This is a genomic window from Mucilaginibacter boryungensis (genome assembly GCF_015221995.1).
GTDB classification, from domain to species: domain Bacteria; phylum Bacteroidota; class Bacteroidia; order Sphingobacteriales; family Sphingobacteriaceae; genus Mucilaginibacter; species Mucilaginibacter boryungensis.
The window spans coordinates 575,494-690,836 of record NZ_JADFFM010000002.1 but is presented as its reverse complement, the minus strand read 5'-3'; the positions used below and the strand labels follow the sequence as shown (position 1 = coordinate 690,836).

General features: G+C 43.4%; 101 protein-coding genes and 2 tRNA genes (2 of these 103 only partly in view). 45 read left to right on the top strand and 58 right to left on the bottom strand.

The features are described from left to right. On the top strand, positions 1-32 hold the end of the coding sequence (locus tag IRJ18_RS15950; RefSeq protein ID WP_194107305.1) for an AAA family ATPase. Its footprint begins 727 nt before the window's first position; 32 of the gene's 759 nt are visible here — the last part of the coding sequence; the start codon falls outside the window, past its left edge; its stop codon occupies positions 30-32. Positions 33-56: 24 nt separating this feature from the next. Here IRJ18_RS15950 and IRJ18_RS15945 read toward each other — a convergent pair whose 3' ends face one another. The 3 genes from IRJ18_RS15945 to IRJ18_RS15935 all read right to left on the bottom strand — a co-directional run bounded on the left by IRJ18_RS15945 (position 57) and on the right by IRJ18_RS15935 (position 2,657). Then, positions 57-1,190 (bottom strand): DUF1972 domain-containing protein, encoded by a 1,134-nt coding sequence (locus tag IRJ18_RS15945; protein WP_194107304.1) that lies wholly within the window; start codon positions 1,188-1,190, stop codon positions 57-59. Between the two features lie 187 nt (positions 1,191-1,377). Beyond that, positions 1,378-1,851: a nucleoside deaminase gene (locus tag IRJ18_RS15940; protein ID WP_194107303.1), complete on the bottom strand. Its 474-nt coding sequence runs from the start codon at positions 1,849-1,851 to the stop codon at positions 1,378-1,380. A 218-nt stretch (positions 1,852-2,069) separates the two neighbouring features. Beyond that, positions 2,070-2,657, bottom strand: coding sequence for an OmpH family outer membrane protein (locus IRJ18_RS15935; protein WP_194107302.1), 588 nt, complete (start codon positions 2,655-2,657; stop codon positions 2,070-2,072). 152 nt (positions 2,658-2,809) lie between these two features. Here IRJ18_RS15935 and gyrB point away from each other — a divergent pair, with 152 nt between their 5' ends. From gyrB to IRJ18_RS15920, 3 genes are all read left to right on the top strand, one after another. Continuing rightward, positions 2,810-4,768, top strand: a complete 1,959-nt coding sequence (gene gyrB, locus IRJ18_RS15930; protein ID WP_194107301.1) for a DNA topoisomerase (ATP-hydrolyzing) subunit B — start codon at positions 2,810-2,812, stop codon at positions 4,766-4,768. Between the two features lie 73 nt (positions 4,769-4,841). Continuing rightward, positions 4,842-5,048, top strand: a complete 207-nt coding sequence (locus tag IRJ18_RS15925; protein WP_194107300.1) for a helix-hairpin-helix domain-containing protein — start codon at positions 4,842-4,844, stop codon at positions 5,046-5,048. A gap of 124 nt (positions 5,049-5,172) precedes the next feature. Then, positions 5,173-6,249 carry a glutaminyl-peptide cyclotransferase gene (locus IRJ18_RS15920; protein ID WP_194107299.1) on the top strand — a complete coding sequence of 359 codons (1,077 nt, stop codon included), beginning with the start codon at positions 5,173-5,175 and terminating at the stop codon, positions 6,247-6,249. A 45-nt stretch (positions 6,250-6,294) separates the two neighbouring features. Here IRJ18_RS15920 and IRJ18_RS15915 read toward each other — a convergent pair whose 3' ends face one another. After that, complete coding sequence (locus IRJ18_RS15915) at positions 6,295-6,936, bottom strand: DUF47 domain-containing protein (protein ID WP_194107298.1); 642 nt, start codon at positions 6,934-6,936, stop codon at positions 6,295-6,297. A gap of 151 nt (positions 6,937-7,087) precedes the next feature. On the opposite strand from IRJ18_RS15915, the gene IRJ18_RS15910 reads away from it, so the two are divergent. Continuing rightward, entirely contained in the window at positions 7,088-7,975 is an 888-nt protein-coding gene (locus IRJ18_RS15910) for a flavin reductase family protein (protein ID WP_194107297.1), read from the top strand. An 18-nt stretch (positions 7,976-7,993) separates the two neighbouring features. Here IRJ18_RS15910 and dnaE read toward each other — a convergent pair whose 3' ends face one another. After that, positions 7,994-11,581: a DNA polymerase III subunit alpha gene (gene dnaE, locus IRJ18_RS15905; protein ID WP_194107296.1), complete on the bottom strand. Its 3,588-nt coding sequence runs from the start codon at positions 11,579-11,581 to the stop codon at positions 7,994-7,996. A gap of 255 nt (positions 11,582-11,836) precedes the next feature. On the opposite strand from dnaE, the gene IRJ18_RS15900 reads away from it, so the two are divergent. The 3 genes from IRJ18_RS15900 (at position 11,837) to IRJ18_RS15890 (ending at position 19,926) form a co-directional block, all read left to right on the top strand. Further along, entirely contained in the window at positions 11,837-17,146 is a 5,310-nt protein-coding gene (locus IRJ18_RS15900; protein WP_194107295.1) for a translocation/assembly module TamB domain-containing protein, read from the top strand. Position 17,147: 1 nt separating this feature from the next. Then, a complete protein-coding gene (gene tamL / locus IRJ18_RS15895) occupies positions 17,148-19,409 on the top strand; it encodes a translocation and assembly module lipoprotein TamL (RefSeq protein ID WP_194107294.1) in 2,262 nt (753 codons plus the stop codon). An 88-nt stretch (positions 19,410-19,497) separates the two neighbouring features. After that, on the top strand, positions 19,498-19,926 hold the full coding sequence (locus IRJ18_RS15890) for a retropepsin-like aspartic protease (protein ID WP_228072896.1): 429 nt from the start codon (positions 19,498-19,500) through the stop codon (positions 19,924-19,926). Positions 19,927-19,945: 19 nt separating this feature from the next. Here IRJ18_RS15890 and IRJ18_RS15885 read toward each other — a convergent pair whose 3' ends face one another. Together IRJ18_RS15885 and dnaG are read right to left on the bottom strand one after the other, a co-directional pair. Next, positions 19,946-20,314, bottom strand: coding sequence for a YraN family protein (locus IRJ18_RS15885; RefSeq protein ID WP_194107293.1), 369 nt, complete (start codon positions 20,312-20,314; stop codon positions 19,946-19,948). Then, positions 20,314-22,236 carry a DNA primase gene (gene dnaG, locus IRJ18_RS15880; RefSeq protein WP_194107292.1) on the bottom strand — a complete coding sequence of 641 codons (1,923 nt, stop codon included), beginning with the start codon at positions 22,234-22,236 and terminating at the stop codon, positions 20,314-20,316. Before dnaG ends, IRJ18_RS15885 begins: the two co-directional genes overlap by 1 nt. A 152-nt stretch (positions 22,237-22,388) precedes the next feature. On the opposite strand from dnaG, the gene IRJ18_RS15875 reads away from it, so the two are divergent. After that, the gene (locus tag IRJ18_RS15875; protein ID WP_194107291.1) at positions 22,389-22,886 is read left to right on the top strand and encodes a hypothetical protein; all 498 of its coding nucleotides are present in this window, start codon (positions 22,389-22,391) and stop codon (positions 22,884-22,886) included. A gap of 15 nt (positions 22,887-22,901) precedes the next feature. On the opposite strand, the gene IRJ18_RS15870 is transcribed toward IRJ18_RS15875, so the two are convergent. The 3 genes from IRJ18_RS15870 to leuS all read right to left on the bottom strand — a co-directional run bounded on the left by IRJ18_RS15870 (position 22,902) and on the right by leuS (position 30,109). Next, complete coding sequence (locus IRJ18_RS15870) at positions 22,902-24,278, bottom strand: M20/M25/M40 family metallo-hydrolase (protein ID WP_194107290.1); 1,377 nt, start codon at positions 24,276-24,278, stop codon at positions 22,902-22,904. Positions 24,279-24,549: 271 nt separating this feature from the next. After that, positions 24,550-27,018, bottom strand: a complete 2,469-nt coding sequence (locus IRJ18_RS15865) for a TonB-dependent receptor domain-containing protein (protein WP_194107289.1) — start codon at positions 27,016-27,018, stop codon at positions 24,550-24,552. 310 nt (positions 27,019-27,328) lie between these two features. Next, on the bottom strand, positions 27,329-30,109 hold the full coding sequence (gene leuS, locus IRJ18_RS15860) for a leucine--tRNA ligase (RefSeq protein ID WP_194107288.1): 2,781 nt from the start codon (positions 30,107-30,109) through the stop codon (positions 27,329-27,331). A gap of 312 nt (positions 30,110-30,421) precedes the next feature. Here leuS and IRJ18_RS15855 point away from each other — a divergent pair, with 312 nt between their 5' ends. Together IRJ18_RS15855 and IRJ18_RS15850 are read left to right on the top strand one after the other, a co-directional pair. After that, complete coding sequence (locus IRJ18_RS15855) at positions 30,422-30,790, top strand: response regulator (RefSeq protein ID WP_194107287.1); 369 nt, start codon at positions 30,422-30,424, stop codon at positions 30,788-30,790. Positions 30,791-30,895: 105 nt separating this feature from the next. Beyond that, positions 30,896-31,765, top strand: a complete 870-nt coding sequence (locus IRJ18_RS15850) for an AraC family transcriptional regulator (protein WP_194107286.1) — start codon at positions 30,896-30,898, stop codon at positions 31,763-31,765. Between the two features lie 10 nt (positions 31,766-31,775). Here IRJ18_RS15850 and IRJ18_RS15845 read toward each other — a convergent pair whose 3' ends face one another. Beyond that, positions 31,776-32,351, bottom strand: a complete 576-nt coding sequence (locus IRJ18_RS15845; RefSeq protein WP_194107285.1) for a thymidine kinase — start codon at positions 32,349-32,351, stop codon at positions 31,776-31,778. A 73-nt stretch (positions 32,352-32,424) separates the two neighbouring features. Between IRJ18_RS15845 and IRJ18_RS15840 the strand changes: the two genes are divergently transcribed. Continuing rightward, positions 32,425-33,402: a hypothetical protein gene (locus IRJ18_RS15840; protein ID WP_194107284.1), complete on the top strand. Its 978-nt coding sequence runs from the start codon at positions 32,425-32,427 to the stop codon at positions 33,400-33,402. Between the two features lie 58 nt (positions 33,403-33,460). On the opposite strand, the gene rodA is transcribed toward IRJ18_RS15840, so the two are convergent. The 8 genes from rodA to IRJ18_RS15800 all read right to left on the bottom strand — a co-directional run bounded on the left by rodA (position 33,461) and on the right by IRJ18_RS15800 (position 42,247). Next, on the bottom strand, positions 33,461-34,726 hold the full coding sequence (gene rodA / locus IRJ18_RS15835) for a rod shape-determining protein RodA (RefSeq protein ID WP_194107283.1): 1,266 nt from the start codon (positions 34,724-34,726) through the stop codon (positions 33,461-33,463). After that, positions 34,719-36,722, bottom strand: a complete 2,004-nt coding sequence (gene mrdA / locus IRJ18_RS15830) for a penicillin-binding protein 2 (RefSeq protein ID WP_194107282.1) — start codon at positions 36,720-36,722, stop codon at positions 34,719-34,721. Before mrdA ends, rodA begins: the two co-directional genes overlap by 8 nt. Further along, on the bottom strand, positions 36,719-37,237 hold the full coding sequence (locus tag IRJ18_RS15825) for a rod shape-determining protein MreD (RefSeq protein ID WP_194107281.1): 519 nt from the start codon (positions 37,235-37,237) through the stop codon (positions 36,719-36,721). The genes mrdA and IRJ18_RS15825 overlap by 4 nt, the downstream gene beginning before the upstream one ends. After that, complete coding sequence (gene mreC / locus IRJ18_RS15820) at positions 37,230-38,063, bottom strand: rod shape-determining protein MreC (RefSeq protein ID WP_194107280.1); 834 nt, start codon at positions 38,061-38,063, stop codon at positions 37,230-37,232. The genes IRJ18_RS15825 and mreC overlap by 8 nt, the downstream gene beginning before the upstream one ends. Positions 38,064-38,160: 97 nt before the next feature. Next, complete coding sequence (locus IRJ18_RS15815; protein ID WP_194107279.1) at positions 38,161-39,183, bottom strand: rod shape-determining protein; 1,023 nt, start codon at positions 39,181-39,183, stop codon at positions 38,161-38,163. A gap of 162 nt (positions 39,184-39,345) precedes the next feature. Further along, positions 39,346-40,878, bottom strand: coding sequence for a bifunctional phosphoribosylaminoimidazolecarboxamide formyltransferase/IMP cyclohydrolase (purH, locus tag IRJ18_RS15810; protein ID WP_194107278.1), 1,533 nt, complete (start codon positions 40,876-40,878; stop codon positions 39,346-39,348). Positions 40,879-41,010: 132 nt separating this feature from the next. Then, positions 41,011-41,589 carry a phosphoribosylglycinamide formyltransferase gene (gene purN / locus IRJ18_RS15805; RefSeq protein ID WP_194107277.1) on the bottom strand — a complete coding sequence of 193 codons (579 nt, stop codon included), beginning with the start codon at positions 41,587-41,589 and terminating at the stop codon, positions 41,011-41,013. A gap of 163 nt (positions 41,590-41,752) precedes the next feature. Continuing rightward, a complete protein-coding gene (locus tag IRJ18_RS15800; protein ID WP_194107276.1) occupies positions 41,753-42,247 on the bottom strand; it encodes a DUF5004 domain-containing protein in 495 nt (164 codons plus the stop codon). A 142-nt stretch (positions 42,248-42,389) separates the two neighbouring features. On the opposite strand from IRJ18_RS15800, the gene yiaK reads away from it, so the two are divergent. The 4 genes from yiaK to asnS all read left to right on the top strand — a co-directional run bounded on the left by yiaK (position 42,390) and on the right by asnS (position 45,913). Further along, positions 42,390-43,376 carry a 3-dehydro-L-gulonate 2-dehydrogenase gene (gene yiaK / locus IRJ18_RS15795; RefSeq protein ID WP_194107275.1) on the top strand — a complete coding sequence of 329 codons (987 nt, stop codon included), beginning with the start codon at positions 42,390-42,392 and terminating at the stop codon, positions 43,374-43,376. Between the two features lie 141 nt (positions 43,377-43,517). Next, positions 43,518-43,883, top strand: coding sequence for a methionine-R-sulfoxide reductase (locus IRJ18_RS15790; RefSeq protein ID WP_194107274.1), 366 nt, complete (start codon positions 43,518-43,520; stop codon positions 43,881-43,883). Between the two features lie 50 nt (positions 43,884-43,933). Then, positions 43,934-44,404, top strand: coding sequence for a hypothetical protein (locus IRJ18_RS15785; protein WP_194107273.1), 471 nt, complete (start codon positions 43,934-43,936; stop codon positions 44,402-44,404). A gap of 72 nt (positions 44,405-44,476) precedes the next feature. Further along, entirely contained in the window at positions 44,477-45,913 is a 1,437-nt protein-coding gene (gene asnS / locus IRJ18_RS15780; protein WP_194107272.1) for an asparagine--tRNA ligase, read from the top strand. A 143-nt stretch (positions 45,914-46,056) separates the two neighbouring features. Here the strand turns inward: asnS and IRJ18_RS15775 are convergent, their stop codons facing one another. From IRJ18_RS15775 to IRJ18_RS15755, 5 genes are all read right to left on the bottom strand, one after another. Then, complete coding sequence (locus tag IRJ18_RS15775) at positions 46,057-46,386, bottom strand: hypothetical protein (protein WP_194107271.1); 330 nt, start codon at positions 46,384-46,386, stop codon at positions 46,057-46,059. Between the two features lie 305 nt (positions 46,387-46,691). Beyond that, entirely contained in the window at positions 46,692-47,882 is a 1,191-nt protein-coding gene (locus IRJ18_RS15770; protein ID WP_194107270.1) for a M20 metallopeptidase family protein, read from the bottom strand. Beyond that, a complete protein-coding gene (locus IRJ18_RS15765) occupies positions 47,879-48,325 on the bottom strand; it encodes an SPOR domain-containing protein (RefSeq protein WP_194107269.1) in 447 nt (148 codons plus the stop codon). Before IRJ18_RS15765 ends, IRJ18_RS15770 begins: the two co-directional genes overlap by 4 nt. 168 nt (positions 48,326-48,493) lie before the next feature. Further along, positions 48,494-51,799: a preprotein translocase subunit SecA gene (gene secA, locus IRJ18_RS15760; protein ID WP_194107268.1), complete on the bottom strand. Its 3,306-nt coding sequence runs from the start codon at positions 51,797-51,799 to the stop codon at positions 48,494-48,496. Between the two features lie 519 nt (positions 51,800-52,318). Next, positions 52,319-52,849 carry a hypothetical protein gene (locus tag IRJ18_RS15755; protein ID WP_194107267.1) on the bottom strand — a complete coding sequence of 177 codons (531 nt, stop codon included), beginning with the start codon at positions 52,847-52,849 and terminating at the stop codon, positions 52,319-52,321. A gap of 325 nt (positions 52,850-53,174) precedes the next feature. Here IRJ18_RS15755 and purD point away from each other — a divergent pair, with 325 nt between their 5' ends. Then, positions 53,175-54,449 (top strand): phosphoribosylamine--glycine ligase, encoded by a 1,275-nt coding sequence (gene purD, locus IRJ18_RS15750; RefSeq protein ID WP_194107266.1) that lies wholly within the window; start codon positions 53,175-53,177, stop codon positions 54,447-54,449. Between the two features lie 149 nt (positions 54,450-54,598). Next, positions 54,599-54,871 carry a UBP-type zinc finger domain-containing protein gene (locus IRJ18_RS15745; protein WP_194107265.1) on the top strand — a complete coding sequence of 91 codons (273 nt, stop codon included), beginning with the start codon at positions 54,599-54,601 and terminating at the stop codon, positions 54,869-54,871. 317 nt (positions 54,872-55,188) lie between these two features. On the opposite strand, the gene IRJ18_RS15740 is transcribed toward IRJ18_RS15745, so the two are convergent. The 5 genes from IRJ18_RS15740 to IRJ18_RS15720 form a co-directional block, all read right to left on the bottom strand. Continuing rightward, on the bottom strand, positions 55,189-55,641 hold the full coding sequence (locus IRJ18_RS15740; RefSeq protein ID WP_194107264.1) for a hypothetical protein: 453 nt from the start codon (positions 55,639-55,641) through the stop codon (positions 55,189-55,191). A gap of 244 nt (positions 55,642-55,885) precedes the next feature. Beyond that, entirely contained in the window at positions 55,886-56,287 is a 402-nt protein-coding gene (locus tag IRJ18_RS15735; protein ID WP_194107263.1) for a hypothetical protein, read from the bottom strand. A gap of 6 nt (positions 56,288-56,293) precedes the next feature. Continuing rightward, the gene (locus IRJ18_RS15730; protein ID WP_194107262.1) at positions 56,294-56,500 is read right to left on the bottom strand and encodes a cysteine-rich CWC family protein; all 207 of its coding nucleotides are present in this window, start codon (positions 56,498-56,500) and stop codon (positions 56,294-56,296) included. 253 nt (positions 56,501-56,753) lie between these two features. Then, positions 56,754-59,129 (bottom strand): ribonucleoside-diphosphate reductase subunit alpha, encoded by a 2,376-nt coding sequence (locus IRJ18_RS15725; protein ID WP_194107261.1) that lies wholly within the window; start codon positions 59,127-59,129, stop codon positions 56,754-56,756. Positions 59,130-59,280: 151 nt separating this feature from the next. Continuing rightward, a complete protein-coding gene (locus IRJ18_RS15720; protein ID WP_194107260.1) occupies positions 59,281-60,261 on the bottom strand; it encodes a ribonucleoside-diphosphate reductase small subunit in 981 nt (326 codons plus the stop codon). A 442-nt stretch (positions 60,262-60,703) separates the two neighbouring features. Here IRJ18_RS15720 and IRJ18_RS15715 point away from each other — a divergent pair, with 442 nt between their 5' ends. Then, positions 60,704-61,558, top strand: a complete 855-nt coding sequence (locus IRJ18_RS15715) for a DMT family transporter (protein WP_194107259.1) — start codon at positions 60,704-60,706, stop codon at positions 61,556-61,558. Positions 61,559-61,683: 125 nt separating this feature from the next. Next, a complete protein-coding gene (locus tag IRJ18_RS15710) occupies positions 61,684-63,012 on the top strand; it encodes an MFS transporter (protein WP_317174094.1) in 1,329 nt (442 codons plus the stop codon). A 77-nt stretch (positions 63,013-63,089) separates the two neighbouring features. Here the strand turns inward: IRJ18_RS15710 and IRJ18_RS15705 are convergent, their stop codons facing one another. Both IRJ18_RS15705 and frr read right to left on the bottom strand, forming a co-directional pair. Next, positions 63,090-64,859 (bottom strand): ABC transporter ATP-binding protein, encoded by a 1,770-nt coding sequence (locus IRJ18_RS15705; RefSeq protein ID WP_194107258.1) that lies wholly within the window; start codon positions 64,857-64,859, stop codon positions 63,090-63,092. Positions 64,860-65,003: 144 nt separating this feature from the next. After that, positions 65,004-65,567 carry a ribosome recycling factor gene (gene frr, locus IRJ18_RS15700; protein ID WP_194107257.1) on the bottom strand — a complete coding sequence of 188 codons (564 nt, stop codon included), beginning with the start codon at positions 65,565-65,567 and terminating at the stop codon, positions 65,004-65,006. Between the two features lie 248 nt (positions 65,568-65,815). On the opposite strand from frr, the gene trxA reads away from it, so the two are divergent. From trxA to IRJ18_RS15685, 3 genes are all read left to right on the top strand, one after another. Then, entirely contained in the window at positions 65,816-66,133 is a 318-nt protein-coding gene (gene trxA, locus IRJ18_RS15695) for a thioredoxin (RefSeq protein ID WP_173413254.1), read from the top strand. 287 nt (positions 66,134-66,420) lie between these two features. Then, positions 66,421-69,732, top strand: coding sequence for a TonB-dependent receptor (locus tag IRJ18_RS15690; protein WP_194107256.1), 3,312 nt, complete (start codon positions 66,421-66,423; stop codon positions 69,730-69,732). Positions 69,733-69,963: 231 nt separating this feature from the next. Further along, entirely contained in the window at positions 69,964-70,647 is a 684-nt protein-coding gene (locus IRJ18_RS15685; protein WP_194107255.1) for a hypothetical protein, read from the top strand. Positions 70,648-70,709: 62 nt separating this feature from the next. Here the strand turns inward: IRJ18_RS15685 and IRJ18_RS15680 are convergent, their stop codons facing one another. Then, on the bottom strand, positions 70,710-72,467 hold the full coding sequence (locus IRJ18_RS15680; RefSeq protein WP_194107254.1) for a lysophospholipid acyltransferase family protein: 1,758 nt from the start codon (positions 72,465-72,467) through the stop codon (positions 70,710-70,712). A 106-nt stretch (positions 72,468-72,573) separates the two neighbouring features. Here IRJ18_RS15680 and IRJ18_RS15675 point away from each other — a divergent pair, with 106 nt between their 5' ends. From IRJ18_RS15675 to lpxB, 4 genes are read left to right on the top strand one after another with little or no spacing between them, the layout of a single operon-like run. Further along, positions 72,574-73,383: a helix-hairpin-helix domain-containing protein gene (locus IRJ18_RS15675; RefSeq protein WP_194107253.1), complete on the top strand. Its 810-nt coding sequence runs from the start codon at positions 72,574-72,576 to the stop codon at positions 73,381-73,383. Continuing rightward, positions 73,380-73,907 (top strand): adenine phosphoribosyltransferase, encoded by a 528-nt coding sequence (locus tag IRJ18_RS15670; protein ID WP_194107252.1) that lies wholly within the window; start codon positions 73,380-73,382, stop codon positions 73,905-73,907. Before IRJ18_RS15675 ends, IRJ18_RS15670 begins: the two co-directional genes overlap by 4 nt. An 18-nt stretch (positions 73,908-73,925) precedes the next feature. Continuing rightward, entirely contained in the window at positions 73,926-74,246 is a 321-nt protein-coding gene (locus tag IRJ18_RS15665; RefSeq protein ID WP_194107251.1) for a hypothetical protein, read from the top strand. Next, the gene (lpxB, locus tag IRJ18_RS15660; protein WP_194107250.1) at positions 74,247-75,356 is read left to right on the top strand and encodes a lipid-A-disaccharide synthase; all 1,110 of its coding nucleotides are present in this window, start codon (positions 74,247-74,249) and stop codon (positions 75,354-75,356) included. A 114-nt stretch (positions 75,357-75,470) separates the two neighbouring features. Here the strand turns inward: lpxB and IRJ18_RS15655 are convergent, their stop codons facing one another. The 4 genes from IRJ18_RS15655 to IRJ18_RS15640 all read right to left on the bottom strand — a co-directional run bounded on the left by IRJ18_RS15655 (position 75,471) and on the right by IRJ18_RS15640 (position 77,420). Further along, positions 75,471-75,623 carry a hypothetical protein gene (locus IRJ18_RS15655; RefSeq protein ID WP_194107249.1) on the bottom strand — a complete coding sequence of 51 codons (153 nt, stop codon included), beginning with the start codon at positions 75,621-75,623 and terminating at the stop codon, positions 75,471-75,473. Between the two features lie 30 nt (positions 75,624-75,653). Further along, complete coding sequence (locus IRJ18_RS15650; RefSeq protein ID WP_194107248.1) at positions 75,654-75,815, bottom strand: hypothetical protein; 162 nt, start codon at positions 75,813-75,815, stop codon at positions 75,654-75,656. 32 nt (positions 75,816-75,847) lie between these two features. After that, a complete protein-coding gene (locus IRJ18_RS15645) occupies positions 75,848-76,033 on the bottom strand; it encodes a hypothetical protein (protein ID WP_194107247.1) in 186 nt (61 codons plus the stop codon). A 181-nt stretch (positions 76,034-76,214) separates the two neighbouring features. Continuing rightward, the gene (locus IRJ18_RS15640) at positions 76,215-77,420 is read right to left on the bottom strand and encodes an MFS transporter (RefSeq protein ID WP_228072894.1); all 1,206 of its coding nucleotides are present in this window, start codon (positions 77,418-77,420) and stop codon (positions 76,215-76,217) included. Between the two features lie 597 nt (positions 77,421-78,017). Here IRJ18_RS15640 and IRJ18_RS15635 point away from each other — a divergent pair. Then, positions 78,018-78,091 (top strand) — tRNA-Ala (locus tag IRJ18_RS15635). Positions 78,092-78,194: 103 nt separating this feature from the next. On the opposite strand, the gene IRJ18_RS15630 is transcribed toward IRJ18_RS15635, so the two are convergent. Further along, on the bottom strand, positions 78,195-78,515 hold the full coding sequence (locus IRJ18_RS15630; protein ID WP_194107246.1) for a putative quinol monooxygenase: 321 nt from the start codon (positions 78,513-78,515) through the stop codon (positions 78,195-78,197). Between the two features lie 12 nt (positions 78,516-78,527). Continuing rightward, complete coding sequence (locus tag IRJ18_RS15625; RefSeq protein WP_194107245.1) at positions 78,528-79,046, bottom strand: dihydrofolate reductase family protein; 519 nt, start codon at positions 79,044-79,046, stop codon at positions 78,528-78,530. 147 nt (positions 79,047-79,193) lie between these two features. Between IRJ18_RS15625 and IRJ18_RS15620 the strand changes: the two genes are divergently transcribed. Continuing rightward, the gene (locus tag IRJ18_RS15620; protein ID WP_194107244.1) at positions 79,194-79,616 is read left to right on the top strand and encodes a winged helix-turn-helix transcriptional regulator; all 423 of its coding nucleotides are present in this window, start codon (positions 79,194-79,196) and stop codon (positions 79,614-79,616) included. A 194-nt stretch (positions 79,617-79,810) separates the two neighbouring features. Continuing rightward, positions 79,811-80,533, top strand: coding sequence for a DoxX family protein (locus tag IRJ18_RS15615; protein ID WP_194107243.1), 723 nt, complete (start codon positions 79,811-79,813; stop codon positions 80,531-80,533). 12 nt (positions 80,534-80,545) lie between these two features. Here IRJ18_RS15615 and IRJ18_RS15610 read toward each other — a convergent pair whose 3' ends face one another. Beyond that, complete coding sequence (locus IRJ18_RS15610) at positions 80,546-83,470, bottom strand: glycoside hydrolase family 2 TIM barrel-domain containing protein (RefSeq protein WP_194107242.1); 2,925 nt, start codon at positions 83,468-83,470, stop codon at positions 80,546-80,548. 350 nt (positions 83,471-83,820) lie between these two features. Here IRJ18_RS15610 and IRJ18_RS15605 point away from each other — a divergent pair. The 4 genes from IRJ18_RS15605 to IRJ18_RS15590 all read left to right on the top strand — a co-directional run bounded on the left by IRJ18_RS15605 (position 83,821) and on the right by IRJ18_RS15590 (position 89,030). Beyond that, positions 83,821-83,893: transfer RNA gene (locus IRJ18_RS15605), tRNA-Lys, on the top strand. A 177-nt stretch (positions 83,894-84,070) separates the two neighbouring features. Continuing rightward, the gene (locus IRJ18_RS15600; protein WP_194107241.1) at positions 84,071-85,387 is read left to right on the top strand and encodes a glycoside hydrolase family 2 TIM barrel-domain containing protein; all 1,317 of its coding nucleotides are present in this window, start codon (positions 84,071-84,073) and stop codon (positions 85,385-85,387) included. A 53-nt stretch (positions 85,388-85,440) separates the two neighbouring features. Then, on the top strand, positions 85,441-88,362 hold the full coding sequence (locus IRJ18_RS15595; RefSeq protein WP_228072892.1) for a glycosyltransferase family 2 protein: 2,922 nt from the start codon (positions 85,441-85,443) through the stop codon (positions 88,360-88,362). A 323-nt stretch (positions 88,363-88,685) separates the two neighbouring features. Then, positions 88,686-89,030: a hypothetical protein gene (locus IRJ18_RS15590; RefSeq protein ID WP_194107239.1), complete on the top strand. Its 345-nt coding sequence runs from the start codon at positions 88,686-88,688 to the stop codon at positions 89,028-89,030. Here IRJ18_RS15590 and IRJ18_RS15585 read toward each other — a convergent pair. The 13 genes from IRJ18_RS15585 to IRJ18_RS15525 all read right to left on the bottom strand — a co-directional run bounded on the left by IRJ18_RS15585 (position 89,027) and on the right by IRJ18_RS15525 (position 98,758). After that, the gene (locus tag IRJ18_RS15585; RefSeq protein WP_194107238.1) at positions 89,027-89,479 is read right to left on the bottom strand and encodes a hypothetical protein; all 453 of its coding nucleotides are present in this window, start codon (positions 89,477-89,479) and stop codon (positions 89,027-89,029) included. The two genes, IRJ18_RS15590 and IRJ18_RS15585, sit on opposite strands and share 4 nt — an antisense overlap. Before the next feature lies 1 nt (position 89,480). Continuing rightward, complete coding sequence (locus tag IRJ18_RS15580) at positions 89,481-89,726, bottom strand: hypothetical protein (RefSeq protein ID WP_194107237.1); 246 nt, start codon at positions 89,724-89,726, stop codon at positions 89,481-89,483. After that, positions 89,723-90,184, bottom strand: a complete 462-nt coding sequence (locus IRJ18_RS15575; RefSeq protein ID WP_228072890.1) for a lysozyme — start codon at positions 90,182-90,184, stop codon at positions 89,723-89,725. The genes IRJ18_RS15580 and IRJ18_RS15575 overlap by 4 nt, the downstream gene beginning before the upstream one ends. Then, a complete protein-coding gene (locus IRJ18_RS15570; RefSeq protein WP_194107236.1) occupies positions 90,168-90,395 on the bottom strand; it encodes a hypothetical protein in 228 nt (75 codons plus the stop codon). The genes IRJ18_RS15575 and IRJ18_RS15570 overlap by 17 nt, the downstream gene beginning before the upstream one ends. A 237-nt stretch (positions 90,396-90,632) precedes the next feature. Next, positions 90,633-90,983 (bottom strand): hypothetical protein, encoded by a 351-nt coding sequence (locus IRJ18_RS15565; RefSeq protein WP_194107235.1) that lies wholly within the window; start codon positions 90,981-90,983, stop codon positions 90,633-90,635. Further along, complete coding sequence (locus tag IRJ18_RS15560) at positions 90,983-93,607, bottom strand: SGNH/GDSL hydrolase family protein (protein WP_194107234.1); 2,625 nt, start codon at positions 93,605-93,607, stop codon at positions 90,983-90,985. Before IRJ18_RS15560 ends, IRJ18_RS15565 begins: the two co-directional genes overlap by 1 nt. 21 nt (positions 93,608-93,628) lie before the next feature. Continuing rightward, on the bottom strand, positions 93,629-94,228 hold the full coding sequence (locus IRJ18_RS15555; RefSeq protein WP_194107233.1) for a DUF6712 family protein: 600 nt from the start codon (positions 94,226-94,228) through the stop codon (positions 93,629-93,631). Positions 94,229-94,318: 90 nt separating this feature from the next. Next, the gene (locus IRJ18_RS15550; protein ID WP_194107232.1) at positions 94,319-95,602 is read right to left on the bottom strand and encodes a hypothetical protein; all 1,284 of its coding nucleotides are present in this window, start codon (positions 95,600-95,602) and stop codon (positions 94,319-94,321) included. After that, positions 95,577-95,831, bottom strand: a complete 255-nt coding sequence (locus IRJ18_RS15545) for a hypothetical protein (RefSeq protein ID WP_194107231.1) — start codon at positions 95,829-95,831, stop codon at positions 95,577-95,579. The genes IRJ18_RS15550 and IRJ18_RS15545 overlap by 26 nt, the downstream gene beginning before the upstream one ends. A gap of 89 nt (positions 95,832-95,920) precedes the next feature. Continuing rightward, positions 95,921-96,505: a hypothetical protein gene (locus tag IRJ18_RS15540; RefSeq protein ID WP_194107230.1), complete on the bottom strand. Its 585-nt coding sequence runs from the start codon at positions 96,503-96,505 to the stop codon at positions 95,921-95,923. Positions 96,506-96,632: 127 nt separating this feature from the next. Next, positions 96,633-97,583, bottom strand: a complete 951-nt coding sequence (locus IRJ18_RS15535) for a hypothetical protein (RefSeq protein WP_194107229.1) — start codon at positions 97,581-97,583, stop codon at positions 96,633-96,635. Then, a complete protein-coding gene (locus tag IRJ18_RS15530) occupies positions 97,567-97,869 on the bottom strand; it encodes a hypothetical protein (RefSeq protein ID WP_194107228.1) in 303 nt (100 codons plus the stop codon). The genes IRJ18_RS15535 and IRJ18_RS15530 overlap by 17 nt, the downstream gene beginning before the upstream one ends. Positions 97,870-98,308: 439 nt before the next feature. Then, on the bottom strand, positions 98,309-98,758 hold the full coding sequence (locus tag IRJ18_RS15525; RefSeq protein ID WP_194107227.1) for a terminase small subunit: 450 nt from the start codon (positions 98,756-98,758) through the stop codon (positions 98,309-98,311). Positions 98,759-98,969: 211 nt separating this feature from the next. On the opposite strand from IRJ18_RS15525, the gene IRJ18_RS15520 reads away from it, so the two are divergent. Further along, positions 98,970-99,284 carry a ferritin family protein gene (locus IRJ18_RS15520; RefSeq protein WP_194107226.1) on the top strand — a complete coding sequence of 105 codons (315 nt, stop codon included), beginning with the start codon at positions 98,970-98,972 and terminating at the stop codon, positions 99,282-99,284. A 34-nt stretch (positions 99,285-99,318) separates the two neighbouring features. On the opposite strand, the gene IRJ18_RS15515 is transcribed toward IRJ18_RS15520, so the two are convergent. Genes IRJ18_RS15515 through IRJ18_RS15505 form a run of 3 tightly spaced genes read right to left on the bottom strand, consistent with a single transcriptional unit; the run spans position 99,319 to position 100,413 of the window. Then, positions 99,319-99,699 (bottom strand): helix-turn-helix domain-containing protein, encoded by a 381-nt coding sequence (locus tag IRJ18_RS15515; RefSeq protein WP_194107225.1) that lies wholly within the window; start codon positions 99,697-99,699, stop codon positions 99,319-99,321. A 57-nt stretch (positions 99,700-99,756) separates the two neighbouring features. After that, positions 99,757-100,056, bottom strand: coding sequence for a hypothetical protein (locus IRJ18_RS15510; protein WP_194107224.1), 300 nt, complete (start codon positions 100,054-100,056; stop codon positions 99,757-99,759). Positions 100,057-100,107: 51 nt separating this feature from the next. Next, complete coding sequence (locus IRJ18_RS15505) at positions 100,108-100,413, bottom strand: hypothetical protein (protein ID WP_194107223.1); 306 nt, start codon at positions 100,411-100,413, stop codon at positions 100,108-100,110. Positions 100,414-100,575: 162 nt separating this feature from the next. On the opposite strand from IRJ18_RS15505, the gene IRJ18_RS15500 reads away from it, so the two are divergent. Both IRJ18_RS15500 and IRJ18_RS15495 read left to right on the top strand, forming a co-directional pair. After that, positions 100,576-101,853 carry a flavin monoamine oxidase family protein gene (locus IRJ18_RS15500; RefSeq protein ID WP_194107222.1) on the top strand — a complete coding sequence of 426 codons (1,278 nt, stop codon included), beginning with the start codon at positions 100,576-100,578 and terminating at the stop codon, positions 101,851-101,853. A 166-nt stretch (positions 101,854-102,019) separates the two neighbouring features. After that, positions 102,020-104,269: a polysaccharide lyase family protein gene (locus IRJ18_RS15495; RefSeq protein WP_194107221.1), complete on the top strand. Its 2,250-nt coding sequence runs from the start codon at positions 102,020-102,022 to the stop codon at positions 104,267-104,269. Positions 104,270-104,640: 371 nt separating this feature from the next. Here the strand turns inward: IRJ18_RS15495 and IRJ18_RS15490 are convergent, their stop codons facing one another. Continuing rightward, the gene (locus IRJ18_RS15490) at positions 104,641-105,051 is read right to left on the bottom strand and encodes an energy transducer TonB (RefSeq protein WP_194107220.1); all 411 of its coding nucleotides are present in this window, start codon (positions 105,049-105,051) and stop codon (positions 104,641-104,643) included. Between the two features lie 371 nt (positions 105,052-105,422). On the opposite strand from IRJ18_RS15490, the gene IRJ18_RS15485 reads away from it, so the two are divergent. The 4 genes from IRJ18_RS15485 (at position 105,423) to IRJ18_RS15470 (ending at position 109,202) form a co-directional block, all read left to right on the top strand. Beyond that, positions 105,423-107,381: an AAA family ATPase gene (locus tag IRJ18_RS15485; protein WP_194107219.1), complete on the top strand. Its 1,959-nt coding sequence runs from the start codon at positions 105,423-105,425 to the stop codon at positions 107,379-107,381. Positions 107,382-107,421: 40 nt separating this feature from the next. Then, positions 107,422-107,682: a hypothetical protein gene (locus IRJ18_RS15480; protein ID WP_194107218.1), complete on the top strand. Its 261-nt coding sequence runs from the start codon at positions 107,422-107,424 to the stop codon at positions 107,680-107,682. Between the two features lie 489 nt (positions 107,683-108,171). Further along, a complete protein-coding gene (locus IRJ18_RS15475) occupies positions 108,172-108,444 on the top strand; it encodes a hypothetical protein (protein ID WP_194107217.1) in 273 nt (90 codons plus the stop codon). Continuing rightward, positions 108,441-109,202, top strand: coding sequence for an MBL fold metallo-hydrolase (locus IRJ18_RS15470; RefSeq protein WP_194107216.1), 762 nt, complete (start codon positions 108,441-108,443; stop codon positions 109,200-109,202). The genes IRJ18_RS15475 and IRJ18_RS15470 overlap by 4 nt, the downstream gene beginning before the upstream one ends. Positions 109,203-109,214: 12 nt before the next feature. Here IRJ18_RS15470 and IRJ18_RS15465 read toward each other — a convergent pair whose 3' ends face one another. Then, positions 109,215-109,628, bottom strand: coding sequence for a hypothetical protein (locus IRJ18_RS15465; RefSeq protein WP_194107215.1), 414 nt, complete (start codon positions 109,626-109,628; stop codon positions 109,215-109,217). A 492-nt stretch (positions 109,629-110,120) separates the two neighbouring features. On the opposite strand from IRJ18_RS15465, the gene IRJ18_RS15460 reads away from it, so the two are divergent. Together IRJ18_RS15460 and IRJ18_RS15455 are read left to right on the top strand one after the other, a co-directional pair. Next, a complete protein-coding gene (locus IRJ18_RS15460; RefSeq protein ID WP_194107214.1) occupies positions 110,121-110,822 on the top strand; it encodes a S24 family peptidase in 702 nt (233 codons plus the stop codon). Between the two features lie 185 nt (positions 110,823-111,007). Continuing rightward, positions 111,008-113,446, top strand: coding sequence for a glycoside hydrolase family 3 N-terminal domain-containing protein (locus IRJ18_RS15455; protein WP_194107213.1), 2,439 nt, complete (start codon positions 111,008-111,010; stop codon positions 113,444-113,446). 73 nt (positions 113,447-113,519) lie between these two features. On the opposite strand, the gene IRJ18_RS15450 is transcribed toward IRJ18_RS15455, so the two are convergent. Then, complete coding sequence (locus IRJ18_RS15450) at positions 113,520-114,197, bottom strand: class I SAM-dependent methyltransferase (RefSeq protein ID WP_194107212.1); 678 nt, start codon at positions 114,195-114,197, stop codon at positions 113,520-113,522. A 76-nt stretch (positions 114,198-114,273) separates the two neighbouring features. Between IRJ18_RS15450 and IRJ18_RS15445 the strand changes: the two genes are divergently transcribed. Both IRJ18_RS15445 and fabG read left to right on the top strand, forming a co-directional pair. Next, positions 114,274-114,924 carry an SH3 domain-containing protein gene (locus IRJ18_RS15445; protein WP_194107211.1) on the top strand — a complete coding sequence of 217 codons (651 nt, stop codon included), beginning with the start codon at positions 114,274-114,276 and terminating at the stop codon, positions 114,922-114,924. Positions 114,925-115,029: 105 nt separating this feature from the next. Then, a protein-coding gene (fabG, locus tag IRJ18_RS15440) for a 3-oxoacyl-[acyl-carrier-protein] reductase (RefSeq protein WP_194107210.1) crosses the window boundary here: on the top strand, positions 115,030-115,343 show its 5' portion. Its footprint extends 430 nt past the window's final position; only the first 314 of its 744 coding nucleotides appear in the window; its start codon is at positions 115,030-115,032; the stop codon falls past the right edge of the window.

Below are 115,343 nucleotides of genomic sequence, written 5' to 3'. Positions count from 1 at the left end.
ATTACCTGGTAGGGCATCTATTGAAAGAATAAGTATCTAATTTCAGAGAGGTTAAATTATCCTAAATTGGGCACTACCCGTTTATAATTTGAATTTTTATAGCATTCAACAATAAACTCCTCGTACTGGTTAACCACAGTTTCCCAATTAAATAAGTCCTGAATTTTGTTCAGGTTGTTTTTTACCATCGTCTGTTCGGTATCCTTGCGTTGCACGTTCTCAATCAAATCCCGTACTTCGGTAGCGTCTGAAAAATAAAATGCGTCGGTATTCAACACTGATTTATTAAATGGGTTGTTGTGCGCCGCTATCAAGGCTTCACTGGCCATGGCTTCCAACAGGGATGGGTTGGTACCCCCAACACTATGGCCATGAAAGTATAAATAGGAATTATTTTGTAATTGGCGCACTTTAGGAGTATTGAAAATACTACCCTTAAATTCAATACGCTCGTCTTTCTTAAATTTCTCTGTAATGTATCTACCAAAGCGGTTGGTTGTATCGCCCAGCACTTTAAAGGTTTTGTCTGAATTGCTGTTATTAAAACCTTCTAAAATGGTTTCAATATTATTTTCAGGCTCCATACGGGCCATTAGTAAAAAATAATCTTCTTTTGAGGCTTCAGCGGGGTTAATTTGTTCGCGCTCCTGTTCGGTAAAAACATCTGCACCATAGGGGATATAGCTACTTTGTATATTATACTTATCCGCCAGGTAAGCCTGTATTACTTTTGAATCGGAAATGTAATACTGACTGTATTGCACAGCCAACTTTTCGGCATATTTTAAGAATTGCTGAACGGGTTTTGAATACTTGGTACGTTTCCATTCCATGCCATCCATATTGGTGATAATGGTGCTTTTATGAGGGTACAGCCATCCCCATACCGAACTGCTGGTATAGCCCATCAACAACACTACATCAAATTTTTGACGGCGGGCATCCAGCAGGCAATTCATATCATACACAAATTGGCCTGGGGTACCTATCAGGTATTCAGGATCATAACAATGCCTTATATTAACTCCATTCCATGTATTGGACTGGTAAGGGTGGCTATGCGAATTATAAACCGTTACCGAATGGCCGCGTTTAACTAAGCCGGCTGATACATATTCGGATATATGCTCAAATCCCCCGTAATGGTTGGGTATTCCCCTGGTTCCTAAAATGGCTACTCGTAATTTCATGCTGTAGATACAATAGTTTAGCAGATCTTGCTATTGTATTACGGACTGAAAATGAGAATGGTTGCCTTGCGGATGTGCAAATGCGGGGATGGGCAAATATGTAGATAGGAATATTGTGAAATAAAAATGCGTATGTACAAATAATTCTTCAATCATTTGCACATACGCACATCTGCATATTTGTACACTAATACTCCGTCTTCTTCTCGCTGGTTTCCCAAAGTTTAAAAGCGTTTAGCGCCTCATCGCGCATTAGCTGGATAATGGGCAGTTTGCGCTGATCCATGGGCAGGTCAAGTTCATCGTAAATAAACTTATCATCAAACCCTATGGCTGCGGCATCGGCTTTGGTGTTGGCATAGTAAATATGGTCTATCCGTGCCCAGTATATAGCGCCCAGGCACATGGGGCATGGTTCACAACTGGTATATATTACACAACCTTCTAAACTAAAAGTTTCCAGTTCCTGGCAAGCAAGCCTGATAGCTGATACTTCGGCATGAGCAGTTGGATCGTTAGTTGGCACTACTTTATTGGCACTGCGGGCTATTACCATACCGTCCTTCACTATTACGGCACCAAACGGGCCGCCTTGTCCCTGCACTACATTATTCTCGGCAAGGTCAATGGCCATGCGCATAAATTTATCGTGATCGTTCATTTTTTATAATGACTAAGTTAATTGGTTAAAGAAGTAATTGGTTTATAGTAAATAAAGGTTTTAAAAATTTGATTATAATAAATAAGCAGCTTATCACAGAAATGTTTCACGCTCATTTTTAACTTCAAAAAACCAACCTAACAAAACTTAACTACTCTTCAACAAAAAACCCCGATCAGGCGATCAGGGTCTCATTATTTGAGTTTATAATTGATAGGTTATTTTTTGTCGTATGCTGCGTTTAGTTTTTTCAGGAAGTCGGCAGTAACGTCAAGGCTTGGATCGCCATAAAGCATAGTGGTATTGCCATTGGCATAGGTAAGTACCATTTTATAGCCTTTTTCTTTAGCATATTGTTTAGTGAAATCAACTATCTTATCATATAGTTTCTTTAACTCTTCACTCTGCTCTTGCTGTAACTGTGCGCCGGCATTTTGCTGATATTGCTGCAAAGCCTGCTGATCTTTTTGTAAACGCTCGCCGGTTGCTTTTTGCTGATCTTGTGTCATGGTAGCAGCGCCTTGTTGTGCCTGCTGATATTCACGTTGGAAAGCTTGCTGCCTTGATTGTACATCGCTTTGCGCGCTTTTGCTTTTATCTTCCAAACGTTTACGCATATCAACCGCGTATTTGTAGTTGGCAGTTAACGAATCCTGGTTAACATATACAATTTGTGCTTTTGTATCGGTCGCTACCGGGGTGGCTGCTGCTTTTGTATCGGTATTGTTTTGTTTACAGGCAATTACACTACCCGCTATCACCAGGCCAAGGGTGAATTTTGTTGCAATTGAGGCGCTTCTTTTCATTATCTGGTTTAAAAAATTTTGACAAAGATAAACTTTCAACTGAAGTATCCTAATCTTTTAACAGGTGTTTTAAACAAGTGTCATATTTATCCACATTAGCTTATAGTTGCGCTAAAAATGGTATTTTTGAAAGTTATACTTTTATCTAACATATGAGCGACGAAAACATAGACAGATCTAATTATTCGGCAGATAATATACAGGTTTTAGAAGGCCTGGAGGCGGTGCGTAAACGCCCGTCCATGTACATAGGCGATACCGGCGTTAAAGGATTGCACCACTTGGTTTATGAGGTGGTAGATAACTCGATAGATGAGGCGCTGGCCGGCTATTGCGATACTATTAAAGTAACCATCCACAAAGGCAATTCCATTACCGTTGAAGACAACGGTCGTGGTATCCCAACGGGTATCAATACCAAAGAGGGCAAATCGGCGCTGGAAATTGTAATGACCGTACTGCACGCGGGCGGTAAGTTTGATAAAGACACTTACAAGGTATCGGGTGGTTTGCACGGTGTGGGTGTATCCTGCGTTAATGCGCTGTCGGTACATGTAAAAACGGTAGTGCACCGCGAAGGGAAAATTTTCACCCAGGAATATGAACGCGGTAAGCCACTGTTTGATGTGAAGGAAATTGGCGTATCAGATAAAACAGGCACCATACAAACCTTCCAGCCTGACGCGGAGATATTTACTACTACTACCGAATATAGATATGATACATTAGCCACCCGCCTGCGCGAACTGGCTTTCCTTAATAAAGGCATCCGCCTGTCGTTAACAGACGAACGTGAAACAGATGATGCCGGTAATTTTATTTACGAGGAATTTCTTTCTGAAGGTGGCCTTAAAGAATTTGTTAAATATCTTGATGGTACCCGTGTGCCTATTATCCCCGAGCCAATTTATCTGGAAGGTGTAAAGAATGGCATCCCGGTTGAGCTGGCTTTGCAGTACAATGATACTTATACCGAGAATGTACACTCGTATGTAAACAATATTAATACTATTGAAGGTGGTACACACGTAGCCGGTTTCCGTATGGGATTAACCCGTACACTTAAAGCTTATGCTGATAAGGAAGGTTTGCTGAAGAACGTTAAAGTTGAAATTACGGGCGATGACTTCCGTGAAGGTTTAACTGCAGTAATATCTGTAAAAGTGCAGGAGCCGCAGTTTGAAGGCCAGACCAAAACTAAGCTGGGCAACAGCGAGGTTAGCGGTGCGGTAAACGTAGCCGTGGGTGAAATTTTAGGCAACTATTTGGAAGAGAACCCGCGCGAGGCTAAAATGATCGTTCAGAAGGTGATCCTTGCAGCTACTGCCCGTGCGGCTGCCCGTAAGGCGCGCGAGATGGTGCAACGTAAGTCGGTGATGAGCGGTTCTGGTTTGCCGGGTAAACTGGCCGATTGTGCTAACAACGACCCTGCTGTTTGCGAACTATATCTTGTCGAAGGTGACTCGGCCGGTGGTACTGCCAAACAAGGCCGTAACCGAGATAACCAGGCTATTCTGCCGTTAAGGGGTAAGATCCTGAACGTGGAGAAAGCTATGGAGCATAAGATATACGAGAACGAGGAAATAAAAAATATGTTCACTGGCCTGGGTGTAAGCATCGGTACTCCTGAAGATCCCAAAGCTTTGAACATGACCAAACTGCGTTATCATAAGATCATTATTATGACGGATGCTGACGTGGACGGATCGCACATTACTACGCTGATCCTTACCTTCTTCTTCCGCTATATGAAAGAACTGGTAGAGTATGGTTATGTATATATTGCAACACCACCGCTTTACCAGGTTAAAAAAGGTAAAGATTCTGAATATTGCTGGAACGATGAGCAGCGCGATCTGGCCATTCAACGTTTAAAAGGCAGTGGTAAAGAAGACAGCGTACATGTTCAACGTTACAAAGGTTTGGGCGAAATGAATGCGGAACAATTATGGGAAACCACAATGAACCCTGCTACCCGTACCCTGCGCCGCGCTACCATTGAAAATGCTGCCGAGTGTGATCACACCTTCAGCATGCTGATGGGTGACGAGGTTGCGCCACGCCGCGCATTTATTGAAAAGAATGCGAAATACGCAAGAATAGATACTTAGGATTTCGGATTTTCGATTTATGATTTTAAAAGCCCTTTTTGCATTGCAAAAAGGGCTTTTGTATTTTTAATTCATGAAAACATCGAAACCCGCCGGTCCTTTTGCCAGGTTCTCTAAACCGGCACAACGCGCATTGGATAATGCCGGAATTGAAAAATTGGAAGACCTATCCAGGCTAACTGAAAAAGAATTTAAAGCATTGCACGGTATGGGACCTGCAACCACAAAACCATTAATGGCGCAGATGGAAGAAGCGGGCTTAAAGTTTAAAAATCAATAATTAAAACTACGTTAATGATTGACAATTGCCTTTTTGATATTAGCAGATATACAATATATTTGAGCAATTGCGTTACCTATACGGTAAAACCGTGTGTTTATGCGGTTGCGTCTAATTCCCACAAATGAAAAAATTGAATATTTTACTTTTAAGCCTGTCTGCCCTGTTAGCATTCGGCTGTAAAGACACCGGCCATAACGGCGATCAGGCAATTACCATGACCCCGGAGATGGGTAAAACCTACAATGCAGGGCAGCCTGTAGAAGTAAAAGTACATTATGGTAATATGAAGCCGGATTCTATTGTTTACCTGTTAGATTCGATGAAGTGTGGTTCAACCAAAGATTCATCAGCACTGATCCTGAAGACCGACAGCATGAAAATGGGTTCGCGGGTAATTATTGCTAAAGTATACCAGGGAGGCAAAAGTATTGATGTGGCTACCAACTTTGTATTGTTTGCCGCTAAGGCGCCCGAAGAATTGAAGTTTGTAGTTGAAAAAGTTTTCCCGCATGATACGGCAAGTTATACCGAAGGTCTGCTATACCAGGATGGCGTATTGTACGAAAGCGATGGTGGCCGGGCAGGAGACGCTACAGGGCAATCGAGCTTACGCAAGGTCGACCTGGAAACGGGCAAAATTTTAAAAATGGTAAACGGCGATCCAAAGGTTTTTAACGAGGGCATATCCATAGTTGGCAATAAACTAATTATGATGACCTATACCGAGAAGATAGGTTATGTGTATGATAAAAACACGTTCGCGCTGCTTAGTACGTTTACCAATAATGTAGGCAAAGAAGGCTGGGGTATGTGTTTTGACGGCAAACAATTGTATTTAGACGATAGCACTAACCGTATCTGGTTCCTGAATAAGGATACTTATAAAGCACAAGGTTATATTGATGTGTGCGATAACCAGGCGCAAAAAATGCAGATAAACGAACTGGAGATGATTGATGGCAAGTTATACGCCAACGTGTATACGACAAACGATATCCTGGTTATCGACCCTAAAACCGGCGCTGTACTACAGCATGCCGATATGACCAACCTTTGGCCTCAAAAAGACCGCCCTATAGATTTTGACAGTACCGATAAAGTGTTTAACGGTATAGCCTGGGATGCACAAGGCAAGCGCCTGTTTGTAACCGGCAAAAAATGGCCGCATCTGTATCAGATAAGATTGGAGAAGAAATAATAGCTTATTTCGGTTTTAATTAGTGAGCGCTTCACCCTGTAGGCACTAACTATTCTTCACTACAATGCTTTCTATTACGTTGGTTACGTGTTCGCATTTGTCGGTAGTGGTTTCCAGGGCCAGCAATATCTCGTTGTATTTTATCAGCTCAATAGCGTTGGGCTCGTCAATAAGTAAGGCCGCCACTGCTTTATTGTATACTTTATCGGCGTAATGTTCCAGGGATTTAATTGCATTAACAGAATCGGTTATTACCTGGGCATTTTTAATATTGCTAAGGGCATCAATACAACGCTGTAATTCGGCACACAGTTCTACAATTAATCCTGCCAATTCTATAATAGGCGGGGTAATGCTGGTAGGCTGGTACAAATTTATCCGACGCGATGAGATATTAATATAACCACAAACTTCATCTATAGCCTTAGCCAGATCGAACATATCGCTACGTTCAAAAGGGGAGATGAACGCCTTGCCCGAATCGATAAAAACCTGATGTGCAATTTCCTGACTTTTAGCCCTTAAACGGTTAATGGTATTGTATTGCGGTTTTTGCTCATCATCGGTGGTAATGGCCTCAAACAACAGTCCTGCCATAACACTGGCATTTTCGGCAGCCTGGTTAAAATGGTTAAAGAAAAGATCATTAACATTTGGAAAAGCCGATTTGTAGAGGCGCTGTTGCATAGGATGATCTGATTTAACGTGAATAACAAAGCTAATGAGCTAATGTTAAGTTAGTGTTAAGTTATTTTTTAGCAAGATTGTTAAAATTGTTAGGATAATATACTATTTGATGTCATAATTTAAGTATGGTAAATTTATACCTTTATTTACTATGTTAAGTATTACAGTAGCCGATCTGTCGCCCGTTGAATTGCAAAACTATCTGCAATATGCTATAGCCCCGCGTCCTATCGCGCTGGCATCAACCATTGATAAAAGCGGCCGGGTAAATCTTAGCCCGTTCAGTTTTTTTAACATGTTCAGTACTAATCCCCCTATATGTATTATTTCGCCGTCAAGGAGGGTTAGGGATAACACCACCAAGCACAGCCTGGAGAATTTAAAAGAAGTGGGCGAGCTGGTGATCAACATTGTAAACTACAGCATGGTGCAGCAAACCTCGCTTAGCAGCGTAGAGTATGCCCAGGGGGTAAACGAGTTTATAAAAGCAGGCTTTACCGAATTACCGTCGCAATTGGTAAAACCACCCCGCGTGGCCGAATCGCCGGTACAGTTTGAATGTGTGGTAAATAATATCATCAGTTTAGGCGATGGCCCGGGTGCAGGTAACCTGGTTATAGCTGAGATAAAACTAATGCACATCAACGAGGCCGTTTTGAATAAAGATGGTAAAATAGATCAAACTAAAATGGACCAGGTTGCACGCCTGGGCGGCGACTGGTATTGCCGGGTAACTAAGGAAAACCTGTTCACAGTAGAGAAACCCAACCGTCATATAGGGATAGGGGTGGACGCGCTGCCTTACAACGTGCGCAATTCAGCAGTATTAACTGGTAATGATTTAGGAAAATTGGGAAACCTTACCACCCTGCCGGACGATGCTGCTATTGAGCAATTCGCGCAATCGGATGAAATAAAAGAAATACTTGATGCCACTATAGGGGACAGCCATACCCGCGAACTACAACTGCATTTAAAGGCAAAAAACCTGCTGACTGAAGAAAAGGTTGAGGATGCGATTAAAATCCTGTTAATGTAAGACGGCCAATGAGCCGCCTTACCCCAGCACTGCCTCCATATTGGTCAAATTCTGGATATCCTCCAGCAAATCATCGCTTGGGTTTACTTTGTAGGTTTTTGAAGCCATATCTACCAGCAGGGCATCTTCACGGTCTTTAACCAGGAAGCGCAGGGTGCAATTCTTGTTAGGATACTTTTCATTGTTTGTTTGCACCATATTTTGCAGGTTATCCAGCAGCTGATTATCCAGCGTATGCAGGTCGAGCACCACGGTGATAGATTTTGTCAGGCGGTCACGCATTTCAGATAACAGGGAAATAGTGTTGATGCGCAAATCCCAATTATCCTTCTGGCGAAACTTCTCTTCAATATTGCCGCGGATGTGTACAAAGAAACCCTCGCCAAGCAGGTTACGGAACTTAATATAATCATCGCCAAACAGCGCAAATTCATAATTATCGGTATAATCTTCTAACACAAAGGTGCCAAATGGTTTACCCGTTTTGGTAGTTTTATGCTGTACGTTTGCCATGAGGCCGCCAATGCATATTTCCCCTTTTTTGCGGAGTTCGGCAAAAGCTGCCATAATCTCCTCACCGCCTTCAGCAGAGCGGGCTTTTTGCATCAGTTTTAGGTCGGATACCTTTGCGTTGCAATACTTATTTAACTCAAGCTTATAATTATCCAGTGGATGCCCGGTTAAATAAATGCCAATTACATCCTTCTCGTATTTAAGCTTTTCTATCAACGGCCATTCCTCACATTCGGGCATTGCCGGTTCGGGGATATATGACGCTACTGAACCACCAAACAGGGATGATTGCGTACTGTTTTGTGTATTCTGGTAGTCGTTGGCATACTTTACTAATCGTTCTATGCCGGTTAAAATACCGTTCTCGGTTTTGGCAAAAAATTGCGCGCGCTTTAAGCCAAACTCGTCAAAACCACCGCCATATACCAGGTTCTCGTACGATTTTTTGTTAACCGCGCGCACATTACTGCGCTGCGCAAAATCATAAACCGACTTATACGGGCCGTTGGCCTCGCGTTCTTCTATAATACTTTCCACCGCCTTATCGCCCACGCCTTTTACACCCGATAGGCCAAAGCGCACTTCGCCTTTTTTATTTACAGCAAAGGCTTGGTTGCTCTCATTAATATCAGGACCTAAAACCGGTACGCCCATGCGGCGGCATTCCTCCATAAAGAAAGAAATTTTATCAATGCTGTTCTGGTTGTTCAATACCGACGCCATGTATTCAGCCGGGTAATGCGCCTTAAGCCAGGCGGTTTGGTAAGCCACCAGCGCGTAGCAGGTAGAGTGCGACTTATTGAACGCATACTGGGCAAAGGCCTTCCAGTCGTTCCATACTTTGGTCAGTTTATCCTTGGGGTGGCCTTTGGCCATAGCACCCTCCATAAACTGGGCCTCCATTTTATTAAGTACCTCAATTTGCTTCTTACCCATGGCCTTCCGCAAAACGTCGGCATCGCCTTTACTAAAGCCTGCCAGCTTTTGCGATAAAAGCATCACCTGTTCCTGGTACACAGTAATCCCGTAGGTTTCCGCCAGGTATTCCTCCATATCAGGCAAATCGTAAGTAATCGGCTCGCGGCCATGCTTACGGTTAATAAAGTTGGGAATATATTCTATCGGGCCGGGACGATATAGCGCGTTCATAGCTATCAGATCCTCAAATTTATCCGGCTTCAAATCGCGCAGGTACATTTGCATCCCGTCACTTTCAAACTGGAATGTACCGTTGGTATCGCCCCGCTGGTAAAGTTCGAAGGTTAACTGATCATCCAGCGGCAATAGATCAATATCAATATCCTCGCCATGGTTAAGTTTGATCATCCGCAAGGCACCCTTAATAATGGTAAGCGTTTTCAGGCCTAAAAAGTCCATCTTAATAACGCCGGCATCCTCAATTACACGGCCATCATATTGGGTAACTAACAAATCAGAATCCTTTGCGGTGGCAACCGGAACAATGTTGGTCAGGTCATCCGGCGCAATAATAATACCCGCCGCGTGGACACCTGTGTTACGTACCGACCCTTCCAGTTTTTCAGCCTCGCGGAGCACTATGCCTTTAAGCTCTTTGCTTTTATATATTTCCTGTAGCTCGGGCACTTGTTCAATGGCCTGCTTCAGGTTAATGCCCAGGGTATCAGGCACCAGTTTTTTAAGGGCGTTCACGTCGCTTAGCGGCATATCCAGCACACGGCCTACGTCCTGTATACTGGTGCGGGCGGCCATGCTGCCGTAAGTGATAATTTGCGCTACCTGGTTTTTGCCGTATTTATCAACCACATAATCAATAACCTTTTGGCGGCCTTCGTCGTCAAAATCCGTATCAATATCGGGCATCGATTTACGGTCGGGGTTCAGGAACCTTTCGAACAGGAGATTGTATTTTATCGGGTCGATATTAGTGATACCAATACAATAAGCCACTACTGACCCTGCAGCCGAACCACGGCCCGGGCCAATAAACACGCCCATATCGCGGCCAGCCTTAATAAAGTCGGCTACAATAAGGAAATAGCCAGCGAAGCCCATGGTACGGATGGTAAATAATTCAAAGTTAATGCGCTCTTCCGCCTCGGGGCTAATATCAATATAACGTTCTTTAGCGCCGGTAAACGTCAGGTGCTTCAGGTATTCCCATTGGTTCAGCGTATCGGATTCGGGGCCGTTATGTATCCGGAATTCATCGGGTATCGGATAGTTGGGCAGCATAATGTCGCGCTTCAATTTCAGCACGTCTACCTTATCCACAATTTCGTTGGTATTGTCTAACGATTCAGGCAGGTCGTGAAACAACTTGCCCATTTCTGCCTGAGTTTTAAAATAAAACTGGTCATTAGGGAAACCAAACCGCTTGCCTTTACTGCTGGCATCCTCATCCGTCATAATGGGGGTGCTTTGCATATCGCCGGTATTAACGCACAGTAAAATGTCATGCGCGTTGCTATCCTGCTGATCCACATAGTGCGAATCGTTTGAGCAAATTACCTTTACGTTATACTTCTTAGCATATTTAAGCAGCGTGTTATTAATAATGGTTTGCTCGTTAATATCATGGCGCTGAAGCTCGATGTAATAATCTTCGCCAAACAGGTCTAACCACCATTTAAATTCCTTTTCTGCTTCTTCTTCAGTGCCTTTTAAAATAGTTTGCGGTACCGATGCGCCTATACAACAAGTGGTAGCGATCAGCCCCTTGTGGTATTTTAATATCAATTCCTTATCAATACGCGGCCATTTACTGTAAAGGCCTTCCATATAGCCCAGCGAGCATAGCTTCACCAGGTTTTTGTAGCCCTCGGCATTTTTCGCCAAGAGCAATTGATGCCGGCGTACATCCTTATTTTCTTTGGTAAACTGTTTTTTATGGCGGTCATCAACCACATAAAATTCACAGCCTACAATAGGCTTAACGCCATGTTTAGATGCTTCAGCTACAAATTTAAACACGCCAAACATGTTACCATGGTCGGTAATGGCCAGGGCCTTCATGCCATCGGCTGCCGCTTTTTTGTATAGCTTAGTAATATCGGCGGCCCCGTCAAGCAGGGAGAATTGAGTATGTACGTGTAAATGAGAAAAATCTGGCATGGCAAAAAATCTGTCGCGCTATATTTTGGCGGATAACAAATTTATCAAAAATCACCGGCGAATACAGCATTGTTGAAAATTAGGGCGTCGGGCTGAAAGTAATCGAAATACAGCCAAAATATTATCCGTTCAAAACACTTCCTTGCAAGTTTTGTTAAAAAATTGTTTGGTTATATATTGCATATGTGGCTTAATGATTTAAGCGGATTGCAGCACTACCAATCTGAAAAACAATACCTTTTGAAAAATTAAGATTTGGAAAAATTTGGACGTATAGCTCTTAAAACCATCCTTTGGATAATTGCCAGCGTACTTTTTTTAGTATTGCTGATTGCTATCCTTATACAGGTACCCGCCGTCCAGAATTTTGCTAAAGATAAAGTGGTGAACTATGTGCAGGGTAAAATACATACCAAAGTACAAATAGGGCATTTAAGCCTGGGCCTCCCAAAGCTGATTGTACTTGAAAACGTTTATTTTGAAGATCAAAAAAAAGACACCCTTATTGCGGGTGATAAGCTAAAAGTCGACATCAGTCTTTTTAAACTCCTGAACAAGAAGGTTGAAATTAATGAAATAAACCTGCAAGGCATTACAGCCAAAGTAAACCGCGGAGCCGACAGCGTGTTTAATTTTGACTATATTATTAAAGCCTTTACCAGCGAACAGAACAAAGAAGTAAAACCTACCGATACCACATCTACCATAAAGTTCTCGCTGGATAAGATCATTTTAGATAAGATCAACATTTCCTATAAAGATGTAACTACCGGTAATAATGTGCAATTCCTGGTGGGCCATTTTGACACCCGCATTAAGGATTTCGATATGGATAAAATGAAATTTAATATCCCTAAGATCAATCTTTCAGGGGTAAATGCGCGCATTATCCAAACACCGGTTGGCTCATCCATTGGGCGGGCGGCAACAATAGATACGGCCACCAGGCCGCTAAATATGGATATCAGTCTTGGTACTATCGACGTATCAAAAATAAAACTGGATTATCGCACCAGTGAAATGAGCACCCAAATGGATTTGGGCCAATTATTGGTAGAAATGAATAAAATAGATCTAAAAAAGCAAAAAATCGATATAAAATCAATAAAATTAGATAATACCAGCGCGGGCTTTACCTTAGCCAAACCCCAAACCGTGGTGAAGGCGGTAGTAAAAACTGTTAAAAAACTGGACACACTGGTAACCCCGCCGGGCAGCAACAAACCCTGGATTGTTAACCTAGCCAAAATGAGTTTTGCTAACGATAACATCAGGTTTGATAATGACGCGCAAAAACCAATAGCCCGCGGGTTGGATTTTGCCCACATGAATATCCGCGATTTGAATACCGAGATAGAAGATCTGGCCTACACCACAGATACCATTTCGGGTAAAATCAATACGCTGAACTTTAACGAGAAAAGCGGCCTGCGGGTAAAAGAATTCCATACCACATTCTTCTACGGGCCAAAGAAAGCCTACCTGAACGATATGTACCTGGAAACCCCCTATACTATCCTGCAAAAGCAGATAGAAATTGGCTATCCATCGCTTGATGCTATTAGCAAAAATATAGGGGCATTAACCATTAACGCTAATCTTGACGGCAGTAAACTGAACCTGAAAGATGTACTACTGCTCATACCAAATATGGCTGGTATGGAACCATTCAAAAGTTCGCCAAACTCGGTGTTTAGAATTAACGGCCGGGTATCGGGAAGGGTTAATAATCTGAACATCCCTAATCTCGAAATTACAGGCTTGAGTCACACGCATATTAAAGCATCGGCTACCATAAAAGGCCTACCGGATGTGAATAGAGTGTATGCCGATTTGAACATTAAAGATTTCAACACTAACCGTTCTGACATTTTACGCCTGTTGCCTAAAGGCACTATCCCGGCTAACGTCACCATTCCCGAGAATATGAATTTGAAAGGAACATTTAAAGGCGGGATGACCAACTTTGATACCAAACTTAATCTGCGTAGCAGCCTTGGCGCTGCTGATGTTAATGCGGTATACAACGGCGCGCGCAAAGGGCGCGAAAGCTATACAGCCGATGTAAAACTAAAAGATCTGAACATTGGGGTTTTAACCAAACAGCCACAAATGGTTGGTAAGGTTACTATGAATGCCAGGGTGAAAGGTACCGGCACTAATCCCAAAAACCTTAGCCTGCAATTTAATGGAAATGTGGCCAGCGCTTATGTAAAGGGGTATACTTATAAAAACCTGGCAGTAAAAGGCGCGGCTACCAACGGCAACTATGTAGTGAATGCCCGCATGAGAGACCCTAACATCAGCTTCGCGATGGATGCTAAGGCCAATTTGAACAAGAAATATCCATCGGTTAAAGGTACTTTAATGGTGGATAGTTTAAACCTGCAGGCGTTAAAGCTTACAACTACGCCGATGCGTTTCCACGGCAAAATGGTGGCCGACGTTCCTACCGCCGATCCGGACTATTTAAACGGCAAGATTTTACTAACCGATATGCTGCTGGTGAACAATGGTCAGCGTATTGCTTTGGATACGGCAAGTTTGGTATCGACTGCCACACCCGATAGCAGCACCCTGTTTTTGAAACTACCCATGATGACCGCACATATGCGCGGTAAATATCAGTTAACAAAAATTGGCCCGGCCGTTCAGGATGTAATAAACAAATACTACGATATCAGCATGGCTGGCGGTGCAACGGCTGCGTCAAGGGCTAAAATAGATGCGGCTAACCGTGCTAAAATAAAAAATAACAAACCAATTAAGCCGCCTTACCCGCCGCAGCAATTTGTGTTTGATATGCGCGTGATAAACAGCCCGCTTTTAAAACAATTTGTACCCGACCTGAAGCAGCTTGAGCCGGTAACTGTAAATGGCCGCTTTGATAGTAATACCGGCGAACTGACCGTTAATGGCGCCATACCGAAAGTAATTTACGGCACAAATACTATCAGCAACGGCAAACTAAATATCAACACCAACAATAACGCGCTAAATTACGCGCTGACCGTTGACCAGGTAAAAGTGGGTACATCATTAAACCTGTTGTATCCAAGCATTAGCGGAAGCGCCCGGGATAACAAATTGAACATTAGTCTGCAAGTACGCGATGCTGCTAAAAAAGAACGTTACCGTATAGCAGGGGTATTTACCGCCCTACCAAACGAATATCAATTCAGCTTCCTTCAAAACGGGTTAATGTTTGATTATACCCCATGGGCGGTTAATTCTAACAATGCGCTGGAATTTGGCGGCAAAGGCATACTGGCGCGCGATTTTAGCATTACCAATAATAACCAAACACTAAGCATTAACAGTAACCCTGCCCAATATAATGCGCCGCTTACGGTTAGCTTCACTAATTTCAAAATTGAAACACTGACCAAAATTGCCCAGCAGGATTCACTGCTGGTAGGCGGCGTTATTAACGGCAAGGCCGAGATCAGCAACCTGCAAAAGTCGCCGCAGTTTACCTCGGCTATGAATATCAGCGATTTTAACTTCAGGGGCGATACGGTGGGCAATGTAGCGCTGAAAGTAAACAACCAAACAGCAAATGCTTACGCTGCCGATATCAACATCACTGGCAAGGGTAACCAGGTTACTTTAAACGGCCTGTACTATACCGCGCCCGAAAGCCGCCTGGATATGAACCTGAACATGGTTACCCTGAATGTAAAAAGCATTGAAGGCTTCAGCTTTGGTGCTATCCGCCAGGCCAGTGGTAATATTAGCGGCCAGCTAAAGATCACAGGTTCACCAAGTGCACCGCAGGTGCGGGGTGATGTTAACTTTAACCAGGTAGGCTTCAATGTTTCCATGTTAAACTCGTACTTCCGCATGCAAAAGGAAAGTGTCACGTTTAATAACGATGGTATCCGTTTTAACGATTTTACGCTGATAGATTCTACCGGCAACAAAGCTGTGGTGAGCGGAACGGTTTACACCAAAACCTATACCGATTACCGTTTTGGATTGGATATTACCACCGATAACTTTAGGGTAATTAATTCAACCCAGGCTGATAATAAACTGTATTATGGCCAGCTTTATCTTGATAGCCGCATCAAGATCCGCGGCGATATGAACAGGCCGATAGTAGATGCCTCATTAACTGTAAACGACAAGACCGATCTGACCATTGTGTTGCCAGGTGATGACCCCGCGGTGGAAGACCGGAAGGGCGTAGTATATTTTGCCAACGCCAATGCCCCAAGAATGGATTCAATTATGCTGGCGAAAAAACTGGATTCGCTGAAAAAGTCCAATGTTACGGGGATGGATGTTACGGCAAATATCAGGGTGAACAAAAATGCCAATTTTAATATTGTGATAGACGAACGCAATGGCGATGTGGTACATTTAAAAGGCGACGCACAGTTAAGTGCCGGTATTGACCCCAGCGGTACTATTAACCTGACGGGTACTTATGTTGTTAATGAGGGATCGTATAACTTATCCTATGCAACCGTTAACCGAAAGTTTGATTTTAAACAGGGCAGTACAATTATGTGGACGGGCGATCCAACCTCGGCCGATATTAATCTGACAGCAACCTATATAGCCAAAGTACCCCCTATCGACCTGGTATCGCAACAAATTACCGGCGACGAGAACGCGCGTACTATGTATCTGCAAAAGCTGCCATTTAATGTTAATCTTAACCTGAAGGGGCAGTTAATGAAGCCGGATATCACCTTTGATATTGTACTTCCTGAAGATAACTATACCGTTTCCAATGATGTAGTAAGCACCGTTAATAACCGCCTGGCACAGGTAAGACAGGACCCTAACGAATTAAATAAGCAGGTATTAGGCGTATTGGTATTGGGCCACTTTATTGGCGATAACCCGCTGCAAAGCCAGGGTGCAGGCCCAACCGTAAGCGGTACTATCCGCAACAGCGTAAGCAGCCTGTTGTCCGATCAGTTAAACAAAATGGCGGGCGACCTGATAGGCGGTGTTGCTTTGAGTTTCGACCTGCAATCGGGAGCTGATTACTCGACCGGTCAGGCGCAAAACCGTACCGATTTGAACGTCGGCCTGTCTAAGCAATTCCTGAACGACCGGCTAACTGTTACCGTGGGCAATAATTTTAATTTGGAAGGCCAAAACCAGCCTGGGCAAAAGGCTACTAACATTGCAGGTAATGTTTCGGTAGGTTATAAATTAAGTAAAGATGGCCGCTATATGCTGCGCGCTTACCGTAAGGATGAATATATAGTAATACAGGGCGAGGTAATAGAAACCGGCGTAGCCTTTACCCTTACGGTAGATTATAACCGCTTCAGCCAGTTGTTCCGCAAACGCAGTCCGCAGGAAAAAAACATGAAGAAGGAGTATAACCAGCAACAAAAAGAACAGAAGAAAGAAGATAAAGCCAAACAGGATTCGACAGACAAAAAGATACAGCAGCAGTCCGATCAGCAAAAGCAACAGGCCCCGCCTAAACCCGCCGAATTCATTGAAATGGAGGAAGAAGAGAGGCTTGATGTTATAAATAACAAAATGGTGGAAAATCCTGATCAGCAGCGGGAAATTCCAACAACAACAGCAAATTAACATGGGTAAAAGGTTTATATATTTAATTGTAACGGCAGCTTTGTTAAGCGCATGCAGTACTACCAAATATTTGGCAAACAATCAAAAGTTGTATACCGGGCCTCAAGTTAAAGTAGACACTGCTGAACTTACCAAAAGCGACCAGAAATTTATCACCAATGAAATGGCCGAGCTGGTGAGGCCCGCGCCAAATTCAAGCATCTTAGGCTTGCGGGTAAAACTCTGGATATATTATAAAACCCATGCCCGCCGCAACTTTCTGCAGAAATTTTTTAGCAAATACGGCGAACCGCCGGTACTGATCAGTGCTGTTGATGTGAATAACAACAGCAAGATCATGCAAAACAGGCTGCAAAACGAGGGCTTCTTTTATGCGCAGGCCAGTGGCGATACGGTAAGCAAGCATAAAACGGCTAAGGCTGTTTTTAATGTAAAAGCCGGGCCATCCTATAGTATCCGTAATATTCATTTCCCAACAGGAAAAACCGATTTGGATACGGCTATAGCAGGTACTGCAAAAGAAACACTTTTTAAAGTGGGTAATAACTATAACCTGGATATTATAAAAGCCGAGCGTGTGCGGATAGACGCCCGGTTAAAGGAAGAGGGTTTTTACTACTTCGCCCCCGAAGACCTGATTATGCGTATAGATACCCCGGTGGGCGATCATCAGGTAGATATAACTGTACAGGTAAAGCGGCAAACAGCGGATAGGGCCCGCGATATTTATCACATTAACAACATCTACATCTATCCAAACTATACCTTACGCGACACATCGTTGATGCTGGATAAGGCACGGCCTTACCGCAACTACTTTATTGTGCAAAAAAAGGAATATGTGCGCGATTTTGTATTTAAACAAACTGTACAGTTTCAAAAGGGAAGTGTTTATAGCCGTACAGAACATAATAAAACCTTAAACCGTTTTGTGGAATTAGGCCCGTTCAAATTTGTAAAGAACCGTTTTGAAGATGTATCCACTACAGATTCGCCGAAGTTAAACGTATTTTACTTTCTTACCCCTTACCAGCGTAAGTCTCTACGATTTGAAGTTGCAGGGCGCACTACTTCGGCCAACTTTACCGGTACACAAGTAAACCTAAGCTGGCGCAACCGTAATGCCTTCAAGGGCGCCGAATTATTAACGGTATCTTTATTTGGAAGTACGGATGTACAGGTGTCGGGGCAAAACAGCGGTTACAATGTTTACCAAACCGGGGTACAAACGGGTATTTCATGGCCGCGTTTTATCAGTCCGTTTAACCTTACTAACAGCAGCGCCTTTGTGCCGCATACCAATTTTAATTTACAGTACGCGTTAACAAACCGGGTAAAACTTTATACATTAAACTCCTATAGCGCATCGTTCGGTTACGATTGGAAACAGGACGCCCACCGTTCGCATCAGCTAAACCTGACTGAAATTACGTATGTGAATGCCGCAAGCATCTCGAAGCAGTATCAGGACACTATTATAAGTACAGGTAACCCAACCTTAAAACATGTAATAGATAACCAATTAACTTTTGGCCCGTCCTATAGCTATACTTTCACTAATACCATGGAGAATAATCGCATCAATACCTGGTATTACAATGCTAAAGTAAGTACCTCGGCATTGTTATTAGGGTTAATATCAGGTGCGGATACTTTAGCTGGAAATGCAAAGAAAATAGCCGGTACTAACTACAATCAATATGTTAGGTTTGAGAACGAATTTAGGTACTATCATAAGCTGGGCGCTATAAGCACCGTTGCAGCCCGCATGATGGTTGGCGTTGGTGTGCCTTTTGGTAATTCTACTATAATGCCATACAGTCAGCAATTTTTTATTGGCGGCACCAATAGCCTTCGTGGCTTTAGGGCACGTTCAATTGGCCCGGGAGTGTACGTGCCTAAACAAAATAACGGCAATACCAGTGGTTTCCTGCCTGATGAATCGGGCGATATAAAAATAGAGGCCAACCTTGAATACCGCCCGCAGCTATTTAGCATTGTGCGCGGTGCTTTATTTGTTGATGCCGGCAATATATGGAACCTTAACCCGCATGATAATTTGCCGGGCTCGGCTTTTGGTAAAAACTTCCTTAGTCAAATTGCTGCCGACGTGGGCTTCGGTTTACGTTTTGATGTAACTGTATTAGTAGTCCGTACTGATTTTGGGTTTCCTGTTTTGAAACCATGGTTGCCTAACGGTCAGCGTTTCAAGTTTGATTCACATGGCGGGATATTTAATTTGGCTATAGGATATCCATTCTGATGAATATGCAGATGTGCGAATGATTGATCAATTATTTAATTAGGATAATTTGCATATTCGCACATCCGCATATCTGTACATTTAAAAAATGATCATCAAACACCCGCTCCGTATTATCGACCTGCACGACGATGGCTTCCATCCACTGCTGGATATACAGGTTTATGGGCGCGCATTTACCGTAGTGCTGGATACAGGCGCATCAAAAACAGCATTTGACAAATCCCTGTTGCAGGCACATGAGGAAGCTACAATTGTGGAGAGCGATAAGCTTTCTACCGGGCTGGGCACTAATGAAATGGCATCGTTCACCGCAGTAATCCCCGAACTTAGGATTGGGGAATTGCTTATCCGAGATATAGAGGTAGCCGTGCTTGACCTATCTACCATCAACATCGCCTACAGGCAAATGAACCACCCTGAAGTATTAGGCGTTTTAGGCGGCGATATTTTAATGAAGTATAAAGCGGTAATTGACTACGGAAAAAAGCAGCTGAGGCTTAAGACGGATCAATAAGTCCGGTTAATAATTAAGATCATTCGGGTTTTGGCCAAAAGGCATCTTCAATATGGTTCAGCCTATAAACAGTTTCGCTGGTAAATAGTATGGCGATGATATCAAAACGTACTTCGCCCTGGTGGTTCATCAGGTAAATGTATTCATCTGCCGCTTTGGCCAATAGCTTTTGCTTGCGCAGATCAACAAAATCTTCAGGTTCTCCAAAGCCGGTGCCTGTACGGGCTTTTACCTCAATAAAAATAATAGTGCGGTCTTTATACGCTATCAGGTCAACCTCGGCCTTGCCGTAGCACCAGTTTTCGTCTATAACTTCATAGCCGGTATTTTCCAGGTGGGTTTTGGCTAACTGTTCGCCCCTGCGGCCAAGGTCGTTGTGGATGGCCATTATTTAGATATCACAGTCCCGAAGAAATCGGTGATCTTTTTCTCTACCTTCTTCATAAAAAGGTACTGGTTCATTAATATCTCCTGGTCTATAGTGCTTTCGGTAGTTTGCAGGTCGGCAAGTAGTTTAGAGAGTATCTTGCCTATTTTTTGTTTTTTCAAATGAAATATCGCGCCTAAAATAGCGGCCCTGATGTTAGATAACTCATCGTGTACCAGTATTTTGTGCATGTCCATCCAATTTTCACTTAGCATGTAGCGGTTGGCCAGCATGGTAACGGTAATATCAACAATTTCCTTATCGGGATAATGGATAAAGTGCTGTTCATCTGGCAATTTACCGTTATCAACTTCGGTACGATAAATAGCCACGAACTGCTTGCATACCGGGTGCTCAAATTCTACATCGTTCAGTTCGGCAATCATAAACGGGCCAATATAGGTATTGGTAATGCCGTCCCAGTCAATCATGCGGTTGCCGTATAAAAGCAACAACCTAACGATCTCTTTTTCCTGCGATTCGCCGTCGGCTTCGGGGTTCTGCGGCTCGGGCTCGGTGGCTATCGGTGCATCTTCAAAGGGCGTATGCATGGTTTGGCCTTGTCCATCCTTTTTGGCTTTGGCCTGCCGCATTTTATTCAGTTCAGTCAGCAGGGCACGCTCGTCTATCTGCATCAGCGTACTACATTCTTTTATGAATATGGACGCTTTGATGGAGTCGGGTATCTTAGCAATACTTTCCACCACCTCGCGGATCACCCCAGCTTTAAGGATCGGATCTTTCCCCGCTTCCTTAAGTAAAATGTCGGTTTTATACAGGATGAAATCCTTTCGGTTATCATCAATATATTTCTTGAAGGCGCTACTGCCCAACAGGCGTACGTAGGTATCCGGGTCATGCCCATCAGGGAACAGTACCACTTTCACATTCAGGCCTTCTTCCAGTATCAGGTCAAGCCCGCGCAGCGATGCTTTGATACCCGCCGCATCGCCATCATATAGTATCGTAATGTTTTTGGTAAGGCGACCGATCAGCCTTATCTGTTCTACCGTTAGTGATGTGCCCGACGATGCCACAACATTCTCTATCCCCGCCTGATGCACGGATATCACATCGGCATAACCTTCTACCAGGTAGCAATTGTCCTCGTCGCGGATAGCTTTTTTGGCAAAGTTCAGCCCGTACAGTACATTCGATTTATGGTAGATCTCGCTCTCGGGCGAGTTCACATATTTGGGTACGTTCTTATCGTTCTTTAAGGTGCGGCCACCAAAAGCTATCACCCTGCCGGTAAAGCTATGTATAGGGAACATTACACGGCCACGGTAACGATCGTATAGGCTGCCGTTCTCGCGCTTAACCGATAGGCCGCTCTCTACAATAAACTCCTCAACATAGCCGTCTTTCAGTGCCTGCGCTGAAAACGCCTCCCACTGATCGGGTGAGTAGCCCAGCTCAAATTTACGGATGGTTTCATTGGTAAAACCACGTTCCTTAAAATAACTAAGACCGATGTTTTGCCCTTCCTCGGTTTCCCACAGGCTGTCCTGGAAAAACTTAGCTGCGTAACCACTAACGATCATCAGGCTTTCACGCCGGTTCTCTTCTTCTTTATTCTCTTCAGATACTACGGTCTCTTCAACTTCTATCCCGTATTTTTTGGCCAGCCATTTTAATGCCTCAGGATAGGTGAACTTCTCCAGTTCCATTAAAAATGTAACTGCCGAACCGCCTTTACCCGAAGAAAAATCCTTGAAGATACCTTTAGCAGGGGATACCGTGAACGAAGGCGTCCGCTCGTTAGCGAACGGCGACAGGCCGATATAGTTGGCGCCGCGTTTTTTTAATTGCACAAATTCACCTATAACCTCCACAATATCTGTGGCTTCCATAATACGGTCAACGGTTTGTTTGGTAATCATACGTGCAGGTACAAATGTAGGGGAAATAGGTTAGGGTTGCTGTGTTAAACAAAACATAATTTATCAACGGCTTTCCACATTTTACCTTGTTTTATAAACGTATGTAGCATTTGGAGTATCGTACCCGTAATCTTAAATGAAAACTAAAATCTATGAAAACCAAATTAACCGCACTCACTCTTGCCATGCTTATCGCGGCTTTATTTTATAGCTGCAAAAAAACTAATTGCTGCACGTTGAACGAAGAGAACAATACTATTGTTGCCCTGAAAAACAATGCCGAGTGGCGCACCGAAGGCCACCTTTATAGGTATAATTCGCGTAAGGATACGGTATCATTAGCAGGCAATAAAAATGAAGAACATTTGTCTATCTATATCAAAAGAACGGGCAACGGTTATACAATGATAGATGCAAGGCTTGAAATTATTTCAGGTGACATTATACTGGCCGATTATGTTTTGGATACCTCTAAGAGTAATGTATTTGCCACAACCACCAATACCGATACCTTGCTTGAAGGTAACTTCACGCTTTATTTTAATCTGAACCACGACGATTCATCGCACCCGCGCCCTAAAACTGCTGTCTTTAAAAACGGCTTATTCAGAATTGGGTGGGACCATGGGTTTACACCGGTTTTGTGGTAATTCAGGGGGCGTAATTTATATCCCCCGCATATCAATTAAGTACACCAGGGATGCAATGGCCGCTGCGCCCAACTCCAGTTCGCGTTTGTTTACATTTTCAAACACATCATTGGGGGTATGGTGTACGTCAAAATACCTTTGCGAATCGGGTAGAAAACCAATTAATGCAGCTTTAGGATAATATTTCCTTAATGGTTCAATATCCGATCCGCTTCCGCCCACAATTAATTTATCAGCATCGTAGGGTTCCAGCAGTTTTTTCCAATTGTGGTTAATGCTTTGCATTTGGACTGTTGATGGCCCATCAAAACTGAAGCCACGCGGTGTGAAACCACCCAGGTCGCTTTCAATGGCGGCTATATGCTCTTCCTTATTCTTATCGCCTAATTCAGCATATTTTAAACCGCCACGGTCGCCATTTTCTTCGTTCATGAAAAACACTGCCCTGAGCGAGTTTTTTGGGCGATAACCTGTTGCTTTTAAAACACGCAAAGCCTCAAGCCCTTGTATTACGCCGGTGCCATCATCATGCGCGCCTTCGGCCAGGTCCCACGAATCCAGGTGACCACCGAAAGTGATGAACCTGTTTGGGTGTTCACTGCCAGTCATTTCACCTATTACATTATATGATAAGGCATCGGGTAACTGCCTGCAATTTTGCTTAAAGTAAAATTTAACCGGATGCGATTTTAATAAAGCGCTTAACTGGTTAGCCGCTTTTACTGATAACGCCGCTGCAGGTATCTTCGGTGCGTCATCTGTATATAGGGTAGCACCGGTATGCGGATAATCGTCGTTCGACTCGGTTAACGAGCGTACAATTACCCCTACCGCGCCATATTTGGCTGCTGCCGATGGCCCCGCGCGGCGCTGATCGCCGGCTGTACCGTAAGCTGCTAAGGTTTGTATAAACCTGGGATCGAACGGGCGGTTGAAGAACACTATTTTGCCCTTAATGGCCTTCTCGCCCAGGGTGGCTAATTCGGCAAGGCTATGTACCTCTATCACACTTGCGGTTATGCCTTGCGGCGGCGTAGCTACGGCCATGCCCAGCGCGCAAAGCTTTACAGGTATTTTCTTGCTGCCATTAATAATATAACCAACTTCCTTTGCACCACGCTCCCAGTGCGGTACCATCACCTCCTGCAGGAAAACCTTATCAAAACCATAGCCTTCCATTAGTTTTTTGCCCCATTCCACCGCCTTTTGTGCATTAGCCGAGCCGCTTAAGCGCCCGCCAATATTTTTGCACAGGTAACGCAGGTTCTGATAGCTTTGGCCGTTCACCAGGGCTTCGTCATATATCTTGCGCAGCATTAGGGAATCCTGCTGTGCTTGTGTAGTGGTAAAACCCAATATAAGGGCGAGGGTAATTAGTAATGGTCTTTTCATTGTGTGGAAAGGATGAATTTATCCAAAGCTAAAAATTTGCCGCTTATCCCAAAACCTAATTCTGGTCAACCCCTCCAAATCATGGTTTACATGGTTTACAAAATTCGGTTGTTTTGTTTGTTTAAGTATTTGATAATCAATAATTTAAATTGAAATAGGGGGTAAAATGCGTAAACCATGAATTAATGCCTTTTCCAACACTGCAGGCATAAAAAAGCCTCCCGAATTTTTCAGGAGGCTGTGTGATATAGTTTAAATTAAGTGTCCCGGATTATCTTGGGCCGCCACCGTTTTGGTCGCCGCCTGTTTTTAAATCATCGTTCAGGCCGTTCTTTTTAGGTGCCAATGGGTTATCTGGCTTGAAGCTAACCTTACCAAAGTTATAGCTAAACGTTAACCCAACCGAACGGAATGGGAACGCGGTATGGCTGGTTTGTGTAAAGTGACGGCTTGAAATATTCTGGTCGAAATCGATGGTGTTTTTGAAAGGCGACAAGGTATTGATACCAATCGAGGCCCTCTTCTTCATTAAATCCTTACGCATACCAAACCCGATAAAACCGAATGATGGGTTTCTGCCCTGGATAGTGCGTGTTGGCGAATTCAGGATAGCAAAGGTTTCAGCAGTGAAACCACCGCTTAACGTTAATGAGCCGCTGCCAAATATGTTGTATTGCAATTTAGCACCGTTGCTTGATTGCAGGAACGCGTATTGTGGATAAGCCTTACCGTTATAGGTATATACGTTAATGCTGGTACGGAAAGTTAGAGGCTTAATTGGCGTTACAGAGCCAAAGAAAGACATACCGATAGATTTGTTATAACCAATGTTATTATATGTAGTGGTTGGTGGTGATATTGGTAACGTGGTGCTTTCAATAAAGTCCTTTGAGTATTTGTAGTATACCGACGCATTAATAACCGATGCACCAATATAGGTTGAGTAGTTAAACTCAACTGTCTGGCCAACTTCGGGGGCTAATGTAGGGTTACCTTTTGATACGTTTTGCGGGTTGCTATTGTTCACAAACGGGTTCAGGAACAATAAGCTTGGGCGCTGTATCCTTTTGCTGTAGCTTAATTTAAAGGTTTGTGTGCCATTAATTTGTTTCGATACGGCAAAGCTTGGTACAAAGGTGGTATAGTTATCGGTAAAGGGTTGCAAACCCAGGGTAGTATTGGCAGATTTTCCTTCTATTTTAGTGTTTTCCACACGCACGCCTGTTTGCAGGCTCCAGCTTTTAGGTAAGGTGAAGCTAAATACGCTGTAACCGGCAGTTACATACTGGTTGTAATCGTATATGTTTGATGAGCCTGCATCGTACGGATAATTGGCTGGGTCTCCGCTTCCTTTATAAAAGTTTGAGTTACTGCTAATGATACGCGAAATGCTTTTACCGCCAGCTTCCATTTTAACGTTTTTGCTGATAGGCAAGGTATAATCCACCTGCGCGGTATATTCATTGTTTATACCACCATTGGTAGCACGTTGGCTGGGTGCTGATGAATTAGAGAAAATATTGGTGTAGTTTACATCAGTATTGCTATGGCTCCACTCGCCGCTAAAAGTCAGTTCGTGGCCTTCCTGTTTAAACTTGTGCGTATAATCAGCAATCCAGTCAAAGCCACCGAACACCGTTTTGGTATCGTTCAGGGCGTCGAAAATAGAATTGGTGGTAGATGTAACGGTATGGTAATTGGTAGTACCGTTGGTTTTGAAACCACCCTGGTTAAACCTGATAGATGAATGGATAGCATTAAAGTTGTTAAAATCATAATTCAGCTCGCCCGAACCGGTGTAAGCGTAACGTTTTATGGTACGGCTTGAGGTTTGATCGCTGGTGATGTTTAACGAATCGTTATAGCTATGGAAAGTAGTGGGCGTTACTTGTGGCCAGGTAAAGTTACCACCAAAGTTACCGGTAACGCTTAAACGGTTTTGCTTGATGTTTAAGTTGGCGTTACCATTGTTTTGACGGGTACCTATACCGCCGCTGATAGCGCCGCTAACACCCGAAATGTTTTTGCTTTTGGTAATGATGTTAATGATACCCGCAGTACCTTCCGCATCGTATTTAGCCGATGGCGAAGTGATCACTTCGACACTTTTGATCTGGTCGGCAGGGAACGAACGCAATACATCGGCCAGGTTATTGGCCATGGCGCCCGATGGTTTACCGTTGATCAACACTTTTACATTCTGATCGCCGCGCAACGATACGTTACCGTTGATGTCAACTGCTACCAAAGGTACTTTACGCAACACATCCGATGCATTACCGCCGGCTGATGTAAGGTCTTTTTCTGCGTTGTAAACGATCTTATCAATTTTGTTTTCGATCAGCGCACGCTGACCAACCACGTCAACCTGTTGAAGTGATTTTGAGCTTGGGGCCAGGATAATGGTGCCCATGTTATTATCAGGCTTAGAAAGCGTGGTAACAACCGGGTCGAAAGTTTTTGTACCATAACCAATAAAAGCCACTGTAATTTTATATTTACCGGAAGGTAAATTGTTCAGGTTAAATTTACCTTTTTCGTCGGTTACCACCCCGTTTAGTGGTGCTTTACCACCGCTGTGGAACACACTAATAGTGGCATAATCCACCGGTTTTTTGGTTATAGAATCTATAACTGTTCCCGAGATCTTTCCCACGATGGACGAACCACCTCCGCCAAATTGCGCATGGGCCGATAATACGGAACAGAATATTGCTAAAAGTAAAATTATACGTTTCATTTATGGTTAATTTTGGAATAAGAGTTTGTTTTTGATGAAATGTTACAAGATTTTTTAAAATTTTCATCCATAAACATGGTGCAAAAATAATGGGCTGATCCTCTTCGCCAATGCTTTTTCGGCGAATGGTGGATTACAGCAGGCGAATGGCGGAAATGGGTATTTGAAAGGGAATGAATAAAAATCAATTATGTCATTGCGAACGAACCGGGGCGGATTGTGTAACGGGGTGAGGAGAAATCTTATACGGTTTACTTATCGCATGTATAAGATTTCTCCTCGTTCCTCGTTCGAAATGACATCCAGGTTCCTACACCACAATATTCACAATCCGGCCCTTTACTACAATTATCTTTTTAATGGCGGCACCGGCCAGGTATTTCTGTACATCGGCGTGTTCGCGGATGAGCGCTTCCACAGCTGGTGGGTCAAGACTTAGCGATATGCTGATGTTGGTTTTGGTTTTGCCGTTAATAGATATCGGGTACGAAAACTCATCCTCTATCATATAAGCCGGGTTATATTTTGGGTATGGCGCGTAGGATAGCGTACCGGCTTCGTTGCCTAACAACACCCATAATTCCTCGCAAATGTGCGGGGCGTAGGCTGATAAAACGATCACCATGTCCTGCAATATCGCACGGTTATTACATTTCTGGTCGGTCAACTCGTTAACTGCTATCATAAAGCTGGATACCGAGGTATTGAACGAGAAACGCTCGATATCTTCTTCCACCTTGCGGATGATCTTATGCAGCGATTTCAGCTCGGCTTTAGTTGGTTCCGCATCCGATACTTTGAAGTTCCAGTCGGCATCGTGAAATAAACGCCAGAATTTACGCAGGAACTTGAACACACCTTCAATCCCGTTAGTGTTCCACGGCTTGCTTTGCTCCAACGGACCTAAAAACATTTCGTACATGCGCAGGGTATCGGCGCCAAAACGTTCCACCAAATCATCAGGATTAACCACGTTGAACTTGGATTTTGACATTTTTTCAACCTCAACACCGCAAACGTATTTACCGTTCTCTAAAACAAATTCCGCATCGGCATACTCTTCACGCCATGTTTTGAATTTATCTATGTTCAGTATATCGTTATCTACAATATTGACATCCACATGCAATGCCGATGTTTTGTATTGTGATTTTAAACCGTTTGATACAAAAGTATTAGTGCCGCGTCCTTCATCATCAACCAAACGATACACAAAGTTACTCCTGCCCTGGATCATCCCCTGGTTAATCAGTTTTTTGAAAGGTTCTTCCTCAACCACCAGGTCAAGGTCTTTCATAAACTTGTTCCAGAAACGGCTGTATAACAGGTGACCGGTAGCATGCTCGCTGCCGCCAATGTACAGGTCAACATCTTTCCAGTAGGCAATAGCGTCTTTCGATGCAAAGGCTTTATCGTTATGGGCATCCATATAGCGGTACCAATACCAGCTGCTGCCAGCCCAGCCGGGCATGGTGCTTAATTCATATTCCTGGCCATTATAGTTCCAGCCGGTTGCCCTTCCCAACGGTGGCTCACCGCTTTCGGTAGGCAGGTATTTATCTATCTCAGGCAGTATCAACGGTAATTCGTTCTCGCCTATCAGGTAGGGCAGATCATCTTTAAAATATACCGGCACCGGTTCGCCCCAATAACGCTGGCGACCGAAGATGGCATCGCGCATGCGGAAGTTTACTTTGGCTTTGCCGGCGCCAATTTCCTCCAATTTGGCAATTACCGATGCCGTAGCGTTTTTATAATCCAGCCCGTTAATGAAATCCGAATTGACATATTTTCCTTCCTTGGTCGGGTCGGCTTCGGTTTCTATATTTTGGATATCGATGATAGGGACTATCGGTAAATTGAAGTGCTTGGCAAACAGATAATCGCGCTGATCACCCGATGGTACGGCCATTACCGCCCCTGTACCATAGCCAGCCAATACATAATCCGCAATCCATAGTGGGATCAACTCGCCGTTCAGAGGGTTTTTTACGTAGCTGCCGGTAAACGCGCCCGATACCGTTTTGGTATCGGCCATGCGGTCAAGCTCGCTTTTCTTTTTGGTTTGGGCTATGTAGGTTTCTATGCTTTGCTTTTGTTCAGGCGTAGTTAATTCGGCTACCAGTTCATGTTCAGGTGCAAGCACTACAAAAGTCACCCCGAAGATAGTATCAACACGGGTTGTAAAAACTTCAATGCTCTTGTCAGAATTATCAATCGGGAATTTGACACTCGCACCAGTACTTTTGCCGATCCAGTTACGCTGCATTTCCTTCAGTGGTTCGGGCCAGTCAATAGTATCCAAACCTTGCAATAAACGCTCGGCATAAGCAGTAATACGCATGCTCCACTGGTTCATTTTTTTCTGTTCAACTGGATAGCCACCGCGCTCGCTGAAACCGTCTTTAACTTCGTCGTTAGCCAATACGGTACCTAATGCCGGGCACCAGTTAACAGTGCTTTCGCGCAGGTAGGTTAGGCGGTATTTTAACAGTTCTTCCTGTTGTTCCCGGTTGCTTTTGGCTTTCCATTCGGCAGCGGTAAAGGTCTCGATGTCTTCATCGCAAACCGCGTTAATACCGGTTGAACCGTTTTGCTCAAAACGGGCTACCAGGGTGCTGATGGATTCGGCTTTATCGGTATCTTTATTATACCAGCTATTAAATAGCTGCATAAATATCCACTGTGTCCACTTGTAATAATCGGGCGAACTGGTGCGCACCTCGCGGCTCCAATCGAACGAGAAGCCTAACTGATCAAGCTGGCGGCGGTAGGTTGCAATATTAGTTTCGGTAGTAATGGCAGGGTGCTGACCGGTTTGTATGGCATATTGCTCGGCCGGCAAACCAAACGAATCGTACCCCATAGGGTGCAACACATTAAAGCCTTTCAACCTTTTATAACGTGCAAAAATATCAGAAGCGATATAGCCCAGCGGATGGCCCACATGCAGCCCTGCTCCCGATGGGTAAGGGAACATATCCAACACATAATATTTTGGCTTAGCCGATTGATTGTCAGCCGCAAAAGTTTTGTTGTCAGCCCAAAACTGCTGCCATTTTTGCTCTATATCCTTAAATTGATAATCCATAAGTATACTATCCGCGAAATAAAGCGCAAAATTAGCAAAAAACGGCTTAAATTGTATATTAACTTAGTAGAGAATGTCATTGGGTATTGGTGAGCGCTACGAATTTAAACTAATCAACAACTGAGAAATATAATAATTCAATAGCGTAGTATGATGCGATATTAATGCAACAATTTCATTCCAATTTCATAAAAAATGCCTTAGGGTAAAACAAAAGGCATACTTCATATTGTTATATGGTAACGGGTTGGTCAATAACCGTAGTACCGCCCCGGTTATTTATAAACGTTAAACAGAACGCTAAAACAGATTATGGCCAAAAAAATATTGGTAATTGAAGATGACCGGGATATCAGGGAAACTATTACCTATGCCCTTGAAGAGAGCATGTTTGATGTGGTGGCGTCTGAAGATTCGAAGATATTGAAGTCTATCCATAAGATCAAACCCGACCTGATATTGTTGGATAATTGGCTAACTGATTGGAAAAGCGATGCTAACGGGCAGCAAATTAGTAAAGAACTTAAAACCAACCCCGATACTAAACATATTCCTATCATTATCGTATCTGCTGTAAGCAATATACGCGAGGTTGCCGACGCCGGGCAGGCAGACGGCTTTCTAAGAAAACCCTTCGACCTGAACGACCTGATCGCAATAATTAACAAGCACGTATTGTAACGATTCTCTTAATTTTCACAAAAAAGATACAGCAATTAGCGCTTTTAGCGTTTTGATATCCTATATTTTATTTAATTTTATCAAAACAATTATATAAAGGCATTAATGAAGGCGCAATTACTTAAAGTTTTCAACGGGCTTTCTCATTCCTTTACTATCCGGGAAGATGTTGGGTTACAGGCTAATAAAAACTGGCACTATCATCCCGAGATAGAGATCATTCAGATAAAGCAGGGTGAGGGAACACATTTTATTGGCGATAGTATAAAACGGTTTAAAGCCGGCGATATCTTCCTGATAGGGTCAAACCTGCCCCATTTTTTCAGGTTCGATGATATTTATTTCCACAATGATGATGACCTGCTGGCTAAGGCTTACGTAGCCCAGTTTAACGAGAATTTTTGGGGAGACCGCTTCCTTTTACTGCCTGAAAATACGGTATTGCGTACTTTATTAGACAAAGCTAAACGCGGGATTGCCTTATCGAAAGATGTTAAAGAAACTATATCTAAAATTTTAAGCAGGCTTTTAGCAACCGAAGGCCCCGAGCGGATTATTATGCTGTTGGAGATATTGAATGTTATTTCCGGCGCTAAAGATCTTCAGCAATTATCGTCTATTGGGTTTAAAAATGAATATGCAGGGCAGGAGAACGACCGCATTAACGTGGTTTATGATTACTCGTTCAGCAACTTTAAGCGTAAGATAGAGTTGGAAGAAATTGCCGCTGTGGCGGGTATCAGCCCTAATTCTTTCTGTCGGTATTTTAAAGCCCGCACTAAAAAAACCTATTCGCAGTTTATTATTGAAATAAAGGTAGGGTATGCCTGTAAGTTGCTGATAGATAATAAATACAGCGTTAAGCAAATATGCTATGAAAGCGGCTTTAATAACTTTGCCAGTTTCCATAAATACTTTAAGCTAATCACCAATAAAAGTCCGCTGGATTATAAGCGCGAGTTTATAACGACTTAAGGCCTGGAGGTTATTCCAAGCCAAAGCAATGCCTGCACCTGGGCTCGTAGCTTTCCATTTCACCCAACAATATCTTGGCATCGTTAGGTACTAACCGATAAGAATAAAGGGCTTCGTTTCCGCACTTAACACATACCGCATGTACTTTGGTAACAGATTCGGCCATAGCCATAAGCCCCGGCATAGGGCCAAACGGTTTGCCCTGGAAATCCATGTCCAGCCCGGCAATAATAACACGCACGCCTTTGTTGGCTAAAATGTTGCAAACGTTGGGCAGCTCATCATCAAAAAATTGGGCCTCGTCAATACCCACAACCTGCACCTGGCTGCCCAACAATAATATAGCAGATGAACTATCGACCGGGGTAGATGGAATAGAATTTTGGTTGTGCGAAACAACTTCAGTTTCATGATAGCGGGTATCGGTTTTTGGTTTAAATATTTCCACATTTAACCGGGCTATCTGGGCGCGGCGCAAGCGGCGTATCAGTTCCTCGGTCTTGCCCGAGAACATCGATCCGCATATCACTTCAACACTCCCGCCAAGCTCGCTCCGCCTTTTAAAAACTTCTTCGTTAAACAGCATTTACCAATTCCTTAAGCCTGCTAATATCAGAATTTAATGTTATTTTTGATTGTCATTTTACCAAATTATATCCATGAAGCAGCAGGAAGTTTTTAAAAAGATAAGCGGTATTATCAAGGAAATAAATGAACAGTATGAATACCTGGAAACAGCAAACGGAGTATACAACGACCTGGAATTAGAATTATTGGCGGCTAACGCCCATTTTTTATCCGACCATATTGATATCCTTAAAAAACTGAACGTACATGCCGCGCCGGCCCCGGTACCCATAGCATCGGCACCTGAACCTGCGAAAGTTGCTGAACCAAAACAGGAAAATGAACCAAGCTATTTTGAACCGGTAATGGATTCGCCCGAAGAACCTGCAGTAGTTAATCCGGAGGAAGTTAAAGAGCCCGCGCATACCATCGAGTTTGAAATTGGCAATAAAGCAGAACAGGAAACAAAGCCTATAGAAGAACCTGTTGCAGCAGAACCTGCGCCCATACTAATAAAAGCGGAAGAGCCCGAACCCGAAACCATCAGGCATGAGCTGACATTGGAAGATATCGGGGAAGATTGGGATGAAGAAGACGATATAGACTTGGAACCCCAACTGGCGGAAGCAGAGGAGCTAAAACCCGAACCGGTAAAAGTAGCCCAGCCGGTTGTAGAAGAGCCAAAACCCGAAGCTAAACCAGTACCTGCACCAGTTGCAGCTGAGGTTAAGCATACCCAAATTTTAGTAGAGGAAGAGCAGGTCATCACATTGAACCAGCGCATGTCGGCGCAAATGAGTGCCAGCCGGGTTTCTGATAACCTGGTAGGGCAGCCCATCAGTGATTTGAAAAGCGCCATTACGTTGAATGATAAAATGCTGTATGTGAAAGACTTGTTTAATGGCTATAGCCTGGCTTACAGCGAAGCATTAGATATATTGAACCGGCTAAAAACCTTTGAAGAAGCGCAGAATTTTTTAAAAAACAGCTACGCCACCAAAAATAACTGGGCCGATAAAGCCGCCACCGCCGATAAGTTTTACGCGTTGCTGCAACGGAGGTACTTGTAATACCCCCTAACCCCCCTGAAGGGGAACAATAACGCAAACTCCCTTTAGGGGTTGGGGGCTAAACTATCCCCATCCTGTTCGAATCCAGTTTGATTAGGGTAAATATCAAAATGGTAAAGCTAAGTAACGATGATCCACCGTAGCTTATCAGGGGTAGTGGTATACCTATTACCGGCATAAAACCGATAGTCATGCTGATGTTGATGAAGAAGTGGAAGAAGATAACCGACGCTACCCCGTAGCCGTAGATGCGCGAGAACGGCGATCGTTGCCTTTCGGCTATGGCTATAATGCGCAACAACAAGCCCAGGTATAAACCCACAATAACCAGCGAGCCGGCAAATCCCCATTCTTCGCCAACGGTGCAAAAAATAAAGTCGGTACTTTGTTCGGGTACGAACGAGTACTTGGTTTGCGTACCCTGCAAATAACCCTTTCCCCACATACGGCCCGAGCCAATAGCTATTTTACTTTGGTTTTGATTATAGCCCACATGTTTGGTATCGTGCGTTATGCCCAGTACCACATCAATACGTTCGCGCTGATGCGATTTCAACCCATGCTCATACAACGGACGGATGGCAAAAACAAAGGCGGCGCTTAATATCATACCCGCCAGCAAACCCAAAGCCATCCGGCGGTTTCGCCTGAAGAAGTAAATAAGGAATAAGCCTATAATGATGATAGCGCTAATGAGGTACCACAAATTGGGTGTAATAAGTGATAATACAAACAATGTGATGAGCAGCCCGGTAACGATCAGAAAATATGGTGACAGGCCCTCGCGGTATAATACAAATATTAACGAGCAGAATACCAGGGTCGAGCCGTCATCGGGTTGCATTTTTATCAGCACCATGGGCAGCAAAATAATGCCCCCTGCTATCAGGAACGATTTAACTTCGGTTACTTTTATGTTGGTGCCGCTAAGGTAACGGGCCAACAGCAAACAGGTGGTGTACTTGGCAAATTCGGACGGCTGCAACCGGAAGCCCCCGCCCAGGTTTATCCAGGCCTGGTTGCCACCCACATTTCGCCCTATCACTAATACCAGCATCAGTAGCAATACAGTTATTACGTAAAATACCGGCGCCAGCGCGCTTAAAAAACGGCTTTCAAGCAACAGTATAATAATAGCTAAAGTAATGGCAACTATAATGTAAATAAACTGTTTCCCATAATTGGTATCCATATCCAACAGGTAGGGATGATCGGGGTTAAACACGGCCGCGCGGATATTGAACAAGCCAATAGTACACAACGCCAGGTAAATGAATACAGTGATCCAATCAACATTAAAGAAAAAACTGCGCTGGTTATTCATACGCTAATTCCTTTCTTTTGAAAAGTGCCGCTGTCTGTTTCATCAGCGGCGTTTTGTTTTGATGGTTTTGTGCCGAACGCTGTTTTACCCGTTTTGAGGTATCGGCTTCAGCGGGCTTTTTTGCCGTATCGGTGGCAGCCTTTTTAACTGGCGGGGTTTTAGTGATGATCTCGGGCAATAAATTGGAGTTCATGTAATAACCAGGCTCAATGCCTGATGGTCTGCTGGTAATGCTATCACGCAGGTACTTTTCTACTATAAAACTGGCAATTGGTGCCGCCCAGGTAGCGCCCTGTCCAGAGTTTTCAACCACTACGGCTATCGCTATCTTTGGGTTTTCACGGGGGGCAAAGGCCACAAATACCGAGTTAGGTTTTCCATGCGAAACATCTGCTGTGCCTGTTTTTCCGCACATTACTATGCCAGGTATTCTTGAGCCCGCTGCCGTGCCCTGTTCAACCACCCTTTGCATCCCGTCTATAACCGGTTCAAAGTATTGCGCATCTACCCCCACATAATTTTTCACTGTAAATTCAGGCTTTATTACTTCCTTATCGCCAATGGCTTTTATTAAGTGTGGTTTGTAGAAAAATCCGTGGTTGGCAATGGTAGCTTCAATATTGGCCAGTTGCAGGGGTGTGGCCAATAATTCGCCCTGGCCAATGCCTAATGAGATAACGGTACTTGAACGCCAGCCGCCTTTATGGTACAATCTATCATAAAACGATGCTTTAGGCAAATAACCACTGCCTTCGCCCGGCAGATCAACATTAAGCTTTGAACCTAAGCCAAATTTAGCTACATTATTGCGCCATGCGGTGAAAGACGTATCTGTATTACGTGGACCGGCACGGTTAATTAGCTTTTCAAACACCATATCAAAAAAACCATTGCACGATTCGGCCACCGCGCTGGTTAGGTTAACCAGGCCATGGCGTTCGCCGTGGTAACATTGTATCCTGCGATTACCTGCAATATAATAGCCAGGGCAAAAATAGGTAGTTTGCGGGGTAATAACACCCTCCTGCATGGCAATAAGCGCGCTTAAGGGCTTAAAAGATGAACCTGGCGGATAGCGTGCCTGTATGGTCCTTATCAAAAAGGGGATATATGGGTTTTGATATAGTTTAGCAATATTGTTACCCCTATCACGCCCTACCATTAGGTTAGGGTTATAGGTAGGGCTGCTTACAAAGCAAAGTATTTCGCCGGTGCTGGGTTCAATAGCTACAATACTGCCCACCTTGTTGTTCATCAGTTGTTCGCCCAGCTTTTGTATGCGGCTATCTAATGATGATTTTAAGCGTTCACCGGCAACAGCCGCAGTATCGAAAGCGCCGTTGGCAAAACGGCCTTTAACCGTCCCGCGCGAATCAACCAATTGTTGCTCAACGCCGCGCTGACCGCGTAATTCTGGTTCGTAAGAACTTTCTACGCCGCTTATACCCACATAATCGCCAAGATGATAATACCCATTTGATTTTTTTATACGGGCATCGTTAACCTCGCCAATGTAACCTAAAAACTGGGCAGCGATGGAATCAGGATAGGTTCTAACAGACCGTAATACTACCTCAAAGCCTGGAAATTCGGACATTCTTTCTTGCAGGGAGGCGTATATCAGTGGAGATAACTGTCCTTCAAAAATAGATTTGCGACTGGGTGAATATTTATAAGCCTTTTGAAAATGCTTATAAAAAGTAGGCATATCTATACCTATCAGCTTGCAAAATTCTAAAGTATCAAACTGTTTTACCAGTTTCGGGGTAACCATAATATCATAAACCGGCTGGTTATCAACCAGTATCTTACCGTTACGGTCTAATATAATACCACGGGCAGGATACTTAATTACCGTATGTACCACATTGTTTTTGGCATACAGGAAATAACGGTCGTCTATAATTTGCATATAAAACAACCGGGCCAGTAATACCAGCGAGATGACAATGAAAATACCTGTTATAACGTAGCGCCGCGCAAAAAAACTGTTCATTTACGTTCTTTTCTCCTGAAAAATAACAACCCCGAAACCAGCATTAAAAATACTGTAAATATTGAACTTAAAATAAAACGTGTAAAGGTATATTGTATTTCGGACAGGCGAAAAACTTCCAGGTTGAAAAGGAAGAAATGGTGAAATAAAGTTAAAATAAGGGCGTAAGTAAAGAACCAGCGGAAGCCCATAATGCTGAGCGTTGGTTCCGGATCGTTATCAAAACCATCTTTTTGTACCGTAATGCTAATAAAAAGGATACGTACCAGGGCCAGTAATACGCATGCTGCAGCATGCAGACCCGGCGTATCATAAAAGGTATCGATAGTTAAACCCAGTATAAATGATAAGGCAAATAAAAGGATATTAGGCGTTTCGAACGGTAATAATAGTATAAAAAGGATATACAGGTAGGGTATAGATAAGTTATAAAGCGTGATATTTTTTAACAGGAAAACCTGTACAAATATCAGCGCCAGGAACCTGACGATATTAATTAGGATCGTTCTACTCATCTTTTTTACGCTGCGCCTCCAGTGTCGCCTGTTCTAAAGCAAACTTGTTGTTTACTACATTTACATACTGCAGCCTGCTAAAATCAACCGAAAGGCCTACTTCCATATTTAAAAAGAAGCCGCCGCTTTTGGTATGAAGTGTTATAACTTTACCTATAGGGATGCCTGCGGGGAACAAAGAATATTCAGAAGTAACTACCCGTTCGCCAATATGCGGCTTTACACTATTGGTAACATCAACCAACTGCGCTTTCTTTGGGTCAAGGTCATCGCCCCATTCTAAGGAACCAATTACTTTATTATCGGCCAGCATAGCGCTTATTTTGGTATCCTTATGCAATAAGGATTGCACTAAGGATAAATGATCGGATACGTAAACCACTTTGCCAACTACACCATCGCTGCAAATTACACCCATGCCCTTTTGTATGCCCTGGCTATATCCGCGGTCGATAGTTAAATAGTTATTGCGTTTATTAATAGAATAGTTTATTACCCGGGCAGGGATATATTCATATTGCTGCTTGTATACACTGTCGGATACTTTGTGTTTAGCCAGTGTATCAACATAAAAAGATGATTTAAGCTGATTGCGCAGCATGGCATTCTCTTTAGCCAGGCGGTCATTCACTTCGCGCAGGGAAAGGTAGCTGTTCAATTCATTGCTACGGGCGTATAGGTTACCGGTAACCTGGTTAGCCGAGTTAATAAAAGTTGCTTTTTGAAACGAATTGTACTTAACGTAAATAACCAGCGCGCTAACCTCGAAAATAATGAACAGAAAAAATGCGTTATACTTGGCAATAAATATCAGTAGGTTGCGCATTTTGTTAAGGAGTGAATGAGTGAGTTAGTGAATGAGCGAATAGTTGAATCAGTAAAATCACTCATTCACTCCTTCGCTCATTCAATCATTACTAAAACTATTGCATTAAAAACTTAAAGTTACCAATATTTTTAAGCGCTGTACCGGTACCGCGTACTACGGCGCGAAGCGGATCTTCGGCTACGTGTACCGGTAGTTTGGTTTTAGCGGCAATACGTTTATCTAAGCCACGCAACAATGCGCCACCTCCGGTAAGATAAATACCTGTTTGGTAAATATCGGCCGAAAGTTCGGGCGGGGTTATTTCCAACGCTTTTAATATCGCTTCCTCAATTTTAGAGATAGACTTATCCAGGCAATGCGCAATTTCTGTATACGATACGGTGATCTGTTTTGGTACGCCGGTCATCAGGTCGCGGCCTTGTACGGCAAAATCCGATGGTGGATCGGCCAGTTCAGGCAATGCCGCCCCTACTTCAATTTTTATCTTTTCAGCAGTACGGTCACCGATCATAATATTATGCTGACGGCGAATATATTGAACGATATCTGAGTCGAAGTTATCACCCGCTACGCGGATAGACTGGTCGCAAACGATACCCGATAAGGCAATAACCGCAATCTCGGTAGTACCACCGCCGATATCGATGATCATGTTACCCATAGGTTCTTCTACGTCGATACCGATGCCCACGGCAGCAGCCATTGGTTCGTGTATCAGGTAAACCTCTTTAGCGCCGGCAATTTCGGCACTGTCGCGCACTGCACGTTTCTCCACCTCGGTAATACCCGATGGGATACAAATAACCATACGCAGCGACGGGAAAAACCAGCCTTTGCCTTTGTTTATCATTTTGATCATGCCGCGTATCATGTGCTCGGCAGCGTTAAAGTCGGCAATTACACCGTCTTTCAGCGGGCGCACCGTGCGGATGTTCTCGTGGGTTTTACCCTCCATCTGCATAGCCTGGCGGCCAATAGCAATAACTTTGTTGGTGGTGCGGTCAAAAGCCACAATTGATGGCTCATCAACTACAACTTTATCATTATGTATAATAAGGGTATTTGCGGTACCCAAATCGATAGCAATCTCTTGTGTGAAAAAATTAAATAAACCCATGTGGCGTGTATTTCGAAATAATCTGCAAATCTAACTAATTATAAATACGAATGTTACGAATAAGAACAGGTTTTTAACGATTTGTTTAAAATAATTCAAATTCGTAATTAATAACTCTGTTTTTCTTTAATTCGTGCCCTTCAGGTAAAAATTAGTTTGGTATTAATGTTTAAAATGGCGCACCCCGGTAGTCACCATGCTGATACCCTTTTGGTTGGCCATATCTACAGACAATTGGTCTTTAATAGAACCACCCGGTTGCAATACGGCGGTGATACCGGCATCGGCAGCAATCTCTACGCAATCAGGAAACGGGAAGAAGGCTTCTGATGCCATAACCGCGCCTTTTACATCAAACCCGAATGATTCGGCTTTGGCTAAAGCTTGCCTCAGGGCATCCACACGTGATGTTTGGCCTACACCGCTGGCCAGCATCTGGTTGTTTTTAACCAGTACAATAGCATTCGATTTGGTGTTTTTTGTAATCTTATTGGCAATGAATAGGTCTTTCAGTTCCTGCTCGCTTGGCTGGCGGTTGGTTACGGTTGTCATTTCTGCCGGGCCTTCAATCACCAGGTCCTTATCCTGTTCAATAACGCCGTTCAGTAAAGTTTTAAATTGTTTCAGCGGCAACTCAACCGGCTGGCGCACCAGCACAATGCGGCCCTTACGCGCGGTAAGGATGGCAATAGCCTCATCTGTGTAAGCCGGGGCTATCAGCACTTCGTAAAATAGTTTGTCAATCTCGGCAGCGGTTTCAGCGTCAATCTCTGTATTGGTGATAATTACACCACCAAAGGCGGAAACCGGGTCGCACGCCAGGGCGTCTATCCAGGCCTCTTTAATAAACTGGCGGGTTGCTACGCCGCAGGCATTGGTATGTTTTAATATCGCTACTGTTGGTTCGGTAAACTCATCAATCAGGGCTACGGCCGCGTCAACATCTACCAGGTTATTGTACGAAAGTTCTTTACCCTTATCACTCAAACTATTAAACATGGCATCCAGGTTGCCGTAAAATACGCCCTGCTGGTGTGGGTTTTCGCCATAACGTAATACTTTCGACCGATCGATGCTCTGTTTAAATACCGGCATACCTTCGTCCTGGTTAAAGTAGTTAAAGATAGCGGTATCATAATCGGACGAGATATTGAACGCTTTAGCAGCAAATTTGCGGCGCTGATCAAATGTAGTGTTGCCATTTTGTTGTTTCAGGATGGTTTCCAGGTCGCTGTAATCATCTTTTGATGCTACGATCACCACATCTTTAAAGTTTTTAGCTGCCGCGCGGATCAACGAAATGCCGCCGATATCTATTTTCTCTATAACATCATCCTGCCCCGCGCCCGATCTTACAGTTTCCTCGAAAGGGTACAGATCAACAATAACCAGGTCTATTTCCGGTATCTTGTATTCAGCCAGTTGCTGTTGATCGCCTTCAAAACTGCGACGGGCCAGTATGCCGCCAAATACTTTAGGGTGCAGGGTTTTTACACGCCCGCCCAGTATGGATGGATAGCTGGTAAGGTCCTCCACTTTTACCACATCAACGCCCAAACTTTTAATAAAAGTTTCGGTGCCGCCAGTGGTATAAATGGTTACACCAAGGCGATCTAACTCGCGAATAATGGGTTCAAGGTTATCTTTGTAATAAACTGATATTAAAGCATTTTTAATTTGAACAGACTGGCTCATGCGGTAGGGCTTTTTTTAAGCCGCAAAGGTAGGGATTTGAGAGCAGAGATTAGAGACTTGCGCCTGGTTTTTTTCAGAAAAAATGCAAGGAAAACAATAATATATATTGAATAGCTACCAGGTCCCTGATCGCTAAGAACGCATCTTCTTCAGTAAACTCTCTATCACCCTTGGGAAGTGGTGATGCTCAAGCTGTTGTATTTTGAATTTGATAACTTCGAGGGTGTCGCCGTTATCTATTTTGAACTTGGATTGATGCAGTATCTCGCCTTCATCAAAGTTTTCGTTAGCAAAATGTATCGTTATACCCGATTCCTCTTCGCCGGCAGCTAAAACTGCTTTATGGATATGATCGCCGTACATCCCTTTGCCGCCATATTTAGGTAACAGGGCAGGGTGTATGTTAATGATCCTGTTAGGGAAAGCTTTTAATAACGCCGGGGGCACCAGCCACAAAAAACCAGCAAGTACAATCAAATCAACCTGCAGGTTTTTAAGTAGTTTGATCACATCGTCGGTATCGTAAAACTCGCTGCGGGTAAATATATGGGTGGGTATTTCAAAATTATCCGCACGCTGTAATACGTAGGCGTTGGGGTTATTAGTTAAAATCAGTACAACTTCGGCATCGGGACTACGTTTAAAATGCTCCATTATTTTTTGGGCGTTTGAGCCCGACCCCGAAGCAAATATGGCGATGCGTTTTTTCATTAAATTGGTAGTTTTTCAATAAACTTAAACCTTATTATGTGTTTTTGTTTGATTTTACAAATTTTTACACCACATAGTTTTAAAGTTAACAGGTAAATGTTAATAGCATCAAATATAAAATTTTGACGCGCTAAACAAAACCCTTTATAAAAAATACGGGGTACTAATTTCTGATGAAACCATAGCGTTTAATATGGCGTTTATCTGTTGCTAAATAGTAAGTGCTGATATCGCCGGTTTCCAAAACCATTGAGTATTGCCCCAGGTTCACTATCCGTGCTGTTTTAAAAGGCATAGCTGTTATGGTGGCCCCGGCTAAAGTATCCTGGCAGCTTAAGGTTGATTGCAATGTTAATTTATCATCCGATAATTTCCATTGGCCATTGGTGGTTTGACCGATGCACGAAAAATTTTGGTAAGTGCAAGTACCATCGCTGGCAAAAGTAAAGGTTTGATTAAGCGTGCAGGTGGTATTAAATACATTGGTGCTGGTATTACTGCCGCCTATGTAATTATATACCTGTACCGAGGCCAGTTGCCAGGTACCACGCGCCAGCAGGCTTTCTACACTCGTTTGCGTATCCTTTTTGCACGAATTGCTTAGCATGCCTATGGCTGTTAAACCCAGCAGGAAAAATAAAAGATATTTGATTTTCATTTAACAGCAGCAAAAATAGTAAAACCTATTAACGTGCAAGGGTATTAACAAAGTATATTATTGCCGAATGGGCAGATTTGAAAATATGCAGATATGCAAATGACCAGGCATTTTGTAGTTTAGCGGACAAATCACATCTGCCATGCGTATCCCTTTCCATCAATTAAAAGCTGAATTTAAACGGATATTAATCAGCTGTAAATTTACTGAAGCAAAGGCCGAGGCTTGTGCCCGAATATTTGCAGAGAATAGCCGCGATGGGGTTTATACACACGGGCTAAACCGTTTCCCTGTGTTTGTGCAGTATGTGCAAGAAGGGTTGATCAACCCAGATGCGATGCCAACCCTGGTTGACCAGATGGGTGCTATTGAGCGCTGGGATGGGAATTTTGGTCCTGGGGTATTGAACGCCGAATTTTGTATGGCCCGGGCTATTGAACTGGCCAAAACAAACGGGATTGGCTGTGTAGCCCTGCGCAATACCAACCATTGGATGCGTGGCGGTACCTATGGCTGGCAAGCGGCCGATGCAGGTTGTATCAGCATATCATTCACCAATACTATTGCCAATTTGCCGCCCTGGGGCGGGATTGACCCCCGGCTGGGCAATAATCCACTCGTGATAGCTATTCCGCGTGAAGATGGGCATGTGGTGCTGGATATGGCTATTACACAATACTCATTCGGCAAACTGCACCAATATAAAGCGGCGGGGGAACAGTTGCCTTTACCCGGTGGCTATGATAAAGCAGGGAACCTAACGACCGACCCCGCGGCTATCATCGAATCGTGGCGGCCATTGCCGATTGGCTTTTGGAAAGGCTCGGGCTTATCATTGGTTTTGGATCTGTTGGCTACGGTATTAAGCAAAGGTGATTCGACAGAAAAGATCACCGAACGGAAAAAGGAAACAGGCGTATCGCAAGTGTTTATCTGTATCCGCCCGGATAACGACGCGCAAACCACGCAACTAATTGAACAAATACTGGATTACACCAAAACCAGCGGGACAGAACCCGGCAAAAACATTCAATATCCCGGCGAGGGCACGCTAAAAACCCGTGAGAAAAATTTGAAAGAAGGTATCCCCGTTGATGAAAAAATATGGCAACAGGTGCTGGCCATGTAGGCTTGTCAAACCTGTGTAAACATCCCGTAAGGCAAACATCAACAGCTTAAAATTGTCGTATATTGTATAGAACGGAAAATGATTGGCGTATAAAATCGGTGAAATCGAATCCGCAATCTGTGTAATCAAATCATAAAAATAATGGAATACAATAAACTAACCCCCGAAGAAGAAAGGGTGATATTATATAAGGGTACTGAACGTCCGTTTACTGGCGAATTGTTAAATAATAAAGCCCAGGGCGTATATGTGTGCAAGCGTTGCGATGCGCCGCTATATAACTCGGAAGACAAATTTGAATCGTTTTGCGGCTGGCCAAGTTTCGACGATGAGATACCCGGCGCTGTACGACGAGAAGTTGATGCCGATGGACGCCGTGTGGAAATACTTTGCTCCAACTGTGGCGCGCATTTAGGTCACGTTTTTGAAGGCGAGTATCTGACCACTAAAAATACCCGCCACTGCGTAAACAGTGTATCTATGAAGTTTGTGCCGCTGGCAAAATAAATTGTAGCGTTAGTGGCATTCATGGCGTAATGTTTAAAAACCGACCCGCTATGAAACTAAAACTAACCTGCTTTATTCTTGCCGTAACTATTGCGGTAACTTATTGGGGATGTAGTCACAACTGTTGTGCCCCGGGGCCACAAAATGTAATGTTCGCATTTAAAAATAATACGGAGTGGAGCGCCGGCGCATCGTTAGCCAAAGTAAATATCGGTACAGATTCTATATTTGTTACAGGCCAGACGGATGTAGAAAGCATTACCATTAAACTTAAGAAAGTAAACAATGTATATGCTTTAGTGAGCGCCGAATACTTTGTAACTGCCGGGCATGATACCCCCGTAAGGAGATATACTTTAGACCCTGCCCAAAGTAATACGGTTAGCATTACTGTTGATAATGGCCAGCATATAGAAGGCGCATTTAATTTAAATTTTACACAATATTTTACCAACCAGGCGGGGACTTACCCAACTATCGTGTCTTTTAAAAACGGCAACTTCAAAGCAAACTGGAAGTAAATACCTAAGGTTACAGGTCGCATCTGTGCTAAATAATTGTATTTTTGCCGTTCAATAAATTTTAAAGATACAATGAGCCAGAGAACTAAAATTAAAGCCTTGCTAACCGGCACACCAACCGGTACCGAAGTAACTGTTAAAGGATGGGTACGCGCATTCCGTCAAAACAGGTTTATCGCTTTAAATGACGGTTCGACCAATAATAACATCCAGATTGTAGTTGATTTTGAAAACACTGATCCCGCGCTGTTAAAACGTATAACTGTTGGCGCTGCCATTAGCGTAACAGGTGTTTTAACCCAATCGTTAGGCCAAGGGCAAACGGTAGAAATACCTGCAAGCACTTTGGAAGTTTTGGGCGATGCTGACCCGGAGAAATACCCTATCCAACCCAAAAAACACAGTCTTGAGTTTTTGCGCGAGAACGCCCACCTGCGTTTCCGCACCAATACCTTTGGCGCTATATTCCGTGTGCGTAACACGCTGGCCTTCGCGGTGCACCAGTTTTTACAGGAGAAAGGATTTGTTTACCTGCACACGCCCATCATTACAGCAAGCGACGCGGAAGGCGCGGGTGAAACTTTCCACGTAACCAATTTCGATTTTGATAAGATACCACGCAACGATGTGGGTGAAATAGATTACAAACAAGACTTCTTTGGTCGCGCCACCAATCTTACGGTATCAGGCCAGTTAGAGGGCGAGCTTGGTGCTATGGCGTTAAGCGACATCTATACTTTCGGCCCTACCTTCCGTGCGGAAAATTCGAACACTACGCGCCACTTAGCCGAGTTTTGGATGATAGAGCCTGAAATGGCTTTTTACGATTTGAAAGATAACGCCGATTTAGCGGAAGATTTGCTGAAATATGTGATACAATACGCGTTGGATAAGAATAAAGATGACCTGGAATTCTTAAGCCAGCGTTTGGCCGATGAAGAAAAGCAAAAACCGCAGAACGAGCGCTCGGAAATGAGTTTGCTGGATAAGCTGCAATTTTGCCTGGATAATGATTTTGAGCGTATCACTTATACCGAGGCTATTGATATTTTGCGCGAATCATCGCATAATAAAAAGAAAAAATTTCAGTATCTGATTGAAGGCTGGGGCGCCGACCTGCAATCGGAACACGAGCGTTACCTGGTAGAAAAGCACTTCAAAAAACCAGTAGTGCTTACCGATTATCCGAAGGAAATAAAATCATTTTATATGCGCCAGAACGATGACGGAAAAACCGTTGCCGCTATGGATATTTTGTTCCCGGGTATCGGTGAGATCATCGGTGGCTCGCAGCGTGAAGAACGCTTGGATAGATTAGAACAACGTATGGATGAGCTGGGTATCCCTAAAGATGAACTGTGGTGGTACCTGGATACCCGCCGTTTTGGTACTTGTCCGCATGCTGGCTTTGGCCTTGGTTTCGAGCGTTTGGTGCTGTTTGTAACCGGCATGGGCAATATCCGCGATGTGATCCCTTTCCCAAGGTTCCCTAAGAATGCAGAGTTTTAATATTGATTACACCGATATCACCTTCTGAGACTGTCGAAGGGTTGATTTCACAGATAACAAACAAAAGCCCGCTCAATTGAGCGGGCTTTTGTTTGTAGGTGTAATTAATCTCTAACTCCCATCACAAATCTCTCACGAAGATATTACCACCTACCGTGGCCGTGGCCTTTATACCAACCAAGGTGGCGGCCATTGTCGTGCCTGTAATACTCACGGTATACTACCGGGCGGCTATAATAGCTGCGGTAAACCACCGGACGGCTATAGTACCTGTGGTAAACTACAGGTTGATAATAGGGCTGATAAACCGGTTCATAATAACCCGGGCTATAATAAGCACGATGATAATTACCAGCGCTTACATGCACGCCTGGTGTATTTATGCTTACATGGAAGCGGGTTTGTGCTTGTGCTAAACTTAAGGAGCCTACAGTTAATATTAAGGCTGCTATTATGGATTTTATAGTTTTCATAGTACATAGTTTTTAGTTAAATAATTAACCGCTATTTACTATTATAGACTATTACCATGCCAAAAGGCTTAGTCGAGATTTGATTTTTGTGGCTTATTTACTGATTATCAGTAAGATTATTTTGATGTTTTTGACGGTAATATATCCTTTTTCGGTGTGTAAAAGGATAAGGAAATGTAGTTTATTGGAGACGGGTTACTTAATTTTGCTTGTCATTTCGAACGAGGTACGAGGAGAAATCTTATACGAGCAGCCTGTTATTACGTATAAGATTTCTCCCTTCGGTTCGAAATGACATTAAAGGTTCATATCGCAGAATCTAACTGCTTCACCGCTATGTATGCCATTAACCCTGTACTTAATTCCAGTGCCGATTCTTCAACATCAAAAGTTGGGGTGTGTACCGATGAGGTAATGCCACGGGCTTCGTTGCGGGTACCCAGGCGGTAAAAGCAGCTATCCGCCACTTGCGAATAGTAAGCGAAGTCTTCGGCAGCCATCCAGATATCAAGATCTACCACGTTCTCTTTACCCAGGTAGTCCTCGGCATGCGAGCGGGCCGAGGCTGTTAATACCGGCTCGTTGATCAGGAACGGATAACCGTGCATAATATTAAAATCGCAGCTGCCACCCATACTTTCGGCAATGCCTTCAGCCATTTTTTTCATTTTAATGTGGGCTTCCTTACGCCAGGCTTCATCCATGGTACGGAAAGTGCCTTCCAGATAAACTTCGTTAGGGATAACATTCGTAGCGCCGTTGGCAATTACTTTACCGAACGATAACACCGACGGACTTTTAGGGTCGGCAAAGCGGCTTACTACCTGCTGCAGCGCTGTTAATATATGAGCGGTAATAATTACCGGGTCTACATTTTGCTGTGGCTGCGCACCATGGCCGCCTTTACCTTTTACGGTAACATATAATTCGTCTGTACTGGCCATGTATTTGCCCGAACGGAAACCTACTTTACCGGCATCTATCAACGGCATTACGTGCTGACCAATTACGGCTTGTGGCTTAGGGTTTTCCAGTACGCCTTCTTTAATCATCAGGCTGGCCCCGCCGGGTAATTTTTCCTCGGCAGGTTGAAATATCAGTTTAACTGTTCCGCCAAAATCGTCTTTCAGTTGAGATAATATCTTAGCTGTGCCCAATAGTGACGAGGTATGCACATCGTGACCGCAGGCATGCATTACACCAACGTTTTGTGATTTATAAGGCACATCATTAGCTTCGGTAATAGGCAGCGCATCCATATCGCCACGCAGGGCTACAACACCATTTCCGGGTTTACCGCCTTTAATTAATCCAACCAATCCATTATCTGCCATACGCTGATAGGGGATACCCAGTTCATCCAGTTTCGCGGCTACATAAGCCGATGTTTTAACCTCGTGGAAACTTAATTCTGGGTTGCTGTGCAAATGGCGGCGATTAGCCACAACTTCATTAAATATTTCTTTAGAAAGTTGCTGTATCTTTTCTTTGATCATTGAACGGGTGGATTTATTTTTTCGCGGATGATGAACATGACAGGGAACATAGGCCTAAGCTCCTGTAATAATTTAGTAGCTTCCATGCGGGTGCGAAAATCGCCGGCATGTACTTTAAAATCGGGTTCCCGATAGCTGATATAGGTACGGATATCTGGATAATGGGCCTGCAATTTAGCTTGAGCCGCATACGCATCATTCCTGCTGGAACCATTAAATATTTGTACCCGGTAGCCTTGCGTAGCTATATAAGCGCCGCCGGTGCTTCCACCACTTCCTTTTACTGCTTCTAACCTGCGGGCGGCAAGGGTATCAATACGCGGGTCCTTTATAATTTCCAGTGTGCCACGGGTTTGCGCATGGGCGCTAATAGCTATAAAAAAAAACAAACAGCACCCTATTAATCTGCTTAAAGCCGGATAATATGATGCTGTTTGTTCCATCGTATGCATTTTTATTAATCAACGTCATCGCGAGGAGTGTAACGACGTGGCGATCCCCGAAATGCAGGGTAGACCTGCTTACCGGGGGTTGCCACGCTGCGCTCGCAATGACGCGCTTTTATTTGTTATTTAGCCCTCTCCCTCCCGGGGAGGGTTGGGTGGGGCTGGTTACGCCTGCCCTACGCCGTGGCAGTTTTTATATTTTTTACCGCTGCCGCAAGGACAAGGGTCGTTTCTGCCTATTTTTTGCTCGGCTTTTACCGGCATTTGTTTTTGCAGTTCGCGGGTATCTTCCATTGGCATGCCGCTATCGCTCACCAGTTCTGGTTTCGATGTACGCATATTCTTCATATCCGTACGTGGCTGCGGGCGGGCCTCGCGCACCTCATCAGGCGCCTGTTGCGTTGGGATAATCCCTCTGAACAGGAAGCTCACCAATTCTTTATTCACGTTGGCCAGCATCTGGCGGAACAATTCAAAAGCCTCGAATTTATATACTAATAACGGGTCTTTTTGTTCGTAAACGGCATTCTGTACCGATTGCTTTAACTCATCCATTTCGCGCAGATGCTCTTTCCAGGCGTCGTCAATAAGATACAGCGTCACGTTCTTTTCAAACGATTTAAATACCTCTACGCCGTGATTTTCTACCGCTTTTTTCAACGGCACAACAACCTGCAAACCATGGATGCCATCAGTAAACGGAACAATAATATCTTCAACCTGCGCGCCGCGGTTCACCAATACATCTTTCAGTACCGGGAACGCCTGGTTGGCTATACCTTCGGCTTTGCGTTTGTAAAAATCGCTTACCAGGGCAAACGTTTCGTCAACCAGCTTATTAAGGTTGGTAGCAGCAAATTCATCCTGTGAACTATTTACATCAACCGAGAACACGCGGATGATCTCCAAATGGAAACCTTCGTAATTGTTTTGCTCTTTGTATTCGGTAGCAATATCCTCAACTACATCAAAAATGGTGTTGCTGATATCTACATCTAAACGATCGCCAAACAGCGCGTTTTTACGTTTGGCATAAATAACGGTACGCTGCGAGTTCATCACGTCGTCATATTCCAGCAGGCGCTTACGGATACCAAAGTTGTTCTCTTCCACCTTCTTCTGCGCACGTTCGATAGATTTAGAGATCATCGAATGCTGGATAACTTCGCCATCTTCAATACCCATGCGCACCATCAGGCTGGCAATACGCTCAGATCCGAATAAACGCATCAGGTTATCTTCTAACGATACGAAGAACTGCGAAGAACCCGGGTCGCCCTGGCGGCCTGCACGGCCACGCAACTGACGATCGACACGGCGCGATTCATGACGCTCGGTACCTACAATAGCTAAACCGCCGGCTTCTTTAACGCCCGGGCCTAATTTGATATCCGTACCACGACCAGCCATGTTGGTAGCAATGGTAACGGTGCCTGCTTTACCAGCTTCGGCCACAATATCGGCTTCTTTCTGGTGCATTTTGGCGTTCAGTACGTTATGTTTAATGCCGCGCAGTTTAAGCATACGGCTTAATAATTCCGATATTTCTACCGAGGTAGTACCTACCAGTACCGGGCGACCGGCTTGGGTTAAAGCTACTATCTCATCGGCAACCGCGTTATATTTCTCGCGTACGGTACGGTAAACCAGATCCTGGCGGTCATCGCGGCTGATTGGCGTGTTGGTTGGGATTTCCACCACGTCCAGTTTGTATATTTCCCAAAACTCGCCTGCTTCAGTAACCGCGGTACCCGTCATACCGCAAAGCTTGTGGTACATACGGAAGTAGTTTTGCAGGGTAATGGTAGCGAAGGTTTGGGTAGCATCTTCAACCTTTACATTCTCCTTAGCTTCAATTGCCTGGTGCAGGCCATCGCTATAACGGCGACCGTCAAGCACACGACCGGTCTGCTCGTCTACAATTTTTACCTTCCCTTCATCAAGGATGTATTCGGTATCTTTTTCAAATAAAGTATAAGCCTTCAACAACTGGTTAACCGAATGGATACGCTCCGACTTAATAGAAAAATCGCGCATCAGCTCATCTTTCTTAGCTACTTTTTCCTCGGCGCTCAAGCTCGATCTCTCGATCTCGGCAATCTCGGTACCTACATCAGGCATTACAAAGAAATGCGGGTCCTCGCCCGACGTAGTGATCAATTCGATACCTTTTTCAGTCAGTTCAACCTGGTTGTTCTTTTCATCAATTACAAAGAACAAGTCACTGTCCACCTTAGGCATTTCTTTGCCCTGGTCCTGCATGTAATGGTTCTCGGTTTTTAACAGGACAGTCCTGTTGCCGCCTTCACTCAGGAATTTTATTAAGGCTTTATTTTTAGGCAAGCCACGGTGCGCGCGCAGTAAAGCTAAGCCGCCGCTATCAACATCGGTTTTACCCTCGTTAATTTGTTTTTTAGCTTCGTTTAGTATGCCGTTGATATAATTTTTCTGGGCATTTACCAAACGCTCTATACGTGGTTTCAGTTCATAAAACTCATGCTCATCGCCACGCGGGATAGGGCCTGATATAATTAAAGGTGTACGGGCGTCGTCAATTAATACCGAGTCAACCTCATCCACCATAGCATAGTGCGATTTGCGTTGCACCAACTCTTCCGGGCTACGTGTCATATTGTCACGCAGGTAGTCGAAACCAAATTCGTTGTTAGTGCCGAAGGTAATATCAGCCAGGTAGGCATTGCGGCGCTCTTCGCTGTTTGGCTCGTGTTTATCAATACAATCAACCGAAAGGCCGTGGAATTCATACAACGGGCCCATCCACTCCGAGTCACGGCGTGCCAGGTAATCGTTCACCGTTACAATGTGTACACCCTGCCCGGCCAGTGCGTTAAGGTAAGCGGGCAGCGTAGCCACCAGCGTTTTACCTTCACCTGTAGCCATCTCGGCAATTTTACCCTGGTGCAATACAATACCACCAATCAGCTGCACATCGTAGTGTACCATATCCCAGGTCACTTCGTTTCCGGCGGCCAGCCAGGTATTATGGTGAATGGCTTTATCGCCTTTTATAACTACGTTGGGTTTTTTAGTGGCCAGTTGGCGGTCAAAATCAGTGGCGGTAACTTCAAGGGTTGCGTTTTCTTTTAAACGTTTTGCAGTTTCCTTAACTACAGCAAATGCTTGTGGCAGTATATCCATCAGGATCACTTCCAGCTCTTTATTGCGGTCTTTCTCCAGTTTATCCTGTTGGGTATACAGGGCTACTTTTTCGTCAACCGGCATTTCCAGCTCGGTTTCTATACGGTCTTTTATCGCTTTTATTTCAGCGTCTATAGTGGCAAGGCCGCTGTTTATGGTTTCTTTAAAGCTGATGGTTTGCTGGCGCAATTCATCATTGCTCAATGTTTCCAATTGAGCGTAGGCTTCCTTTATTTTTTCAACAATAGGTTGTATTCCCTTAACGTCCCTGTCCGATTTGCTTCCAAAAAGCTTACTTATAAAATTCAGCATGATTTATTCGATCTCGTGATATATGGCATCACAACTTCAACAATTGCGCCAGTGCAATTTAAAAGTCATAATGGCAGGCGAAGTTACGGTTTTACGGGGAAAGTAGGAAGGTTAGGGACGACGGAAAGTCCGAATAGGTTGTTTTTTACTTCAGCATTAGTAATAACAATCTAATTTGAGCGCAGGTAATCTTGCGCTTGAAAATCACCTTGTAATCATTTTAATAAATTTTATGAGTATATATATACCACAAGAAACATATATAGCTGAGCCCAACAAAAATACGGTGTTGTTCATTTCCGGTGAACTAAGCTTGGTTGTAAATGCCAAGCCTGTTAAATAAACACCTAATATAAAACCACCTATAGGTAAAATAATTTTCAGATATTTTTTACTCTTTACCAATTCCATTTATATATCAATTTGGGCGTTGCCTTCGGCCCGGGCTATTCGCTACAAGTCCTCGCTACGCTGCGGGCTTTTCGCTGCTATCCCTAACGCGGCTTTGTTGTGCCGGCCCTACTTATCATCCAAATCATCATCCCCGGTTTCATCATCTGTGAAATCGTCCTCGTCAAAATCTTCAAAAAAGCGGTCTTCATCAAACATCAGCTCTTCCATTTTTTCCTGTTCGGGGGTACTGGTGTCAAAGCGGATGGCCCAGTTGTCGGGGATATCGTATGTTTTGTCGAACCCGCGTATCCAGGCCACAAACTCAATGCGGAACTCCTCTACTTTATCCCGCATCAGCTGCACGTAATCTTCCTCGTTTATCTTCACCATGCTGGCAAACGATACGGCGTTGAACATATCCTGCACGGCCAATTTTATCAGCACCGCGTTTTGCATGCGCAGCGAATATAAACCGCCGCCCTCGGCGCCGGCAATTTTGGCCTGTATCAGCGCCGCGTTGCTGCACATTTGTACCGACAGCGATTCTTTCATATCGTCCTCTTTCAGGGCTTCGGATATCACGTCGACCAGATCGAACAACTCTTGCGATTTTTGGTAAACCGGTAACGTTTCGTATTTGCGTAATTTTCGGGGCATTGGTAAATGTGCAAATGTGCGTATATGCAAATGTGCAAATGTGAAGGTAAGAAAATGTGCAGATGTGCGTATATGCAGATGTGCAAATTATCTCATTTTCTAAATTATATCCTCATCTGCATATTTGCACATCTTCGTATCTGCACATTTTCTAAATTATACCTCATCTGCATATTTGCACATCTTCGTATCTGCACATTTTCTAAATTATATCCTCATCTGCATATTTGCACATCTTCGTATCTGCACATTTTCTAAATTATATCCTCATCTGCATATTTGCACATCCGCACATCTGCACATTAATATTATCTTTGCCCTCACTATGAATATCCTGATCCTCGGTTCGGGCGGAAGGGAAAGCGCCTTTGCCTGGAAAATTGCCCAAAGCCCCAAATGTGATAAACTTTTTATTGCCCCCGGTAATGCCGGTACATCGCAATATGGTACTACCGTAAATATTGGAGTAAACGACTTTGAAGGGATAAAACAACTATGCCTCGATCAACATATCGACCTGGTATTGGTTGGCCCCGAAGAACCGCTGGTAAAGGGTGTACACGATTTCTTTTTGGCTGATGATGCCATCAAACATATTCCGGTGATTGGTCCGCAGGCCGAGGGGGCCCAGTTAGAGGGTAGCAAGGATTTTAGCAAACAGTTTATGCAGCGTCACGGTATACCTACGGCCGCATCGCGCACGTTTACCCGCGATACCTTGCAGGAAGGATTTGAATACCTGGCCACCGCTGGTCTACCCATCGTTTTAAAAGCGGATGGTTTGGCCGCCGGTAAAGGCGTACTGATATGCCTTAGCTTGCAGGAAGCACAACAGGAATTAATAGAAATGCTGAACGAAGCCAAATTTGGCGATGCCAGCAGTAAGGTAGTTATTGAGCAATTTTTACAGGGGATAGAACTGTCGGTTTTTGTGATGACCGATGGCAACAGCTATAAAATACTACCCGAAGCCAAAGACTATAAACGCATAGGCGAGGGCGATACCGGGCTGAATACCGGTGGTATGGGTTCTGTTTCGCCGGTACCCTTTGCTGATGCCGCGTTTATGAAAAAGGTGGAGGATCGTATAGTGATCCCTACTGTGGAAGGATTAAAGAAAGAAGGCATCCCTTATAAAGGGTTTATATTTATTGGCCTGATGAATTGCGATGGTGAACCCTACACCATTGAATATAACGCCCGCATGGGCGACCCGGAAACCGAGAGCGTAATGCGCCGTATTGACAGCGATTTTGTTGATTTGCTACAAGGCGTGGCTGAAGGCAACCTGCACGAAAAGGAATTGGTGATATCGCCAAAAACTGCTGCCACTGTAGTCTGCGTGGCCGGTGGCTACCCGGGCGAATACATGAAGGGGCAGGTAATTACCGGGCTTGATAATATGCGCGGCTCGCTGGTTTTCCAGGCGGGTACCGCCACACAAGGCGACGAGGTGATTGCCACCGGTGGCCGTGTGTTAATGGTAACCAGTCTTCAAGATACCATGTTTGAAGCCTTGCAGCAAGCCACCGCCGATGCCAGCCGGATCTATTACGATGGGAAGGTGTTTAGGAAAGATATAGGATTTGATCTATTGTAATTCGGATTTATAAACGATACGTCATTGCGAGCGATAGCGTGGCAATCCCCGATATGCGGGAGCGCTCTGTACATCGGGGATTGCCACGTCGTTTCACTTCTCGCAATGACGTTAGGTTTTGATTGACTGTTAATCTTAAAAAATTATCCATGGCACAACAAAATATCTGTCAACACATTAAAGACCTTACCACCCTGCAAGTTGCTGATGAGTTAGTTTGCGAGATATGCATTAAAAACCATGGCACCTGGGTGCATTTGCGTACCTGCCAAACCTGCGGTATAACCTTATGCTGCGATGATTCGCCGATGAAACACATGACGGCACATTATCATGAAACCGGGCATCCGGTCATCAGTTCGGCACAACCCGGTGAGCGGTGGTTGTGGTGTTACCCGGATGAAGTATTCGCCGAGTATTAGTGTTACGTGGGTGATACGATCTTAATTCATTGAGATTATATTAATACACCAACGACATTTTACACTACTAAAGCTAACCTGGTTACAACAGAAAATGGATTACATTCTAATTATCGTAGATTGTATATCAGTAGAAACACCTTTGATATATCGAATTTTCTGTATAGGTTTGTATAAATAACAAATCCCCTGCTTATTGTAGTTGCTTTCCTTACAACGGAAGCATTGCTACTTACACAGAGGCTTGTGTTACGGGCATCATTTTTACAACAAATGCTAAGCCCTATTGGGTGCGAACCAATTTTTTGAAGCCGGATTTATCCGGCTTTTATTTTTTTCATATACTCTTGTTTTAAAACGTTTCCGTTAAACCATTCAGGAAGCCCATAATAAAACCTATCTTCAATTGGGTTATTTGGAAATATAATTTTTTTAATGGCTTTTTCTTTAGTATTCAAAATACTAAATTGCCCTGAAAAGCTCGGGAATACAATGTCTCTATGTGTCTCGTCCTGATAAAGAGACAGTGCTTGTCTTACTGTCAGCGGCTTGTCCTCTTTCCTTAATATCCCAAGAATAGTGTTTTTAAACGTATTGCGTAATACAGGCTTAAATCCGGAAAAATCATAAGGCTGTGGGGCAGGTTTTTCCACTTTTTCCTCCGGAAATATAGACATAATAACATCCAAAGCAGCTTGTAGCTCTTTTGCTTTGTTCAAATGCTCTTGTATCTTGGCCTTGATATCAGATGGATTTATCACTTTGTCCATTTTGTATTGCTTAACGCTGTAAAAATATATATTATTATTCAATAATACAAGAGGATAGAGGTTTTTTTTCAAAGAGAGTTGTCCATCCACTTGAAATTAACCAAAACAAGAAGATTTATTAAATAGTTATAGAGGATTAAGAATTTTAATTATTATTATATTATATTGTAAATCAGGTTATTGAATTAAAATATCTAAATAATTAATTTAATAATATGGCGCTGGATCTTATTGCGTTAAATCTTCAATAGACCAACGCTAATGGCCCGTCCTTTACTACCAAAACAGACCAGCCAGGCTTCGAGCCGGCATTTACCTGCGCAATAAATTTATCGCGCAACCAGATGCCAACTTCTATTGAACCATCATTAAGCGATTCTGTCCACTCGCAGCGTACCTCTTTCTCGTTTCTAATAGGGGAGATTGCCGCGCCTTTATCCAGGTATTCTGCCGGGTTTAAATAAGGGGAAGATTGATTGGCCCAGTTACTATCCATTGGTGCAGCTTCCTGATTATATAGCCATACATCGCCAATAACATCGCCGTATTCCAGCAGATAAGCGTAGGCCACGCGGCCATCATCTTCTATCAGGACGGAGTAGTTTTCATCGAATTCGCAGGATATTTGTTGCAGGAATGTAGACATGCTGTGTTATACTAATCCGTTCTCCACCCGGTATTGCTGTTGTATTTCCAGCAGGCATTTGGCGCACAGGCAGCCATCGTGTAGTTCACTCACATACTGCACCTCGTTCAGGGTTAACTGCACGGTACTGCATTGGCACTTGGTGAATGCATTGGCCTTACACTCAAAAGTAGCGCGGCAGCGTTCGCAGTGGATGATCTCGTGTTTTATCATTAGTCGGAAAGTCCGGAAGACCGAAAGTCGGGAAGATTAGCGGGAAATGGAAATTTTGGTAATCATTGATTTGTAAAACACTATGTCATTGCGAGGAACGAAGCAATCGCGGACTATGCAGGTGGCTCTTTGGGTGTGCGATTGCCACGCTATCGCTCGCAATGACAAAGGGGTAATAATAAAAAAGGCCGGAAAACTATTCGCTTCCCGGTCTTGTATTCTGACTTAAGACTTTCAACTCAAGACTTAGAACTTATGCAGAGCATGTAACGCAACCTTCTTCCATTGAGCAGGTTGGGCCGGCTGGAATTTCGTCGACAATTTGGTCAACTAATTCAGGGATAACCGGATCCATGTTTTTACCACCCTGGTTCTCCACAGTAAACTTAACCGCTTGCGATGCTGCCTGTGTACGCAGATAGTACATACCTGTTTTCAGGCCTTTCTTCCATGCGTAGAAGTGCATTGAAGTAAGTTTGCTTGCATTTGGCGAATTGATGAACAGGTTTAACGATTGCGACTGGCAGATATAGGCGCCACGGTCGGCAGCCATATCTATAATGTTACGCATCTTAATTTCCCATACGGTTTTGTACAGGTCTTTCATATCCTGTGGTATTTCGGTGATATCCTGGATAGAACCATTTGCGCTGATGATCTTATCTTTCATGGTGCCGTCCCAAAGCTTGCGGTCAACTAAATCGCGGAGTAAGTGTTTATTAACGATCACAAACTCACCGCTCAGTACACGGCGGGTGTAAATGTTTGAAGTGTATGGCTCAAAGCATTCGTTATTACCCAAAATTTGCGATGTTGAAGCGGTAGGCATTGGCGCTACCAACAGCGAGTTACGCACACCATGGTTCATCACATCAAGGCGCAGGTTTTCCCAATCCCAACGGTTACTATCGGGTTTCACATCCCAAAGGTCGAACTGGAATTTACCTTTTGATAGCGGCGAACCTTTAAAGGTTTTGTATGGGCCATCTTTAATAGCCAGGTCCTTAGAGGCGGTCATGGCGGCAAAGTAAATGGTTTCGAAAATCTCTTTGTTCAGTTGTTTAGCCTCGTCGCTTTCAAACGGCATACGCAGCAGTATGAAGGTATCAGCCAGGCCTTGCACACCTAAACCAATAGGGCGGTGGCGCAGGTTGCTGTAGCGGGCTTCTTCAACCGGGTAGTAGTTATTATCGATGATCTTGTTCAGGTTAATGGTAGCCTGGTAAGTAACATCATACAGTTTCTGATGATCAAACACACCGTTAATAACATAACGTGGTAAGGCCAGCGATGCCAGGTTACAAACCGCAACCTCTTTATCCGAAGTGTACTCGATGATCTCGGTGCACAGGTTCGAGCTTTTTATGGTACCCAGGTTTTGCTGGTTAGATTTACCGTTGGCGGCATCTTTATACAACAGGTATGGCGTACCGGTTTCAACCTGACTATCTAACACGGCAAACCAAAGTTCCTGCGCTTTAATTACTTTGCGGGCGCGGCCTTCTTTTTCATACTTGGTGTAAAGCTTCACAAACTCCTCGCCATGGCAATCCGCAAGTCCCGGTGCTTCGTGCGGACAGAACAGGCTCCAGTCTTCGTTAGCTTCAACACGCTGCATAAACAAATCAGATACCCAAAGGGCGTAGAACAGATCGCGGGCACGCATTTCCTCTTTACCGTGGTTTTTACGCAGGTCAAGGAATTCGAAGATATCGGCATGCCATGGCTCCAGGTAAATAGCAAAGGCGCCTTTACGCTTGCCGCCGCCCTGGTCTACATAACGGGCGGTATCGTTAAACACGCGCAGCATTGGGATAATACCGTTGCTGGTACCGTTAGTGCCGCTGATGTATGAACCGGTTGCACGCACATTGTGGATGCTTAAACCGATACCACCCGCGCTTTGCGATATTTTGGCGGTTTGTTTCAGTGTATCGTAAATACCATCAATACTGTCATCTTTCATTGTTAACAGAAAGCACGATGACATTTGTGGTTTTGGTGTACCGGCATTGAACAATGTTGGGGTTGCATGTGTAAACCAGCGTTCGCTCATCAGGTTGTAAGTTTTGATGGCGCTTTCAATATCTTCCTTATGTATACCTACCGATACACGCATAAACATATGCTGCGGGCGTTCGGCAATTTTACCGTCAAGCTTTAACAGGTATGATTTTTCGAGGGTTTTAAAACCAAAGTAATCAAAGCCAAAATCACGGTCGTAAATAATGCTGCTGTCCAGTTCTTCGGCGTTGGCCATAATTACCTGGTACACATCATCGGCCAGCAAAGGCGCGGCTTTACCATTTTTAGGATCTACATATTCATATAGATTCTTCATGGTTTCAGAGAACGATTTGATGGTATTTTTGTGCAGGTTCGATACTGCTATACGCGATGCCAGCAAAGCATAGTCGGGGTGCTTGGTGGTTAACGACGCTGCCGTTTCTGCCGCCAGGTTATCCAGTTCGGACGTGGTTACGCCGTCGAACAAACCTTCAATTACTTTTTTTGCCACATCGATTGGATCGACCAGCGATGGAAAACCATAGCACAGTTTTTCGATGCGTGCGGTGATCTTGTCGAATTTTACGGTCTCTTTTTTGCCGTCTCTTTTAATTACAAACATTGTGTCCCCCTCTTTTTTGTTCCCTTACCGGAACGTTTTATTATTTCTGTTAATTAATTCTTGTCTGTCTGAACCCGCCCCCTCTAAATCTCCCCCGGTAGGGGAGACTTCCAAAATCCTCCCTTCCGGGGAGCGTTGGGAGGGACTTCCCCTAAAAATCCTCGTCCAATGAGAACGCTTTGCTGTCTGTTGTGCCGGAATTATTTAGCACACCGCTTTTTTGATAATCGCCTACGCGTTTTTCAAAGAAATTGGTTTTACCCTGCAGCGATATCATCTCCATAAAATCAAATGGGTTGCTTGCGCCATAATGCTTAGGATAACCCAGTTCGCCCAGCCACCTGTCGGCTACAAATTCAATGTACTGGCTCATTAGCTTGGCATTCATACCTATTAATGAAACGGGCAATGCATCGCTGATGAATTCTTTTTCAATCTCCACCGCGTCGGTGATGATCTTGGTTACCGCATCTTTGCTCAGCTTATTTTCAAGCATGCTATATAGCAGGCAGGCGAATTCGCAGTGCGAGCCTTCATCCCGTGATATCAACTCGTTACTGAAGGTTAGTCCCGGCATTAACCCACGTTTTTTTAACCAGAAGATAGAGCAGAAGCTGCCCGAAAAGAAAATACCCTCTACCGCAGCGAATGCTACCAAACGTTCGGCAAATGATCCGTTGTTTATCCAGCGCAGGGCCCATTCGGCTTTTTTCTGCACGCACGGTATGGTATCAATTGCGTGGAACAAGCGGTCTTTCTCGGCTGAATCTTTAATATAAGTATCGATCAGTAGGGCATAAGTTTCCGAGTGGATATTCTCCATCATGATCTGGAAACCGTAGAAGCAACGCGCTTCAGGCAATTGTACCTCGCTCATAAAATTTACGGCCAGGTTCTCGTTCACGATACCGTCGCTCGCTGCAAAAAATGCCAGGATGTGCGATATGAAATGGCGCTCGCCATCGTTCATATTATCCCAGTGCTTTAAATCGTCAGAAAGGTCAATTTCCTCGGCTGTCCAAAAGCTCGCTTCGGCCTTTTTATACATCTCCCAAATGGCAGGATATTTTATAGGCAGAATTACAAAGCGGTCTTTGTTTTCTCTTAAAAGCAATTCATTTTCCTGGCTCATATTCCCTGTTATTTTTTATTATTTATTTTTTGTAACCATTTGTTATAAGTCGACAACGCCACCCTGCTTTTCTTTCTTTTTTTTGAAAGCAGCTAAAAAGAACCTGTCTTCTAATAAATTTATGGTTGTAAACATTCTTTCCAAACCGTACTTTTTGCTAACGTATGATTACCACTGCGTTAACCGTTTTTCAGTAGATTTTGACGGCGGTGAAAGAACTAAAACAAATGTAACGGCTGACCCCATTTCTTGTACGCCGAAGTTTTGCACATCAAGGGTAAGTTTTACACAATTTATAGACGCAAAAAAAGAGGAACTTTTTCATACAACTTTCCATTCTATTCCCGATGCAAAATTTTAGTTTTTAGCGAATGGCACTCCTGACGGTCGAAACGCTATTATTGTTTTATTAGCGGCTGCGATTGCCTAAGTTTGCCATCGTATGAATCCAAAGCTTAGCCTTGTTATTGGTATTATTTGCATTGCCTTCTCGGCCATATTTGTAAAGCTGGCAGGCGTTGCACCGGCAACTGCCGCACTTTACCGCATGGCAATTGCGTGGGTTATTATATTGCCTTATGTATTGATAAAAGGTAAAACCACCTTTGCACGGAAGGATATGTGGATTGCCTTGCTGGCCGGTGTGGTATTCGCTACCGATATTACGGTGTGGAATATGTCTATATTAAAGATCAGCGCTACGGTATCAACACTGCTGGCCAATTTGGTGCCGGTTTGGGTGGGGTTAATGAGCTTTATATTCCTGCGAAAACATTCGGGCTGGCCCTTTTGGCTGGGAACGGCTATAGCTATCGGCGGCATGCTGGTTTTGGTGGGCTACCAGGCTTTGGTTACCCTGCATTTTAGCGCCGGCATACTGCTGGCTGTGGCTGCCAGCGTATTATATGCTACCTATATTATGCTTAGCAAAAATGTGCTGCAACGCACAGATATCGTCACCTTTATGTTTTATAATATGCTGGGCGCCATTGTTTTTTTATTAATTGTGAATTTGATACAGGGGGCAGAGCTAATTCAATTTCCGGCAAGCACCTGGGGTTACTTTATAGGGATGGGCGTACTTTGCCAGCTTTTAGGGTGGCTTACCATTAATTATGCCATCAGCCATTTGCCGGCTACCAAAACAGCAGTAGCCTTACTGGCGCAAACCGTGGTTACTGCTATTTTCGCAGCGATATTATTAAAAGAGAAGCTGGAGCTGAAAGAGATAGCAGGCAGTATAATTGTACTGGCAGGGATTGGGATAACATTTGTGAAGGGAGCAAAAACCGCGTAGGCGTATACAAAACTTTGCGATAATTCTTTTAGGCTTATTTAGGGCACGGGGATGGAGGAAGATTTTTATTTGCATCCCTAAGCCTTATCCCCTAAATTAGCAACCGCTTATAAAAAACAAAATTAGTGCCCGAGGAAGGAAATAGTAAAACCCGTAAAGATCCATACGCGCCGCTCCGGTATAAGGATTTTCGCTCGTACATCAGCATGCGTTTCTTTTTTACGTTTGCCTACCAAATGCAAACTACGGTACTTGGCTTCTACGTTTACCAACTCACCCACAAGGCTGAATACATTGGTTATATTGGTTTGGCCGAGGTGATCCCTGCGGTTTGTGTGGCCATGTTTGGAGGGTACGTTGCCGATAAGTACGAAAAGCGCAAAATGCTGCTCTGGATATTTGCCGGCGTGTTCCTTTCGTCATTGGTGATGGGTGCGGTTACCTTTAGCGCATTTTCACAGCATATCACTTTAGGCTGGATACTGGCAGTTATTTACGCCATGATATTTTGCAATGGTGTTGCCCGGGCGTTTTATGGGCCGGCGGTATTTATTGTATATTCCAATAGTATTCCCAAAGAATTATACCCAATAGCTGCCACCTGGAGCAGTTCAAGCTGGTACATGTCGGCCATTTTAGGCCCGCTGATTGGTGGTTTCCTTTATGGCTTTTCCGATAAAATTATGCCCGGTTTGGCTGGTATTACAGCCAATTTTGTGGTAATCATCCTGTTTATGCTGATATCGCTTTTGGTGGTTGCAAGTCTGCGGAAATACCCGGCAACATTTATTCCAAAAGATAATATCTGGAAAAGCCTGGCCGAGGGCCTGCGATTTGTTTTCAAAACCAAAATGATGCTTTACGCGATAAGCCTCGACTTGTTTTCGGTACTGTTTGGCGGTGTAGTGGCTTTACTGCCCATATTTGCTTTAGATATACTGAAAGTAGGGTCGGAAGGGTTGGGTATTATGCGTATGGCCTCGTCAGTAGGGGCGGGTTTAACTCTTATTGTCATGACCCGCTTTTCGCCTATGAATAAACCCTGGCGTAACCTGCTTATTGTGGTGGCTGGTTTTGGTGTGTCGATAGTAGGTTTTGGTTTATCGCATATTTTCTGGCTGTCGCTTTTATTCCTGTTCCTGCAGGGCGCGTTCGATAGCGTGAGCGTAATTATCAGGGGAACAATTATGCAACTACTCACCCCCGATGAAATGCGTGGCAGGGTATCGTCAGTAAATCAAATGTTCATCAGTTCCTCAAACGAGTTTGGCGATTTTGAATCAGGTATGGCCGCCAAGTTCCTGGGCACTATACCGGCCGTACTTTTCGGTGGCGCTATGACGCTGGGTGTTGTTACCTTTACCTATTTCAAAACCCGCAAAATGCTGCCCCTGGGATTGAACGATATTCATTTACCTGAAAAGGAAGAGCCGATAAGCCCGCCGGTAGCATAAAAGATGTGCAAATGTGCGCATATGCGGATGTGCAAATAATCATCTGCATATACGCACATCTTCTAATTTGCACATTCTTAAGGAAGTTCTACTTCTGCTGTCACTTTCTCGCCAATTTGCTGGCGCCACATAGCATAGTATAAACCTTTTTGCTGTATCAGGTCAAGGTGTTTGCCCGACTCAATGATATGCCCTTTCTCCAATACATAAATGGTATCGGCATGCATAATGGTAGACAGGCGGTGAGCGATCAGGATAGTGATATGATCGGTCTGATCGGATACATCCTTTATCGTTTCGGTAATTTCTTCTTCAGTGATCGAATCAAGTGACGACGTAGCCTCGTCAAACACCAAAATATCCGGACGGCGCAGCAGTGCGCGGGCAATGGAAAGGCGTTGTTTTTCACCACCCGATACTTTTACACCACCTTCGCCTATCAAAGTGTCCAACCCCTTATCGGCTCGGGCCAACAGGCTTTGACAGGCTGCACGGTGCAATACGTTCATACATTCCTCGTCAGTAGCACCCGGGCGCACAAACAACAGGTTCTCGCGGATGGTGCCCGAAAACAGCTGGGTATCCTGCGTCACAAACCCTACACGTTCGCGTAACTGGTCAAGATCAATCTCTTTACTTAATACATTGTTATACATGATATCGCCTTCCAGAGGCTGATACAAACCTACCAGCAGCTTCACCAGCGTGGTTTTTCCCGAACCCGAAGGGCCAACAAATGCTACCGTCTCACCACTGTTTACTTCAAAATCAATATGGTTAAGCGCGTTGCGGTTAGCGGTTAGGTGTTTAAAGCTGACATTGTTGAATGTTAGGGTTTTTACCCTTTCAATCAGCACAGGTTTAACAGGTTTTATATCTATCGGTGTGTTTAGGATACGCTCAAAGTTAGCCAGTGATACCTGTGCCTCGCGCCATGACTGTATGGTGTTACCTAATTCCTGCAAAGGGTTGAATAAAAAGAATGAGTAGAACAGGAACTGAAAGTAATTACCTGGTGTTAATGTACCCTTAAAGATAAGGATCAATAAAATAACGATCATGCAGCTGCGCACCAGGTTAACTACCGTGCCTTGAATAAAACTCATGCTGCGCACAAATTTTACTTTCTTCAGCTCCAGATCCAGTATTTTGTAGGTAGTTTTATTCAGCCGTTCAATTTCCTGCTTCACCAGTCCCAGGCTTTTGATCAGTTCAATATTCCGCAGCGATTCAGTGGTCGAGCCTGCCAGGGCAGTAGTTTCACCAACTATTTTCTTTTGGATGTTTTTTATCCTGCGACTTAACAAAGTACTAACAATAGCAATTACCGGAATGGCCGCGAAGTATACCAGTGTTACCTTATAGCTTACTGTTAACGAGTAAATGATAACGAATACCATACCCACCAGGCTTACAAACAATACGCTGATGAAGGAGGTGATAAATTTTTCGCAATCCAGGCGCACCTTTTGTAAAATCCCCAGTGTTTCGCCGCTACGCTGGTCTTCAAATACCTGGTACGGTAATTCAAGCGAATGTTTCAGGCCATCGGCATACATTTTAGCACCGGTTTTTTGGACGATGATATTAGTAAAATAATCCTGGAAGTTTTTTGCTATACGCGATACCATAGCCGCGCCCACGGCCAGCCCTACCAATATCAGCGATCCGTGTAAACGATACTCATAGGTATAGTACTTGCCGCTTTTAGGCATCATGTAGTTGTCTACTATTTTCCCGGTGATCATTGGATCGAGCAGCGAGAAGCCTATATTTAATGCGGCCAGCACCAGGGCCAGCAATACTACCCAGCGATGGTTTTTTAAGTATGATAAAAGAGTCTTCATGCAAATGTATATCGTAATTGTGAACTGAAGCCATATTGCGCAACAGGCTTATGCCGGCAATGGACATCCAGGTATTTAACAAAAATAAAAAAAGGGAACGGCTAAGTAGCTCGTCCCCTTTTTTTTGACATTACGCTGTTAAGCTTATACCGTCATTATATCTTTTTCCTTAGCATCTGTTAGCGAATCAATTTTTGATATATAGCCATCAACCAGTTTTTGCACTTCAGCTTCGCCGGTTTTCATTTCATCTTCAGATACCCCTTCGGTTTTTAGTTTCCTAATTTTCTCATTAATATCTTTACGGATATTACGTATGGCGATTTTGCCGTTTTCGGCTTCAGCCTTAGCTTTTTTAACCAGGTCGCGGCGGCGCTCTTCAGTTAGCGGTGGTACATTTATACGGATAATTACGCCGTCGTTCTGAGGGTTAACACCAAGATTAGCTTCCATAATGGCTTTTTCAATAGCGCCCAGCAGGCTTTTTTCCCATGGCTGCACTACAATGGTTTTAGCATCGGGCGTATTTACACTGCCTACCTGGCTTAGCGGGGTAGGCGACCCGTAATAATCAACCATTACGCCGTCAAGCATGGAGGGGCTGGCTTTGCCGGCACGTATTTTTCCCAATTCGTTATCGCAGTGGTCAATAGCCTTGTCCATCAGGCTTTTTGCATCAGTTAACTGTTTTTTAATGAGTTCGCTCATGGTGAGATAGTTTTTGCAAAAATAGTAAATAAGGTGAAAGGTCAAAGCAGAAAGGTGAAAGGTTAAATTAAAACATACAGGGCGGTAAGTTTGCATGACTTCGGCCAAAACAGCATACAATCAATGCCTTATCGTCATTAATTTATAAATAAGGCTCCGGCACGTAATTTATTTGTCAGAATGTCAGCACAACACTTGTGGCAAGCATTTTGAATATATATGTTTGTTGAACTTTTAAAAAAAATAACATGGCTTTAGAAATTACTGACGCAAACTTTGAGGAGCTTGTGCTTAAATCTGATAAACCCGTATTGGTTGACTTTTGGGCAGAATGGTGCGGCCCTTGTAGAATGGTTGGCCCGGTAGTGGAAGAAATTGCAAAAGAATACGACGGCAAAGCTGTTGTTGGCAAAGTAAATGTTGACAATAACCCCGGCATTTCAATGAAATTCGGTATCCGCAATATCCCTGCTTTACTGTTCTTTAAGAATGGCGAGATAGTTGACAAACAAATTGGCGCTGTACCAAAATCAGTACTGGCCGATAAACTGGTTAAACAGTTATAATATATCTTTCTAAGTTTTATAAAAAAGGCCGCTTCCGAATATATCCGGAAGCGGCCTTTTTTATTTTGCAGTTACGTTAATTTCCACTCTCATAACAAATCAGGTATTTTCTTGCTATTTTTCCAAATGAAACCCTGCGAAACGAAAACATCATCAAAAGAAATTAATTGCAAGTAATAGAAATTTAATCTTTAATTATTGTTAAATTTTCATTTAATAATATAATGCAGGGTTAACACACGGTTAACATTATAGCTGAACTTTTGTGCTCAAACAAAAATCACAAAATGAAGAAGCTCTTATCTATCATCCTAACCGTTCTGGTTTTAGCTGCAGCAAGTGTGGCTAATGCACAAATCACTACCGGTGTTATTACCGGCAAGGTTACCGACCAAAAAGGCGGAACACTGCCAGGTGTAACTATTAGTGTGGTAAACACCAGTACCGGCACCCGTTACGGCAATCAAACCAATGCCGATGGCCGTTATACTATCTCGAATGTTAACCCCGGAGGGCCTTACACTATTACCGCCAGCTTTGTGGGTTACAAAAAACAAGAATTAACCGGCATTACCATAAACCTTGGCAATGCCACTTATAATTTTAAACTGGAAGATGAAGCTACCGCCTTGAAAGAAGTAGTAGTACGATCAACCGGTGGCGCTACCAAAACAGGGGCCAGCACACGCATTAATCAAAATCAGCTGCGTAATATGCCATCGCTTACCCGCAGCTTGCAGGACCTGACGCGTTTGACTCCGCAAAGCAGCAATAACTCGTTCCAGGGTACCAACTACCGTTACAACAACGTAACGCTTGACGGGGCCATCAATAATGATGCGATCGGGTTCAGTCCATCTTTAGGTGGTCAGAACAACGTATCTGGTCAGGTTGGCAGCAGCACGCGTACCAGCCCGGTATCGTTAGATGCGATACAGGATATACAAGTTTATGTTGCACCTTACGATATCAAAATTGGTAACGTATTAGGGGGTAGTATAAACGCCGTTACCCGCAGCGGTACCAATACGGTTACCGGTTCGGTATATGGCTTCGGTCGTGGAGCATTCCTTATCGGCCCAAACCGCATCCCGGCCAACGTGGGCGGCGATAATTCAAAAGAACCGTCTGCTTTCCATGATTTCCAATTTGGTGCCCGTGTAGGGTTGCCAATTGTGAAAGACAAATTGTTTTTCTTCACTAACGAGGAATTTGCCCGCCGGAAAGACCCGGTGATCTTCCCTGCAGGCAGCGCTGGTGCTAACCCCATCCTTTCTGCACAGGACGCAACAGACATTACCAAAGCATTTACCAGCTACACCGGCGGTTTAAGCCCTGGAACAGCCGGCGAAGCCAGTATATTTTCAAACTCGAACAAGTTTTTCAATCGTTTAGACTGGAACATTAATGAAAAGAACCAGCTGACTTTGCGAAATAACACGATCTCGTCTACCGCTACCAACCTTGAGCGTGATCAGCAGAATTTCCGTTTCAGCGGTATTGATTATACATCGCACAACAACTCAACTTCAACTGTTGCCGAGTTAAAATCAAGGTTTACCAATTCCATCAGCAACAGCTTATTATTTGGTTATTCGAACGTACACGATTATCGTGATCCTAACTCGAACCCGGCATTGCCACAGATCGAGATCACCGGCCGCACCCCTGGTACTACTATCTTCCTGGGTACCGACCGTGAGGCTGCTATATTTGATATGCACCAAAAAACTACCGAGATAACCGATAACTTCACCTTAAACACTGGTAAACACAGCTTTACTTTTGGTACGCATAACGAGTTTTATAACATTACTTACAACTTTGTAAATGCGTGGAACGGTCGCGATTCTTACGCAAGTATTGATGATTTTACTGGCGCGTTCAACTCAAACCCGGCCACCACAGTAACATTTACCCCATCGCGTGTAAGGGCTAACTTTAACTATACCAACAATACCCGCGATTACATTTTAGCTAATCCATCGGCACAGTTTAAAGTGAACCTGTTAAGCTTATATGCACAGGATGAACTGCAGGCTACAGATAATTTAAAAATTACCGGCGGTATCCGTTTAGATTATGCCGGTGTACCTAACAAACAACCGTTAAGCAGCAAAACTACCGGTGCTGCTGCTGACCCTAATTACGGTACTACTTTTACTTACACCCAGCCAAGGAACATCCAGAATAAGTTTTTGGACAATACCGAAATTAACGGCCGTTTATCTTTCAGCTACGATGTTAATGGCGACCAAAGCGTTGTTGTACGTGGTGGTACCGGTACATTCACCGGTCGTGTACCATTTGCATGGTTTGGTTACGCTTTTTATAACAACGGCGATACTTATGGTGCTTACGATAAAAACAATATTAACCGTACATCCAACACCATTACCCCGGGTACTAATCCAACACAAGCGCCTGCCAACGGTGGCTTAGGTTTTGTTAATCAACAAACCAACCCTGTGCCAAATACCAGTGCAAGCGGCCCTACCCAGGTAGATATGATTGATAACAACTTTAAAATGCCACAGGTCTGGAGAAGCAGCTTAGCTGTAGACTATAAAACCCAGGACCAATGGCGGTTCACATTAGAAGGTATTTATACTAAAGTTATTCACGATTTAAAGTTCCAGCAAACCAACACTACCGATCAGGCGACTTATTACCCATACGATACCCAGCACCAACAGCCAATATTTGTGAACAGCAAGCCATCGGCTAACTTTACCAATGCCTATCTGTTGTCAAACACCGATCAGGGTAACCGTTATAGCATCACCGGCCAAATTGGTAAAACATGGCCTATGGGCTTAAATGTTGATTTTGCTTACACCTACGGTCAGTCTAAAGATATCACCAACGGTATCCGCAACTCAATGGAATCAAACTGGCAGTTGAACCAGGCTTTAAACCCTAACGCGCCAACCTTAGCTTATTCTAACTTTGATGTGCGTCACCGTATCATCACTAACCTGAATTATAAAATAAGCAGCAAAAAAGCATCGTCTAACTTTGCTATCTTCTTTAGTGCAACTTCAGGTACCCCGTATTCATTTGGCTTCCTGCCAAGTTCAATTCAGGGAACCGGTCAGCAGGTTAGCTTAGCTTATATTCCAAACGTTGGCGAAACTATTAAACTATTCAGCACTACACCAAATGCGCCAACTGCTGCAGAATCGGCACAGGCGGCTGCATTCGACCAATTTATTGATGGCGACCAATACTTAAAAACCCGCCGTGGTAAATTTACCGAGCGTAATGGTGCGCGCACGCCGTGGAACACTAATGCCGACTTCCGTTTTACCCAGGACTTTAACATTGGTACTGACGCCCATAAGCAAACTTTAACCTTTACATTTGATATCATCAACCTTACTAATTTGTTGAACAAAGCATGGGGACATTACTATTATTCTCCAAATACTTTCAATTCAACATCAAGTATTGGTTTAACCAAAAATGTTACGCCATCGTTTGCTAATGCGGCAACAACTTACCCAACCTACAAATTTGTTAACCCGGGTGTACCTTACGCGGTTGACCAATTTGCTTCGCGTTACCAAATGCAGTTTGGTATTCGCTATTCTTTCTAATAGTTTAACGCAAATATTTTTAAGCCCTGCAATTTTTGCAGGGCTTTTTTTGTTTAAAAATTAATTCAACTGAAAGGATTAATGCTACGCTATCGTCTCATTATCAGGCTGTAAAAATGTCCCTCATTTGTCCCGATTAATTTTATTTTAACTATACGTAAATGCAATATCTTTACATTAATTAAACCTCCATCACCTATGTATCAGTCCCTTTCCTCCGGGCTTAGTGTCTTGAAAAAGCCAGCCCCGCGTAAATTAGCCGTTCTGAATCGTTATGTCTTTTTGCTGTTAATAGCTGTGATAGTATCCGTTAAAACCCATGCGCAGGATTTTTTTCCTCAACAAACAGATTATGGCATAAGGATAGGTACCGATGTTGAATTGCCGGGCAAAAACATGGAGAGCTATAAAAGCACCCTTGGCTATAGTATTGGCTTTATGCGGCTTTTAGATCACATCACCCTTGGTGCTCATTTCTCGTACCGGGAATTTAGGCCCAAAACCCTGATGACAACCACTCAAATAGATGCCGGAAACGAAGCCACACTTACCTATTCAAACTATACCGCTTTTTTATTTTATTTAAGCGGCGTATATAATGTACCCATTACCGAGCGGTTAACAGGTTATGGCGGTATAAATATTGGCATGGGCTACAACACTTCCTATACACACTATACGGATGATAATAATAACATTTACCTGGGTGGGGCCTGTAAACAAGCTTATCTTGCACCTAAACTGGGTGTTGGTTTTGCTGTGCACAATAATGTAGAGATTGATGCGTATACCGGTTATAACCTTTTTATACAAAGCGGGAACCTTAATAATAATCCTCCAAGCGGCTATACGGGCGTTGCGGCTACCAGTTATTCGGCTATTGTAACAGGTATGGGATTGGTATTTAAGTTTTAAGTTAGTATCAGTTAATTAGTGATTGCCATTCAACAACTAATCACTAATTAACCAATCACTGATTACAGATTCTTTCCCAACTTTTCCAGCATTTCGCGCGGAACTTGCTGCAGATCAAGCACCAGGAAACCATCAAGGCAATCGGCGAATTTTGGATCAATGTTAAAACAGATGATCTTTCCGTTTAACGCGATATATTGTCGAAGTAATACCGGGATCTTCATATTACGAGTTTCCACGTCGGATATAATGCTATCCAGTCCTTTCAATGAATCATCAGCGCCTTCCATCAGCAGGTCTGTATCGATCTTGGAAAAATCAACCTTGAATTTTTTACGCGGGCGCACATATTGCGCCATTTCATGGTCGAAATGATGCTTAGTGATATAATCTACAATTAAAGATTTTGAGAATGTGCTGAATGAATTACTGATGCTTACCGGCCCTATCAAATAGCGGTAACGGGGGTTATCCAGTAAATACTTCAATATGCCCTTCCATAATAAAAATAAAGGCAGCGGCTTGCCCTGGTATTCTGAACGGATAAACGAACGCCCCAGTTCGATGCTGCTTTTTAACACGGGAGTAAACTGGCCTTTTATTTTAAAAACTTCAGCGGTATAAAACCCTTTTTTGCCACGACTGTAAAATATTTCATCGCCCAGGCCAATGCGGTAGGCGCCTACAATTAGCTTAGTTTCGCTATCCCAGATAAACAGGTGATGATAGTAAATATCATACTCATCCAAATCGATACTTTTATTAGTGCCTTCGCCCACCTCGCGGAAAGTGATTTCGCGCAAGCGTCCAATTTCGCGTATAATATTGGGGATAGTGGATGTGGGGGCTATAAATACCTCGTAGTTTTTCTCCGTCCAGATCAGGTAATTCTCCCGTAAAGGTTCAAGTTCCTTTTCAATGATATTCCGGTCGGTTTCAAAAGCAATTTCCTCGGGTTCGCTTTTTATTTTGAACAAATTGCGCGGGTTGAATAATTTCTTTTCTTCTTCAAGCCCTGCACCCAAAGCATAGGTTTTGGCACGCAGGTAATTCAGTAGTTTTGCAGGGTTATTACTTTCGGGGATATCTTCAAAATGTATGGGCTTGCCAATGCGTAGCTTAATGGTGTGGCCTTGCTTGTTAAATAATTCCGAGGGTAGCTTTGCAGTGCGTAACGTAGGATGGATCAGGCTAAGCAAATTAAACAACAGGCCATTATTCCCATGGAAATAAATAGGGACCACCGGCACTTTTGCTTTCGCGATGATCTTTCCTACAACCGGATGCCACTTGCGGTCGGTTACCTGCTGGGTTTCAATTTTATAGGTGGACACTTCGCCCGCGGGAAATATGCCGATAGGGGTGCCTCCCGCCAGTAAGCCCAGTGTGCTTTTTATCCCGCTGATACTGGATGAATGATCGATATTTTCAAAGGGGTTTACGGCAATAAAGTACTCACTCAGGTTAGGTATTTTCTTCAGCAGGAAGTTGGCCATCAGTTTAGCATCAGGCCGAACCATGCAGAGCATTTTTAATAACACCAGCCCTTCAACACCGCCATAAGGGTGATTGGCAATAGCGATAAAAGCGCCGTCGGCAGGGATATGACGCAGTTCGGTTTCGTCAAAATCAACCGTAACCCCAACTCCTTCTAAAATAGCATCAATAAATTCAATACCGTGTTTATGCTGGGCGCTGGCAAACAATTCGTTCACCTGGTTTATCTTCATAATTTCCATTAGCAACGCAGCAAGACCGGGCATTTTCAGCTTGTCCAGCCCTATAGCTTTTGCAAATTCGTTGGTGGTTATTATTTTCATTTTTCGCGGCAGGGGTATATTGTGTTTAAGAGTTAAATATCCTTAAAAATTCTTTATTTTACGCCAATATTTAGCTATAACCATGCCTTCGCCTCTTAAAAATTACTTGTCAGTTACTAAAAAGGAGTGGAACGGATTAATTGTTCTGCTTATACTGATAACTTTGGTTTTGGCTGCCCCCGGTGTTTATAAAAAACTGCATCCTTACAAGCTGGTAAATCCAAATGGCTTTGATGAGGCGGCCGCACGGTTACCAAAAATGGACGCTGATACCACTAAACTCAACAACGTCAAATTATTTTTGTTCGATCCCAATCATTTACCCGATACAGCCTGGCAAAAATTGGGATTAAACGAACACCAAATAACCACCATTAAAAATTATGAAGCTAAGGGCGGCAGGTTTTACAACAAGGCCGATCTGAAGAAAATATACGCAATCAGCAGCGATGATTACAAGCGCCTTGCCCCTTACATTAACCTGCCCGAAAAATCAAATTATACTGCAAAGACCAACGCGGTTGTGGACATTAACACTACCGACACTATTAAACTTACCCAAATAGGCGGCATTGGTAATGGTTTTGCCACACGCATTATCCGCTACCGCGACAGGTTGGGTGGTTTCTGCAAAAAAGAACAATTGAAGGAAATTTACGGGATAGATTCTGCAATGTATTTAGACATTGCGCCGTTTATTAAGATTGATGCACGGAAGATCAGCAAGATCAATATCAATCACCCGGATAAAGACCGCCTGCTGGTATTCCCTTATTTGACTTACAAGCAAAAAAATGCCATTGTTGAATATCGAAATCAACATGGCGACTACACTCAACTGAGCGATTTAAAGAACATTCCTATTATTGATGACGGAATTTTGCGTAAAATTGAACCATACATCAGTTTTAAATGATAGAACAACAAATTAAAAGCGCCATAAGGGATATTCCAGACTTTCCGAAACCCGGTATTGTATTTAAGGATATCACCCCTATTTTAAAAGACCCTATACTTTGTGATAAGATACTTGATGCTTTTACCGAGCGACTAAAAGATACCAAAATAGATGTAGTTGCGGGGGTTGAAAGTCGCGGATTTTTGTTTGGGTTATCCTTGGCATGCCGGTTAGGCGTGCCGTTTATCCCGGTGCGTAAGGCCGGTAAATTGCCGTTTACCATTAAACAAAAAGCGTATAAACTGGAATACGGCACCGCCACTATTGAACTGCATACTGATGCCTTTGAACCCGGTCAGCACATATTGATACACGACGACCTGCTGGCCACCGGCGGCACCGTAACCGCAGCCAGTGAACTGATAAAAGAAATGGGCGGCGTAGTAGCAGGCTTCAGTTTTGTGGTTGGTCTTGGTTTTTTAAATGGCCGCGAAAGGATACAGCCAATAAGTGATAAAATTTTGGTACTGGCGGATTATTAGGCACTGCAAGAAAACGTGATGAAAAAGATACGTCATGCTGAGCTTGTTTCGGCATTGAGGTTAATAGTTAGTAACAAACAAATGCTCAATAAAAACACCATACCCAACGGGATTATCATGGGGCTGATATTGCCCGTTATAGCCGCCTTGATTTTTGAGGTAGTGATGCATCCTATCTGGATTACGGCAAACCGGGGCTTGCCATACTTTATAGTGGCAGCTTTAAACCTGGGTGTATTGCGCTACTTTGCCGGCAAGCACCAGGAGAAGACTGTGCAGGGTATTATGCTGGTTACTTTTGTGTTTTTAATAGTGGTTTATTTTTTCAGATATAAATAAATGAAGTACTACCTGGTAGCGGGCGAAGCGTCGGGCGACTTACACGGCGCCAACCTGATGAAGGCACTGAAGGAGCGCGATCCCGAAGCTGAATTCCGGTACTTTGGCGGCGACTTAATGCAGGCCCAGGGCGGTAGGCTGGTAAAGCATTATGCTGATATGGCCTTTATGGGTTTTGTAGAAGTATTGGCCAACCTGCGCACCATATTTAAAAACCTGAAAGCATGCAAAACAGATATTAGCGCCTGGCAGCCCGATGTGGTAATATTGATCGATTTTCCAGGCTTTAACCTGAAGATCGCTGATTTTGCCAAAGCGCAAGGTTTTAAAACCTGCTACTATATCTCGCCAAAAGTTTGGGCCTGGAACCAAAAACGCGTCCTGAAAATAAAACGCGTGGTCGATCATATGTTCTGCATCCTGCCCTTCGAGGTTGACTTTTACAACAAATGGGGTATGCATGTAGATTATGTAGGCAACCCGCTGTTGGATGCCATAGCAGCATTTGAGCCTACCGCAGGTTTTCTTAAGGAATACCACCTGACAGGTAAGAGGATCATAGCGCTGTTACCCGGTAGTCGCAAACAAGAGATCAGCAGGTTATTACCTGATATGCTGGCGGTAACAGCACAGTTCCCTCATCATCAATTTGTAATTGCCGGTGCGCCATCGTTTGATAAAGCTTATTACGATCAATACGTGGATAAGCAGGAAATACCCGTTGTATTCAATGCCACCTACGATTTGCTCACCCACGCCGAAGCTGCAATTGTAGCATCGGGCACAGCTACGCTGGAAACGGCTTTATTTAATGTGCCGCAAGTAGTGGTTTATAAAGGTGGCGCTATTAGTATTGCTATTGCACGCATGGTGGTATCTATCAAATTTATATCACTTGTAAACCTGATTATGAATAAACTGGTAGTGAAGGAACTGATACAGGAAGATTGTAACCCACAGCAAATAGCTACAGAACTAAACTTGCTATTAAATGATGCAGCCTATCGCACCCAAATGTTAACTAATTACGATGAACTTGACGTGTATATGGGTACCCCCGGCGCGTCAGCTAAGGCCGCTGAATTAATTTTGGGATATTTGAAAGGTTGAATCTGGAATTAGTTCGAAATGAAAAGGCGGTGGATAAAAATAAGGCCCTCTGTTTACAAAGGGCCTTACCGTTTTCAATAGGTAATGTAAAAGAATTTTACAGGTAGATATAGGTTAGGCAGCTTGTTTCTGCTGTATACCTGCTTTACGGATAGTTGGATTTTTATCATGGAAAGCTTTCAGGTCCTCCATCAATATCTTTATCAATTGGTTGTCAAACTGGGCAACTAATTTACTCGGTGCTGGTTTACTGTTATAGTTTTTCATGGTTGAATGTTTTATAGTTAAATGTTTTGACTATGCTGCATTTAAACGATTGTTAAAGCCATTTTGGATAGTATTAACAAGATTGGCTTTAGTATTTTTAGCAACCGATAGGTCATTTATCAGGATGTTTTTTAACTCGTTATCAAAACGGTCCATCATTTTGGTTACAGATAATTTTTTTTGAGCTTTCATAGTGGTAATGTTTTTGTTGAAATGTTATTTAACTAATTCTTTTTTTCTTTATCAATATGATCGGTTTCAGTAAGGTTATCTTTACGGCGCTTAGCCTCTTCGTATTGCCTTTGTATCTGTTCCTTGTCACGTTCGTCTGAAGGCTCGGTAGGATGTTGTGGGTCTTCCCACTCTTTTTCCTCTTCCGGTTGTTCCATATTTGGGTTAGTGACTATCATTTTCAATTTTTAACTGATCTGTTATTGGTTATTCCAATTCAGTGCCAAAAATCAATTAGTAACCTAAAAAAGTCTCATAACAGCGCGTTTGGAATTAAAAAAGTGTATAAGCAGGCGCTATACGTAGGATATCGCATCAAAAAAAGCTACATTAAAACCTACACTATGTTTTGTAGAGTGGTCAGGAGCGGACGGTTTGATGATGCACTTTCATCTTTTGATGGTTAAGTAGATGGACCACCAGCACGATGGACGATAAAGCGATGCCAATAGTACATACGCCGTTCCACTGGTATTTATCCCAAACTATAGTAGCCAGAAATGTTCCCAGTGAACCGCCAATAAAGTAAGACACCATATATATAGTATTGATACGGTTACGTGCCGATGGATTTAATGCAAAAATAATAGCCTGGTTAGAGATATGTGTAGCCTGCACGCCGACATCCATTAGTATTACACCAACCGCCAGGCCAATAAGGGTATAACCCCATACCATAAATACTATAAAGGATACAATAATTAAAATGATTGTGAAAGCCGACAATTTATAAGCGTTTGTCTTATCGCTTAGGCGACCCATTAATCCGGCGGCTACTGCGCCTAAAGCACCTAATAAACCGAAAGCGCCGGCCACATCGCTACCCAAATTAAAATGCTGTTTTAATAAAAATACAATGGTTGTCCAAAATGCACTGAAACTGGCAAAACACAAAGCGCCACGAAATGAAGCTAAACGCAAGGCAGGTTCTTCTTTAAACAGTTTAACAAGCGATCTCATTAAGGTGGCATATTTACCAGTATAATCGGCCTCAACCTTTGGTAGTTGCAAATAAACCAGCAGCCATATCAGCAACATCATACCGGCAGCTATATAAAACATGGTCCGCCATCCAAAATGTTCGCCAACAAAACCACTTACCGTGCGGGATAATAGTATGCCTATCAAAAGGCCACTCATAATAAAGCCAATTTTTTTTCCCCGTTCCCGGGGCTTAGCAAGGTGCGCAGCCATAGGTATCATTAATTGTGGAATAACCGAGGTAATGCCTACAAATAAACTGGCTATTAATAATACTAAAATATTGGGTGCCCAGGCAGCTACTAAAAGGGAGGTGACCATAAACACAAAATCTATCAGCATTAGTTTGCGGCGTTCAAACATATCGCCCAGCGGGACAATAAATAATAATCCGATACCATAACCTACTTGAGTAATCATAGCCACTTGTCCAACTTTTGCTGTGCTTATATGATAAGTAACGGCAATATCATTCAGTAAAGGCTGATTATAATAAATGTTGGCTACTACAAAACCTGTAGTTATGGTCATTATCCATAAAATCAGTGGAGTTAGCTGCGGTTGAGTCGGTTTTTTATCGTTCATGTGCTTTTTACACGAAATTTTAACAATAAATTGATTAAAATTTAACGTTAACTAAAGTTTTGATGTTTTCTGTTAGCTATTTGCTGTTGTTATGGCTTGTATTTTTATGTATTTACAATAATTTTAATAAAAAGGTATGATTTTGTTTGTTTTTTCATGTGATGTTAATGATAATTGTATATATTTACACCGTAAAGAATAAAAAATAGCTCATGACTATTGATTTTTTATAGTAAATATGTTTTTTGATATAAGTATGACAATTTTTAGTGAAAAAAATTAAAATTTTTTAACAGATATCAAAACTAAGTGTTACTTTTACACCGTATTAAAAATACACAAAATAGTCTTCTCATAATTTAGGTTTATAATTGGTTAGTAAAGGCCCCTGCCCATCAGGGGCTTTACTTTTTTAAAGCTTTTTGGCCCGCAAAAATACATTCCATATTTATTTATACCAGTGTAATGAAAGTAAAATTTGTGTTTGATGAACTTTTTTTTACTTTTGCCATCCCGATGGGGAAGTCCTAAGCCAGAGGTCATAAGTCTGTAGTAAAAAAACATGACTTTCGACTATGAACTTTAGACTTGCAAAAGGGGGGATTAGCTCAGCTGGCTAGAGCGCTTGCATGGCATGCAAGAGGTCATCGGTTCGACTCCGATATTCTCCACACTGATTTTTAGGCACTTACAAATTATTGTAAGTGCTTTTTATTTTCACAGAACTCCAAGACTGATTTAAAAGAGTTTAATGTAAAAATGCCTTTTGTGGTTTTAAGGCATAGATAGCACCTCATTCCAAAAGGTAAATTCTGCTTTACCATCGAGAAATGATTCCGCGAGCTTCATAAATGCGATCATGTGTGGCTCTTGCATATGCCGACCCAGAAATATTTCTTTTGAATCCCATTTTTCAATGATCTGCAGTTGCTGAGGATCATCAGGGTTATCGTATACACCAATATCCTTACAGGCGCTTTCTCTTTCAATTACTGTTTTAATTATTGCCTCAAGCTCAAATTTTGCAGTTTCCATTTTACCGGGCTTTATCCTGCTTGTAATTAAAACTGTTACTGGTTTTGAATCGTTATTCATATCGGCTCGGTCCTAATCGTTTTCTACCTGGTAATGAAGTTGAACTGTATTCCCGTTTAATTTAGATACTTGCAACAGGTTAAGCTTTAGCTCACCAGTTACATTTTTTAATAATGGCAAGCCACCGTCAAACAATACAGGCTCAACGATAAAATAGATCTCATCGACCAACCCGGCGTTTATAAATTGACTGATGGTCATTGTTCCGCCAATAATTACCGCGTCAGCATAGCCTTCGCGTTCCAACATTTTTTTGATTTTAACTGGACCTTCTTTGGTGAATTTTACGGTTGGATTATCCGGCTTTGCGGTGTCATTTGTAGTTAAAACAATTGTTGTTCCTTCCTCCTTAAGTGGTAAGTGATCGGGTGCAATAATGTTATAGGTGGTTTTACCCATAATTACCGCTTTAAATTTCTGACTTATAGCATACATGCCCTGACCGTATTCAGGGGACAACCAATCCGGTACATTCCTTGAATTTGAAATAAGTCCGTTCGCGGAAGTTGCGATATAAACGCTAATTTTCATTGTTGTTATTATTATAGTTTAGTAAATTGACGTTGTAAATTCAACACCTTTTGTTAAACTGAATGTTATCAGATAATAGGTAAAATTGAGACCATTTTGCATCCAATGCAATAACTGACAAAATTGTTAGTGATCAAATTTGCAATTATGAGGAAAAAAGAATCTACCGATTATGCTAATGAACAGTCATTATTTGAACTTTGTGAGCGTAATTCAGCTATCAGTATGATCAGCGGACGTTGGAAGGGACAGATAGTTTATTACATTTCCCAGGGAAATGATAGATTTCATCTGTTACAACAAAAACTGCCCAATATTTCTGAGACGGTCTTAGCAAGGCAGCTAAAGGAATTGGAAACCCACGCAATTTTGGTAAAAAGAGAAATCCCAAATACGGTTCCGACGGGTATAAAATATATATTAACCAACAAAGGGGTTGACCTGGTTCCCATTTTAGACAGTTTATGCAGCTGGGGCAAATTGTATGCCGATGGAAAAGCAATCGTAGTTCCCGCGGAAAATGGAGCTACTGCCATCGCCAAAGCCGTGGTTGAGCCTATCCCGTATTAGTTTGATATTTCTTGTCAGTGGACTTTATTAGCATCTATTAGCTACCAAATCATTTTTGTTACTCTAACTGCGTAAAGACTTATTGAGACGTTGATCTGCCTGATTAACAAATGCTTCCAAATTATAAATTACCGTTTGAAGTTAATTTAAAAACAGTAACTTTGTATAACAAAGTACTTTTATTCTTTTTGTTTATGAATATTTCTACACTTGACAGCATACATTCCCAGATAAAGCAGAATAGTTGGATACGATATTTTGCTGTTTTTAATCGCGTAGCATTGGCCGCCGGATTCTTAATTGCAGGCATGGTGAAAATTGTTGGAGAGCGGTTTGCCAGTGGCTTATCCGTTAACCACCCAATGGGGCATTATCTGGACGCCCTTCACCAAACAGGTTATTACTACACATTTATTGGCATTGCCCAGATAGCGGCAGCCATTTTGCTGCTGATACCCCGCACGGCGTTACTTGGAGCTTTGCTTTATTTTCCTATTATATTAAATATCTGTGTTTTATCACTTGCGGTACGTTTTGAAGGATCATTACTTTCCTCACCTTTAATGGTATTATCCAATTTGTTTCTCTTATGCTGGTATTATGATAGGCTAAAATATATCCTGCCTATTAAACCAGCTACAATTAATAAACATATCGAAGGCGAGGGGCAGATCAGTAATAAGTTCCCTGTAAAATTTTTTGCTGCTGTTGTTACAACTGTTATTGTTTTAGTGCTGGTGCTTACCCATATATATCATATTATGCCGCGCAATAATATTGCCGATTGTAAACAACAATGTAACAGCGATAAAAACCCCAACGCCTGTAACGTTTTTTGCGATTGTATCCATAAAAAAGGCTTCTCTCTTCAGAAAAGCCTGGACGAATATCAGAATGCGTTGAAGAATAATAAGTAATGAAATTAGCAGTTATTTGTCTGCAGAAATTTTAAAGGTTATTTTATTCTCTATAATACTACCCGCATGTAGTGGATATTCAAATTCGGCAGCCTGACTGTGAAAGAAGCTCTCTGCTCCAAGATTGCTGTAACCGGCAAGCAATAACCGAATGTTTTTATCAGTGCCCAACCAGCACCGCGAATGCTGAGAGCCGTCTGAAGTCAAGACAAGTTTACCGAATTTGCTTTCAAGGGCCAGTTTTTTTATATTCATTTTTGTCGACCGGAAATCGTTGGTACCTAAACTGTTTTGATCTGCCGACCACGACGCTAAAGGTTGATGCAGAGGCCCGGCCGGGCCGGAAAATGGCTGAGCATTTGAAACATACACTGTACCACTTAAACGACCTATATGGTCTTTCGGGTAATAATTCCATAGCCCTTCCCGAACCCAACTCATCACAGAAAAATCAGCGGGCAGTTTGAAGACCATTCCCCATTGCCTTGGGTTTATATTTTTAGTTAAGGTATAATGATATTGTACCTCCACACTTCCGTTGGTATTAAATCGGTAAGTAGTTGTTCCTGTTGCCTCATCATACTGGTCCCAAACCTGTATGGTAAACATTTGTAGTTGTGTTTGATACGTTATTTTAGTAATTATATGATTGTCCGCCGTATGGTTGTAAGGTGAAAAGTCTTTTCGCTTACCCCGCATTTGCACGCCATCGCCCTCGGGATTAAGCGGAAGTATCATTAACTGGCCAAAATCATTAATAATTTGCATGTGGTTTGCATACATCTGCAGCCCAGGCAGGCTGCTGTTATTCAATACTATATGTATTTTCCCAGCCGTAGCCCTTACCAAATCATTTTTTGTTTCATAACGCCAGTTTATTTTATTACTGGCAACTTGTTTCGCAATTTGCTTATTAAACACTGGAACGATATTATCGAATAGATATTCGTCGATTAGCATGTGCCTGGCATCGATTACTTCCAGTTTTAGCTTTTGGTCGGCCGTGGGTTTTGTGCAAAAAACCTTTATCGTATCAGATTTTCCCGGGGCAATATCCGGTTTCAATATTCCACTGGCTACACCAAGGTTCCATCTTAATTCACACTCGTTTAAGTTTGTGAAGCAATGCCGGTTCTGTACAACGTACTTTACATAGCCATTTTGCCAGTTCCCGTACGGTTTTATTTTAACAGGCGAATAAGCTTTCTTCATATGCCAGTACTCCGGTTTCAAACGCCGCCAGGCATCAATTACTCCCCAGGACCCAAAGCCAACCACCGTGCTGTCTGGCAATATAAAGGTGTCATCAATACCGGCCCATAATGCACCACCTAATATTCCGCGCGATGCGTACATCCTTTCCCACATATCTGCCATACCAATGCCCCAGGCATCGCGTAAGCCGGGGTCGGTAGCTAATTCGTATCTGTTATATGCGTTAAGATGGCAGTATTCATCAAATATAATTGGCCTGGCAGAATTTTTATATTTACCTATGCCGTCAGGGCCGGGATAATGCTGGTTACCAATTTCCAGTTCACCATTGTCACCATTAGGTTCGTATTGGCTAAAATTTCTTGGGCGGGACGGGTCTGCTTGTTTAACAAGTTCACTTGTCTTTTTAAAGTACTCGACATATTTTTTACTTTCATTTCCCATCGACCAAATTAAAACCGAAGGGTGCGACTTGAAAAAATCAACCATATCAAGCGTTTGGTTTACCAATATTTGTTGATAGAGGCTTGGAGGGACCGCAGCCCTTTCTGCCCAGCAAAACGGAGCCTCGATTTCTAAAAACATGCCTATGCTATCGCAGGCCTGTACCAATTCCTCCGGAGGAGGATAATGTGAAGTTCGTATATAATTTACATTGCCATGCGCAAAAATTTTAACATCCTCCACACATTGCGTCGCTGTAACTACCCGGCCGTTCAATGGCATAATATCATGATGACAAACACCCCGTAATTTAATCGGGTTATTATTCACAAATAATTGATTGCCCCGCAATTCAATTTGCCTGAAGCCTATTTTAAGTTCAGTGCTTTCTTCAACCTGTCCCTCAATCAGCAACTTAACATTACAGGTGTAAAGATTGGGATGTTCACTATCCCACTTAGCAGGGTGGGGTATATCAAACTGATAAGATGAGAATAGGACTGAAGCCGGTTGGATAGGATCATGGATTAGTATTTGCCTGGTATATACTGTGCCATGGGTTTTATTATTAACAAGTTCAAATAGCAAAGTTGGCTTAACTGGCTGCTTGCCTTCATTTTTTAAAGTAAATTTTGTAGTAAGGATGGCGTTATCATAGTTTCTGTCAAATTTAGTGTCCGCCTGAAATTCACCTATATTGACCGGCGGTAACGCAATCAACTGTATTTTGCGTGTAATGCCACCCAGTGCATGTACTGCGTAACTACTTGCTGCAGAAGTACTATCCGCAAAGCCTTCATTTTTAACTTTGATAGCCAGCTGCAAATTATGATTTTCACCTAAAAAATCGGTGATATCAATTTCAAAAGGTGTAAACCCACCTATATGTGATGTTGCTAACCTGCCATTAACATACACCTGGGATTCGCTATATATACCATCGCAACGTAGCTTAATTCGCCGCCCCGTCCATTCATCAGGAATGATCCATTTTGATGCATATCCTGCCCATGTGTTTTTAGTGACTTTAAATCCTTGCATTACCCACTCGCCGGGAACACGGATTTGTTTCCACGATGAGTTTGTCCACGATGACTCTTTTTCAAACCCTGGTTCGGGTGCAGGGTTAAAAAGCCAGTTGCCAGCAAGATTTTTTACCCAAATGCTGCGGCCAGTAGTTGGAAGCGGGCTTATAGATCTATTTGTTACTGTATCTGCTCCATATAATAAATTAACGCAGCATAATAAAATAACAATGCATATGATTTTAAAAGGCATAAAGAGATGATCAAGTAATTCCGATTAAAGTTAATGCCGCAAAGCGCATGTAACCTATACCGATTTTACTCATTTTAGACACTATCTTATTGATTTGCCTTGAAGGCGGTAACATTACTTGCTGCACTTGTCCGCAAATAATATATGAATTATAGCTACCGCAAAAGCTAAAAAAGAACAGGTTTTATTAATAACAGAGGGCAAAATGTCAATTTAAGGTTGTAGCTTATTGGAAATGAAGTGCTTAAAAATGCCTTAAAAATAAAATTAAAAAAGCCTTGCAGGCAAAATGTAATAGTCCTATATTTGCACCACTCTAAACAAAACGGTTAAACGTTTTAAAAAGTGATGATTCCGTAGCTCAGCCGGTAGAGCATAACACTTTTAATGTTGGGGTCCTGGGTTCGAGTCCCAGCGGGATCACAAAATAGCCTCTCTAATTTTTTTAGAGAGGCTATTTGCATTTATGGCATAATATGATAAATAACGCCTGTAATATTACTGTAAGTGACCATCATCATTGATATTTGCCATTGTTAATTGAATGATGCGAATAACAACTGCTTTAAGTTAATAACGCAAAATTGAAATAACTTACATATGTCTTCTTACATGAAAGGAACTGTGCTGCTTATTGGCTTTTGGCTTTCTTTTATCTCCTGCAATTCTACTAAAACCAATACCGGAAAAATAAAAGCAGTTGAAATTAAAAAGGAAAATGGAAAATATACTTTGTATCGCAATGGAAAGCCTTTTATAATTAAAGGCGGAGCGGGGTATACCCATTTAAAAGAGTTACACGAAATTGGTGGCAATACCATACGGGTATGGGATACTTTGCAATTAACTAAAGTTTTGGATTCGGCAAAAGCCAATCATTTGGCGGTTATAGTTGGAATACCTTTACCGCTTAATGACAACATGGATATTTTTTATAATAATGACGTCAAGGTTAATGCGAGCTTTAAAAAAATCACCCAGACGGTTAATAAGTTCAAAAATCACCCTGCTTTGTTATGCTGGTGTTTAGGTAACGAGATAGCGTTCCCATGGAAGCCGAATTTCAATAGGTTTTACAAAGCGTTTAATAGCATTGTGGATATGATCCACCGGGATGACCCGGATCACCCTGTTACTACAACTATCATGACGTTTAGACGTAAAAATATTGCCAATATTAAATTACGTACAAATGTTGATTTCATTTCTTTTAACATATTTGGTTCGATCCATACATTGGCTAAAGATTTAGACGATTTTAAATGGTTGTGGAATGGCCCATTTTTAATTACTGAGTGGGGGATAGAAGGACCATGGAGAAAGGACAAGCAAAACGCATGGGCTGCAAAAATTGAGTATAACAGCACTGAAAAGGCAGACCAGTATTTATCAATATATCAAAAATTTATGCCGGTAAACAACCCAGGATTTTTAGGGGAAATGGTTTTTTACTGGGGCCAAAAGCAAGAACTGACCCCCACCTGGTTTAGTATGTTTGATAAAAACGGTACAAAAACTGAAGCGGTTAATACTATGCAATATATTTGGACAGGTAAACAAGCAACTTACCATGCACCTGCTGTTAAATACATGTTGATTAATGGTAAAGACGGGCCCGACAATATTTTTTTAAAGCCTGATAGTATAACTCAAGCTATCGTTCATTTAGATAAACCCGAAAAGGGTCTAACGTTTAAATGGCAGTTAATTGCCGAAGACTGGTTTAGCCCTAATAACATATTTAGTGCAAAAGAGCCAAAGACTATTGAACATGCTATAGTTGAGATTAACGGTACAGGTATAAAGTTTAAAGCACCCAATACCGAAGGCCCTTACCGCCTATTAGCTTTTGTGTACAATAAACAGGGTTATGTTGCTACCTGCAACACTCCATTTTACGTGCTTGCCAATCCATGATTACTAAACCTATACAGCCCCCATCGGGTAAGCATCGCATAACTCTGCGAGTAATGATTATAATAGGATTGGCCAGCATTGCCTTTTTTATGAATGCATTGCTTAATAAGGATGTTATTGGTTTTAAGCCGCTTTATGTGTTGTTGCTGTTAACATTCATATTTGCTTTTATTAAAATTATTTTTGAATGGTACCACTATTGGTCTATTAGCATTCCGGTTACGCCACCTGTTACCAAACAATATACAGTTGATGTTTTTACAACATTTTGTGCAGGCGAACCTTATGAGATGATATTAGAAACGCTTAATGCAATACAGGCTATTACTTATCCGCACGAAACTTATTTGTGTGACGAAGCTAATGACCCTTATCTCAGATCGGTATGTGAAAAATTAGGTATACACCACATCACACGCACCGATAAAATTAATGCAAAGGCAGGTAACATTAATAATGCATTACGCCAGTCGTCGGGCGAGCTGTGTTTAATATTAGATCCCGATCATATTCCAGTCCCCGAGTTTTTCGACGCTATTATCTCGCATTTCGATAATCCGGAAATTGGGTATGTACAGATAGTGCAGGCGTATTACAACCAGCATACCAGTTGGATAGCTAAAGGGGCAGCGCAGCAAACATATCAGTTTTATGGTCCAATGATGATGTGCATGAATAGTTATAATACGGTACAGGCTATCGGCGCTAATTGTACTTTTCGCCGCAGCGCACTTGAATCAATTGGAGGATATGCCCCTGGCCTGGCCGAAGACATGCATACTTCCATGCAGTTACAAGCGCGCCAATGGAAGTCGGTTTACGTGCCAAAAATTTTAACACAGGGTTTAGTTCCGGCCACGTTAAGCGCCTATTATAAGCAACAGCTTAAATGGTCGCGAGGTGTTTTCGAACTATTTGTAACTACTTATTTTAAACTTTTTAAAAAATTTACCTGGCGGCAAAAATTACACTACAGCTTACTGCCACTATTTTATTTATCAGGGTTTATATTTCTAATCAATTTCCTGGTTCCAGCAATTTCATTAGTAACCGATCTTTTTCCTTTACAAATGGATTTTTTGGCCTTTGTAGTGGTTAGCACCCCTTTTATAACGTCGGTTATATTAATAAGACATTATGCACAACGCTGGGTTATGAAAAACAATGAAGAGGGTTTTCATGTAATAGGCGGATTATTATTTATAGGTACCTGGTGGATATTTATATTAGGTGTCATTTATACTTTTATACGGAAAGATGTACCATACATTCCAACACCAAAAGAAATAAAAGACGAAAAGAATTTCAAAATCAACCTGCCTAACGTTATTGTTCTCTTAATTTCTATCACAGCTATTATTTATGGTTTGATAAACGACTGGAACCCATATACTATTTTTATGGCGGGGTTTGTCGGCTTAAATTGTTTGTTTATGGTGTTTATGCTTATAGCCAGTTCAGAATTAAAATTCCGGGCAGGGTTAACATATCACTCATATTTGAATCAAACAATTAAACATGTAAAAAATGCTAAAGGCCGTTTTTGGCTGTTCAGAAGGCAGGTTTACGCCATTATTAGACCCGTCAGTTTATTATTGAGTGCATTTGCGCTGTGTTTCACCATATATATATCAACAAAGCCATCCGAAGACCGGGATTTAACAACCTCGTCTTATTTGAACCACTTGAAATGGGGTAAGACAAATGATAAGAAGCCGTTGGTCGGTATGAATCAAAAAGATACAGCAGGTCTTTTTGCTATAGTAGAGGAACACAAAGTATGGGAAAAGGAGGATAAAACGGTTGTGTCCTCAAAAGATAGTTTGAATAGCTACGCCAGCTTAATCCCACAGCCAACTTATACCCTGGCAACAAAAGGGGTTATTTATACAAAAGGAAGTTATTGGTATAAAAATATTCGTCCGCTTACCAAAAAGGATATCATTAGTGATTTTGGCGAAATGAAACTGGCGGGAATAAATGAAGTTAAAATATACGGCCCTAATATTTACGATGGGTCTATTTTTTATGCAGCCGAACAACATAATTTAAATATCAGTTATAGCTTTTGGATACCAGGTCCTGCGGATTTTATACACAATACCGATAATCTTAAATCGCTGAAAAAAAGTATTCTAAAAACAGTTAGAAAAAACAAAAATAACGAGGTTATAACTAACTGGAATTTAGGTAACAGTACGTTGCAGCAATTAACAAATTACTATAGCGCGCCACAGTTATATTATGCACAAAACAATTTCATCAAATGGCTGAAACGAGTGGTAAATGAAATTAAACAGATTGATAGCCACCGAAAAATTACTGTTGATGTTACCGCCTCATCTACCCTTAACCTAACAGCTAATTTACTGCACAAACAAATACCTGCAATTGATGCTTTCGGATTGGTCATTCATGATAGCAAGGCATTTCAAAATATAACAGATAAACTGAATGTCCCTTATTTTTTTAGCAGTTTAGATCCAGCAGTATTAAAGGATGGTGGCACACCGCCAGCAGGCGGCGTGTTTTATGCCCATTGGCAAGATCAGGAGGCTGCGTCCATTGTTACATTTGATGGATTGAAAGATGTATACGGCCGTAATAAGCCATCTTTGAATCAGATTAGCGAAAAATGGCACGGTGCTATCCCTGCTAATAGCCTTCCACCGGTAAAGATACTGAAGCCGGCTTTAACACCGCTGGCCCACAGAGGACTTACTTATAACGCGCTGGTGTACCTTAATAATAAATGGAATTTGGCCTATAATACCAAAACCGAACTAACGTTTGAATGGTATCTTATAAAAACTGATACTTTAGGAAATGGTTTTGCAATGACTTTGTTAGGGACAGGGCCTTTTATTAATGTAACCATGCCGCAAAATATATATACACATAGATTGTACTTGATCGCTGTGCGGGGCAATAATGTAACATCTGATATTTCAACGCTTAATATACCATTAAAATAACAGCGCTTGAGAATATAGGAATAATGTGCATCCCGAGCTACTATCTACCTCTTGGATATCCATAGAGCTTATTTTTCTTTTCTTTGGTGAAATGTCACCTGGCCTGTTTAAGACGGTAGCAATTGCCTCTTCTTCATTCTCCGTGATTTTTAATACTTCATTAGCAATCTCTACCGTTTTGTCGCGAATATATTGGGTTTGGTTTTTGTAAGATGGCGGGTAACCTCATTGTACCAGGGCAGAATTCTCCTTTTTAATTTAACAATTTTATGCATGCTGGTTTATTAAATAAAACTTATTGCAAGCGCTGTTGTGTTAATAGCATGAGAAAGCTTTTTACCATCATTATTCTAATATTTGCATTTGCTTTTATAAGCCAGGCGCAGCAAATAACTGATACCCTGAATATTAAAAAGCACCTGGGCAAAACCGTTACTTTATGTGATTATGTAAGCGGTATAAAAATCGTTGCTGATACACTCACCTTATTAAATATGGGCGGGATATATCCGCATCAAAAATTTACTGTGGCTATAAAAGGGAACCGGATACAATTAGATTGGGCTAATTTGAAAGGAAAACACCTATGCGCAACCGGTGTGCTTATATTGTATAAAAATCAGTTAGAGATTGTAGCGTTAGAGCCTAGGCAGATAGTGGTGAATTAAGCTGCAGATTTGTATTGATGCTGGTAATACCATTCCAGTAAATAAACCCCATCGCTCCAGCTTAGTTTACCATCGGCAACAATCTGGGCAAGCATAATAGAGATGTTATGCAGAAAAGCACCCTGTACTTTTCCGTCTAAACCTTGTAACACTTTAATGGCGCAAATAGCTATTTGTGAGGGGTCTGTTAACTCTGCGCAGCTATCGGCCAGTTTCAATTCTGTTAATATAACTGGCAAATTAGTGCGTAATAACTGTTTTACATTATCGTCCACGTCGCCGGGAATAAGTACGGTCAACACATCTGCCGCCGGTGAATCAACAAATTGCTTAATGTTTTCGGTTACGACGACGCCAATATGTATGGCAGTTTTTAATTCGGCGGGCATACCATCAAACAACGCTTTAATGCTTGCCCAAATTTTGGTTAAAAATGATTTTAAACTCATGTTAATTTTGTTTTTTTAATTGTTCAACTTCAGTTTGTAATATGGCCACTTGCCCTTCCAACACTTTTAACCGGACCTCGTTTACACGGTTCTGGGCTTCCTGCGTTACCTTTACGGCATAGATGTCGCCTTTTAATTGGAAATAGGTGGTCATTACCGATGCCACAATACTTGCTGTGCTTACTACGGTTACTACAAGGTTCTTTACAGTAATGCCCTTTAATTGTTGATGCTCAATGCTTGTCATGGTTTTAAAAATAAAGCGCGCTCGGTAGCGCGGCGTTTTACTAAAGCATCGCATACTATTTTATTACCGGTATGCGGATCGGTGATCTTATTCCATTGCAAAAATTGATTTGCCGCGCCGGCGTAATCGTGCGCATTCAGTTTTTCGAACAAGGTTTTGCCCGAGGCTGTACCGGTGTTGTAAACGAATGATACTAATGCATCGAACTGATTTTGTGTCAACGGAACTTTAACACGCTGGTTAACGGCATCTGCATAAACGCCCAGGGTATTGCGGAACAACGCGTCCGCTTGTGCGTCGCTGGCCAGTTTATCGCTGGGTTTTACAACTTTGCCATCGTGATAACGGGTTGAGCCATAACCAATGGTCCATACGCCCGCGCTGTCGCGGTAGGCAGATAACCTAAGTCCCTCAAAGTTTTTAATGAGGGCTTCACCATAATCACTTAACTGCATCATCACTGATTAATTTTGCGGGTGTAAAGAAATTTTTGACCAGGTAAGCCACTCCGGAAGCAAGTGCAGTCATGCCAATCTGTTTCCAGTTAAAGGTAAACGAACCAGCGCTAAAGCTTACTTCTATAGCCGATATAAAACCACCGGCAATGGCGATAATTAGGCCTTTACCCACATCCTGTAGGTTAAGGCGGTATAGGGGAGAAGTTTTCATTGGAATTATAAGAATGGGGTTTAATATTGACATATTGTCTTTATAGTCAGCTATAGTTAAGCTCGTTATCTAAGGAATAATATACATGTCCGTAAGACAAGGCTAAACTAGTGTAAGCGCTGTAGCAAGATAAGGGATGTTGCCCCCCAATTAGGTGACCCTTTGGCCTCACAAGCTTTTTATACCGGCGATGAATGGGAAACCATACCCAAAAAGCAACTACACTTTTAAACTGTTTTAAAAAGCATCTTCTATCGTTATCTTAATATTGGGTGTTTGGTTGAATATCGTGGTTTGGGGATCGTCGGGCGGGACTGCGTATATGTTTTCGCTACCACTACTTACAGCATCCTTATATATTACAGTATAAGGGCCGTCACCTGAAACAAATACCTTAACGTCAAGCGAATTAAAATTAAATAGGTTATAGGTGTTCTTTTCCCCCGCATCGGCCGTAATCACTCCTGCGCCCGTAGTTGGGTCACTTGATAGCCTTAAATCTACCGTAGCGGAACCGACTGAAGAATTATTTATTAAAATCACTTTAGGCAAAACGACGCCCCCGCTATACATCATTTTCTTTAACATTAGCTTGCTTGTTGAATGTTATAAAGAATTACATCGTCGCTTAAATATTCGCAAAATATGTAGTTATTTTCACCTGGCACATAGTCGCCCGAACCGCTTAGTTTTTTAAATGCAGAGGGATACGAAGGCTCTGCGGAATCATTGTGTATCATTTGACATACCATCCCGAACTTGTCCTGCAGATCGTCCGGGTCAGCAACCTGAACAAAACTAATATCGCCTGTTATTGGTAAGGCTATCGTACCGTATATACTTTCCCTTTGAAAAGAAACGACAGCGCCGGTTTTAGCTTTTGGCAAAACGAAACATCTTTGAGCATATGCGTTATCGTCTCCTTTAGCGCTAAAGTCGGCGTTACCTATAAGATGCGTTTTTATTACAACATCACCGCCAGCCATTATGCGCATTGCTTCAATTAACGTGCCGTCAGTTATCCCATCAGGCGGCATAAATGCTATATATCCTTCGTGATAGCTATTCTTTATAAGTGTTCCCACCACGTTAAATGGTTCAAACGTCCCATAAATTTCAGGACTAACACCGGCCTTTAACCCAAATGCACCCTGCCCAACATTTAAACTTCCCAAAACATTCACATCGCCGCTTTGTAGCACACGCATTGCTACAGCGCCAGCGCCGTTTATCCAGTCAACAAGCGGATACCCTGCATTATCAAAAGAAGTTTTAAAGCTATATCCCCCGTTTGAATTGACAAGACGCGTTTCGGTATGAATACCAGCTTGATCTCCTTTTTGAGCAAATAGTACATTTTCAGGCAGCAACCAATCATTTACCCCAGGTGCATACCCTGTTCCCTCGATGCCAGTAGGCGTAATTAACTGGCCCGATATGGTGATTACATCCCCCGTTTTTATATTGGCCGGAAGCTTTAAAAGCACCCCTAATCTTCCATCAGGACCACGGCCAATTAGTACCTGGCCGCTTTCGGCAATGACGGCATCGCTATTAAGTTTTAATTCAGAAAATTCAGCTAAACCGTTAACGGCTAATTTTTGGCCATTTTTATAAACGGCGGGAGGGGATAACTTATTAATAATTGCGTTTGCTTGTAAGCTATGCCCCCTGTCATTAGGGTGCAAGCTGTCATTCATGTTAACATCACCGCCGCGATCATTTAAATAGTCAAACATGTTTAAATATAGCACCCCTTTAGTAGTTGCGACATTATGGGTAGCTGTAATAAAATCTTGATAAACAGTGTCTACATAGGTAGTTCCGTTATAAATCGTTGTTTTAAGGTACGAGTTTGACAACAATAAAATTTTACTGACAGGCCAACCAGCAGATAAGACTGCGTTAATAAATGTTGTTAAATCTGTTTCGTAATTTCCTGGGTTATAATTTGCACTTGCCGAATAGAAGTCATTTGGCCCAACTTCTACAACTATCCACATATCAGTATCAGCATATACGGGAATTGTGCTTATCCTATCAATAAAGCTTATGTTTGCTGGCAAATTATATGGCGTGCGTTTCTCAACTGAAGAACCCGGCAAGCCAAGGTTAACTTCTGTTAAACCAAGTATTTGAGCCACTAATGAGCTATAGCGAAAAGCGTCTGCTGAAGCACCACCCCCTTCGGTTATTGAAGTTCCAAAAAACACAATGTTGCCAGTAGGCGCTGCGGGTTCTTCTATAACCAATCCAACCTGTAACGATTTTGTTTCCGGATCGAATGTTAATTCATCATCTTGCAGCATACTGCCATCGGTATTCCCGAACACTATTTCATTCGCATCTAAATCGCTGCCGCCATCGCCGCCGCTTTCATTAGCCCACTCAATAGCATAGTCTTCGCTACTTGATTTTTTTAGCACCTGTCCCACCGCACCTCCAACTGGAAGACCCGGACCGACAGGGCCTGTGTCACCTTTCTCGCCGGGAACTCCTTGGGGCCCTGTATCACCCGTGTCGCCTTTGGCGCCGGCCACTCCCTGCGACCCTGTATCCCCCGTATCCCCTTTTTCACCCTGCGGACCAATCAGCGTAGTCCCTGTTCCCCACACGCTAGCGGTTTTTGGGCCGAACAACGTGTAGGTTGAGGTGTTGATATAAAAATCGCCGTTAACGCCATCTGTACTATTTGATGGATTGGTTGCGCCTTGTAATATGGTACGTCCGGCAGCACCGGTATCTCCTTTATCCCCCTTGTCGCCTTTGGCTCCTGCCGGGCCATTTAGCATGGTAAATACAGGGTTCCAGGCGCCGGCTGTTTTTTTGTAGAAGATACCTGTGGCAGTATTAATATAGGTATCGTTATTAAGCCCGGTTGCGCTGGTGGGGACACCTAAACCATAAAGCACAGTGCCATTGTTTTGGGTACTGCCTGATGGTAAGGTATATACCACATTCCAGGTGCCCGATATTTTTTGCGCGAAGCTGCCTGCTGTGGTATTCACAAACACATCGCCGTTTTTACCCGTTGTGTTTTGGGGTAGGGTTGTGCCGAAGCTGATGGCTGCACCGGTGGAAAGATTGCTACTTAAGAACGATAGCAGCGTGGCAAAGCTATACTGGTAGTCGGTATTGTTGTGGACAAGGAGGGAAACATCAGCCGCGTCAATAGAGGCTGCCGATGTTAATTCGCTTAGTTTTTTATCCATAATAAGTTACTTGGTTATAGGTTATACAGGCGACAGACAGTTAAATTCATCGCTGCGGAAAGGTGTACGCTCAGTTTTGTCGACACCACGTATGCGCGGGCCAGCCTGCCGTGCCGATTTGTTTTTAGGGTTATAGCTCCACAGCGGGAAATCGCTTTGATGATCGCGCAGGAAGCGTTCTGCTTCATTGGCGTAGGCGTTGGCTGTACTGCGCTGCTGTTCTACCAGTTTGGTAATGTCGGCAGCAGTTAAGGAGTTGCCACTTTCGCGTTGTTTTATTACCGGACCTGTAGCCGTATAATGCACTGCATCGTCCTCAATAAAGCGGGCAAAGGTAAAGTACACCATCAGCGGCCCAAGGCCCTGGTACAGCACTATATAGCCGCGTTTATCCAGGTATTCTGTGCCATTTATCAGGTCTTTATACGGTTGTGGTGCATCATCTTTCAGAGTGCCATCGTCGTTAAAATGTTTAAGCAGGTCAAAGTATAAGGCATAACCCAAAAATGGTTTCAGGTCAAGTTCCTGTGCCTTACTAATGAACACATTAAGGCGTTCGGGTTTAATATTCAGGCTGATATCTTCAAAGCGCTGAAAAGTGGTTTGGTTAATGATGTTCATATAAGTTATGAGTTTTGAGTAGAGAGCTATGAGTTAGTGATAGGGAGTAATTGTAATAGTGACTCAAACCCCATCACTCAGAACTCATAGCTAATTCGTCATTGCTTCTGCCTCGGCAGGTTTAAAACCGTAGGCATGGATAAGGATAGCGGTTTTGTTGGCTGTAGGCAGGTTAGATAGTAACAGCTGATTAATGCTACTGCCAGCCAGTATGCCTGCGTTATCGTCGGCTACATCGGCAGGGACAGGGATGATGTTCCAGTTACCTGATGGATTGATGCTAGTGTAAAACCTGCCGAAGATCTCGGCAAATGTTTCAGCTATCTCCAGGCGTTCGGGCGCGGTATTGTCATTAAACTCGCGGATGGCTTGTTTCTTTTCGCCACCGTTGCTAAGTCCTGAGGTTTTTTCTGAGTTGATCAGTTCCTTTGGAACAGAGAAGCCTTTGATGATACGCGCCTCGACCGAGCGTTCGGTGCTTTCAAAAAGCTTATCGTTGTTCTGGATAGCATAGGGCTTAAACTCCGGTTTTGATGCTTCATCTTCATACTCAATAACAATGATCTTTTGCGCGCTTTTTGCACCCTGGAAAGTCCCCAGGTCTTTTTCCAATTGACTTGGTACATTGCTATAAGGCTCATCGCCCATATCGGGGCCAGCATTGTCGGCTTCCTCGCGGCGCGATGGCATAAACAGCATGGTTGATGGCAGGAAACCGGTGATCACTTCGCGGTTGTTGAATATCTTGATACCAGCTTCAGTCTCAAAATCTTCCCAAACGCTGTCGGCTTCTATCAGTGGGTAATCATCAACTTCAGGGTTGAAATAAAAGAGCTGGCCTTTGTATTGTTCCCAGCCACCTGCTGCTGATATCTGTTTGGTGATCACTTCCGGGTCGGGATTGTACTTATCCAGGAAAGTGATCTTGCTGCGCATGATGTTTTTCCAAGTTTTGCGGCCCCAGTCAAAATAGATAGCGTACTTGTCAGCGGTTTCGGCGCAATCGGTATCGCCCATACGAATGTCCTCGAACTTTACATAATTAACCGAGGCTATTTTAAAATTGGCATTATAATTTACATGGATGCCAAATCCGCTGAAAAGCGCCTTATCTGATGCGATAGCTTTTAACAATTTAGCCAGTGTTAAGCCTTTGCTGTTAATTACTTGTTTACCCAAATCAGCTTCCTCAAACCCGTTACCGGCAATAAACTTGGCGCGCTTGTTCCAGCAATCCTTTGCCGTAGGCGATGCGCCCACCAGTTCCAGCATACGCTGCGGGTAAGCATTGTCAGCATCATAATTCAGTATACCATAGGTTTGGTTAGGGCGAACTATAATGCGACGTTCAATTTGTGGCAGGTAGGTTTTCATTTGTTTTAGATTTCACAGATTTTGGTATGATTTCACCGATTCGTTTTCTTTTTGCTTTAAGACTTTTCGTCTCCCCCGGTTCCGGACTATCCCTAAACATCGACCGTATATGCGGATACCGTTCCAGGTACCATTTAGCTTCAGCATCGGTCAGGTTATCGTTATTGTGCCGGGCATGTTCGCCGGGAACAAATTGGTGCTTGCCGGGTTTTAGGATGTATTTCTTCATATTTAGCCCTCCTAAATCCTCCCTAAAGGGAGGACTTTGATTAGATGTTTGTAAATCATTTATAAATTCCCCTTTTAGGGGGCGGGGGCTTAATCTACCAGTGCTTCCAAAGCGGCCAGCGTGCTGGCATAGGTCGCCGAGCCTGAATCAGGTGCTATAGATACGGCGCGTGGCGGGTAGGGCTCTTTCAGCTTGTCGGGGTTGGTTAGCTTTAATTTGTAGCCGCCTTCAACACCTTCGTCGGCAGCGTTACGCTCGGCATCGGTCAGGATCAATCCGTTTACCGCGCCAAATAATTCAATGGCTGAATCGCCGGCTTTGTAGTTGTTGATAGTGATGGCACGCACCCTGCCGTAACCCATAGCCATTAGCTGTGCTTTAACTGATGTAGAAAGACCAGCAATGTTGAAGTCAATCTCTTCGGTATAGCGTGGGCCAACCTGGGTTTTAGTTAGTTTTGATGTGCTGTTAAAGCTGTTATTGGTACCGGTAAACTTGTAAACCTTGGCACTGCCAACGGCTGTCAAGCCTGATACGATCAGCGAATTCAAAGCATCATAAGTAAGGGCGATTTCATCTTCGTTAAAGATGTAGATTACGTCTTCAATACCGGATGTTACCGGTTCGGCTGTGCCAAGTGCAAAGCCTGCGTTTATTTTATTGTAAATGGGCATGGGTGTAATTTTAATTATTGATATTGAATTAATGAGTGGATGAGTGATTGATGGAATGAGTGAATGGGACGAAGCGGTATTTTAATTATTCACTCAATCACTCAATCCATCCCTCACTCATTGTCGGCTACGCTGACAGATAGAACAGTTCGTTTGCAAACTTGAAGTTTACCGCTGCTTTCATGCGGGCCTTCATGCGTACCACATTATCGTTGGTATAAGGCTTCATGTAAACGGTTGACAGTTCTGAAGCATCGCCTAACAGATCGACACCCAGGAACAGGTTTGATGAGCGGGCGCCTAAAATAGTGTTGGCCTGCCAGTGGTTCATCAATTGCAAGGGGATACCTAAGTAATCCATTTTCTTTTTATCGGTAAAGGCATTCAGCACATTGGTAGCGTTGTTGGCCTGTGCCTGGGCGTAAGCATAGCCTACATGCAATGGTATTTGCAGGTTAAAATCTTCCTGGCTACGGTCGGCCGGGTCCAGTTGCGAAAACACACCATTTAATACACCCAGCACATTGCTGGCATTTATGTAGCTTACCGTAGCTGCAGTTGATGTGCCGCTGAAGGTTGCCGATTTGCGAGTGTTAATCTCGTTATAGTTGCGCACCAGTTTAAAAGTAGTAGCGCTTAACACCTGGATAAAGTACGATTGTCCCTGTACATCTACACCCGAACCGCCGTTAGTGGTATCTTTGCTGGTACCGGTTACCGCGGTGATGGTTACCACGTCGCCATCCGATAGAGTAGCGGTGCTGCTTACAGTCACTACGCCGGATGCGTTGATAGCAGTTGCCGCCATGCTGGTGGCCGATTTGCTTAAACCAACTTTGTAGACGCCGCTTGCTGCTGCAATAGCCGGTAACAAACCGGTGAAATCAGCAGTAAAAGTGGCTTCTTTGGTGGCTGCTTTGCCAAGCCAGTACAAACGCTCGTTGGCGATCTGAATTTTGGTCAGGTAGCGCTGAACCATAAAGTCGGACAGGTCTACCACACCTTCGTAGTCGCCGAAGGCACCCGGCGCCAGGCTTTGCGATTCCCACGATTGGGCCAGCTTATCCCACTGTTCCACTTCCGTTGTGGAACTCGTAAACCCTGTCGCTGCGGTTAAAGTTCTTCACCATTTGTTGCAGCGCGGGCGAGCTGTTGTATATGCTTGCGGCATCGCGCAGGGCGCCCACTTTCAGGTTGGGTATATCCTGACCTACAACGGTAATTACCTGTTTAGCCTCGCTGCAAGCCAGGCAAAACAGCACCTGCATAATAGCAAACGTTTTGCCTGAATAGGTGCCGCCTTGGTTTACCACCACGTGGGTACCGGCGTTATAGTTTTGTTTAAATAGGGTAGTTGTGTTCATGGGGCATTGGGTCATCAAGTTATTGAGTTATTAGCGGGGAGGTTTACCTCTTCTGAGCGTAATAGCCCACGAAAGAGCAGATTACACCAAACGTTCCGATGGAACGTAATAAATGCTGGTTTACAGTGCTACCAACCAATCGTTCCTAATGGAACACTTCTTATTTTTCATCCCGTAGGGATGTTTGGTGGGTAGTAGAAATAAGAGAAATTGTAACGTTCCATTGGAACGGTTGGTAAATGTATTAGGGGAAAGCTCCGATAGTGCTATGGCACTGCCGTTAATAAGGGCATAAGCCGGTCATTAGAGCATTCATCTGCATATCTGCGCATCCACGCATTTGCACATTATTTGTGCGTTACCTGCGGCCCGGGCTTTCCGCTTATACTGCACAGGCATTAGCCACAAGGCCGGTATCCGCTGCAATCCCTAACGCGGGTTACAGTTTCACATCCTTTTCATTGCGGGCAATGGGTACACCCGTATCTACCATGTTTATGGTAAAGGTTTTAGATGATTGATCGTTATCGACAGGGTGGTCATGTTCGTTCCAGCCCAGGGTTTTCAGCGCGAAGATGGCGCCGGTGGGCGAGGGCTGGTGCAGGCGCTTCTCGTATTCGGCCGCGATTAGCAAACGCGCGCGTTTTAGTTCCGAAGATAATTCGCCTTTTTGTTCGTAAGCCTCAAATTCGGCAAGACTGTCAAACCCCAGGTGCAATGCTAAACCGGTTAAGGTTGGCGGCTCGGGCTGGCGGTCCCACACTTTTTGTTGTTTGGCTTTTCCCCTGGCGGTTGTCGCGGGCAGTTGTTCAAAATGAAAACTTCCTTTAATATACGAAAAATAGGCCGTAGTAAGGTGCCTTAGCTGGCGTGTAGATATGAATTTCATGAAAGCCGAGGTTTTATGCTTAAAATGCCGATTGGCATATATTGTATACAAATGTACAGAAATAAAAATTGAAATGCAAATATTTTTAGCAAAAAATTATTGCACTCTGCAATCTGATGTTGAATAAATCTTATTTAGCATTTAAGGACGCAGGGGACAAACAATTTCCCGCTTCATCTGCTTATCATATCATCAACTTAAAAACAAACTTATGGCATTTGATCAGTACCACGAACCGGCAAACGAACTAAGCGACAAAACCCGCACCTTTGCCCGCATGATAGTTTCCCTGGGCGAAGAAGCCGAGGCCATTAACTGGTACGAGCAGCGTATATCGGTAGAAAAAGATCCGCAGGCTAAAGCAATTATGCAAAACGCCCAGCACGAAGAATTTAAACACTTTGGTATGGACCTTGAATTTCTGCTGCGCCAAAAACCCGTATGGCGCAAAACCCTGCAAGCTATCCTTTTTAAAGAAGGCGACATTGTAGGACTTGGCGAAAAAGGGGAGGAGGCGAGTGAGTAAATGTGCCCACAACCCCTAAAGGGGAGAGCTTTTGTTAAGCCCCGGCTTTATATTCCCCCTTTAGGGGGTTAGGGGGCTGCGCTTTCATTTCCTTCAACTCCATCTCGTAAGCTTTCATGCGGGCGTGCAGTATATCCACCTCGGTGCGCAGCATTTGTATCTCTGTAATTAGTTTAGCCGATTCCTGCTTCAGTATTTGCTTGTTTCCCGTGCCCAGTATAAGCCATTCGGGCGAGTATTTTAGCTGGAAGCATAATTTACGGATCAGGTAATAACTAACGTCCTGCTTTTTATTGATCACCTTACTGATAAAGCCCTGATCGACCCCGATAAGGTTGGCTAAAGCCAGCTGACCGCCATGCTCTTTCACAATTACTTTTAAACGTTTTACTACGCCGTCATCTGCAGGTGCCATGGTATTTACTGTTTTGATACTGCAATGATATAAAATTACCATTAAGTACAGCAAATATTAATGTTTTAGATGCTGCTGTTCCAATTCCTCCAGCGCGGTGTGATAATCATCAACAGATATTACCTTATCCTCGTAATCGGTATGTAATTGTTCAAGCGCTTGTAATGCTGTGGGGTTTTGCGCTAAAGCCTGGTGCAGACTAAGATACTTAAGCTGCGCCGACCGTACTTTAAAAAGCGGCTGCACGTTTTTGTTTTGCTTTAGCATCTTATCTACACCATCATCATGCCTGGGCCTGAAAATGAGTATAAAGATTAATATTACAAAACCGAATATAACAAGCGCAATAATGGCCATTATCAAAGTTAAAACTTGAAGGGATAAAACCTAACAGGAATATTAAAAATATTAAAGGTCTATTTCCAGTTGGTTCACCAGGGCATCCAGCTTGTGGTTGTATTCGTCAATAGTTAGCTGTTTGTTTTTATAAGCCGCTACCATTTTTGCCAGGTTTTCGTTGGCCCGGGTATCGTGCTGTGTGGCTTGTTGTAAACGGGCTACTTTTATCTGGGTGGCTTTTTGCAGCATCAGGGGTACCACATCTACATTTTGCTCCAGCATTTTCTGCGCATCATTTTTATTGCGGATAGCAAAAAACACTACCACCATAATAATTACCGCGCCTATAACCATGGCCATTGTAACAGCGTCCATATTTTTTATTTGTTGTTCATCAGGTTTATAGGTTCAAAAATATAATATTCTGTAGGTACGTAGTAGCGTGTCCCGCATTTGTCCACGTTATCTATTTGAAATTCACCCCGTACGCAATATTGTTTTACTATTGGTTAAACCCTATCTTGCACAGCTATCTTTATGAAAAACACGGTATTAATAATAGGCGCAGGGGCGGCGGGCCTTGCAGCGGCATACGCGTTGGCTAAAAGCGGAAAAAAGGTTGCCGTTTTAGAAGCGCGGGAACGCATAGGGGGGCGCATCAATACCCTTAACCAAACCTCGTTTTTTGATAGGGCTGAATTGGGCGCCGAATTTGTCCACGGCGATTTGCCCGTTACATTTAACTTATTAAAAGATGCCGGCATTGCACCGCAAACCATAGCGCTGCAAATGTGGCGTTACCGCGATGGCAAATTTAAACAGGAAGAAGAACAAGTGGAGGACTGGGACGAGGTAATGCAAAAACTGGCCGCACTAAAAACCGATATGCCCATAGCCCAATTTATGCAGCAAAACTTTGGCGGTGAAAAATATGCGGCGGTTACTAAATCGGTATTGCAGTTTGTAGCAGGGTATGATACCGCCGACCCCGCAAAAGCCAGTGCGTTTGCCCTGCGTAAAGAATGGCAAAACGAAGATGAGGATGCCCAGCACCGCGTACCCGGCGGCTATTGCACGCTGATAAACTACCTGGCCCGTGAATGCAAAAAGCATAGTGGCATAATTAAGTTAGATGCCGCGGTAACTGATGTTTATTGGGACAATAAACAGGTACGCGCCGTTACCATGGATGGCGTGGAATATAAAGCAGAACAACTTATTATAACGCTGCCCCTGGGCGTGCTGCAGTTACCGGAGGAAGCGGAGGGTGCGGTAAAATTTCATCCGCAGGTACCAGAACACACGGAAGCCATAGGCCAGATTGGTTTTGGCGCCATTATTAAGATACTGCTGCAGTTTAACGCGCCCTTTTGGGAAGACGAACAGTATGGCGGTATAAAGGCCCCGGCTTTTTTGTTTACCGAAGAAAAGATACCCACCTGGTGGACACAGGATACCGGCAACGCTTTGCTAACCGGCTGGCTGGGTGGTGGCGGCGCGGCCGAATTAGCGGAAACAACCAATGAGGCCATATGGCAACTGGCCATGCAATCGCTTGCGAATGTTTTTAAACTGGATATGGCCGAGCTAAAGGGCCGGCTGATCACCTGGCGGGTGGCTAACTGGACGGCAGACCCCTTCACCCGCGGATCATACGCTTATGATACCGTAGACAGCGCCCGTGCCCGTAAGGTATTGAACCAACCGGTAGATGATACTATTTTTTTCGCCGGTGAGTATTTGTACGATGGCCCCGCCATGGGCACCGTAGAAGCCGCCCTGGATAGCGGCCTGAAGGTAGCCGATAAACTATAAACATCAAATAATCCCCCAATCTTTAATCTTCAATCTCCAACCTTTAATCTCTAACCTCCCCCCTTTGTAACAATTTCCTATCACCAGCACACTACAGGATACTTACTATTTACCGCCTTTATATATTGGTTGCATATTATACCAATTACCTGATAAATACCTTTTTATGCAAAGCAAATATACCCTGGTACTGGCTGCGGCCATAGTAGCACTATGTGGATTTACCGGGCCTAAGCCCCGCAAAACTTTAGCCCCTGCCGCGCCACCCGTTACGGTGGTTGATGACGGCCCGACCTACACCCTTAGCAATGGCTATCTTACTGTAAAGGTGAACAAGCGCACCGGCGATCTGACATCCGTGAAAACGCCCAAAACCGTTACGCCTAATGTGGAACTGATGGGTTATGTATCAGGCCATCATGCTGGTTATTGGGAGCAAAGCCCGGCGCTGGCCCCACGTGAGGTAGCCAGCATCACCATCGACCCTGCCAAAGTTAACGGCGACCGTGGCGAGGTATCAGTTAAAGGCTATTCCGACGGCCAGTCTATCCTGGGCAGGAACCCTACGGCTGCCGGTCAGGGGGGCGGGTTAATTGCCGACCTGGAGATCCGCTACACGCTGGAACGCGGTGCGCATGGCTTGTATACCTACGCTATTTTCACCCACCAGGATACTTACCCTGCCGGTTCGGTAGGCGAATCCAGGTTTGGGTTTAAGCTATCGGCCTCGGTGTTCGATTGGCTTTCCGTCGACGAGCAGCGCAACGCCCTGATGCCTACTGGTAAGGATTGGGACGAGGGCACCGATCTGAACATGAAGGAATCACGCAGGCTGACTACAGGTATTTACAAAGGCCGCGCCGAACATAAGTACGATTACTCGGCCGATCAATCCAAGATCCCCGCCTTTGGCTGGTCATCAACCAAAGAGAAAGTGGGTTTGTATATCATCAACCCATCGTTCGAATACCTGAGCAGCGGTCCCCTGCACTTCGAGCTGACCGGTCACCTGGACGATGGCGACGGCGGCGACCCCACCCTGCTGGATTACTGGCGCGGCACCCACTACGGCGGCAGCGAACTTAACTTTGCCGCTAACGAACCCTGGACAAAAGTGGTTGGCCCCATATTTATTTACGTGCCAACCGGTAACGACCCAAAGACTTTATTTACCGATGCCAAACAAAAAGCCAAAACCGAACAGACCCGCTGGCCCTACAGCTTTGTGCAGGGGGTAGATTACCCGCTGGCCAACCAGCGCGCTACCGTGAAAGGCAAAATGAAACTAATTGACCCGCAACTGGCCATGCCCAAATTTAGCAACCTGCTGGTGGGTTTAAGCTACCCGGATGGGCCGCCTGTGCCAAGTCGGCCACGGCTAACTGCAGACAATTTGGTTCCGATAACCACCGGGGTGGTAGTTCAAACGCCGCCAAAGCGTGATTACACCAATTATGTGCGCGATACGGTTGGGCGCACTATACGTATCCCCCGCCCGGTCGATCCGGTAAATAATGCTGTGCGTATAGATGAACCTGCTCCCGCCCCGCGCGATACGTCGGTTAAACTACTGCCCAACGGCAAACGCGCTAACCGCGGCACCTATTTGCCGCCGCGCCAGCAAGGCGCCCGTCCGGCCTTTAACTTTCCGCGGCAGCAGCTTACCTGGCAAAACGATGCCAAACACTACGAATTTTGGACCAACGCCAATGCCGACGGCAGCTTTACCCTCGCTAACGTACGCCCAGGAACTTACCAGCTGCATGCCATTGCCGATGGCGTTTTAGGGGCTTACGATGCTACGGCCAGCGTCACCATCACGCCCGGCCAAAAGCTTGATCTGGGTACTATAGAATGGCGCCCGGTGCACTACGGCCAGCAGATATTCCAGGTGGGCACGCCCAACCGCTCGGCTAAGGAGTTTTACAAGGGCGACGACCACTGGCACTGGGGCATGTATATTGAATATGCCAAATACTTCCCTAACGATGTGAACTTTACCGTAGGCAAAAGCAACCCGGCTAAAGACTGGTACATATACCACGTACCGCACGATATAGATAACAAGCCCGATGGCCGCGATCAGGGCCGTGCCACGCCGTGGACCATCAACTTCACCATGCCGGCCGGTGCGCCGACAAGTGGCAAGGCCACCCTGCGCTTCGGTATCTCTGGCTCGAGCGCGCGCCAGCTGGATATTGCCGTTAACGGTAAAGATGTTGGCCCCTTCACCGATATTGGCGGCGGTGGCGCCAGCATGATCCGCGATGGGATAGAAGGCACCTGGGTAGAGCGCGACTTCACCTTCGACGCCGCCCTGCTGAAACCCGGCCAAAACCAAATTGTATTAACCATTCCCGCAGGCGGCGTAGCCAACGGGATATGTTATGATGTGATACGGTTGGAAGTGCAGTAGGATTTTTTAGTCCATAGCCGATAGTCCATAGACCATAGTAACTACAGTTTTGCTATGATCAACGACAGGCTATGGACAACTTCCCGTCTCACCTTCTACCATGGACTATTGACTATGGACTAACCATACACCACGTCATAGTGAGCGCCAGCGAACTATCCCCGTTATGCAAAGCCACCACGCTTCCCTCTTGAGAGGGGTCAGGGGCATGTCCTTTCTACGGATAAGGGCGTTACCTGCGGCCCGCGCTTTCCACTCATACTGCACAGGCCTTAGCCACAATGGCCGGTATCCGTTGCAATCGCTAACGCGGGGTAGAAGCACATAAGGCATGCGTGCGCCGGCATTGGGGTAAGGCGGCGGTGATTAGCTTACCTATTGTTTAACGTATACGTTACAGGCAATTCTACCAGGCAGCGTACGGGTTGATCATTATTTCGGGCAGGCTTCCAGGCTGGCAAAAGTTTCATAACCCGCATGGATTCTTCATCAAGCTCCTTGCTTACGCTTTTCGTCACCGCGAAGTTTGACAGTTTGCCATCCTTTTCAACAATAAAGGATATCTGTACCCGGCCTTGTGTATTACGCTCGCGGGCAACAGCCGGGTAACGGACAGTGTGGGCTAAAAAACTGCCCAAACGATCCATGCCCCCAACATATTGCGGCTTAACACTTACCTCCTTGTCGGTATAAACGGTGGTATCGGTTAGCGCGGCAGTACTGGTTTGCGCCTTTACACTTAACGTAAAAATTGCCAGCAGAATGGCTAAAAAAGGTTTCATGGTTGAATAAATTTTCGCCTAATTTAAACTTTAATTCTATTGTTTGCACAATTGAAGTGGTGCTGTTGATTTATGTTATGACCATAAGCGGGGACGCATGCGGTAGCGGGGGATTGTAGCACTAGTTTAGAGGAACTGACACATCTGCGCCACCATATCTCTGTGCCTATATTCTATATTTGATAGGTCTTAAATTAAGTAAGACATATTCAAATGTGCACAAGAGGAGCATAAGAACAGTATTAACAATGATGAGTGTCTAACGCATACTAAATGACAACAAGTCAAGTGATCAAAGCAATAAAGAAAATGGTATAAACCTTATTGCAGTTATAACAAAATTGCAGTACATTTAATCAAACTTAAACCGCATGAAACTAAAACAACTAGTAATCCATAAATACAAATGCATCGAAACCGAACAGCAATTCGACATTGAAGATGACATAACGATTCTCGTTGGGATGAACGAGTCAGGCAAGACTTCTGTATTAGAGGCGCTTGCTAAATCTAACTATTTTGTGGATGATAAAAAATTCAAGTTTACCCCTACTCATGATTACCCTCGCAAAGAGAAAAAAAGCCTTGATAAAAGTGGGGACGATCCTAAAGCCATAACGGCTACATATAGTATCTCTGAAGATATACTGAAGGCTATTAGTGCAGATGTTGGTGATGGTATATTTACCCAAAAGTCATTAATTATTAATTATAAGTTTTCAAATAGCCGTACTTATAATAATATCTCGTGTGATAGCAAAAAATTTATTGAAAATAAAACATCATCATTAGGTATATCAAGTAAAACCCTAAATGACAAACTTTATTTGGTAAAAAATACAAAAAATTTAGAGGCGTTAATCGCTGAATATAAAGACGAAAATCTCACAAAAGGCATAGCTACGTTAAAAAAATATTTCGAAAACAAATGGAATTGGGCACAAGACCCAATTGGTGAATATATATCCAGAGTTCATCTTTCTAAAAACCTTCCGAAGTTTTTATATTATGATGAATATTACGCTTTACCTTCTCGAATTAGCATTGAAAATCTCCAAAATGATGAGTTAGATGATGAAGAATTGAAAACAGCTAAAGCTTTATTTGATTTAGCAGATATTAATGTTAATGAATTAATAAACTCCGACAACTATGAAGATTTTAAAGCTGAACTAGAAGCAACTCAGGCAACAATAACTAATGAACTGTTCAAATATTGGGGATCAAATAATAACCTCGAAATTATTTTTGATATAGATAAACGAGAACAAGAAGTTGAAAGAACTACTAGGAATGCGTATGGACAAACCGAAACAATAAAAGATGTTAAGGTAGTAGAACATATACTTGATATAAGAGTTAAAAATAGACGATCAGGTGTATCGTTACCTCTCAAAAACAGGAGTAAGGGCTTCAACTGGTTTTTTTCATTTTTAGTTTGGTTTAAGAAAATACAAGAAGATAATTCTAACAACTACATTTTACTATTGGATGAACCTGGTTTAAATTTACATGCTTCAGCCCAAAATAATTTACTTAGGTTTTTAAAAGATTTATCTGAGAACTATCAGATAATATATACTACCCACTCTCCATTTATGATTGAATCTCATAATTTGGAAAAGGTAAGAACTGTTTTAGAAACTGAAAAAGGTTCAATTATATCTAATAGTATTCAAGAAAAAGATCCTAATACATTATTTCCACTACAAGCTGCACTTGGTTATGATATCGCTCAAAACTTGTTTATTTCTAAGCACAACTTACTAGTAGAGGGCGCTAGCGATTTACTTTATTTGCAAGTAATGTCCTCCCTATTACAATCATTAGGCAGAACCGGGCTAAATGAAAAGATTACCATTGTTCCGACTGGCGGATTAGACAAGGTATCAACGTTTATATCTTTATTAAGAGGGAGTGATTTGTCTATTGTTTGTCTATTGGATACATTTAAAGATGCTAAAGGCAAATCAAAGCTTGATGATTTGGTTGAACACCGAATAATTAACAAAAAAAAGATACGATTTTTTGATGAATTTTTAGAAGATTACACTAGTGCTGATATTGAAGATTTGTTTGAGAAAAATGATTATTTGAAATTCTATAACGAAGCATTCTCAAGTGCTATAACTATAGATCAGCTAAACGACAAGATAAAACCTATCCTTGTTCAGATAAGTAAATTTCTCAACATAACGACCTTTAATCATTATAGGCCTGCTAATAAATTGGCATCTAAGGGTGTAGATGAAAAATTCTTTAGCAGCGTGACATTAAAGAATTTCGAAAAAGTATTTACTGAAATCAATGATCTTTTTAATGAAAAATGAATTAAGACTAACGATGTGAGTCATGATAACTGGTAAGAAATTGAACCTACTTTTATCACTTAGTGCAATGCATTCCTTATATAGGGAAGACGGTAAATGGTATCATCATTTAAAAGGATTTCCCGGAATATTGTTTGATAAGAACGGTTATATCAAATTTGAAACTAAAAACGATTACGAAAAGCATCCTGCATTACAACATACTCAAGATTTGCATGTTCTTAATAAAGGAATAAGTGAGATTAATGGCTACGTTTCATTTTCTGATAAACAAAAATCATTGTTACTGACCTTAAAATAAACTGACTATCCCCACGCTACCGCAAGCGTCCTCCGCTTGTAGTAAACTGCAATTGTAACAACCTGCTACCGTTGAGATTGCTTCGTTCCTCGCAATGACGAACTGATGAGCGCAAACCTGACGAAAAAGCGGGCCGGCGTAAGCGGGAATGCCGTTTCAAATCGCTCTCTTGCGAAAATTTGAAACGCAGGGCGGGCAGAAGCTTTTTTTTCGTCTTGATTTTTCGTTCTTTTCATCAAGGAAAAGAACTAGGCCACCGCGGCTATGAGCGGACTGACGTTGATAGGCAAACTGCCCTTGATACTACGAGATTGCCACGCTACCGCTCGCAATGACAAATTGGTAAGTAGGGGCCTTAAGGAAAAAGATGGCGCGCGTTGTGACCCTGCATAACGGGGATAGTTCGCTGGCGCTCACTATGACGTGGTGGGGGCGAAGGACGTAATGATATCGATATAAATTACGACCAATTTTACTAATTTTGAAACCATGCTCACCATGACGGCCCATACGCTGGAAAAACTGGAACTGCTGCTAAAAAGCGCGGGGTACAGGGTACGTTACGAGCGGGGCAACTTTAAAACCGGCGCTTGTTTATTACAACATAATAGGATGGTGGTTGTTAATAAGTTCAGCAACCTGGAGAGCCGCATACAAGCGCTGGCCGAACTGGCGCGCGAAGTAGAGATAGATCAAAACCTGCTGGACGATAAGCAAATTGCTTTTTTACATCAGCTTAAACAAACAAAATTAGCGCTGTGACAGTCACCTTTTTAGGCACCGGAACATCGCAGGGGGTACCAGTTATTGCCTGCGATTGCAAGGTATGCACATCAACAGATGCGCGCGACAAGCGCCTGCGCACCTCGGTTTTGCTGGAGGCAGAGGGCGAGGTAATTGTGATAGACTCGGGCCCCGATTTCCGTTACCAGATGCTGCGCGCCGGTGTAAAGCACCTGGACGCCATTTTGTTTACCCACGAACATAAAGACCATGTTGCCGGACTGGATGATGTACGCGCTTTCAACTATCGCCAGCAGCAGGCTATAGATGTTTACGCCGACGAGCGTGTTCAGGAAACGCTGCGAAGGGAGTTCGCCTACATCTTCCACGATTTTAAATACCCCGGTATCCCGCAAATTAACCTGCATACTATCGGCATCGAGCCGTTTAATATTGGCAAGGTGTATTTCACCCCTATAGAGGTGATGCATTATAAGTTGCCGGTATGGGGCTTCCGGATAAAGGATTTTACCTATATCACCGATGCCAAAACGGTGAGCGATGTGGAGAAAGAGAAGATCAGGGGCTCGAAGGTATTAGTGATCAATGCCCTGCAGTTTGATAAGCATATCTCGCATTTCACCTTTGACGAGGCGGTTGCCTTTGCCCAGGAAATGGGCGCGGGGACTACCTATTTTACGCATATCAGCCACCGCCTGGGGCGGCACGAGGACGTGAGCAGGCAGCTGCCCCCCAACATCAAACTCGCCTACGACGGCCTGAAACTGGAGCTGTAAACAGACGGTTCGTTAAACACTCTCTGCATAGATCTCCGTCTCTACCAATTGGGTTAAAATGGCTTTCAGCATAGCTTCGCGCGCCCAGGTCTGTTCGCTGGCCGATGCGTCTTCTTTATACCAGCGGATAGGTTCGTTAATGGCGATGCGGCTTTTGTAGGCGAAGTTTTTGTCGGGGTGTACCCGCGTGCCCTCGTAGCTGTTCAGTCCCTCGGTTTTAATAATGCGGGCAAATTGCTTAATGTGGATATCGGCCTGCAGGCATTCGTCCAGCGCGTTTTTGTAATTCTGTTTATCCTCTAACCAAAGGGTGAGTATTTCGCCGTTAAGTTCATAGTCGGCAATGGCAATACGGCTGTAATCAAAGTCGACCGAGATAATGAGCCACCAAAGCTCATTCTTCAATTTGTGCGGAATTTTTATCATGGTGTTAGTAGCCCCCCAGCCCCCTGAAGGGGGAGCATTTGATTGTAGTGAACAGGGATTATTTTTGATTATATGCTGATTAAATTTCGAACCGGCTCCCTCTTCAGGGGGCTGGGGGGCCGCGGCTGCCAGTCGGGCAAATACTGTTGTATCTGGGCAATGGTTTCCCGGTGCTTTTCACAAGCGGCCCGGTAACCCCGGTAGCGGGCAGTGGCCCGGTTGTTACCTGGGCGTTTGCCCGTTGTGCGTAGTGCGGAATAAGCGAGGTGCATGTTGTTTAAAGATTAGATTTTAAGATTAGAGATTGGGGGTTGTCGGTGAGATTTGCTAACTAATCTTAAATTAACCAATCTCTAACCACTATCTCTGTACTTCTTTATTTATAATTATTTGTTTTATTGATTATTAATCCTAATTTTGATTATTGAATGAACAAATATACAGAGATATCTTTATAATACTAAAGAAATTAGTAAAGAAGTTTTCCACATTATGAAACTACCCGAAAAGCCATCGAAAATAAAAACCGTGCGCCCCGAAACGCTGGAATTTATTATACTTTATAATCAGTTAAAGGGGAAAGCCTTTACAGGGAATATCCAATTAGCGGAAGTGCTGGGATTCAATTCGGCCAGTTCAATTACTGAAATTATCAAGAGCCGACAGAACATCGATCCTGAAAAATTAAAGATATTTAAAGAAAAATACAGAGATTATATAAATCCACCTAAAAAACAAGAAATTACAGAAAATAGCGCTAAAAAACCTATTTTTGAAGGCATCCCCATGTACGAGGTGATCGCCACGGCATCGGGGGTAGAGGTTTATAACGATATTAACGATGCCAACCCCGTAGGCCACATGAATTTCCCCGGGATAGAGGATTGCGACTTTGCCTTGCCAGTTTGGGGCCACTCCATGTATCCTTACTTAGAAAACGGCTGCTGGGTAGCCTTAAAGGTAATTCACGATACAAAAATACTACCCGGCGAAGTTTATTATATTGAATGGGGCGACTACCGCATGTACAAACGCCTGCTGGCCGGCGATAACCCCGACGAAGTAATTGCGCATTCGGACAATACCACCGAAATGGTAGGCAACCGCCTGAAATACGCGCCCTTTGTGATTAAGCTTGAAGAGATCAAAAAATTGTGTTTGGTGAAGGATATTCATAAAAAGCATAATCATTAAATTAATGATTACACAGATTTATATATCGATTTCACCGATCCGTTTACTTAATCAAACTATCTTGTCATCAATAGATCTTATAAATACAGGTTCCGACAATTCATTTGAATTTTCTGCATATCAGCTTTAATTTTTATTGTAAGTGAAAACTACCTTTGGAGGGTATATACTGCATTATAAACCAAATGAAAAGAAGTTACCAATTATTACGTATTTACCTGGCATCGTCGGCACTGGTTGCTTTGACCATCAGCACACAAGCGCAGGAAAAGAACATTTATCACAAAGGCTGGATAGACTTTAACAAGAACGGCAAGAAGGACGTTTTTGAAGACCCCACTCAGCCCATAGAAAAACGCATTACCGATCTGCTCAGCCAAATGACGGTTGACGAGAAAACCTGTCAGATGGCCACCTTATACGGCTACAAGCGCGTATTGAAGGAGGAAATGCCTGCCCCAAGCTGGAAAAACGAAGTTTGGAAAGATGGCATTGCCAATATAGACGAGGAACTGAACAGCCTGGCATCGCACACCGACGCGGCAAACTCGCAATATTCCTATCCTTACAGTAAGCACGCGGGCGCTATCAACACCATCCAAAAATGGTTTATAGAAGAAACCCGCATGGGCATCCCGGTTGATTTCACCAACGAGGGCATCCACGGATTGAACCACGATAGGGCTACCTCGCTGCCGGCGCCTATCAGCATTGGCGCTACCTGGGATAAAAACCTGGTACGTACTGCCGGTCAGGTAGTTGGCCGCGAAGCCAAAGCGCTGGGTTATACCAATGTATACGCCCCGATATTGGATCCCGCCCGCGATCAACGCTGGGGCCGTGTGGTGGAATGCTACGGCGAAAACCCCTACCTGATAGCTGAACTGGGCAAGCAAATGGTGCTGGGTATCCAGGAAGAGGGTGTAGCATCAACCCTGAAGCACTTTGCCGTATATAGTGTCCCTAAAGGCGGCCGCGACGGCAATGCCCGTACCGATCCGCATGTTGCGCCGCGCGAAATGGAGCAAATTTATCTGTACCCCTTCCGCAGGGTAATACAGGAAGCGCACCCGATGGGAGTAATGAGCAGTTATAACGATTGGAACGGCGTCCCCATCACAGGTAGTTATTATTTCCTTACAGAGCTATTGCGACAAAAGTTTGGCTTTAATGGCTATGTAGTAAGCGATAGTGAAGCAGTAGAATACCTTTTTAGCAAACACCACGTGGCCGATACTTATAAAGAGGCAGTACGCCAAACGGTAGAAGCGGGTTTAAATGTTCGTACCAACTTTACCATGCCGCAAACCTTTATAATGCCCCTGCGCGAATTAGTGAACGAAGGCAAAGTGTCTATGAAAACTCTGGACAGCCGCGTGGCCGATGTGCTGCGGGTGAAATTCCGTTTGGGGTTATTTGATGAGCCTTACGTAAAAGATCCAAAAGCTGCCGATAAAATAGTGCAGAACAAAGAGGCGCTGGAAATGGGCCTGAAAATGAACCGAGAAAGCATGGTACTATTAAAAAATGAAGGTAACCTGCTGCCGCTTGATTTGAAAAAGACACCAAGGATATTAGTTACCGGTCCGTTGGCTACCAATGTAGGTTATGCCACCAGCAGGTACGGCCCATCGCACAATAAAGTAATATCGGTATTGGAAGGCATACAGAACTATGTGGGCAATAAGGGTGTGGTAATTGGGGCTAAAGGCTGCGATGTAGTTGATGCCACCTGGCCCGAAAGCGAGATCATTGAAACGCCGTTGACCAAAGAGGAAGATAACGAAATAAACAATGCCGTTAACCGTGCTAAGGAAGCCGATGTAATTGTGGTTGTTGTAGGCGAGGATGAAAAGCGCGTAGGCGAAAGTTTATCGCGTACGGGCTTAGGTTTGCCAGGTCGCCAGTTGAAATTGGTACAGGCTATGCAGGCAACAGGCAAGCCAGTAGTTATGGTAATGATCAACGGTCAGCCGCTAACCATTAATTGGGAGAACCGCTACGTACCCGCAATTTTAGAAGCCTGGTTCCCTGGTCCGGAAAGTGGCAGAGTGATTGCTGAAACTTTGTTTGGCGATAATAATCCGGGCGGTAAGCTGTCTATCACTTTCCCAAAAACCACAGGTCAAATTGAGTTTAACTTTCCGTTCAAACCGGCATCGCAGGCTAACCAGCCTACCAGCGGGCCAAATGGTTATGGCAAAACCAGCGTTAATGGCGCGCTATATCCTTTTGGCTATGGCTTAAGTTATACCACATTTGAATATAGTAACCTTACCGCACCGGCACGTGTAGCCAACCAACAGGATGTTATTGTTACCGTTGATGTAACCAACACCGGCAAAGTAAAAGGAGATGATGTGGTTGAGCTTTACCTGAAAGATAAGGTAAGCAGCGTAACCACTTACGATAGCGACCTGCGTGGCTTTGAACGCGTGACGCTAAACCCGGGAGAAAAGAAAACGGTAAGCTTTACCATTCATCCTGATGATATGGCTTTACTTGATAAAAACATGAACTGGACTGTTGAACCAGGCGCGTTTGAAGTGCGCATAGGCCAATCCAGCGAGGATATTAAGTTGAAGAAGGAATTTATTGTGGATGGCCTGGAAGACCGGAAGTAAGTTATCATTGCCATGCTATTGTTCGCAATGACAAAAGTTAGATAAAAAGCGCCCCGAATATTTGGGGCGCTTTCTATTTTCTGCTCCAGATCACCGCCCACATGATGTTTTTCCATATCACATCAACCTGGCTAAATCCGGCGGCTTCCAACTCTTTCAAGTGCCAGCCTACGGGGGTATGATGATCGTGCGCGTCCTGGTGGGCCATCCATAATTGCCAGTCGGCTTCGGTCGATCCCAGCTTCAGGGCTTCTTCTTTCCAGCGGGTAATGTGTTTTTGATATATTTCTTCAGTAATGCCCCGTGTCTGGTCGGCAAAAACAAATACGCCGCCCGGCTTTAAAATGCGATGTAATTTGCTGTATAATTTGGCCTTCTCTTCATCTACAATGTGATGGATAGCAATGCTGGAGATGATCAGGTCGAAACCTTCATCGGGGAAATCGAGGTTACTAAAATCTTGCTGATGATAATGGATGTTGGTGTTATCTTTAAAGCGTGTCCTGCACTCATTCAATATCTCGGCAGATAGGTCCAGCGCGTGGATATCAGCATCAGGAAAATGTTTTAAAGCCGCTTTGGTTAGGTTGCCCGTACCGCAGCCCAGGTCTAATATCTGCCGGGGGGATAAGTCATGGGGCAAGTAATAAAACAAGTTAAAAAACAACTCATCGTAACGTGGTACGCACTTGCTGATCAGGTCGGTATAGCGCGAACTTAGCTGATCGTAAAAATCTTCAACGGATTGCATTTTTAAAAGTAGAAGTTTAACAATTAATATACGATAGCATTTATTTAAAAACGTATTTTAGCAAAAACATCATCCTATGTATCGTATACCACTATTTTTTACATTTTTTTTATGCGCTGTTTTAAATACTGCCGTAGCTCAGTTTAAACCAGGGGATAAACCTAATGTATGGCGGTTAGAAGGAGTTAAGTTATATGCTAAGCCAACCTTAGCAGCTAAAGTAATCCGCATGATACCCTACGGCAAGCAAATAATCATTGTTGAAGAGATAAAAGCGTTGACTTTACCTACAAAAGTTACCATGGTTGCAAAAGGGAATATTATCCATAAACCTGTCCCAATACGAGGGTTTTGGAGCAAAATAACTGTTGATGGTAAACAAGGGTATGTTTTTGATGGGTACCTTTCAAGCCTGCCTTGTCCACGGGTTGACGCGACCGGCTGCGAGGAAACAGAAACCTATTTACGCAGAAACTTCGGCACTCCAAAAGTGGTAGCAGTTAAACGTGGCAATAAAAAGACGTATACCTATCCTAATGGCAATATATTGATCACAAGCTACTACGATGGCTGCTCAGATGAAACTATTACGCTTAAAAATATCACTTACCGTGAAGCCTTGTTATTCACCAATGTTTACACCTATATGGCCGATGCCATAGGAGATTTAACTATTAAAAAAGCTGGAGAAAACACTTACCTTATAAATTCATATTCGTGTGACTAATTACGTCCTGTTCTGCAATTTTACTATCTTTCGGCCTTCCCGGCTTAGGGTCTTTCGGACTTCCCAAAAATTCCCTATCTTCACCGCCCGAAATCATTGGGGAACATGAAATTATTAGAAGGAAAAACCGCGCTGATCACCGGCGCATCAAAAGGCATAGGCCGCAAAATAGCTGAAAAATTTGCCGAGCATGGTGCCAACGTGGCGTTTACTTACCTGTCGTCTGTTGAAAAAGGGCAGGCGTTAGAGCAGGAATTGCAAAGTTTTGGTACCAAAGTAAAAGGCTACCGTTCCGATGCTTCTAAATTCGATGAAGCTGAAAAACTGATCAATGATATTATTGCCGATTTTGGTACACTGCACGTAGTAGTGAACAATGCAGGTATCACCAAAGATGGTTTACTAATGCGCATGACCGA

Coding starts and splice junctions, on each gene's coding strand:
- IRJ18_RS15765 (WP_194107269.1), bottom strand. CDS start 48,325: ATGGAACAAACAGCATCATATTATCCGGCTTTAAGCAGATTAATAGGG.
- IRJ18_RS15915 (WP_194107298.1), bottom strand. CDS start 6,936: ATGCAACAGCGCCTCTACAAATCGGCTTTTCCAAATGTTAATGATCTT.
- IRJ18_RS15785 (WP_194107273.1), top strand. CDS start 43,934: ATGAAACTAAAACTAACCTGCTTTATTCTTGCCGTAACTATTGCGGTA.
- IRJ18_RS15705 (WP_194107258.1), bottom strand. CDS start 64,859: ATGAAGACTCTTTTATCATACTTAAAAAACCATCGCTGGGTAGTATTG.
- IRJ18_RS15545 (WP_194107231.1), bottom strand. CDS start 95,831: ATGAAGAAATACATCCTAAAACCCGGCAAGCACCAATTTGTTCCCGGC.
- IRJ18_RS15475 (WP_194107217.1), top strand. CDS start 108,172: ATGCTCACCATGACGGCCCATACGCTGGAAAAACTGGAACTGCTGCTA.
- dnaG (WP_194107292.1), bottom strand. CDS start 22,236: ATGATTACCAAACAAACCGTTGACCGTATTATGGAAGCCACAGATATT.
- purH (WP_194107278.1), bottom strand. CDS start 40,878: ATGAGCCAGTCTGTTCAAATTAAAAATGCTTTAATATCAGTTTATTAC.
- IRJ18_RS15755 (WP_194107267.1), bottom strand. CDS start 52,849: ATGCCCCGAAAATTACGCAAATACGAAACGTTACCGGTTTACCAAAAA.
- IRJ18_RS15505 (WP_194107223.1), bottom strand. CDS start 100,413: ATGGACGCTGTTACAATGGCCATGGTTATAGGCGCGGTAATTATTATG.
- IRJ18_RS15445 (WP_194107211.1), top strand. CDS start 114,274: ATGTATCGTATACCACTATTTTTTACATTTTTTTTATGCGCTGTTTTA.
- secA (WP_194107268.1), bottom strand. CDS start 51,799: ATGCTGAATTTTATAAGTAAGCTTTTTGGAAGCAAATCGGACAGGGAC.
- IRJ18_RS15515 (WP_194107225.1), bottom strand. CDS start 99,699: ATGGCACCTGCAGATGACGGCGTAGTAAAACGTTTAAAAGTAATTGTG.
- IRJ18_RS15815 (WP_194107279.1), bottom strand. CDS start 39,183: ATGGGTTTATTTAATTTTTTCACACAAGAGATTGCTATCGATTTGGGT.
- IRJ18_RS15520 (WP_194107226.1), top strand. CDS start 98,970: ATGGCATTTGATCAGTACCACGAACCGGCAAACGAACTAAGCGACAAA.
- yiaK (WP_194107275.1), top strand. CDS start 42,390: ATGCGTATCCCTTTCCATCAATTAAAAGCTGAATTTAAACGGATATTA.
- purD (WP_194107266.1), top strand. CDS start 53,175: ATGAATATCCTGATCCTCGGTTCGGGCGGAAGGGAAAGCGCCTTTGCC.
- IRJ18_RS15575 (WP_228072890.1), bottom strand. CDS start 90,184: ATGATGCAGTTAAGTGATTATGGTGAAGCCCTCATTAAAAACTTTGAG.
- IRJ18_RS15920 (WP_194107299.1), top strand. CDS start 5,173: ATGAAAAAATTGAATATTTTACTTTTAAGCCTGTCTGCCCTGTTAGCA.
- IRJ18_RS15875 (WP_194107291.1), top strand. CDS start 22,389: ATGAAAACCAAATTAACCGCACTCACTCTTGCCATGCTTATCGCGGCT.
- tamL (WP_194107294.1), top strand. CDS start 17,148: ATGGGTAAAAGGTTTATATATTTAATTGTAACGGCAGCTTTGTTAAGC.
- IRJ18_RS15730 (WP_194107262.1), bottom strand. CDS start 56,500: ATGATAAAACACGAGATCATCCACTGCGAACGCTGCCGCGCTACTTTT.
- IRJ18_RS15465 (WP_194107215.1), bottom strand. CDS start 109,628: ATGATAAAAATTCCGCACAAATTGAAGAATGAGCTTTGGTGGCTCATT.
- IRJ18_RS15865 (WP_194107289.1), bottom strand. CDS start 27,018: ATGAAACGTATAATTTTACTTTTAGCAATATTCTGTTCCGTATTATCG.
- IRJ18_RS15735 (WP_194107263.1), bottom strand. CDS start 56,287: ATGTCTACATTCCTGCAACAAATATCCTGCGAATTCGATGAAAACTAC.
- IRJ18_RS15510 (WP_194107224.1), bottom strand. CDS start 100,056: ATGGCCATTATTGCGCTTGTTATATTCGGTTTTGTAATATTAATCTTT.
- IRJ18_RS15530 (WP_194107228.1), bottom strand. CDS start 97,869: ATGAACACAACTACCCTATTTAAACAAAACTATAACGCCGGTACCCAC.
- IRJ18_RS15655 (WP_194107249.1), bottom strand. CDS start 75,623: ATGAAAAACTATAACAGTAAACCAGCACCGAGTAAATTAGTTGCCCAG.
- IRJ18_RS15495 (WP_194107221.1), top strand. CDS start 102,020: ATGCAAAGCAAATATACCCTGGTACTGGCTGCGGCCATAGTAGCACTA.
- IRJ18_RS15885 (WP_194107293.1), bottom strand. CDS start 20,314: ATGGCCATCCACAACGACCTTGGCCGCAGGGGCGAACAGTTAGCCAAA.
- IRJ18_RS15725 (WP_194107261.1), bottom strand. CDS start 59,129: ATGTTTGTAATTAAAAGAGACGGCAAAAAAGAGACCGTAAAATTCGAC.
- IRJ18_RS15890 (WP_228072896.1), top strand. CDS start 19,498: ATGATCATCAAACACCCGCTCCGTATTATCGACCTGCACGACGATGGC.
- IRJ18_RS15745 (WP_194107265.1), top strand. CDS start 54,599: ATGGCACAACAAAATATCTGTCAACACATTAAAGACCTTACCACCCTG.
- trxA (WP_173413254.1), top strand. CDS start 65,816: ATGGCTTTAGAAATTACTGACGCAAACTTTGAGGAGCTTGTGCTTAAA.
- gyrB (WP_194107301.1), top strand. CDS start 2,810: ATGAGCGACGAAAACATAGACAGATCTAATTATTCGGCAGATAATATA.
- IRJ18_RS15720 (WP_194107260.1), bottom strand. CDS start 60,261: ATGAGCCAGGAAAATGAATTGCTTTTAAGAGAAAACAAAGACCGCTTT.
- IRJ18_RS15500 (WP_194107222.1), top strand. CDS start 100,576: ATGAAAAACACGGTATTAATAATAGGCGCAGGGGCGGCGGGCCTTGCA.
- IRJ18_RS15665 (WP_194107251.1), top strand. CDS start 73,926: ATGAAAAAGATACGTCATGCTGAGCTTGTTTCGGCATTGAGGTTAATA.
- IRJ18_RS15825 (WP_194107281.1), bottom strand. CDS start 37,237: ATGAGTAGAACGATCCTAATTAATATCGTCAGGTTCCTGGCGCTGATA.
- leuS (WP_194107288.1), bottom strand. CDS start 30,109: ATGGATTATCAATTTAAGGATATAGAGCAAAAATGGCAGCAGTTTTGG.
- IRJ18_RS15540 (WP_194107230.1), bottom strand. CDS start 96,505: ATGCCCATTTACAATAAAATAAACGCAGGCTTTGCACTTGGCACAGCC.
- IRJ18_RS15925 (WP_194107300.1), top strand. CDS start 4,842: ATGAAAACATCGAAACCCGCCGGTCCTTTTGCCAGGTTCTCTAAACCG.
- IRJ18_RS15565 (WP_194107235.1), bottom strand. CDS start 90,983: ATGTTAAAGAAAATGATGTATAGCGGGGGCGTCGTTTTGCCTAAAGTG.
- IRJ18_RS15690 (WP_194107256.1), top strand. CDS start 66,421: ATGAAGAAGCTCTTATCTATCATCCTAACCGTTCTGGTTTTAGCTGCA.
- purN (WP_194107277.1), bottom strand. CDS start 41,589: ATGAAAAAACGCATCGCCATATTTGCTTCGGGGTCGGGCTCAAACGCC.
- IRJ18_RS15460 (WP_194107214.1), top strand. CDS start 110,121: ATGAAACTACCCGAAAAGCCATCGAAAATAAAAACCGTGCGCCCCGAA.
- IRJ18_RS15585 (WP_194107238.1), bottom strand. CDS start 89,479: ATGAGTTTAAAATCATTTTTAACCAAAATTTGGGCAAGCATTAAAGCG.
- IRJ18_RS15870 (WP_194107290.1), bottom strand. CDS start 24,278: ATGAAAAGACCATTACTAATTACCCTCGCCCTTATATTGGGTTTTACC.
- IRJ18_RS15455 (WP_194107213.1), top strand. CDS start 111,008: ATGAAAAGAAGTTACCAATTATTACGTATTTACCTGGCATCGTCGGCA.
- IRJ18_RS15555 (WP_194107233.1), bottom strand. CDS start 94,228: ATGAACATCATTAACCAAACCACTTTTCAGCGCTTTGAAGATATCAGC.
- IRJ18_RS15850 (WP_194107286.1), top strand. CDS start 30,896: ATGAAGGCGCAATTACTTAAAGTTTTCAACGGGCTTTCTCATTCCTTT.
- IRJ18_RS15650 (WP_194107248.1), bottom strand. CDS start 75,815: ATGAAAGCTCAAAAAAAATTATCTGTAACCAAAATGATGGACCGTTTT.
- IRJ18_RS15775 (WP_194107271.1), bottom strand. CDS start 46,386: ATGAAAACTATAAAATCCATAATAGCAGCCTTAATATTAACTGTAGGC.
- IRJ18_RS15840 (WP_194107284.1), top strand. CDS start 32,425: ATGAAGCAGCAGGAAGTTTTTAAAAAGATAAGCGGTATTATCAAGGAA.
- IRJ18_RS15615 (WP_194107243.1), top strand. CDS start 79,811: ATGAATATTTCTACACTTGACAGCATACATTCCCAGATAAAGCAGAAT.
- IRJ18_RS15845 (WP_194107285.1), bottom strand. CDS start 32,351: ATGCTGTTTAACGAAGAAGTTTTTAAAAGGCGGAGCGAGCTTGGCGGG.
- IRJ18_RS15940 (WP_194107303.1), bottom strand. CDS start 1,851: ATGAACGATCACGATAAATTTATGCGCATGGCCATTGACCTTGCCGAG.
- mreC (WP_194107280.1), bottom strand. CDS start 38,063: ATGCGCAACCTACTGATATTTATTGCCAAGTATAACGCATTTTTTCTG.
- IRJ18_RS15855 (WP_194107287.1), top strand. CDS start 30,422: ATGGCCAAAAAAATATTGGTAATTGAAGATGACCGGGATATCAGGGAA.
- frr (WP_194107257.1), bottom strand. CDS start 65,567: ATGAGCGAACTCATTAAAAAACAGTTAACTGATGCAAAAAGCCTGATG.
- IRJ18_RS15640 (WP_228072894.1), bottom strand. CDS start 77,420: ATGAACGATAAAAAACCGACTCAACCGCAGCTAACTCCACTGATTTTA.
- IRJ18_RS15630 (WP_194107246.1), bottom strand. CDS start 78,515: ATGAATAACGATTCAAAACCAGTAACAGTTTTAATTACAAGCAGGATA.
- IRJ18_RS15935 (WP_194107302.1), bottom strand. CDS start 2,657: ATGAAAAGAAGCGCCTCAATTGCAACAAAATTCACCCTTGGCCTGGTG.
- lpxB (WP_194107250.1), top strand. CDS start 74,247: ATGAAGTACTACCTGGTAGCGGGCGAAGCGTCGGGCGACTTACACGGC.
- IRJ18_RS15910 (WP_194107297.1), top strand. CDS start 7,088: ATGTTAAGTATTACAGTAGCCGATCTGTCGCCCGTTGAATTGCAAAAC.
- asnS (WP_194107272.1), top strand. CDS start 44,477: ATGAGCCAGAGAACTAAAATTAAAGCCTTGCTAACCGGCACACCAACC.
- IRJ18_RS15600 (WP_194107241.1), top strand. CDS start 84,071: ATGTCTTCTTACATGAAAGGAACTGTGCTGCTTATTGGCTTTTGGCTT.
- IRJ18_RS15645 (WP_194107247.1), bottom strand. CDS start 76,033: ATGATAGTCACTAACCCAAATATGGAACAACCGGAAGAGGAAAAAGAG.
- mrdA (WP_194107282.1), bottom strand. CDS start 36,722: ATGAACAGTTTTTTTGCGCGGCGCTACGTTATAACAGGTATTTTCATT.
- IRJ18_RS15550 (WP_194107232.1), bottom strand. CDS start 95,602: ATGAAAACCTACCTGCCACAAATTGAACGTCGCATTATAGTTCGCCCT.
- IRJ18_RS15610 (WP_194107242.1), bottom strand. CDS start 83,470: ATGCCTTTTAAAATCATATGCATTGTTATTTTATTATGCTGCGTTAAT.
- IRJ18_RS15800 (WP_194107276.1), bottom strand. CDS start 42,247: ATGAAAATCAAATATCTTTTATTTTTCCTGCTGGGTTTAACAGCCATA.
- IRJ18_RS15715 (WP_194107259.1), top strand. CDS start 60,704: ATGAATCCAAAGCTTAGCCTTGTTATTGGTATTATTTGCATTGCCTTC.
- IRJ18_RS15945 (WP_194107304.1), bottom strand. CDS start 1,190: ATGAAATTACGAGTAGCCATTTTAGGAACCAGGGGAATACCCAACCAT.
- dnaE (WP_194107296.1), bottom strand. CDS start 11,581: ATGCCAGATTTTTCTCATTTACACGTACATACTCAATTCTCCCTGCTT.
- IRJ18_RS15740 (WP_194107264.1), bottom strand. CDS start 55,641: ATGGACAAAGTGATAAATCCATCTGATATCAAGGCCAAGATACAAGAG.
- IRJ18_RS15570 (WP_194107236.1), bottom strand. CDS start 90,395: ATGAAAACTTCTCCCCTATACCGCCTTAACCTACAGGATGTGGGTAAA.
- IRJ18_RS15770 (WP_194107270.1), bottom strand. CDS start 47,882: ATGATCAAAGAAAAGATACAGCAACTTTCTAAAGAAATATTTAATGAA.
- IRJ18_RS15450 (WP_194107212.1), bottom strand. CDS start 114,197: ATGCAATCCGTTGAAGATTTTTACGATCAGCTAAGTTCGCGCTATACC.
- IRJ18_RS15670 (WP_194107252.1), top strand. CDS start 73,380: ATGATAGAACAACAAATTAAAAGCGCCATAAGGGATATTCCAGACTTT.
- IRJ18_RS15560 (WP_194107234.1), bottom strand. CDS start 93,607: ATGGATAAAAAACTAAGCGAATTAACATCGGCAGCCTCTATTGACGCG.
- IRJ18_RS15485 (WP_194107219.1), top strand. CDS start 105,423: ATGAAACTAAAACAACTAGTAATCCATAAATACAAATGCATCGAAACC.
- IRJ18_RS15625 (WP_194107245.1), bottom strand. CDS start 79,046: ATGAAAATTAGCGTTTATATCGCAACTTCCGCGAACGGACTTATTTCA.
- IRJ18_RS15580 (WP_194107237.1), bottom strand. CDS start 89,726: ATGACAAGCATTGAGCATCAACAATTAAAGGGCATTACTGTAAAGAAC.
- IRJ18_RS15490 (WP_194107220.1), bottom strand. CDS start 105,051: ATGAAACCTTTTTTAGCCATTCTGCTGGCAATTTTTACGTTAAGTGTA.
- rodA (WP_194107283.1), bottom strand. CDS start 34,726: ATGAATAACCAGCGCAGTTTTTTCTTTAATGTTGATTGGATCACTGTA.
- IRJ18_RS15590 (WP_194107239.1), top strand. CDS start 88,686: ATGAGAAAGCTTTTTACCATCATTATTCTAATATTTGCATTTGCTTTT.
- IRJ18_RS15790 (WP_194107274.1), top strand. CDS start 43,518: ATGGAATACAATAAACTAACCCCCGAAGAAGAAAGGGTGATATTATAT.
- IRJ18_RS15525 (WP_194107227.1), bottom strand. CDS start 98,758: ATGAAATTCATATCTACACGCCAGCTAAGGCACCTTACTACGGCCTAT.
- IRJ18_RS15595 (WP_228072892.1), top strand. CDS start 85,441: ATGATTATAATAGGATTGGCCAGCATTGCCTTTTTTATGAATGCATTG.
- IRJ18_RS15680 (WP_194107254.1), bottom strand. CDS start 72,467: ATGAAAATAATAACCACCAACGAATTTGCAAAAGCTATAGGGCTGGAC.
- IRJ18_RS15620 (WP_194107244.1), top strand. CDS start 79,194: ATGAGGAAAAAAGAATCTACCGATTATGCTAATGAACAGTCATTATTT.